We start from the raw sequence: 115,343 nt of genomic DNA, 5'->3' as shown, positions 1-115,343 counted from the left end.
CAATGAAACCGCAACAACGATGAAGGCAGAAGGCGGCCAAGGCCATATCGCCTACCATATTGACGGCTTTTTCCGTGACCGTGGCAACGTCGATATTGGTGGCAATGCCATTGACATTAACGCCGCAAGGCAAGTTGACCCGACGTTGCCTGATAGCCTGCAAAATACCCACGGTTTTATCGCCAATACCAGCAGTGACGCCATCAGCGGCTCGGCGGGGTTGTCATTGGTCGGCGAACCGGGTTTTGCTGGCATTTCCATCAACCGCCTGGAAAACAACTACGGCATCGCCCCCGACGGTACGGGCGGCGAAATCACCCGCATCGCCCTAAAACAAAGCAAATACGATTTGAAAAGCGAGCTGAAAAATCCATTCCCGTTCGCCGAATCGCTACGCATGAAATTGGGCTACACCGATTACCAGCACACCGAAATCCCCAACGGACAAGAAGCGGCATTCTTCACCAACAAAACCTACGAAAGCCGTTTGGAACTGACCCACAAACCGATGGCCGGACTGCACGGCGCATTGGGTTTCCAAGCCATTGCCAGCGATTTTGCCGCGATAGATAAATCGACCAATTCCGTCATCGTCCCGCAATCGCTGACCAACAGCTACGGCGTGTTCCAAGTTGAATCCTTTACCTTAGGCGCGTTCAACAACCAACTCGGCTGGCGCGTGGAAGACACCACCATCGCGCCAGAAGGCCATAGCGACCTGAACTACACACCGGTCAGCGCGTCCGCCTCCAGCCTCTGGAAAATTAACGACGACCACAGCGTCAATCTGGCGATGACCCGCTCGCAACGTGCACCGCAAGTGCAGGAACTGCTGGCCAATGGCTACCATGACGCCACCCGCAGCTTTGAAATCGGCAGCATCAACCTGCACGAAGAAACTTCGTACAATTTGGATTTAGGCTACAAATTCAACGCCAACTGGGTCAGGGCGGAACTCGACCTATTCCACAACTGGGCAAACGATTACATTTACCAACAACGCAACGGCCAGTTTGTCACCGAAGAGGGGGAATTGTGCCCGCCCGATACGGCGTGTTCGCCAGTGGTCGAAAGCCGCCAGGCCGACGCCACCTTTATGGGCTATGAAAGCAAACTGATTTTTCCGGTCATGGAAAACCGCTACGGCCTAGTCGATTTGACCCTGTTCAGCGACTACACCCGTGGGAAATTCGTAGGCGGCGGCGACGTGCCAAGGATGCCGCCCTTACGCTTCGGCTTCCAGCTCGACCATATCAAAAATGATTGGAGCAGCAACCTACGCCTGACCCGTGGCGAAGCCCAAGACCATCCCGGCGATTTTGACACCGCCACCGCCGGTTATGTGCAGCTTAATCTCAGCACCCAATACCTCATCAAACAAATCAAGGACGTGGATGTGCTGGTGTTCGCCAAAGCCAATAACTTGCTGGATGAAAATATCCGCAACTCGACCTCGTACTTGCGGAATTTTGCGCCGGAACCGGGTAGGGGGGCGGAGATTGGGCTTAGGATGAATTATTAGGAAGGGATGGCCCAGCTATCCATGAAAGCCAATTTAAACTAGGCCACCATCATATTTGTGACTGGATAAAGACACCGCTTACGTTATTAACGTTGACAAAATCACCAAAAAATCCCGACTTAAGTGTTGCATTTGTTAAGGCTGTGTTGATTGCCAAAGCAGAAGCCGAGGTAGGCGGCGGCAATACAGGACCCTATTGGTTAGGCCGATACACGCCAGAATCCGTTTGAACCACACCTCCAAACCCACCCGCCACATCCCCGTAAATTTGCTAAGCGGTTTTCCCGGTAGCGGAAAAACCCATTCGTTTGGGGTTATGGACGTTTATAATTAATGCTTCCAACAATTTATTATTTTCAATTTGCCGGCCGTGTATAAAAAATACGATATAGCGCTTATGCTTGCAAAACGGTATGGTTATTCCAGCTACCTCGAAATTTGCACGCCTATTACCGGTTGTACTTATTCAATGGTAGACGGGAGGCAATTTAGGGTCAAAAAGCGGCTGATGTACCGATGCCCGGCGGATTTTTCTGATGGCGAAACGGTTGACTACGCCACGCCAGCTGACTCATGTGAAGAGCTCTGTGCGGAACTCATCAAATCTGGCGAAAGCTTCGACTTAGTTTTTGTAGACCCTTACCATACTTACACAAGCTCGTTTCAGGCCATCATGGCCGGCTTGCAATTGACCAAAACCAATGGAACCCTTCTAGTCCATGATTGTAATCCCCCCAACCCATTTTATGCCGAACCAGAATTTCACCTAGGCAATTGGTGCGGGGTCACTTATGCGGCTTACCTTGACATAGCCCTAGGTAAAGAAGGGATTGGCCACTTTACTGTGGACACTGACTTTGGTTGTGGCATTATCAGGAAAGGCCCTCAGCTGGTGCGGCAATTCGGCACCATCCCCGACGCTAGCCTTGCTTTGGAATGGCAAGCCTTGGACTTATCCCAAAAATATCCCTTCTTCGACACATACCGCCAGCAATTATTGAACCTGGTGACAGCGGATAAATTTTTACGCACGGTGATGCCTTTTGAATATTTTTGTAAGGGCAAGCTGCGTAAGCTATTGAAAAAAATAGCATGGGCTGATGCGCTGGTTTATAGGATGCTGTTGGCCATGGCAGGGCAGCGTTCGCGGTAGATGTCTTCCACTTCTTGGGTATGTCTTGCCCATTGCTGTCCAGCTTTAAAACATTAAAGGGGTGCTTGGGTGAGGGTTGAACCCGAATTGTTTTCCAGATTGCCTCTTCAGTAGCCTAGTGCCCAGTCATTGATTTCTTGTCGGGTCAACCTAAACCCGGGGCGGACGGTTGTCTGCTTTGTTTATGGCCTGTGCTAACATCCGTAGCTATCAGGCGGGCAACCGCCCGCCCTACGAAAATAATACTGACAATTCAACAGTGACTGAGCACTAGCCCGGCCAATGTTTTTTTGTCTGGCAGATTTAAAAACGGGCGGGGCAGGTATTGCTGTTTCGATGGATAGATAATATAGTTGCTGGAAAAGCGGTTGATTTGGTTACTATCTTGCTTGCCTAATGCGGCCGGTGTGATGGCTTTGGGTTCCGCTTTTGGCTTTGTGGGGATCTGGAATATAGGCTGGGGTCACTGAAGGCCCGTATTTTTCAACGATACTTTTTAACATCTGCAAAATTACTTGCGGATAGTCTGCTTTCAGCATTGATGGTAAGATTTGAAATTGCAATATTTTAAGAAGGAGACCGCCTTGAAATCCAACCGGCAACCGTCAACGTATGACAAACCCTTAGTTGACCCTGGCTTACCTGTACGCCATCTGCTTAACCTGGCGATTTTGGCAATCCTGTCCCCGCTTACGGTATATGCAAACCCCGACGGGGCGCAAATTATCAATGGTCAAGTCAATATAGACACCTCCCAGCCAGGTGTGACAAATATCACTAACAGCCCCGATGCCATTATCCAGTGGCAGAATTTTAACATTGCCCAAAACGAAATTACCCGCTTTATCCAGCAAAATAGCCAAAGTGCGGTGCTGAACCGGATTATGGGTGAAAACCCTAGCCAGATTTTAGGGCAATTGGTGTCCAACGGCAAAGTATTGCTGATTAACCCCAATGGCATCGTGTTTGGTGCGGATTCTGTGGTGGATACCCAGGGTTTGGTGGCGTCTAGCCTTAATTTAAGCGATGACGATTTTCTAAAGGGCAATTACCATTTTTTGGCGGGTTCGAAAGCCGGCAATATCGTCAACGAGGGGATTATCCGGGCCGGTAAAGACGGTAACATCGTCCTGATTGCGCCTTCAATAACCAATAACGGGACCATCAGGAGTGAAGGCGGCCAGATTACCCTGGCGGCCGGGCAAGAGCTTATCCTGACCAATCTCGACAATCCTGACATCCGGTTTGCCATCCAAGCCCCTGCCGATAAGGTGCTTAACATAGGTAAGTTATTGACCGAAGGCGGTGCGGTCAATGTCTTTGCCAACACGATCAAGCACGAGGGGGAAATCAATGCCGATAGCGTCCAAGTGGATGCGCAAGGCCATATCAAACTGGTCGCACAGCAAGAAATTAACTTGGCCGCACAAAGCAAAATTTCTGCAAATAATAGCCAAGGGAATGCCGGGACTATTGTCGTTGAAAGTAAGACCGGCGTGGTGGCTTTACAGGGGGTCATCGAAGCGAATGCAACAGGCGCTGGCAAAGGCGGGAGTATTGAGGTCTTAGGCGAACAAGTGGACGTGTTAGACAATGCGCAGATCACTGCCGACGGCCAGCAGGGCGGGGGGCAGGTTTTGGTGGGGGGTGACCAGCAGGGCCAAAATGCCGCCGTGCATAATGCAAAAGCCACCTACGTGGGTGCGGACACCCATCTCAGTGCCGATGCCAAAATTCAGGGCGATGGAGGTAGAGTGATTGTTTGGTCGGATAAATCAACCCGCGCTTATGGGCATATCAGCGCCAAGGGTGGTGGCCAAGGTGGTGATGGCGGCTTTGTCGAAACCTCGGGGCATTCCTTAGATGTGTCAGGCATACAGGTTGACGCTTCCGCAGCCAAGGGTAACGGTGGCCATTGGCTCCTTGATGCGAATAATGTCACCATTCAAGCCTCGGCTGGCACACCGGTTTCTACAACGGGAACCGATGGTGGCTTGGTCACTGCTGGCAGTATCCAAGCGGCGTTGAATAACGGGATGACGGTGACCGTGACCACCGGTATGGCGGAACCGGGTACCCAAGAAGGCAACATCATTGTCAATGCGGGTATATCCAAAACAGTTGGCGGTGATGCTACATTCAATCTCATCTCCCGTAATAATATTGATATCAATGCACCGGTTATAGCGAGGACAGGAAAGTTGGATCTGACGTTGGCCCCCAATTCAGATGCGGTTGGCGGCGGGGTTAGCACCATTGGCAGCTTGGTCGATTTAAATAAGGGCAACCTCACGTTGAATGGCGAAAGCAATGTTTTGTTTTCAGGGACGATACGTAATGCAATATTGACCATTCCAGAGCTGGGAAATAGCGAATTGGAGGGTTTGTTAAGCAATGTCGCTGAAGTCAACATTGGGCAGGGTGCGGCATTGACAATCAACCGCAGTGCTTCCGCCATCAATACGGTGTTTAACAACTACGGTATGCTGGATATTAATGACTTTTTTATCATGAACACACTGAACCTTTATAGTGGTTCGTTAGCCGGGAGCGGCAATGTCACGGTGACCCAGGCTTTTAATTTCCATCCGGGCACGTCATTGGCTGGTGATGGCGTATTGACCACGGCCTTGGGGGCAACAACCGAGTTGTCAGGTACCGGGGCGGTGTCTGTCGATAAGCAATGGAATAATTTGGGGACAATAAATTGGACAGGGGAGGTCGGGATTGGCCATACCACCGGGAATGCCGCCTTTAACAACTTTGCTACGGGTGTCATTAACATCAATTCAGCCGGGGTTAGGGAGTTAAATACGGCGGTTTTTAATAACCAGGGCGTTATCAATCTGTCCGATGGTGTTTTGAAATTGCTTAGCCCGGGGGCAGATACCGGCAGTTATATTGCCACAGGGTCTGGCTTGCTAAAATTTTGGCCGATAGGGAGCCGTAAATTTTTGGGGGGCGCTAACGTGCATAGCGCCAATCCGGTCAGTTTCGCGAATGGCAGCAATAATTTTATGGGGGGTTCCAGTTACTATGCGCCACAGACAGAAGTGGCCAGTTTCGGCGCCCTTAATTTTAATACGGGCAAATTAGTCACGTTATCCGAGTTGACGGTAAATTCGGGGCAGTTGGGCGGAGTCGATGAAATCATCATCAGTGATAAGTTTGCGATGAATTCCGGCAGCCTGACGGGCTTCGGTAAATTGACGACTGCGGCCGGATCCACCACAAACTTAGCGGATACCGGCTTAGTTAATTTGAATAAGCGCTGGGATAACTTGGGCACGGTGAATTGGAAAAATGCAGATTTTGCCGGCAATGGCAGCGCCTCCATTTTTACGAATGCATCGGGCGGGATTATTAATGTCGGTCATGCAAGCACCGCTGCGGATAAGGAGTTTTCCATCAATACCGTACGTTTTAACAATCAGGGCTCAATCAACCTGGCTGGCGGCATTTTGAAAATCTTTAGTCCAGGTAGCGATACGGGCGGCTATCAAGTTAACGGCAATGGGCAACTGCAATTTTGGTACGGTTTGCGGGTATTCGATAATGCCGAAATCAATAGCCCCAACACCGTCACTTTCAGTAATGGCAAAAACTATTTTAGGAATGGGGCGGCTTACAGTGCGGGCCAAACCGACCTTTTAAACGAGGCTTTGCTTAATTTCAGTACCCATACCGCAATAACTTTACCGAAATTGACCATAGACGGCGGTCAATTGGAGGGTTCCGATACGGTGGCCATCACTGATGCGTTTAACTTCCATGCAGGTACTGTCATGGGCGGGACGTTAACGACGGCGGCGCAGAGCGTCACCATCTTAGCTGATAAGGATAGCGTTTATCTGGGTAAAAACTGGGATAACTTTGGTGCCGTTTCATGGAATGGCGTGGCCAATATCCGCAATCCAAGTAACGCCACCCCAACATTCAATAATCGCCTCGGTGGCGTTTTCAATATCCATAACGCCGACCCTACGGCAACCATGGCGCTGGGCTTGGCACATTTCAACAATGCAGGGACACTCAACCTATCCGGTGGCCTACTGAAAATTTCCGGCCCTGGAAGAGATACGGGGGCTTATCAGGTTGGCGATGCCGGTGAATTGCAATTTTGGGACGGTAACCGTTACTTTGACGCTAACGCCTCAATCAATAGCCCAAATAAAGTGACTTTTGCGGGGGACGGGAAATATACCTTTAGTGCCGGTTCCAATTTTTCTGTCCCGGAAATCGGGATTGATGGAGCCAGGGTCATATTTAATACGGGTAACACCTTGGACATACCTATCCTGACCATTAACAATGCGGCGACGCTGGTTAGTTTTGATGCGGTTAATATCAGCAAAAGTTTTGGTTTTTCTTCCGGTCTGTTTACGGGTAACGGAAAATTGATAACGTCACCCGATGCCATTACCCGGCTTGAAGACGGCAGGGTATTGCTCGATAAAAACTGGGACAATTATGGGACGGTCCAATTCGGTGTCGGTGTGGAAACGATAACCCATTCCAGGACTGCCGCCTTGCCAATACGCTATTGGGATAACTATGGCACGGTCAATTGGCAAGGCGATGTCGCCCCCCCTAATAGTTTGGCCAGTAGTGTCATATTGACCAATAAAGTAGGGGGTGTTTACAACATTGACGGCACCGATCCCAGCGGTATTCGCCAACTTAATTTAGGCGCTTTCAATAATGATGGGACGGTCAACTTATTAGGCGGCATTTTGCAGATCCTAAGCCCTGGAACGGATACCGGCCGCTATGTGGTGACCGGGACAGGCCAGCTCGAATTTAATGACAGCACCCGCCACTTTAACGGTTCGTCCATCATCAGTGCCAATAATCCGGTCATTTTTTCCGGCAGCACGAGTTATTTTACTAACAATGCGATATTGGAAACACCAAAGGCGGTGATTGCGGGTGCCATATTTAATGTCATCACCCCGCTGACATTAAACCAATTGGAAATGACCTCTAACCCAGGAAGCGATGCTATTGGCACGCTCTATAATGCGGGCGGATTGACGGCCACCGGCCGCTTTGATTGGTCTGACGGGACGCTTTCAGGCGCGGGCGCCTACCATTTTGCCAATGGCTTTGCTTATACGGGGGGGGCGATGCGGGCAACGGGCATCGTGAGTATTGTTGATAACAGCGGCTCGTTGTCCTTACCGTCAATGCCGTCGGTTAGCCAGCTGAGCGCTTATTCTTCCGGGCAATTGACGTTAACAGGCGATATTTTGGCAAGTGGCCGGGGTTCGGCGATCACGTTGGAGGCCACAAAATTTATTAACCAGTTCGACTCGGTGCTGTCTGCCCGTAATGGCCGCTGGTTAATTTACAGCAATACGCCTACCGAAAATAAATTAGGGGGTTTGGCTTCGGATTTCAAGCATTACGGTTGCAATTCCACTTCATGTGGGGACGGGTTTGATGTTGCCGCGTCAAAGGGCAATGGCTTGCTTTATGGCATCGTACCCGTCCTGTCGGTGACACCTGATAAGCTGACCAGCGTTTACGGCGAGAAGGGGAATTTGACGGCAAGCTACAGCGGGTTTATCGACGGTGACGATGCAAGCTCCGCAGGAATAACAGGTTCGGCATCTTATGATGTGAGCGGCTCTAAAAGTGGCGCCGGTTTTTATCATGCGGGTAACCATGAAGTCAGTTACGTGACCGGGTTGGCCAGCCAATTGGGTTACCGGTTCCAGGATAACCCTTTGTCCACCCAAGAATGGGCCATCACCCCACGGGCTTTGGCCATTGCCGCTGATGCGGCCGGAAAAACCTATGGGGATCTTGATCCCCTATTCAACTATCACGCAACCGGATTATTGCGCGGCGATAGTGTCACAGGTGCGCTCGCCCGTGCTGTAGGCGAGGATGTGGGTGATTACGCGATTACGCAAGGCAGCCTGACCGCTTCCAGTGATTATGACCTTAACTATACGGCAAACTATTTGGGCATTTCGGCGCGGGCTTTAAGCGTTATCGCTGATGCCCAAAGCAAGTTCCTCGGCGAACTTGATCCGGTGCTGACCTATAAAAGCGTTGGCTTGGTGAATGGCGATACCTTGGGCGGATTTTTGTCGCGGGTGTCAGGCGAGACGGTAGGGCGTTATGCCATCACCCAAGGTAGTGTTGCGGCTAGCCCCAATTACAAGTTAACGTATGTTGGTGCGGATTTAAGCATAAAACCAGCGCCAATCGGGATAACTCAAGAGGTGATCCGGCAGAATGAGAATGTGGGGCAGAATCAGGTTTTGGTCTTGACCCAACAGGCGGCTCTCAATGGGTTATTGGATAATGTGACCGCCAATAATACACCGTCAGAAACCACCGTTACGGACAAGGCTAAAAATGATGGTCAAAAGTCGCTTAAACAATGTCAATAATCTGTTGATCAAATAATCCATTATGAACATCCATATTGCCGGCGTCATAAAAAATTTAGGCTTATTGTTTTGGCTAGGGCTGGGTGCCGTCCCCTGTTATGCGGATTCGCCTGTGGTTGGCAAGATCAGTTTCGCCCGTGGCAGTAATGCCGCCCAACAACCGGGCGCAGCGCCCAGGATACTTGGACAAGAGGCGGTTGTTTATCAGGGGGACAATATCCAGACTACCGAGCGTAGTTTTGTCATCATCACGTTCAATGATGGCGCTAAGGTCACCGTGCGCCCGAACAGCAATTTTACGGTTGACCATTATGATACACAATCACCGCATCCGGAGGCGCAACTGACGCTGCATGAAGGCGGGGTGAGGGCGAGTAGCGGGGATATAGCCAAGCAGACGCCTGACAGTTTCCAGATAAAAACACCTTTGGCGACCGTTAAAGCGCAACAGGCCGAGTATTCCGTCCGCCTTTGTAAAGAGGATTGCGGGCAAGAAACTAAACCGGAGCAAACAAGCCCCGTTAAAACTGACCAAAGTGTGATTGCCCGGGTGGTTGACATTAAAGGCTTGGTAATCGCTAAAAACCTGCAAGACAAAGATGCCAAGGAGCGTCCGCTTGCCTTGGGCGCACCGATTTATAGCGCCGACCATTTGCGTAGCCAGGCCAATAGCTTCGCGTTGATGGTGTTCCGGGATGGCGAGAAGATCACTTTACAGCCTAACAGCGAATTGGAAATCGCCGATTATCATTATCAAAGCCACAACGAACAAGACCACGCCTTGTACCGCTTGACAATCGGCGGGATGCGCGCCCTGACAGGCAGTATCGGTAAGGCCAATAAAGCGGCTTACGCAATTGAAACGCCAGTGGGCACTATCGGTATACGCGGGACGGGATTTGATTTGACTTGCGTAGGCTCTTGCGTCAACCAGCGGCCGCAACAAGCCGATAGTATTCTGGAAGGGCTTGCCGAAGGCCTTTATAGCCATGTCTGGCAAGGGCAAATCGTCTTAAGGAACGGCAGTGGCGAACAGGTGATAACCATGCCGGAGAGTGGTTACATTGCCAACCGCAACGCCGGGGTGTTTCAAATGCCTGAAATACCTGTAGTGATTCCGGACAACTTTGTGCCAAGGCCCGATAAGGATAACAGCTCGCTTGATAAGCTGTTTAGCAAACGCCAACAACAAGGTGTGCCTTCAGGCTTGTATGTTACCGTGCATCAGGGTCATGTGCAGTTAAAGCAGGCAAACGCTACGGGCGGCAATGTTGATCTGGGCAAAAATGAAGCCGCTTATGTCAACCAACAAAAAAGTACAATTCGGTTGGCCGAGCAACAATCTTTTCAACAACATGATCCGTATCCATTGCCATCGTCCAGTCCCGATGGGAAGCCGGGCAACTATCCAATCTTAAGTGATCAAGAAGGCACGGACAATGGGTCATCGGCTTATGAATGTAGCAACTAGCCTTCAGGTTTGCGCAACCTATTATTTCAAGAACGCACTATGAAATTATTCCGCCCACCAAATAAATTGTTTAAAACCGTGCTGATTGGCATTTTCTGTGTGTCCAGCCCCTTATGTTTGGCGGCTACGCCTGCGGCCATCCAATTTATGGTTAAACACTTTAGTGTTGAAGGTGCATCACCCTTGTCGCCAACAGAAATGGACGATTATTTCCAACCCTTGCAACAGCGTCAATATACGCTTAAGACCTTACAGGAAGTGGGCAAGGGTTTGGAGACGAAAATAAGGGAGCAGGGCCACCCGTTTTATCGGGTTGTCCTGCCTCCACAAACATTGGATGCGGGTGATGTCAAATTGCGTATCGTATCCTTTGCCTTAGGTGAAATTAACGTCGAAGGCAACCACTATTTTACCAAAGAGAATATCGTTGCCAGTTTGCCCAGTTTGCGTAAGGGCGTGTCGCCCGATACCAACGATTTGGCCGAATCCATCAAAGTTGCCAATAAGCATCCTTCGAAACAACTTCAGTTGACGTTTAAACAAAGCGAAACGGCTGACCAGGTGAATGCCAAAATCAACGTCGCCGAGCAACGGCCCTACCAAGCTTCGTTGATCTTAAACACCGTGGGCACCAAAAGCACCGGCAATTTCCGCATGACCGGGGCTTTGCAACACAGCAACTTATGGGGGCTGGACCATATTTTCAATGGCAGTTACACCACTTCACCCGACCATGCCGATACGGTGGAGCAATACGGCACCAGTTACAGCCTGCCCGTTTATGCCCTGAAAGGTTGGTTGAGCGCCTATTATGCGTTTTCCAACGTCAATAACGGCACGGTGGCGAGTGATTTGACCGTGACGGGCTCTGGGGAAATGTACGGGCTGCATTACCAACAATTTCTGCCTAAATGGGGGCATTACGAGCAGTGGTTGGATATCGGGTTTGATAACCGTTACTTTATCAACGACATCCAATTTAGGACGATCCCCTTAGGGAACAATGTCCGCAGTGTGCCATTAAGCGTCATGTATAAAGCCGAGTATCCTTGGCGGAACACCCATTTTGGCTATCACGTCCAGTGGGTGGGCAATACCGGTATTGGCGACCATAACAATCAGGCCGATTATGGCTTGGTCAGGCAAAATGCCAACCAGGATTGGAATTTGTTACGTTACGGCGGGAATTTCTCGGTTAACTTCCAGCAATGGCTGGTACAAACCATTTTTACCGCGCAATATAGCCAAGATTCGTTAATCGCCGGGGAACAATTGGGGGTCGGTGGCAGTTACGATGTGCGTGGCTATCAGGAGCGGGAAACCAGTGCGGATCGTGGCGAAATCGTTAAATTTGAAGTCACCACACCTTCTTGGCAACATATCAATTTGTTCGCTTTTTATGATTATGGCCATGGCCGTTTGGAAAGCCATTCAGGTAGCCAGTTTTACGATTGGAGTTTGAGCAGCACCGGAGTCGGGGCTAGCTGGCAGTGGCAAAATTATCTCCAGGCCAAAATTGCCGTTGCCAATGCTTTGGATAATGCGGTGACGACCCAGGCGGGCGATAGCCGGATCCATGCCAGTATAGTCTTACGTTATTAAGTTATTGTAAGACCCGTCAAAGTCCGCTTTGCAACACTAGCGCCGTCATTCCGGCAAACCAACCCTGTTATGGATGGGCTAAAATGACGGCTTGTATAGGTGGGGCTTATGATACCGGGGGGCTGTTTTCCTGCAAGTACAATTCCAACACGGTTTTGGTCCGCAAATTGTTTTGGCGTATGCGCATGACCAAATTCATAAATAACTCACGCAACACAAAATAGCCTTTTTCAGGGTATTTCTCCATAAAACTTAACATTTGTGAGCCGTCCACCTTGGCAATTTCGCATTCAGTCAAGGCGGTGACTTCGGCGCTCCTAGGTTCGCCATCAAACATGGCCAGTTCGCCAAAAAAATCACCTTTAGATAAGCGGGCCAGGCCCGGCAAAATTTTATCCACTTCTTCGCCGATACAGGTGCTGATTTGGACTTGTCCATCCAAAATAAAATAGACATCCTGGCTAATTTCATTTTCTTTTAATATCACATCATTGGTCCGGTACTTGATTTTGGTAAATTGGACGGACGCAGTAAAGTCCGGGTCATCAAGTAAGAATGCTAAATTTATCATGGCGGCGTTTACTCATAAAAAGGGACAAAGAAAAATCTGATCAGCGACGTATTAGTCTATTGATCCGAATTATAGACTATGTTAAAGACAAATATCCTCTTAAAAATCGCATAACAATGATGTTAATGGCTGACACGCTAATGCCCGGCTCTAGTGACCAATATCCAAGAGAACTTAAGATTGGCAATTGGCGGTTTTGGAGCCGTTTTTTTGATTGGGGCGTGTGGCAGCATCGCAACCAAAACCTCACCAAATTTCCTGATGTCGTCTTTAATAGCGGTAACCCCATCCAGGATTTACCGCTATTCCGGTTGTTTGCCAGGTGTTATTTACTGGTATAGGTAAACACCCCGTCCCAACCCGCTTCAGGCGGCGAGGATTGGTAGAGGCCGATGCGGTCAAGGTATAACCCATATAACATATCCTTGGGATGCTGGAGCGCCAATTCCTTAAAAATCGCCGATGCCAAAAGCCATTGTTGTTGCCGGTAATAATGCAGGGCCGTATCCAGCAGGCCGATGGCTTGGTATTGTTCGGGGCTGACCTCCTCTTTTTTGCCGATAGGTTCGTAGATGGTGATTGGTTGGTGTTTGCCTTTTACCCGTACACGGTCAAGTTCGCGGTAAACAAATTCGGGTGCGGCCTGGCGCGTGGTTTCACTGACGATGATTTTTACGCCATATTGTTTGGTTAGCCCTTCCAGGCGTGACCCCAAATTGACGGCATCACCCATGACGGTATAGGCCATGCGGAATTGCGAACCCATGTTGCCGACGTTCATCGGCCCCGTGTTGATGCCGATACCCATGTCTATTGTTGGCCAGCCCTTGCTGATAAATTCGGTTTGTAGGCTGGCGAGCATTTTTACGATAGCCAAAGCGGATTGCACCGCCCCTGACGCATGTTGGGGGTTGTGCATGGGGGCGCCCCAAAAGGCCATGATGGCATCGCCGATATACTTGTCAATCGTGCCGTTAGCTTCGTGTATCAGGCGCGTGGCGGGCGTGAAAATGGCATTGATGATTTCACACAGGGCCTGCGGGTCTTGGGTTTCGGAGATGGTGGTGAAGCCGCGCACGTCGGAAAAAAACACGGTCATTTCACGGCTCTCGCCTTGTAAGGAGAACGCTTCGTCAGAACGGCTCATTTGTTCAACCAATTCCGGTGGGATATATTGCCCGAACATCGCGCCTAATTGCCTTTTTTTCCGGCTTTCCAGGAAGAAACCAAAAAATATCTGTACGCCATAAAGCGAAAATAACTGTGCCAACGGCACGGCAAGAATCGTATCAATCCCCAAGGCTTCCCAGCAATACACATTCATTATAATGACGCCGGCCAATAAGATGCTGAAAGTGATTGCCGACCATATGACGGACAAACGGGGGAATAAAAAATTAATCAATAGGCAAATCAGTATGAGTTCAATGATTTCGGGGATGATAATGTAGTTGGGGCGCGATTTTATCGTTTGGTCCAGCATCGCGCTTAAAATGTTGGCGTGGACTTCCACGCCCGGATAGATGTGTTGGACCGGTGTTGCCCGCGAATCTAACAAACCGACCGCCGTGGAACCCATAATGACGATTTTGTCTTTCAGTTGGGCAATATCGGTGGTGCCGCTGAGGACATCTGTCGCAGAGATATAACGGAAACTGCCTTGGCGGCCGCGGAAGGGCAACAAAATGGCGGCGCTTTCATCTACTGGGATGGAAATCCCTTCAATACGCAGCCCTTCCAAACGGCTTTGGGTGTTTTGCAGGCCGTATTTGTCGCCCACTACAAATTCGATAGTAGGGTAATCGAGCAAGGCCCTAAATAGGGCCAATGACAGGGACTCGTACAGCTGGTGTTGGTATTGGATCAATAAGGGCAGTTTTCGGTAAATGCCATCTTGGTCAATATAAGGGTTTTCAAAAAAACCTGCGGAAGCGGCGGCGGATTGCAGTTCAGGAAGGTTGGCCGCATAACTTTTAGCATCAAATAAGTATGGGCTGAACGGCAGCTTGTTGGCATTCGTTAATGGGGTAGGCAATTTACCTATCTGATCTACTTTCTCCCGAAGGTGGCTGAAAAAATAGCCCAGCACCACGGGACGGTTTTTTAGGCTTTGGGCAAATATCTCGTCAAACGACAATTGTGGCTTTAAGGTTTTTAGGGCGGACAAGAAGCGCGCGTCATCATGCAATTGCCCGGTGGCCAGTTTGTCCAAGGTCTTGATCCCTGAACTGTCGTCCGGCTCAGAGAACACCATGTCAAAGCCGAGCAATTTGATGCCGTAATATTCAAACAATATATCGACAAGATAAGCCAATTTGTCCCTACCCCACGGCCACTGACCCTCTTGGGCCAGGCTGGCTTCGTCAATGGCGACAATGACGATGCGCGAATCGACGGTATTGGGCAAGGTTTTGCGCAAACGCAAGTCATAGAGGATGTTTTCCATGCGTTCCAAAGTAGGGAGCGACAGCAATCCGGCCGTGTCCATGACTAGCACGCCAGTAATGGCAACGCACAAGAGGATACGGTAAAACGCTAACCATTGGTTGCTGAATTGCATCGGTATGTAAGCCTTATCTTGAAAAACCAGTCTGGCGGCCAAAACCCAATTAGTATCACATTGTGCACTTCAAAATGACAGTGGGTTATGATGCTGTTTTATTGCCGGGAAAGCTATTTTTGAATAGCGCCCCCTTCGGCCTTAAACTTGACCTGCAACCTAACCCATACAAAACCTAAGATAAACCTTATGGCTTACCCAAAAATATTCGATCAGGATTGCCGCCAGTGCCAAAGGTTGGCTGGCTTTCTGGATGCGGTTAAAGTCCAGTGCCCAACTTACCATGCCCGGCCAGTTGCGCCTTTTGGCGACCCTCATGCGCGTTTGCTGATTGTCGGCTTAGCGCCTGGGATGCACGGGGCCAATGCCAGCGGGCGGCCATTTACCGGCGACTACGCCGGCTTGCTGCTTTATGAAACTTTGCATACCTTTGGTTATGGCAGTTTACCGGTTTCGGAATCGCTTGATGACGGGCTGGTATTAGGGAATTGCCGTATCACCAATGCCGTAAAATGCCTGCCACCACAAAATAAGCCTACGCCCGGCGAAATTTCCCAATGCAATGCGTATTTGGCAGCCGAGATACAGGCCTTGCCCGAAGACGCGGTTATTTTGGCACTGGGGACTATTGCCCACCAAGCAGTGTTGAAAGCCTATCAATTGAAAGCCAGCCAAGCCATTTTTGGGCACCATGCGCAACATCTGTTGCCGGATGGCCGTGTGCTTGTCGATTCATACCATACTAGCCGCTACAACATCCAGACCAGGCGCCTGTCCCAAAGCATGTTCCACGAGGTTTTTGTGACAATTGGGGGTTTATTGGCCAAGACCCGGTAAAGAAGGGCGGAAAAACACTGCGGCTAGGTTAAAGGAAATTGGAGTTACATTACAAAATTAAAAAATAGATTGATAAATATAATAAAGAGTCTATAATGCTCAAATCAATCGCGGGGTGGAGCAGCTTGGTAGCTCGTCGGGCTCATAACCCGAAGGTCGTAGGTTCAAATCCTGCCCCCGCTACCAGATCAAGAAACCCCATTTTGGGGTTTTTTATTTTATAGGCTTCGGTCATTGGAAGCATACAACTGATTGTTAATGGAAGAGCCTTTGGCTCTTTTTTTTTGTGCGCAAGTAAGTGAGGAAAAAATGAAGCAGGCTCCTGAGCATTTGGTCAACTTGATCGAGCCAGTTGTTGAAGGTTTAGGATATGAATGTGTCGGCATCGACTACCATCCACATCCCAGACATGGTCTGTTAAGGATTTACATTGATAAGGAAAACGGGATATTGGTTGACGATTGCAGCAAAGTCAGCCATCAGGTTAGCGGGGTGCTGGATGTCGAAGACCCGATACCCGGCAATTATCAATTGGAAATTTCTTCACCCGGTGAAGACCGGCCATTTTTTAAGGTGAGCCAATTTGAACGCTTCATCGGCAGCACAGTACTGGTCAATTTATTTAAACCAATAGAAAACCGTAAAAAAATCAAGGGTTCGATCGAAGGTGTGGCGGGTGATATTATTACGCTTAAGGAAGGCGATCAGGTATTTGAGGTTCCGTTTAGCGCCATGAGTAAGGCGCGCTTGGTTCCTGAAAACCATTTTATTAAAAAAAGCATTTAATCAAAGCATCGAAAAAGGAGCTCGAAGTGGCAAATAAAGAAATTTTATTGGTAGTAGAGGTGTTTTCCAATGAAAAGGAAATTGACAAGGAAATTGTTTTTCAGGCAATCGAGTCAGCATTGGAAGTCGCTACTGTCAAACGTAATATAAATTCAATTAAGGCTCGCGTTGCTATTGATAGAAAAACTGGGGATTACAAGACGTTCCGGCAATGGGAAGTGGTTGCCCCTAATCCGGCGTGTGATGGCGATGTTGAACATCCTACCACGCAGGTTTTATTGGAAGTGGCGCAAATTGATGACCCCAATATCCAAGTCGGCGATGTCGTCGAAGAGGAAATTGAATCAGTCGATTTTGGCCGCATTGCCGCGCAACATGCCAAGCAGGCGATTATCCAGAAAGTCCGGGAAGCCGAGCGTAAAAAAATTGTTGATGCCTACAAATCACGCATAGGCGAACTGGTCACCGGTATCGTCAAGCGCATCGAAAAAGGTTGTATCTTCCTTGATTTGGGTGGGCATGTCGAAGCTTACATCGCTAAAGAGGACATGATCCCGCGCGAAGCGATCCGTATCGGTGACCGCGTTAGGGGATACCTCAAAGATGTGCGGCTTGAACAGCGGGGCCCGCAATTGTTCGTCAGCAGGACAGCGCCTGAATTGTTGACCGCGTTGTTCCGTTTGGAAGTGCCGGAAATTGCTGAAGGCACGATCAGCATTATGGGCGCGGCCCGTGATCCTGGTTCCAGGGCTAAATTAGCCGTCAGGAGCAATGACCCAAGGCTGGATCCAGTGGGTTCTTGTGTCGGTATGAGGGGCGCACGGGTGCAGTCGGTCACTAACGAGCTGGCTGGCGAGCGGGTGGACATCATCCTCTGGAACCCTAGTGAAGCCCAATTTGTGATCAACGCCATGTCACCGGCCGAGATCCAATCCATTATTGTCGATGAAGACAAACATAGTATGGATCTGGCGGTTAGCTCCGACAATTTGTCGCAGGCGATAGGCCGGGGCGGGCAAAACGTGCGCCTGGCCTCGCAATTGACCGGTTGGGAGCTTAATGTCATTGATGCCTCCAAAGCCGAACTTAACAGCGAAGCCGAAATTTCCAAAATCAAGCAGCTCTTTATGGACCAGCTTGATATTGATGACGATATTGCCTTGATACTGGCGGAAGTCGGTTTTAACACCGTCGAAGAAATTGCCTATGTCCCTGTTAGTGAAATGTTGGATATTGAAGGTTTTGATGAAGATCTTGTTAACGAATTAAGAAGCCGGGCAAAAGATGCCCTGTTAATCAGCGCGATAGCGGCTGAAGAAACAAGGGAGACGGTGCATCCTGCGGAAGATTTGTTGGCAATGGAAGGAATGGACGATGATTTGGCTTACGAATTGGCAAGCCAAGGTATCGTTACAATGGATGATTTGGCAGACCAATCCATAGATGATTTGTTGAATTTTTCCGGCATGACGGAAGAAAGGGCGGCAAAATTGATTATGAAGGCACGTGAACCTTGGTTTGCCGAGGCACAGAGCGAGTAAAGGGGGAGCATATGAGCGATAAAACGGTACGGCAGTTAGCTGAGGTAGTCAAAATACCTTTAGAACGGTTATTGGAACAACTGAAAGAAGCAGGATTATCTGCCAGTTCCCCTGATGACGTCATCAGTGAAGATGAAAAAATGCAATTGCTCGGACATTTGCGCAAACGCCACGGCAAACCGGAAGACACCACAGGGGCTTCGCCACGGCGGGTCACCCTGGAGCGCCGGAAGGTCATGGAAATTAAGCAGTCGACAGCGCCAGGGAGCTCGTCAAAAACGATTAGCGTTGAAGTAAGGAAAAAGAAAACTTACATCAAACGCCCCGAAGCGGTTGAGCCGGAACAACCCAAAGTTGTTGAAGCGGCAAAACCTATCCGGCCTGAAGAACTGCCGCCAGCGGTTGCCGAGGCCGTGCCTGCGCCTGTCCACCCTGAGCCCGCTGAAGCGCAGCCAGTAGTTGCCGAACCTTTGCAAGCCTTGGCGCCTGAGGCAATTGCCGTGGCCGAACTTCCGTCCGCACATGAGGCTGACGCGGGGAAAGAAGAAATGGTCCGGGCCAAACCGGCAAAGCGGGACATTAAAGCCGAGGGCACGACGAAAGCCGGGCCAGCGGAAGAGGTTTTGCCCGAAGCCGATTTGATTGATGAGCTCGATCCCGATGAGAAATTTGCCACGGTAAAAATTAAGGATGATAAAAAAATCAAGCAAGATAAGCCCATCAAAGCCAAGGAAACCGATGAAGTCAGGAAAAAACAGCAGGAAAAGGAGCGCCGCCTTGAAGAATCCATTAAGAAAAACGCCGAGAAAGTGAGGCAGCAAGCCGCGGTCAAACAGCAAGAAGGCGCGTACAAGAAAAAACAGGAAGAGGGCGCTTTACGTAGCACGCCGAGTAAAGATGGCAAGAGGGGCAAGAAAAAAGGCAAGCAGAACGCCCGTGTCGCCATGCCGTCTGAAAACCGCCATCAATTTGAAATGCCGGTGGCTCCTATCGTCAAGGAAGTGACGATTCCTGAAATGATCATCGTCTCAGATTTGGCGCAAAAAATGAGCGTCAAAGCGGCGTTGGTCATCAAGCATCTGATGAAGCTGGGCATTATGGCCACCATTAACCAAAGCATCGACCAGGAAACGGCGGTGATTTTGGTGGAAGACATGGGCCATAAACCCATCATGCAAAGTGACGATGACCTAGAGCAAGAAATGCTTGCCGAAGTGTTGGCGGAAGACAACCGCGTCGAAATGCCGAGGGCCCCTATCGTCACCATCATGGGCCATGTCGACCATGGCAAGACGTCATTATTGGATTACATCCGCAAAACCCGCGTCGCTGCCGGCGAAGCGGGCGGCATCACCCAGCACATCGGTGCGTACCAAGTCAAGACCGACCACGGTGCCGTCACTTTCCTTGATACCCCAGGCCACGCCGCGTTCACCGCGATGCGGGCGCGGGGTGCTGATGTCACTGACGTGGTCATTGTCGTGGTGGCCGCCGATGACGGCGTGATGCCGCAAACCAAAGAAGCGGTGGAACATGCACGGGCGGCGAATGTGCCGATTATTGTTGCGATGAACAAAATCGACAAGCCCGAAGCTAATCCTGACCGGGTCATGCAAGAATTATCAACCATCAACGTGTTGGCGGAAGAGTGGGGCGGTGATGTCCAATTCTTGAAAATATCGGCCAAAACAGGTGAGGGCATTGATGAGCTGATTGAGTCGCTGATTGTCCAAACCGAAATCCTTGAACTGAAAGCGCCGATTGAAGGTGCTGCGTCAGGCGTGGTCATTGAATCGCGTCTGGATAAAGGCCGGGGTGCGGTCGCTACCATACTGGTGCAAAAGGGCACGTTGGAAAACGGGCAAATGGTCTTATGTGGCCATGAATATGGCCGAGTCCGCGCCATGTTTAACGAAAACGGCAAAGCCATCAAAGAAGCCGGCCCTTCAGTCCCCGTGGAAATTTTAGGCCTGTCCGGTACGCCGAATGCGGGTGATGAGTTCCTGGTCGTGCAAAACGAACGGGTTGCCAAAGACTTGGCAAAACACCGCGAAGACCGTAAGAAATTCAGCCGCCATGCCGCGCAACAGGCGTCCAAATTGGATGAGGTGTTCTCACGCATGACCGCAGGTGAATTGGCCAGCGTCAACTTGGTGATCAAAACCGACGTGCAAGGCAGTTTGGAAGCCTTGCGTGGTTCCTTGGTCGGTTTGTCGAACGAAGAAGTCGAAGTTAAAGTCATTTTTGGCGGTGTCGGCGGTATCAACGAAGGCGATGTCAACTTGGCCTTGGCTTCCGGTGCGATCCTGATCGGCTTTAACGTCAGGGCGGATGCGACTTCACGGAAATTGATCGAAGAAAAAGGCGTGGACTTACATTATTACAGCGTCATTTACGATGCGATTGATGAAGTCAAGAAATCCATCAGCGGCATGCTCGCCCCAGAAATCAGGGAGCATATCGTCGGCCTTGCCGAAGTCCGTGACGTGTTCCGCTCACCGAAATTTGGTGCGATTGCGGGTTGTATGGTCATCGACGGCTACGTCAAACGTAACTTGCCTATCCGCGTCTTGCGTGAAAACGTGGTCATTTTCGAAGGCCAATTGGAATCGCTACGCCGTTTCAAAGACGATGCCGCCGAAGTCAAAATGGGCATGGAATGCGGTATCGGCGTAAAAAACTACAACGATGTGCAAGCAGGCGACCAAATCGAAGTCTTCGAGCGCACTGAAGTCAAGCGGGTGTTGTAAGCATGGCAAAAGAATATGGCCGCAAAGACCGCGTTTCCTCGCAAATGCAGAAAGAACTTTCGTTCATCCTGCAACGTGAGGTTGATGACCCACGGTTGGGCTTCGTCACCATCAACGAAGTCGAGGTCACCCGTGACCTCGCCGTCGCGAAAGTCTACGTCACCGTGCTGAACGCCGATGCCGACGGTAAAAAGGCCAATTTGAAAGTTCTGAACGAACTCGCCCCGCAAATCCGCCACCTGCTCGCCAAACGGATGCGCCTTCGCCATATCGCCGAATTGCGTTTCCATTATGACGATTCGTTTGATACGGGGATGCGGGTGGCGGAGTTGTTGAGCGAAGTGGCCAAAAATCCGCCAACCGATGAAGGGTAGGATGTCTTAATCATAGGTAAACTGGCACTTGGTAGTAATAAATTATTTTGGCAATACCCATTCAAGCTTGTTTGATAAGCAGTGGTTGTGATTGCCAATTATTTTTTAAGCACTGGATTGGCTCCGCATCTAATTTATCCCCATGAGCAAACGCACCTCAGGCCGTAATGTCCACGGCATCATTTTGTTGGACAAACGCCTAGGCGTGTCTTCCAACAAGGCCTTGCAGGAAGTCCGCCGTTTGTTTAACGCCAATAAAGCCGGGCATACTGGAGCCTTAGACCCTTTGGCTAGCGGGCTGTTGCCCTTGTGTTTTGGTGAAGCGACTAAGGTGTCGGCGTTGATGCTGGATGACGACAAACGCTATCAAGTCACGGTGCAGTTGGGTGTGATGACGGATACAGGCGATGCCGAAGGCGCGGTGATTGACACCCAACCCGTGCCAGCGTTGACGCTTGCTGATATCGAAGCGTGCTTACAAAAATTCACAGGGCCTATCGGGCAAGTCCCGCCCATGTATTCCGCGTTGAAGCATCAGGGCAAAAAACTTTACGAACTGGCGCGGGAAGGCATCACCATAGAGCGCAAAGCCCGAAGTATCCATATTTTTGAGTTGGTTTTATTAGGCCACACGCCAGAGCAATTGACCTTGGAAGTGGCGTGTTCCAAAGGCACTTATATCCGCTCATTGGCGGAGGATTTAGGCCATGCGTTAGGGACGTGCGGAACTGTGACAGCTTTACGGCGTGTGGGGGCAGGGCAGTTTTCCATCGCTGATGCGCTGACGGTGGAAGAGTTGTCGGCAATGCCTGAGGAAACTTTATTTAACACCCTGATACCAGTCGATAAACCTTTATTGGCCTTACCGTCTGTGCATTTGTCCGATACGCAAACCATCGCGATCAATTATGGGCAAACCATCCCTTTCGAAACAACAGGGGCGGGTACGGTCAGGCTCTACCACGAAACCCTGTTTTTGGGGTTGGGGGAAATGCTATTGGATGGTAAAATAGCCCCGAAAAAATTGTTCAATTTGAACAAATAGATATGCACTATTTTGCACCATCCTGATGGGATGGTGCAAAAAGGCCGGGACACCACGTTACGGCCTTATCCTCCTGTTCTACACCCTATCGTGGAGCAGGATTTTTCTTAAGTCGCCCTTTGGCGGCTTTATTTTTTATACTTTAATCTTATAGGGATTATCAAAACATGCCATTTACCGCAGAACAAAAAAAAGCTGTTGTTGAAGCTTACCGTTTGACAGAAACCGACACGGGTTCCCCAGAAGTGCAAGTTGCTTTGTTGACCGCGCACATCACGCATTTGACACCGCACTTTGCCGCGCATAAAAAAGACAACCATTCACGCCGCGGTTTGTTGCGCATGGTTAACCAACGCCGCAAGTTGTTGGATTATCTGAAAAACAAAGACGTCGCCCGCTACCGTTCTTTGATTGAACGTCTGGGTCTGCGTAAGTAAAGATGCTATTGCGGGACGCAACACGTTTGCGTCCCGACCAAACACGCGACAACCTCAGTAAGGATATGACTGAAATATCCTTACCCGAACCTCTACACAAAGGAATCTTATAGTGAATCCTATCAGGAAAGAATTTCAATACGGCGCACTCACAGTATCGCTAGAAACGGGTGAAATTGCCCGTCAAGCCGACGGCGCGGTGATGATCGACGTTGACGGTACCACCTTGCTTGTCACCGTGGTGGGCAAAAAAGAAGCCAATGGCGGGGATTTTTTCCCGTTGACCGTAAATTACCAAGAAAAAGCCTATGCGGCCGGCAAAATCCCCGGTGGTTTTTTCAAACGCGAAGGGCGGCCTAGTGAGCAAGAAACCTTAACGTCCCGTTTGATTGACCGCCCCATTCGTCCGCTCTTCCCTGAAGGCTATACCAACGAAGTACAAATTGTCGCCACTGTTGTTTCCTTAAACCCTAGTGTCGATCCTGAAATTCCAGCCCTTTTAGGCGCGTCTGCGGCTTTGGCAGTGTCCGGTTTGCCATTTAACGGCCCAATCGGTGCGGCTTGTGTCGGTTATAAAGACGGTGCTTATTTATTAAACCCATCTCCTGCAGAATTGAAAGAATCGCAATTGACTTTGGTTGTCGCCGGTACCGCCCATGCGGTATTGATGGTGGAATCGGAAGCCGCGGGCTTATCCGAAGAAGTCATGTTAGGCGCAGTGTTGTTCGGTCACGAACAAATGCAAACGGCGATTAACGCGATTAACGAATTTGCCAATGCGGCAGGTAAAGGTGTGGTCGGTTGGACGGCTCCCGAAGCCAATGCCACTTTAGTTGGATTAGTGACTGCGGCGGTTGAAGCGGACATCAAAGCCGCTTATCAAGTGCCTGAAAAACTGATCAGACAAGAACAGCTCAAAGCCATCCGTAACGCCGCCGTTGAAAAGCTCACCGCTGACGGTGACTACGAAGCGAATGCGATCCGCACGATCATCGAACATCTGGAATACACCATCGTCCGTAATGCTATTCTTAACGAAAGCAAACGTATCGACGGACGCGCATTAGACTCCATCCGTCCGATCAGCATCCGTACTGGCGTATTGCCACGCACCCACGGTTCAGCCCTGTTCACACGCGGCGAAACCCAAGCCATCGTGGTCGCCACTTTAGGCACCCAACGCGATGCGCAAATCATTGACGCCTTGGCGGGTGAATACAAAGAACCATTTATGTTGCATTACAATTTCCCTCCGTACAGCGTGGGTGAAACCGGTCAAGTCGGTTCGCCAAAACGCCGCGAAATCGGTCATGGACGCTTGGCAAAACGCGGTGTCGCCGCCGTGTTGCCGAATATGGAAGAATTCCCTTACACCATCCGCGTGGTGTCTGAAATCACCGAATCCAACGGTTCCAGCTCCATGGCTTCCGTGTGCGGCAGTTCCTTGGCGTTGATGGATGCCGGTGTGCCGATCAGCGCACCCGTCGCCGGTATTGCGATGGGCTTGATTAAAGAAGGTGAGCGTTTCGCTGTGTTGTCCGACATCATGGGCGACGAAGACCACTTGGGCGATATGGACTTTAAGGTCGCCGGTTCAGAACAAGGCATTACCGCTTTGCAAATGGACATCAAGATTGACGGCATCACCGCCGAAATCATGAAAACCGCGTTGGAGCAAGCCAAACAAGGCCGTCTGCATATCCTTGGCGAAATGAACAAGGCCTTGGCTTCAACCCGCGAAGAAATGTCCGATTTTGCACCGCGCATCATCACGTTCAAAATCGACCCTAGCAAAATCCGTGAAGTGATCGGCAAAGGCGGCGCCACCATACGCGGCATCACCGAAATCACCGGTGCCAGCGTTGACCTGACCGATGACGGCATCGTCAAAATCGCCTCGGTGGACAAGGCCGCAGGTGAAGAAGCCCGACGTATGATTGAAGAAATCACTGAAGAAGTTGAAGTCGGCAAAGTCTACGAAGGCAAAGTCGTCCGTTTGATGGACTTCGGCGCATTCGTCACCATCCTGCCGGGCAAAGACGGCTTGGTGCATATCTCGCAAATTTCCGATGATCATGTCGATAAGGTCAGCGACAAGCTGAACGAAGGCGATGTGGTGCGCGTAAAAGTGTTGGAAATCGACCGCCAAGGGCGTGTGCGCTTGAGCATGAAAGAAGCGGATAAAGAATAATTTTTGTCTGTTGGTGGTAAAAATTAAAAAGGGCCGCAAGGCCCTTTTTTTGTGCCCGTTAAAAATTATGTGCGGCTAAACCAGCTCCCACCTAGATGTGTCCCGGAAATCTTAACCCCCGCTTTTTTTTGTTTGCGCCAGTTTTCCTGTGGCCATATGCTCGGGTTGGTTTTATAAAACTTTCAGTATCTTAGGCATCTAGGAAACCATAATGCCAATCTCCGTAGCCATGTGGCCAGGCTCCCATTTGGCTATTGTAAATATGACCAATCCAAACGGTTAATCCGACATAACGCCCACACGATAATGTGCCCTAAACTCAGCCTAACCTTAAAGGAAGGGTGGCGTGTCTATCGGAAAACACAATGCCTGCCTTTTAAGGGATTGATATTAATAATTTCTAGGGGATACGGTCATGGCAATACTTATAGGTACATCGGGGGCTAATAGTCTGTTTGGCACATCCGCCAGCGATTTTATATCTGGCTTAGGCGGAAATGACAACTTGTTTGGTTTGGGTGGCAATGATTACTTGGATGGGGGGTCTGGAGCCGATTATATGGACGGCGGCACGGGTGATGACATTTACTTTGTCGATAATGCCCAAGATAAGGTGGTGGAAGCCGTCAATGAAGGTGGCGATCTGGTTAATTCATCCATCAGTTATACCTTGACCGCCAATGTCGAAAATCTGACGTTGACCGGGAGTGCTAATTTGAGCGCTACGGGTAATGGCCTTAATAACCGTTTGGTCGGTAACAGTGGTGCAAATACTTTTGACGGCAAGGCGGGTGCCGACGAAATGGTCGGTGGCAAGGGCGATGACACCTATTATGTGGATAATGTGGATGATGTCATCGACGATTATGTTGATGGCAATCCGAGCGATGGCATTAACGATACCGTCAAGACCACCGTGAGTTTCACTGAGGATATGGATGTAAGCCATGGGGTAGAGACCATCATCCTGCTAGGTACTGCCAACCTTAAAATCGTCATGGGCATTTTTTTCCAAACCCTGATAGGCAATTCGGGTAATAACTGGCTAGATGGGGGGGCGTGGCAAGACACCATGATAGGAGGGCAGGGCGATGACATCTATTTCGTGGATTATACGGACGTAGATAATGGCAACCCTTATGATACGGTGATAGAGAAAATGGGTGAAGGTAATGCGGATACTATTTTTCTGCACTCCCCTGGTATAGGCGGCTTTCTTAAGTCCTACCAGATGCCGGATTATGTCGAAACCCTTTTTATCACTGGCAACGCCGGGCAAGTCATTGGCAATGCCCAAGATGATTTGATATTCGGCTCATCCTATAACGATGTTATTGTGGGCGGCGGCGGGATTGACACCTTAAAAGGCGGTTTGGGTGACGATAGCTATACCGTGGAAGTTCCGGCGGATAAAGTAGTGGAAAATGCCAATTCTGGGATAGATACCGTTTATTCCTATGGCAGTTATGCGTTGTTAGGGAATATTGAAAAGCTGTTCCTTTGGAATAGCCTCAATACCAACGGCACAGGCAATGATTTGAACAATGAAATTACGGGGGGATTGGGCGACAATAAACTGGATGGCGGCATTGGCGCGGATAAAATGACGGGTGGCAAGGGCAATGACACGTATGTCGTTGACAATGCAGGGGACACGGTCATCGAACAAGCCAATGAAGGGACTGACTGGGTGCAGTCTTGGATAGGCCATACTTTAAGCGCAAACGTCGAAAATTTATTGTTAATGGGCATTAACGCGAAAATAGGGGCGGGTAATGGTCTGGATAATGTTATCACGGGCAACACCTTCGACAATACGCTCTATGGCTTTGCTGGCGCGGACACCTTAGAAGGCGGTTCCGGTAACGATGGACTGTATGGTGGCGCAGGTGTCGACAAAATGACTGGTGGTATAGGCGATGACAGTTATGGTGCCAATGATGTCGGCGACAATATTATAGAAGATGCGTTAAGTGGAACTGATACGGTCTACGCTACGTTGGATTGGAGCTTAGGTTTGAATTTGGAAAACCTGGTCTTGATGGGGTTTGACAATATTAATGCGGCAGGTAACGCCGATAACAACTACCTGCAAGGCAACGTCGGCAATAACATCTTAAATGGCGATCTAGGGAATGATACGCTGAAAGGTGATTTAGGGAATGACCAGCTTATTGGCGGCTTGGGTGCGGACACCATGACGGGTGGCGCAGGTGATGACACTTATGAAGTCAACCAAAGTGACGACGTTATTATTGAGGATAGCCTTGGCGGTACCGATACGGTGCTATCCAATAGCACTTGGGTTTTGGGGGCAAACCTGGAAAACCTGATTTTACAAGGGGCGGCTAATGCCAATGCCAACGGGAACGAGCTAAACAATAACTTGCAGGGCAACAGTGGCAACAACATCTTGCGTGGTTTCGAAGGTGCCGATACCCTGGCAGGGGGGGCTGGCAACGATATATTTGTGTTTTCTACAACGGTTGGCGGTGCTGATGTGGTCTCTGACTTTACAACGGGTTTTGACCATTTAAGGATCAAAGATGGTAACACCGAACTTAAGATTGGCGATGGCGACCATGTCATTGATTCCCCGACTGTTAGCAACCTCCCCGTAACGTTTTCGAAGCAGGCGGAACTGGTCATCATCACGCCGGATATTGTGGGGGGCATCGACACGGCTTCAGCGGCGGCGAGGATAGGTTCTGCATCTTCCGCATACGCAGTCGGTGACACGCGCTTATTTGTGGTGGATAACGGCACGGATAGCGGCGTGTTTCTATTCCAATCAGCTGATGCCGGGGCACAGGTCACGGCCAATGAATTGACCTTGGTCGGTTCATTACAAGGCGCGGACCATACGGTGTTGGCGGATTATATCTTCGCCTAGGTTTAGGGTGTTTGTTTGGGTTATCTTTCATCCAACAAAATCGGTACGGATGGCGTTAACCCGGATCCACAGTTAAAGCGATAGGTTGGTGTAGAATCTTGCGGGTGGCTCTCTTGAACGATGGGCTTATTCAAGTGATACGTGATATTACGTAAGCCTGGGAAAGTAAAATTAGCGGAGCTTAAATAGGAAAAACTTGTTGAGGATGCAGCGATGCTGCTTGAGAGGGGAAGGTTGGCTGCGGCCAGAATAGTGCGGGCCGCAGCCGGATTGCTTTAGACCAGTGTCACGTCTTCTGCTTGTGGGCCTTTTTGGCCTTGAGTGACGTTGAATTGGACTTTTTGGCCTTCATCTAATGATTTAAAGCCAGAGCTGTTGATGTTACGGAAATGGACGAATACATCAGGGCCGTTTTCTTGTTGAATGAAACCGAAGCCTTTTTCTGCGTTAAACCACTTAACTGTACCTGTTGTCATGTTTGGATCCTAAAAATTGAAAATAAATAAAGCCTTTTTAGAGGCTGATGGCGCAAGGAAATTTGAGAATTACGGATGATAAACAGGACGAGCAATACAGATAAAACTTCGTAGAGATAAGCATAACGGTAAATCAATTTCAAGCTGTGTGCAGAATATAGGCTATGCCTGTTAATGTCAACACAATACTGTATATTTATATTTTCAATCCATATTTCTTGCACATTTGGCCATGATAATGCCAAAAACAAAGGGGAAGCCTGGTGTACAAGTCGATTAGGGTGAAATTATTTTTGACGTTATTGCTGACAACGATGTTGGTTGTAGCGGGCATGTATTGTTTTATGCGGGTTTCTTTTGAACGTGGGTTCATGGCCTTTGTCGAATCCCGCCAACAAAAGCATCTCGAGCATTTGGTCGCCGCACTGACCGAGCATTACGAAAGCCACCAAAATTGGCGATCTTTATCTAACGATAAGAAAAAGTGGCTGGCTATGTTGTGGCAAGTGAACGAGCATAGGCATCCACGTCCGCCGCCATGGATCGGTGAAGCACTGGCTACGCCAGATAATGTTTGGCCGCCCAAATTACCCGAAGAATACGCCTATACTTCCCCGTCCCGCCATTCAAAGCTTCACGATGATGATAGCTTTAGGCCGCGTCTGGTGCCTTTGGAAATGCGTGTGATGCTGCTCAATGCGGATAAAAGCCTTATTTTTGGACGTGCAGATTTAGCGGGCCAATTGTCTTTATTGCCGATCCGTTATGGTGGGCAAAATGTCGGTTATTTAGGGGTGTTGCCAGGAAAGCCATTGAACCAGTCTGGCGATATTCAATTCATGGAACAGCAGGCGCAAGAACTGATATGGATCGCTTTGCTAATGGTTTTGCTATCGGCGGGTTTGGCCCTGTTGATCGCTTATGTTTTGGGCAGGCCGCTCAAGCGTATTACTGCGGCTTCCAAAGCCTTGGCAATTGGCCGTTATGACACCCGTTTGCCTGTTGATGGTCATGACGAGCTAGGGCAGTTGTCCCGTGATTTTAATGGCTTGGCGGCTGCTTTGGGACAAGCGGAACAAGCCAGGCAACGTTGGGTGGCGGATATTTCCCATGAATTACGCACTCCATTGGCGGTGTTGCGTGGTGAATTGGAAGCGTTGCAGGATGGTGTGCGTCCACTAAATTTGGCGGCGGTGGACTCGCTCTATGGCGATGTCATGCGCTTGAACCGTCTTGCTGAAGACCTTTACCAATTGGTGTTGTCCGACCAAGGGGCGTTAAGTTACCGCAAGGCTCCGGTAGATCCGGTGCCGATTTTACAGCGCGACCTTAATGCCTTGTCAGCCCAATACCAAGCCAAATCCTTGGCGGTCGCTTTGGACAATCAACTGGGCAAGCCGGTGATGCTGTATGCCGATGCCGACCGTTTGTCGCAATTGTTCCGGAACATATTGAACAATACCTTGCACTATACGGAAAGTGGCGGGCAATTGCGTATTTTGATGGTTCGGCAACACGACCAGATGTTTATCGAATTTACCGATAGCGCGCCCGGCATCCCTGAAGTGGCTTTGCCAAAATTATTTGAACGTTTTTATCGGGTTGACAGTTCGCGCAACCGTAGCCTAGGCGGTGCAGGCTTGGGGTTGGCTATATGCCGTAATATTGTTGAGGCCCATAATGGCACAATCACCGCTTCAAATTCAGGATTAGGTGGCCTTAATCTCCGCATCACTTTCCCTATTTCGATATGAACATGAATAAGCACGTTTTGATAGTAGAAGATGAAGCCAAGTTGGCGCAGCTTTTGGCGGATTATCTGAATGCCGCCAATTTTACTACCCATAGTTTGGCCAATGGCCTGGAAGTCATCCCTTGGTTTCAAGGACATCCTGCTGATTTGATCCTATTGGATTTGATGCTTCCTGGACTTGATGGCTTGGAAATTATTAAGGGCATCCGCCGTTTCAGTAATGTGCCTGTCATCATGATTACTGCACGGGTTGAAGAAATTGACCGTTTATTGGGGCTGGAACTGGGTGCGGATGATTATATTTGCAAGCCATTCAGCCCGCGCGAAGTTGTCGCCAGAATCAAGGCGGTTTTGCGCCGCACCCAAGGTGAAAGTGAAATATCCATAAAGCCCGGCCCTATGTTGGTTTTGGATGGGCACAGTTTCCATATCAGCGCCTATGGGCGGCAAGTGGGCTTGACGGCGGTCGAGTTCCAGTTGTTTCAAGTGTTGTACCAACAGCCAGGCCGAATTTTTTCGCGGGTGCAATTGATTGATAAAATTTACCAAGACCACCGTATTGTCTCTGACCGTACAGTAGATAGCCATATTAAGAAACTGCGTAAAAAATTAGCCAGTTTGTTGCCTGATATTGAATTGATACACTCGGTTTACGGTGCCGGCTATCGCTATATTCCCCAAGCAAAGCTTGATGCTCAAGCGTCGCCCTGATTTGGATATTCACATATTTTTGCATAATGCCTGCACATTGTTTGCTTGGTATATGGTTATAGTATGTACCAAGAGTGGTAATGGCCATTCTGTTTTACACAACCCCCATCACAAGGACATATTTATGAAAAAAACGATAGTAAGCCTGTTGTTAGTAACCGGTTTCCCGTTGGTTGCAATGGCCGGCGTAACCCCAAACAAACCTGCTCCTGTTGAAGCCAGCAGTGCGCTGCCCGACGGCCCTGCTCCAGGGGAGGAGAGTTTTAAAAGGCACCATGCCCACAAAATTGAAATGATGGCTAAGGAATTAGGTTTGAGCGTGGAGCAAAAAACCAAAGTCGATGCTATTTTTGAAGAACAAAGGACAAAATTTCAAGCTATCCATCAAGAAACTAAAACCCGTTTACAATCTGTGTTAACGCCAGAGCAATTGAAGAAGTTTGAAGATAGGCATCCTCCGCGCCATATGATGCCTCCGCCGCCTCCCCCTAAGCCAGAATAAACGCCCATAAAAAAACCAGGCAATAGCCTGGTTTTTTTATGGGGCGAACCCTTGTTCCTTGGTTTAATTGATTACGGGTTATGCAATAAGTTTGTTCATCTGCTTTAGGCTTTTTTTCAGTAAATGTGGGAGCAGCAGGGAAACGGGCATTTTTAACCAGTGTGAGCGGACAAAAAGGCAGAAACGCGCGATTTCAGTCCAGGGGTTATTGTGACAGCCGTAGCCGGGCTGTAAGGCGCTAACAAACAGCAGGTCAAGAAAGAACAAGCTTAGCTTGGCATTTCTCCGGTTAGCCGCGTTGTTTAGTATTTCGGGGGGAATAGGGGTATTGAGGATTTTATTGGTATAACGAAGGGCGTAGCACAACGCTGTTTGTTGGTTAAGCACTTCAGCCCTGTAGCGTAGCTGCGTCCAAAAATTTTCTTGGCTAGCAAATTCTTTTAATAGCAAATCCAGGTCTGATAAATCACGGAACCCTTGCTCAAATTCCCCGCCGTTAAATAAGTGGGTGGCGCTGTGTAATATACGGTCTTCGGGAGCCAACACCCAGGCATTTGTCCCAGGTATTTGTACGGTATTTGCCAATAATTTATTGGCATCAGGGCTGAACTTACAGGTTTTAGGCAGGATATTATGATGGACATCAATGGACGTTTGCCTTCTTAAATGCCGCATGGGCGGGATTTCGTGCATCCATTGCCGGTAATATTTTTGGTCATAGGGGTCTAAAGTGCTGGTTATCCAACCCGCATTGATTAGCGCGACTTCGACCTCAAGTAGCCTATTTTCAGGAACCAGGATGTCTATGTCTGAAAATATCCGTCCTTTGGCGGCGCTGTTTCCGGCAACATAATAGGCAGACCCTTTCAAAAAAACCAGTGGTATGTCAAGTGGTTTTAACGCGGCTTCAATACAGTGGATTTCCCACTGTAAAGAACATTCAAAAGCTTTGGCAAAGGTTAAGCTGGATTTTATATGCAACAGCGGTTGGGCTGGTATTTTTTCCAATATTCCTGCCGTTTTCAAATAAAATCCAAGGCGTGCCAATACGTTAGCGCGCCTTGCGTGCCTGATTAGTTGGCTCCATTGCGGTAAATCTAAGGAAAGCACACTTTCAGGCTTAATAAAAGCCGTGCGCAATAGGGACATCTTAGTTTTTTTCAAGACGCAAGTTCCGTAAATAAGGCGATAGCTTCATCAAGATTGCTGTAGCTAAAATCATAGCAATCAGTGGCGTCGCATAGCCGCCCTAAACCATCAAAGCCTTCTTTGCCTAACGCAGAATAATTGAAGCAATTTTCCGCCAGTTTGAGTAAGGCCTTGGCTTTTGAAAGTGGGGCCAACTCAGTTTGTGAACCTTGCTTGTATTTTGGGAAAATCACTTTGGTAGGTAGGGCTGGGGTGGCGCTACGTTCGACACTGCTATCGGGCGGGCGCATGTGGCCTACCGTGCCTTTTAAGGTGTCGTTAACGATAGACCCGATGATGGCGTCTGGTGAAAATTGGCGGATGATATCAAGGGATTGGTTTTTCAGGCTCACGGGCCGTGGCACTGGATAGGCCAAGCCATCGCTTAGGCATAGTAAGGTCATTTCATCCGATAGCAGCCGCCAACCACGGCAAACCATAGCTGCACTGAGAGTGCTTTTGCCGCTTCCTGGGATGCCTGCAAAAATAAAGGCCTGCCCGTTAAGTTCCACGGCAGCCGCATGGATGATGAGGAATTGGTTGGAGTGGCTAGCGATGCACCAGTTAAGGCCCCATTCGAAAAAGGCGGGAGCCTGTGCATAGGGCAAGGGTTTGAAGGGAAAATAACCGTCAAATGAAAAATTGACTTGGGGGCGTAGGTACCGGCGTAGGGATAAAGGCGGGTTGATGGCGACATTAAAATCAATGAAGTCCAGTCCATCTAGGATATTGAATGCGCCGTAAAGGCAAATCAAATGATCTGCAACTGCGCCAACAGATGAGCGTAACCTTATATTAAATGAACCGATTCGTAGTGATAAACCTTTGCCGGCAAGTGACTGGACGATGGATTTTCTTGATGACGCCGATAATTTCACGACTAACTGTTTTCCGTCACGGTTAATAGTCCGAGGTTTTGGTATTCAATAATCAGTTTATCCAAAAACTCCTCTAGGTTGAAATCTATGGATAGTTCGAAAGAGTTTACGAAATGGGCCAATAATTGGGAACGGGTGTAGGGCTGTTCTGAGATCAATTTTAATAAAAAGGCGCCCATTTCAGCAATTAGATGGATTTGGCCGCTCAATTCATGAAAAACGACACACTCATCTTCCCAAAAGCGGAACCAAACCCAGCCATTCGGGGGTAAATCGACAGTATAATTTTTAAGCACTCTCGAATTTGATTATTGCGATGGATTATTGGGGGAATGTGGACAATAGAAAAGCGGTGTCGCTTACATAACCGGCAGGGCGATTTGAAGGGTTGTCATACAAATCGATAACTTGTTTGGAGGTCAAAATATAAGATGAAGACGCTTGTGCATTCATAAATGCAGTTATGTAGACGGATTCCCGTGATTCTAAGCTTTCCGCAAGTATGCTGCCAAAACTATGTGTGTTCATGCTGCTATGGAAAACACTATTAAAAACAGTGTCTTGGTTATATTCCCCTATAGAAGGGAAATTGCTGGCCTGTTGGTTTAAGGGGGAAAGCCCGGATGCCGAGGAATTAGTTTGGCTGGGGGCTAATGAAGATGGGCTGTAAAGGCCGGCTTGGCAATTTCCGACAACTGTGCGTGATTGGTTTCCTGACAGTTGCTGTGAAAGGCATAAGCCATTGGCACCAAATGCGGTAGGGCTGTTAAATGTCAATATAATCGGGGCGACAACGCCAGCTTTTTGTAAAAAACGCCGCCTTTTGTTTACGTCTATTTTTTCTTCTCGTTGATTTTCTAATTTTTGACTATTCATGATATTCACCGGGGAAAGTACACTTCTAAAAAAATAGATATTTAACAGCAGGGAGCCTAAGCCAAGCAAGCCGCCTGCCCGTACTTTATTTGAGTAAGTTTGCTCGTATTTGTATTCTTGCCTTTATAGAGTATAACGGCGATAGCGGAGCGCGTCCACCCATTATGAGAGATTTAAGCCATGACATATTTGTATTTTTACAGATGCCTAGACCGTTTCGGTGATGCTGTTTGTGCTGAAATAGTATGCCTTAGCTAAGTTGGTTCCCCTCCATTTCCCTTCGGTTTTTTCTGTCCCCAAACCAAGATTTTGCTTCCATACGGTTTAGATGCTGTGGCTATTTTCGGTATGACGTCCGGCAATCGCTAAAAACTCCGGGAAGATGGCGGTAAATGCGTCAACGATATCCGGGTCGAAATGTCGGCCACGTTGCGAGACGATGTAATCGTGGGCTTCTGTAAAAGGTAAGGCCGGTTTGTATACCCGCCGTGAAATTAATGCATCAAAGGCATCCGCTAGAGCCATCAACCGCGCCGGAATCGGAATTGCCTCCCCTGATAAGCCTTCAGGATAACCGCTACCATCCCATTTTTCGTGGTGGCTCAAGGTGATTTGTTTGGCAATGGTTAAAAACGTCACAGGTTTGGCGCAGTCGCGTTCTGCCTGGTCTATCGCGTCAAAACCAAGCCGTGCATGGGTTTTCATGATTTTCCATTCTTCGGCGCTTAGCTTGCCGGGTTTTTGTAAAATATGGTCTGGAATCCCAACCTTACCGATGTCGTGCAAGGGGGTTGATTGTGTCAATTGCTGGATATAATAAGGGGTCAATAGGGATTCGAATCGCGGATGGTTTTGTAATTTTTTAGCTAAGGCATTCACGTAAGTTTGTGTACGTAAAATATGGTTGCCAGTTTCGGGGTCGCGGATTTCCGCCAGTCGTGCCAAGGCGTTGATGCTGACTTGTTGGATTAATTGGTTTTCCGCCAACCGCCTGTCAATTTCCGTTTCCAGTAAGGAGTTTTGGTTTATCAGCCAGTCGCGGGAGAACTTTAATTCTAATTGGTTTTTTACGCGGGCCAGTACAATTGGTTGGCGTATGGGTTTGGTTATGTAATCCACGGCGCCCAAACCAAATCCGTACTGTTTGTCATCGTAAATGTCCGTTGCAGTGAGGATAATGAACGGTATGTTGGCAGTCTGGCTGTTTTCGCGCAAGCGGTTGACTATTTCGTAGCCATCCATATCCGGCATCATAATATTCAGCAAGATAATATCCGGTATGGCCGTAGCCAGTTCGAGGGCCTGTAAGCCTGAGCCTGCCAGCAGGATTTGATAAGTTGGCGAGAGGGTTTCTCCTAGGGCCACAAGATTTTCCGGCGTATTATCGACAATAAGCACGGTTGCGCTAGCGTCCGCAAAGTTCAGGAATATGGGGTCAGATCTATTTTGCACCGTCCTATGCCTTCTTAATATTTGATTTGCATTAAACATCCCATTTTGGGCGGTTTGCAGTTAAATTGGGCGGTTTAAGCTTGCAAATTTAATGGTTCGTGCCCGCTCTGTTATATAAAGGTAACTCCGTTCCCAGGTAAATAACGTCCCCATTAAGTGCCCTGAAAAAATAGGGACTTAGCTTATTTGTTATAAACGGCTACAATGATAATCAAACGGAATACAGAACACAGTGAACTAATTCACTATTTGTTATTTTTTTACAAAAATATGGCAAAAATATTAAAAAAACATGCACAAAATCGAATATAAATTAAAACATGGCAATCCTTATCCGCCAGGATGTCATGTGGGGGTTGGCGGGGTTAACTTTTCCATTTTTAGCCGCCACGCGACGGCGGTGGAACTGCTACTGTTTGAGTCGACAGAGAACGACCATCCTTTCCAGGTCATCCACTTACGCAAAGAAAAAAACCGCACGTTTTTTTCCTGGCATGTGTTCGTCAAGGATTTGCCTGTAGGCACTTGGTATTGTTGGCGGATGGACGGGCCTTATGAACCCCGGCAATCCGGCCTGCGGTTTGATAGGGAAAAGAAATTGCTCGACCCTTGGGCGCGGGCGGTCAGCCATAAACGCTGGCGGCGGGGCGCCGCTTGTGTGCCGGGTGATAACTGCCAAGTGGCCATGCGGGCTGCCGTGGTTGATCTTGGCTATGACTGGGATGGCGATACCCCGCTTCGGATCAGCAGCGAAAAAGCCATTGTGTACGAGCTGCATGTCGGAGGTTTTACGCGCCATCCCTCGGCGCACGTTAAGCATCCGGGGACTTTTATTGGTTTGATAGAAAAAATCCCCTACCTTAAGGAATTGGGCATCAGCCATGTCGAGCTGTTGCCGGTGATGGCGTTTGATGAGCAGGATGTGCCACAACACACCGCAGAATTGGGTTTGAAAAATTACTGGGGTTACAGCACGCACAGTTTTTTCAGCCCACATCCGGGATATTGCGTGACCCCGGAGCAGGCCACGCATATCCATGAATTCCGTGATTTGGTGAAAGCCTTACACAAGGCGGGGATAGGCGTTATCCTGGATGTGGTGTTCAATCATACGTCCGAAGCGGGAACGCGCGGGCCGATCATCAATTTTAAAGGCATTTGCGGTGATATGTTTTATCACTTGGATGAATTTGATAAGGAGATTTTTCACGACTATACGGGCTGCGGCAATACCGTCAATGCCAACCATCCTTTAGTGGCCAATTTTATTATCAGTTGCCTGGAATACTGGGTGCGGGAAATGCACGTCGATGGTTTCCGTTTTGATCTTGCCAGCGCGCTGGCGCGTGGCGAACGCGGCGAGGTGTTGCATAATCCACCCGTGCTTTGGGGCATTGAGCTGTCCGAGAAATTGGCAAAAACGAAGTTGATAGCCGAAGCGTGGGATGCGGCCGGTTTATACCAGGTCGGCAGTTTTCCCGGTTACCGCTGGGGCGAATGGAATGGCCGCTACCGCGATATTGTCCGCCGGTTTATACGCGGTGAGAAAGGCATCATCAAAGAGTTGGCGACGCGGGTTTGCGGCAGTAGCGATTTGTATGAAGCCCAAGGCCGTTTACCCATTAGCAGCATCAATTTTATCACTTGCCATGATGGTTTTACTTTGTACGATTTGCTCAGCTATAACCATAAGCATAATGAGGCGAATGGCGAGAACAACCAGGATGGTTGTAATAATAGCCTGAGTTATAACTACGGTTTCGAAGGGGATACGCATAATCCGGCGATCCTGGCGTTACGCCATAAACAGGCAAAAAATGCGCAGGCCATTTTGTTGTTAAGCCAAGGCGTACCGATGCTGCTGGCCGGTGATGAGTTTCTTAACAGCCAGCATGGGAACAACAATGGTTATTGCCAAGATAATGAGCTTTCTTGGTTAAACTGGGATTTGGCCAGACAAAACGCTGACCAAGTCCATTTCGTACAGCAAATGATAGCCCTGCGTAAACGCCATCCGTCATTAATGCGCCGCCAATTTTTAACCGGGAAGGTGACCGGGGAAAGGATGTTGCCTGACATTATTTGGCATTTTTCGAACGCGGATGAAGTGGCATGCTGGGATGACCCTGAAGCGAGGGTCTTGAGGTATACATTGACCGCCGTTGATATGAACGAGGCGGATTTGCATATTATTATGAACATGGCGGAGGTTTCGGTCACCGTCGCCTTGCCCATCCTGAAAGGCCGGTTTTGGTGCCTGGCGGTCGACACCTCGTTGCCGCACCCGCATGACATTGTGCATCCCAAAGATCAAAAACGCATCAATAAAGCCAGTTATAAAGTTGCAGGCCGTTGCGTGGTGATATTTGAGACCCGTTGATTCGTTGTTACCCCCTCGCGGCGTAACAATTCAGCCTTCCGGCCAATCCCCCAGCGGTAGCCGGACAAGCCGCCATCTTGTTTGAGCACCCGGTGGCAAGGGACGGCTATCGCCAATTTGTTGGCCGCACATGCACCGGCAACTGCACGCACGGCTTTGGGTAAGCCGATACGTTTGGCAAGCTCGGAATAGCTGCATGTGGTGCCCGCCGGAATTTCGCGTAATGCCAGCCACACCTGTAGTTGGAATGCCGTGCCTTGCATATCCAGGGAGGCGTCGAATCCCGCATCAGGGGCTTCAACCATGGCCGTCACTTTCGCCAGCGAGAGTGACAGTTCATCGTTCCCGTCATCCACCCATTGGCTGTGGGGGAATTTATCCCGTAAAAAACTGGTTAAGGCACTTGGGGTGTCATCCATGGCGATAGCGCAAATGCCGCGCCCGCTCATGGCAACCAGCACAAAACCCAAGGAACAGGTGCCGGTGGCGAACCGGATGGATGGGGTGGCTGGTTGCGGATCTGGACGGTTCATGGATGTCATGGAAACTATTTAAAAGCGCTTCAGTTTGGTATATGCAAAGTTTTTTTCTTAAATGCCAGCGCGGCTTCGTGGAAAGCTTCTGAACGGGTCGGATGCGCGTGTATGGTTCTGGCAAAATCTTCACTGCTGGCAGAAAACTCCATTGCCAATACGGCTTCGGCGATGAGTTCGGACGCTTGTACGCCAATGATATGCACCCCCAATAAGGCGTCGCTGTCAGCATGGGCGATCAGTTTTATCAGGCCCTCGGTTCTGTCGGAAGCATGGGCGCGTGCCGTGGCATGAAAGGGGAAAATGCCGATCTTGATCGGCTCGCCCATTGCCCGTAATGCTTGTTCCGTCTGGCCAACCCAGGCGATTTCAGGGTCAGTATAAATGACGCTGGGCAAAGTGTCATAATTGATGGTGCTATGGCGCCCTGCGATTTGTTCCGCGACAAACACCCCTTCTTCTATGCCTTTATGGGCAAGCATCGGGCCGAGCAGGTTGAGGTCGCCAATGGCATAAACACCCGGCAAGTTAGTGCGGCAATTTTCATCAACATAGACATACCCGTTTTCATCAAGCAGCAAATTGGCTTCAGGTGCGGCGAGGTTTTCGGTATTGGGTTTGCGCCCGGAGGCGACAATGAGTTTGTCAACACGCAGGCTGTGGGAGCCTTCTTGGTCTTGGTATTCAACCATCACTTTTTTGCTGCCTTTTTTGGCGGCCGTCACCCGCGCACCTAGCCGTAAATCAAAGCCTTGCTGCGTATAAATGCGGTACGCTTCCCGAGAAATTTGCTGGTCGGGTAGGGACAAGAATGATTCTTGTGCTTCCAACAGGATGGTTTCGGAGCCTAGCCTGCTCCAAATGCTGGCCAGTTCCAGGCCAATGACCCCCGCACCGATGATCGCCAATTTTTTGGGCAGGGTGGTCATATTTAATGCGGCAAAGGAATCGACAATAAATTCGTTATCGACTTTGGCATACGGCAATTGCATAGGCGATGAGCCTGTCGCCAAAATGATGTGCTTGGCCTCAACAATGGACGTTTCCGAGCCGTCTACCGGACTTATGCGGATTTGCCGCGCATTAAGCAATTTGGCCGTGGCATGGATGCTGTCTATTTTGTGGTGGTTAAACAGTTCGGTGATCCTATGGCCTAGCGCGTCAATGATCGTGTCTTTATGGTCTATCATGGCCGCTATATCAACGCTGATATTTTCGGCATGGATACCGTGCTTTTTTAAATCATGGTTTAAGGCGTGATAGAGTTTTGCCGATTCCAGCAAGGTGATGGAAGCGACACATCCGGAATTAAGGTGCGCGCCACCCAAAATACGTTGCCCCTGTTTGTTACGCCAGTTATCAATACAAGCGGTTTTCAGGCCGAGCTGGGCACAGCGGATGGCGCTGGAATAACCCGCAGGGCCGGCACCGACAACAATGACATCATAAATGGGTGATTTTGACATGGGATTAAATGTTCAGCAGGAGGTGGGCGGGAGCTTCCAGGCATTCTTTAATAGTCACCAAAAATTGTACGGCTTCACGGCCATCGACTAAGCGATGGTCGTAAGACAAGGCCAAATACATAATGGGCCTGATGACGATCTGGCCGTTTTCGACTACGGCGCGTTCTTTAATCGCATGCATCCCTAAAATCGCGCATTGCGGCGGATTGAGGATGGGCGTCGATAGCATCGAACCAAACACGCCGCCATTGGTGATGGTGAAGGTCCCGCCTTTCAGGTCGTCATAACTTAAGGTGCCCGCCCGCGCTTTCTCGCCGTAATCGACGATACATTTTTCTATGCCTGCAAAATCAAGCTGGTCAGCGTCGTGCAGGACAGGGACGATCAGGCCGCGCGGTGTGCTGACGGCGATGCCCAAATCATAATAGCCGTGGTAAATGATGTCGTTACCGTCTATCGAAGCGTTGATTGCCGGGAATTTTTTCAGGGCCTCAATGGAGGCTTTGACAAAAAATGACATGAAGCCGAGTTTGACCTTGTGCTTATCTTCAAAACGGCCTTTGTACTGGTTGCGCAAGTCGATGACATTCTGCATATTGACTTCATTGAAGGTTGTCAACATCGCTGCATTTTGCTGGGCCTGCAACAAACGTTCGGCCACTTTGGCCCGCAAACGGGTCATCGCCACGCGTTGTTCAGGGCGCAGGTTGGAAGGGGCTTGCGGGGAAACTATCCCGGTGGCGGCAACAACGGTTGGGGGCGTGGCCGGCACGGCGGCTTCAAGTGTTGTGGCGGGCGTCGGCGGCACAGAGGAGGCAGGCGTTTGTTTGTGGATGTGCTCAAGCACATCCGTTTTGGTCAGCCGGCCACTTTTCCCGGTTCCGGTAATCTGGGCGGGGTCTAACGTATTCTCGCTGATCAAACGGCGTACCGACGGGCTTAACGGGATTGCGGTGGAAGCTTTGCCGTCCGCTTCAGCAACTGCAGGGGCTTTTTTGACAGCTTCTGTGCCGTCCGTGCTGATGCGTGCCAACACTTCGCCGCTGGTGACAATATCGCCGTCATTTTTTAATAATTCGCTGATGATTCCGGCTTCCGTGGCGGTCACTTCCAAGACGACTTTATCGGTTTCCAGGTCAACCAGGTTTTCATTCTTATTGACGGAATCGCCTACTTTTTTGTGCCAACTGATCAGTGTGGCATCGGCAACAGATTCGGGTAAGTTGGGGACAAGGACTTCAATGCTCATGTTATTTTCCTGAAGATTTTCCATAAAGGGCAGCCTGGACAACGGCTTTTTGTTGTTCTATATGTACGCGAAAGTTACCGACAGCGGGGGAGGCCGAAGGTTCTCTGCCCGCATAAGTGACTTTGATGGAGGGGGGGAGGTTATCGATAAAATGGTGGCTGGAGTTATACCAAGCCCCTTGGTTTTTGGGTTCCTCTTGGCACCAGACAAATTCCTGTAACTGCGGGTATCGGGCAATTTCGGCCTTGAATGCGTCTAACGGGAATGGGTACAGTTGCTCGATACGGGCAATGGCGACGTGTTTGAGGTCCGCTTCACGGCGCGTCTCCAATAATTCGTAATAGACCTTACCGGCGCACAAGACAAAGCGGGTGATTTTTTTGGGGTTGACCGCGTCCTGTTCGCCGATGATGGTCTGGAATTGCCCGCTGGTCAGGTCTTCCAATGTGGATACCGCCAGCTTATGCCGCAATAGGCTTTTGGGGCTCATGATAACCAACGGTTTGCGGAAAGGCCGCAGCAATTGGCGTCTCAGCAAATGAAAAATCTGTGCCGGCGTTGTCGGGTAGCAAACCTGCATATTGTGTTCGGCGCACAATTGCAGATAGCGTTCTAGCCGTGCCGAGGAATGTTCGGGCCCTTGGCCTTCAAAACCATGCGGCAACAGCATCACCAGGCCGCACAAGCGTCCCCATTTGGTTTCGCCTGAACTGATAAATTGGTCGATCAGCACTTGTGCGCCGTTGGCAAAATCGCCAAATTGCGCTTCCCATATCACGAGCGTGTTGGGGGTCGTGGTGCTGTAGCCATATTCAAAACCCAGCACGCCTGCTTCCGATAACAAGGAATCAAAAATTTGCGCACGGCCTTGGTCTTTGTCCAGGTGCTTGAGCGGCGTATGGGTTTTATTGTTGATTTGGTTGTGCAGCACGGCATGGCGATGTACAAACGTGCCACGCCCGACATCTTGCCCGGTCAAACGGATATTGTGCTTTTCCATCAATAAGCTTGCGTATGCCAAGTTTTCGGCAAAGCCCCAATCCAAAGGCATCGCACCGGCCGCCATTTTACGGCGGTTCTCCATCACTTTGGCGACGCGCGGATGCAGCTCAAACCCGGCGGGCAAACGTTGCATCCGGTCGTTACAAAAACGTAGCCGGTCTAGCGATATGGCCGTATGGCACGGCATATCCCACTGCTTGTTAATGAACTGGGTCCATTGGGTCGAGTAAGAATAACTGCTGGTGTCCAATACCGGCCTGGAAACAATCTCACCGGCCTCCAACAGGTCTTGGTAATCTTGTGCCATGCTTTGGACTTGGGCGCTGGTGATAATGCCCTCACCGATAAGTTGTTCCGCATAAAGCTTACGCGTGGTCTTGCGCTTGCGGATTTTTTTGTACATCAAAGGCTGTGTCGCCGCCGGTTCATCCGCTTCGTTGTGCCCTAAACGGCGGTAACAAATCAGGTCGATCACCACGTCCTTGTTGAAGGCCATGCGGAAATCGACCGCGAGCTGGGTGACAAACAGGACGGCTTCGGGGTCATCGCCGTTGACATGGAAGACCGGGGCTTGGATCATCCGGGCGACATCCGTGCAGTACGGGGTCGAACGCGCATCCTGCGGGTTGCTGGTGGTAAAGCCAATCTGGTTATTGATGACGAGGTGTATCGTCCCGCCCGTCGAAAACGCACGGGTTTGCGACATGTTCAAGGTTTCCATGACAATGCCTTGCCCCGCAAATGCGGCGTCACCGTGGATCAATACCGGGATGACGGTATTTTGGCCATCTTTTTCGGCGCGGTCTTGACGGGCCTTGACCGACCCTTCAACCACCGGGTTGATGATTTCCAGGTGTGACGGATTAAAGGCCAAGGCCAAATGCACCGCGCCCCCAGGCGTTTCGATATTGGAAGAAAAGCCCATGTGGTATTTGACATCGCCTGAGCGCATGCCGGGCGCCAAAGTATAGTTGCCGGCAAATTCTTCAAATAAACTGGCCGGGCTTTTGCCCAGAATGTTCACCAGCACATTCAGCCGCCCCCGGTGCGCCATACCAATGACAATTTCCTTGACGCCTTTTTCGCCGGAGCGTTGGATCAGTTCATCAAGGGTGGGGATAAGCGATTCGCCGCCTTCCAGGGAGAAGCGTTTTTGGCCAACGAACTTATTTTGCAAGTGGCTTTCTATGCCTTCCGCCGCCGTCAATAATTTTAGCAGCCAACGTTTTTTGTCGGCGTCCAAACCGATGTTGGATTTAGGGCTTTCCAGGCGGTTGATCAGCCAGCGCCGGATATGGGTGTCGTCGATGTGCATGTATTCGGAGCCGATACTGCCACAATAAATCGCCTTGAGGTTGGCGATAATATCGCGTAGCGGCAAACGGTCAACGCCATACAGCGCGCCCGTATCGAACAGGGTGTCCATGTCAGGCTCAGACAAACCGTAGTACGACGGATCCATGTCCAGCGGTGGCGGCGCGGTCTTGCCTAATGGATTGTTATTGGCGATCTGGTGCCCGCGTACCCGGTAGTGGTTGATGAGCCTGGCGACCGCCGATTGTTTTTTGACGCTTTCTTCGGTAAAACCCTGTATTTGTGCCAGCCGGTTGGGTGACTTGATGGCCAGTTTGGCAAAACGTTCAACGATAGGGCTATGGGGGGTCTCAAAATCGGTGTTGTGGTGCAGGGTCTTGAAATGTTGTTGCCAGCTGGGTTCAACGGAATCCGGGTCTTCCAGAAACCGTTCGTACATGTCCTCAATAAAATTGGCGTTGCTGCCGTATAAGGAAGATGAATCTTGAAAAAGTTTAAGTAATGTACTCATTAGAGAGAATCCGATGGGTTCTGGACGGGGTTTTGCGGTAGCGGAATGTTATCAAAGCGATGGGAACGGGCGCGATGAAAATTTGAGGCATTTTAACAGGAAAGCTAACTATGCCGAATTTATTAGCTTGCAAGGCTGCTGAAGCAGTGGGAGGCAGGTTGCCAACAAGGTTTTTTGCCAGCATGTGGCTATGGTTACGGGTTTTTTAGTCTTCGGGGATTGTGGTTGGCATTTGACTAAAAAAATATAAATAAATACCAGTAACCGAGGCCAATAGCTAGTGCCCCCCATTTAAGTTTATGGGTTAACGTCAGGCTTTTCCAATACAGGGACAGGTAGTTTTTTTGCCCCAGGTAAAAGGCGACGGTTTTGTCACGGATACGCCGGAAGATGCCTGGTACAAATAGGGACAAACGATAAACCCCAAAACCGATTGCTGTCATGATGATATAGAAAACAATAATCTGGGTGTTGTGCAAATCGGTTTCGAACATCAGCTCAATAACGGTGTCAAGGCTGATTTCTACCCATTCGAAGATGATATGGCCGGCTTCGACCGTCAATTCCCATATCATGTGCAATAGTTCAATGGTTAATTCAATTACCATGTGTGGCAAGAGAATGACGATGAGAATGCCGATTGCAGTTAGTCCCCTGAAAATTTTTTGATAATTCAGCGAATTCATTGTTTGTCCGATAGTAAGAGGGCATTCATCTTTGTGTGCATGGCTACGAGTATAAAGGATATGCCGTAGCCTGTACACGTCACGACAGCGGCCTGCGTTAGCCCACCCAAGCCCTGGCATTTCTGAATAACCGCATCCACGCACCATATTCTTGCCAACCGTCAGGATGCCAAGACTGCTGCTGCGTCCGGAAACAGCGTTCAGGATGCGGCATCATGATGGTGAAACGCCCGTCGCTGGTGGTCAGGCCCGTGATGCCGGAGGGTGAACCATTAGGGTTGGCAGGGAAGGCGGTGGTTTTGTTGCCGTAATTGTCGATATACGACAAGGCCACGGCTCCTGCGTCGATTGCTATTTGCGGGTCACCTGTAAATACAGCACGGCCTTCGCCGTGCGCCACGACCACAGGGATCCTCGTGCCTGCCATGTCCGTGAACAAAATTGAGGGCGAGGCCTGCACTTCCACCATCGCTACCCGGGCTTCAAATTGTTCGGAAATGTTACGGACAAAGCGCGGCCACAAATCGGCACCTGGGATAATGTCTTTCAAATTCGAGAGCATTTGGCAACCGTTGCACACGCCTAAACCAAAAGTGTCGGTACGGTTGAAAAACGCGCTGAATTCGTCGCGGGCACGGGCATTGAACAAAATAGATTTCGCCCAACCGCCACCTGCACCCAATACGTCACCGTAAGAAAAACCACCGCAGGCCGCCAGGCCGACAAAATCCGCCAAACTGACGCGCCCGTGGATGATGTCGCTCAAATGCACGTCGATGCTGGCGAACCCGGCGCGGTCAAACGCGGCCGCCATTTCCACATGCCCGTTCACGCCTTGCTCGCGCAAGATGGCGATTTTCGGGCGGCTGAGGTTAAGGAACGGTGCGCTGATGTCTTCGTTGATCGGAAAACTTAAGGCGGCGTGTAAGCCGGGATCGTTGTCATCGGCGATACGCTGGAATTCCTGCAAGGCACAATCGGGATTATCGCGCAGGGCTTGCATCCGGTAACTGGTTTCCGACCACACCGTTTGCAATTCGGCGCGTGTCGCACTGTAAATGACTTCTTCCGAATGATTGATGGTCAATTGCTGTCCGCTGACCACTTCGCCAATTTTAAAGACACAATCAACCAAGCCCGCATCAGTCAAGACTTTCATGACATGGTGACATTGTTCGGTGCGGACTTGCAGCACCGCACCCAGTTCTTCATTAAACAAACTGGCTAGCGGATCATCGCCTAACACATCCAGATTCAAAGCCACACCTTGCCGTCCGGCGAAGAGCATTTCGGCTACGGTTGCCAGCAAACCGCCGTCCGAGCGGTCATGGTAGGCTTGGATATTGTTGTTTTGGCTTAAGGTTTGGATGGCCTCGAAAAAGCCTTTCAATAAATCGGGGTGGTCAAGGTCAGGGCAATCGTTACCCATTTGCCCGTAAACCTGCGCCAACACCGAAGCGCCCAAACGGTTTTTGCCAGCACCCAAATCCACCAATAACAAGACGCTGCCGATCAGCGGGCGCAATTGCGGGGTCAAGGTTTTGCTGATGTCCAACACGGGCGCAAATGCGGTGATGATGAGCGACAAGGGCGATGTCATGGTTTTTTCACCTGCCCCGTCTTGCCAGACAGTTTTCATCGACAAGGAGTCTTTACCCACCGGAATCGCAATACCCAAAGCCGGACATAAGTCCATGCCGACCGCTTTGACGGTATCGAACAACGCGGCATCTTCACCAGGGAAACCTGCCGCCGCCATCCAGTTAGCGGATAATTTGACATTACCCAGCTTATCAATCCGAGCCGCCGCCAAATTGGTTAAGGCTTCACCAATCGCCATGCGGCCTGAAGCTGGCGCGTTGATGACCGCAATCGGGGTACGTTCGCCCATCGCCATCGCTTCGCCTGTCAAACCGTAAAAACCGGAGGCGGTGACGGCGACATCGGCGACGGGGATTTGCCACGGGCCGACCATTTGGTCACGCGCCACCAAGCCCGTCACCGAGCGGTCGCCGATGTGGATCAAAAAACTTTTGTCGGCGACGGCGGGGAATGACAACACCCGCTTTACCGCATCTGCCAAGGCAATACCATTGGTGTCAAAATCGGGCAAAGCAGGTTTGACATGCTCGGCATTACGGTGCATTTTCGGCGGTTTGCCGAATAAAACCGACATGGGAATATCGACGGGCTTGTCACCCAATAAGCTGTCATTTAAGGTCAGATGCTCTTCGTCAGTCGCTTCACCAATGACCGCAAACAAGCAATGCTCGCGCTCGCAAAACGCGCTGAACAGTGCTAAAGATTCCGGTTTGATGGCGACCACATAGCGTTCTTGGGCTTCGTTGCACCAGATTTGCATCGGTGACATACCTAAATCGGCGTTATGGACGTTACGTAATTCAAAACGTCCGCCACGGCCACAATCGTGGATGATTTCCGGTACGGCGTTAGACAAACCGCCCGCACCAATGTCGTGGATGGAAATGATCGGCGTATCGTCACCCAAGGCGTTGCAATGGTTGATGACTTCTTGGCAACGGCGTTCCATTTCAGGATTTTCGCGCTGTACGGATGCAAAATCCAAGGCTTCCGAACTGCTGCCGGACGCTTGCGACGAAGCCGCACCACCGCCCAAACCAATCAACATGGCAGGGCCGCCTAAGATAATGATCAGCGAACCGGCCGGAATCGGATGTTTATCAATCAGCATCGGGCGGATATTGCCCATGCCGCCAGCAATCATGATGGGTTTGTGGTAGCCACGGAACTGGTTTCCTGCATCTGCGACAGGCTGTTCAAAGCTACGGAAATAACCCGCGATATTGGGCCGTCCGAATTCATTGTTAAACGCCGCACCGCCTAATGGGCCTTCAATCATAATATCCAAAGCCGAAGCGATACGCTCTGGTTTGCCGTTGTCCGTTTCCCACGGTTGGGCAAAATTGGGGATTTTAAGATGCGAAACAGAAAATCCGGTCAAACCTGCTTTAGTCGCTGAACCACGTCCGGTCGCGCCTTCATCGCGGATTTCGCCACCTGAACCCGTCGCCGCGCCAGGGAATGGCGAAATGGCGGTGGGGTGGTTGTGGGTTTCGACTTTCATTAGCAGATGTGCAGCCTCTTCCGTGTAGCCGTACGCGCCAGTGTGCGGGTCGCGCAGGAACACGCGGGTGGTCGAGCCTGTGACCACGGCGGCGTTGTCGCTGTAGGCCGATAAAATGCCGTCAGGTGCTTTGTCCTTAGTGTTGCGGATCATGCTGAACAGTGAATGCGCGTGCCCAACGCCGTCTATCGTCCAGTCGGCGTTAAAGATTTTATGGCGGCAATGTTCGGAATTGGCTTGCGCGAACATCATCAATTCCACGTCGGTAGGGTTGCGCCCCAAATCTTGGAAGCTGGCAGTCAAGTAATCAATTTCGTCAGCGGATAAAGCCAGGCCTAAGTCCGAGTTGGCCTGTTCCAGCGCGTCGCGGCCTTGTTCGATGACTGCGACCGTTTGTAAGGGTTTGGGCGCGTGGTGGCTGAACAAATCCGGTGCGGTGTCACCGTAGACCACGCTTTGGGTCATGCGGTCATGCAACAATGACGCGACTGATTCGGGTAATGCGGCGCCACTGGCGACCGTGTATTCAATGCCGCGTTCAATGCGTTTGACCGAGGACAAGCCGCAACGTTGGGCAATTTCAGTGGCTTTGCTCGACCACGGTGACTGGGTGCCGGAGCGCGGGATGACCAACAGGCGTTCGCCTGGTTTGTCTGCAACGGTTTGTTCCGGGCCATAAGCGAGCAAGGAGTTAAGGATTGCCAGTTCGCTTCCGTTCAAGTCGCCATCAACATCGACAAAATGGGCAAAACGGGCGGACAAGTCGCTGATAGCGGGTTCTAGGGCTTGTAATTTTGCCAGCAATTGTTTGATACGAAAGCCGGACAAGGCGGAGGTTCCAGGGATTTTTAACATACGGAGGGAAAGTTTTGGATTTGAGAAAATTCGGGCGGATGCTGATGATCCGTTGGTCGGGCCGCCTACTGCGCCTACTGTTGGTGGCAATAGCCTACCCGGCCCTTGTTGCTATCACTGCCAGTGGCGCATCATGCAGCTGTAATCATTGCGCTAGTATAAAGGCCTGTCTTTTAATTTATACATGACGGCTAATATAAAGCCATTATGCCATTCCTTAAGATTTAGGATTACTTGGCAAAGTCCGATTTAATCGTATCTTGCAATAAATTCAATAAACGGCTGGCGCTGGCATCCGTTGTGGGTTTTTGTTCCTTATCTAAAATCATGGCTTCGGTTTGTTGGCCTTGATCCGTTAATTTTACGATAAATTCTTGTTCGTTACTGTTCAGGCTATTGAATATAAAAAACGTTTCGTGCCAGAAAGATTGGTCTTCCAAAGCTTTTTCATCAGGGTCGTAATGCAGGGTAAAAGATTTTTCGGCTTTGTTGCGCGCAGTCACTTCAATGGATTTGCGGCTCAGGGCTTTGTCGATTGCCCGCCACGCGGTTTCAAATCCGGTGTTCAGCCGTAGCACATCGGCACCTGCCGCTGATTTTTGTATGCTTACAGGAATAGGCTCGCGTTTGGCTGGCGCGGCAGGGTTGGTGGCATCGGGTTGCGAGGTTTCCGTCACTGTTGTATCCGCTATCGCGGCTGCGGCCGGCGCGGATGGCGCAGCCACAGGGGCGGCGGGAGCCGTTTCTGCCACGGCAGGCTTTTCAACTACGGAGGGAGTGGCCGCCGTTGCTTCCGGCTGCTGGGTCTGGGGCGCACTGGCAACAAGCCCAGGACGTATGGGCAGTTTCAGGCTATCGTCTTTCGCCAAATCCGGCGGCAACACCAAAGCCGGGATTTCCGTGGTGTATTGGTAATCTTTTTCCTTATCGGGAAACAGGCTTTTGATATAACCGCAAGCGGTCAACAGGTTCACCGCCAGAGTGCTGGCAAGCAATAAAAGAATTTTTCGCTTCATCATCAAATCACTTCGGCAAGGCGCATGGCGGCGCGGACTGCGTCAAAACAATCTTCCGTCAACCATGTCAACGGCAAGCGTATGCCTTTGCCGATCAGCCCCATTTCGGCAACCGCCCATTTTACAGGGATGGGGTTGGATTGGATAAACAAGTTCTTGTGCAAGGCCATCAGTTTCGTGTCAATCGCTAAAGCGGTGGCGGCATCACCTGCCATTGCCGCCATCAGCATTTCATGGATGAGTTTGGGTGCGACATTGCCTGTGACGGTGATCGAACCATTGCCGCCGAGCAGGCAAAATTCGCGGCTACTGGCATCGTCACCGCTATAGATGGCAAAGTCAGGGCCAGCCAAATCGCGGATTTTTTGGTAGCGGGACAAATCGCCGGTGGCTTCTTTGACGCCCACAATATTTTTTAATTGGGCGATGCGGCCTACGGTTTCAGGCAACATATCGCAGCCGGTGCGCCCTGGCACGTTGTATAGGATTTGCGGGATGTCAACGGCATCGTTAATGGCTTTATGGTGCAGGAACAAGCCTTCTTGGGTGGGCTTGTTGTAATAAGGGGTGACAATCAAACAGGCATCGGCGCCCGCTTCTTTGGCGCGGCGGGTGAGGTTGACCGCTTCGGTGGTGGAATTGGCCCCTGTGCCTGCGATGACCGGGATTTTACCGTCAGCATAGTCAACCACGGCTTTGATGACTGCGCAGTGCTCTTGCTCATCCAACGTGGCGGACTCGCCCGTGGTGCCAACCGCAACCAGCGCGTCAGTGCCTTGGCCGATGTGGAACTGAACTAAGGCCTGGAGACGCTTAAAGTCGACAGCCCCCGAGTCGTCCATCGGTGTGACTAATGCTACGATACTACCTTGAATCATGAAATCTCTCGAACAGAATGGATACGGTTATAAACCTTGGCATTATAACAAGCAAATACTTAAAACTCAGCTTGATACGTAATTATTGTTTTTCAACAGGACAACGTAAGGCTTAAACGCTGGGGATGCCAAGCAATAAAGCTCCCTGTATCCTTTATGTTTTCAATCAATAGCCCACTGCTGGCGATAGTCCTGGTAGGTATAGTGTTTGAGCTTTTCCAAGCCGTTTTCATCATACTGATAAATGTCCGGCAAATTGTAACCGTTAAAACGGCTGGCTTTGACCAGGCTGTAAGCGCCCACATTTTTAAAAACGATTTTGTCGCCCAATTGCAAGGGCTGGTCAAAATGGTATTCGCCGAACAAATCACCCGCCAGGCACGTTGAACCGGCCAGTATCGCCTGGTGTTGCCCGTGTGCCGTTTGCCCGACAATTTCGGGATGGAATTGGTATTCAAAGACTTCAGGTTGATGGTTGACCGAGGTGTCAAGGATGGCGACCGTCTTGCCGTCGCTAACAAACAGGTCAATCACGGACGCCACCAAATGCGTGGTGTTTTCCAGCACGGATTTGCCCGGTTCAATATAAACGTCCAAACCAAACGTGTCTTTTAAGGACCGGACTTGTTCAATAAACGCTTGTTGCCCGTTAATTTGGCAATATAGATAGCCGCCACCCAAGTTCAGCCAACGCAATTTGCCTAGTTTGTCACGCAAATAGAGCGTCAGTTTTTGTACGGTTTTGACCAAAGGGCCGTAATCGGAGCCTGAAAAATTAGTGTGGATATGTAAACCCTGGACATGGCCGATAGCCGACGATTGCCATAAGGCATCAATATCGACGCCCAGTTTTGAATGCTGCCGACAGGGGTCGTAACGGGGGTCTTGCACAAATGACAGCTTCGGGTTGACGCGCAAGCCTATGGATGTCTGCGCCCCAATGAGCGGGGCAAAACGTTGGTGTTGCGATAAGGAATTAAGGCTGATATGCGAACATAGCCCCGACAGTTCAGCCACTTCATCCGGCCTGATTCCTGGCGTGGTCAAATGCAGGCTGCCTGCGTTCGCCAAAATCTCATTCGCCAGTTTGGCCTCAAACAACGAGCTGACCGAAAAGCCGTCAATATAGGGTTTTGCCGCCGCCAGCACGGGGGTGAATGGCAGTGATTTGATCGAGTATAAGGCTTTGCAGCCGCTTTGCTGGCGCAAACGGCCCAAAGATTGCAAGTTGCTGAGGAGTTGTGCCTTGTCCAACACCATCGCCGGTGTGGTTATGTCAGCACCGGCGAGTACAGAAATATCCATTGCCTAAGTTATCCTGAAAAAATGGAGCGTGAAATGTTATTTTAACGGAAATGGGGTTTAATGCCCCGTTGCCGATCCGTGCCAAGCCCAGGCGGGAAAAGCCAAGCCCATCACCGTTATTTCTGATGCTTGTTACCCTGATTCATGACAGAATATGCGCCATTTTACCCTCCCCTCCACTTGAGAAGTTATGAAAATTGCCGTTTTATCGCGTAACACTAAACTGTATTCAACATCCCGACTCGTTGAAGCTGCCGAAGCGCGGGGACATCAAGTCAGGGTTTTAGATGTTTTGCGTTGCTATATGAACATCACCTCACACAACCCGTCCATCCATTACCGCGGTGAAGATTTGACCGGGTTTGATGCGGTCATCCCGCGTATCGGCGCGTCCGTCACGTTTTACGGCACGGCAGTGTTAAGGCAGTTTGAGATGATGAATGTCATGCCCTTAAACGAATCCGTCGCCATTTCCCGCTCCCGCGACAAACTGCGCTCCACGCAGTTGCTGGCCAGAAAAGGCATTGGCTTGCCCGTCACGGGTTTTGCCAACAATCCCGATGACATCGCCGACTTGATCGCCCAAGTGGGCGGCGCGCCTTTGGTGATTAAGTTGCTTGAAGGCACCCAAGGCATAGGCGTGGTGCTTGCCGAAACCCATAACGCTGCTGAAAGTGTCATCCAGGCTTTTATGGGCTTAAAGGCCAACATCATGGTACAGGAGTTCATCAAGGAAGCGGGCGGCAGCGATATCCGGTGTTTTGTCGTGGGCGATAAAGTCGTCGCCGCCATGAAACGCCAGGGGGCTGATGGTGAATTCCGTTCCAACTTGCACCGTGGCGGTTCAGCTGAACTGGTGCGTTTGACCCCCGAAGAGCGTTCGACCGCAATACGCGCCGCCAAAATCATGGGCCTGAATGTATGCGGGGTCGATATGCTCCGCTCCAACCACGGCCCGGTCATTATGGAAGTCAATTCCTCGCCCGGATTAAGGGGCATTGAGGCCGCTAGCGGCAAAGACATTGCCGATTTGATTATCCAGTTTATTGAAAAGCGTTTTGAATCCCTGGAAACTTCTAAGGACAAGTTGCCTAAGGCTAGGGCCAGGACGCGGGGGAAGGGTTAGGTTTTCCGCTGGGAAGGCCAGCACTGCCATTAAGTTGAGGGTTTATGTAGCTAAAACAATGTGTTACGAATTCGTAGATACTCTTAAAACACAAGCCCATTTTGCAAAAAATCATAAAAATTATTATGAAGTTGCTTGAGCAGGTCGCGTGTAAAAACGAGTCCCGTCAAATTCTTTTTTAGCTTTCAACATGCCATGGATGGCATGTAATAGCTTGCGCATTACAGCACAGACCGCTTGAATCTTCTTCAAGCCATTGTCTTCAACCAAATGGGCGTAATAGCCTTTGATATTCGGCTCATAGCGCGTTGCCACCAGAGCTGGCATATACAGTGCCTGACGGATAAATTTATTGCCCGCCTTGCTGATACGCGGCTTTTTCGACACGCTACTGCCCGATTCAAAGTGCCGTGGGTCTAAGCCTGCATAGGCGACCCATTGTTTTGCCGTCATGTCCTGGGGCAATATCATCAATTCGCCCAGTAGTTGGACGGCGCTCGCCTGTGCAATGCCCTTGATGCCCGTGATTAACGCAAAAGCGGTTGCTAACCCGTCATGCCCTGCGATAAGTTCAAGCGCACTGTCGCGGTGGGCTTGAATTTGCTTCTCCAAGACTTCAATCAAGGCGTCGGTGTGCCCGATCACTAAATCCGGCGTCCCCCCGGTGGCTTTTAACGCATGCAGCTGGTTTTTAGTTTGCGTCTTCAGCTTGGTTAAGGCGGTTATTCTTCTCGAAACCGCCCGTAAGGCAAGGTGCCCGTCAGCGGGGCGTTGCCACGCTTCAAAAGACATCCTTTCACAATAAACCGCCAAGGTTCCGGCATCAACCGCATCGGTTTTGCTGCGTTTCATCAACACCTTGGCAAAGTTATGGGCCACCTTTGGGTTGATAACCATGACCTCAATGCCTTCGGCACGACTGAGGGCGACCGCCAAATCAAAATGATAAATACCCGTCGCTTCAATGCAAGCCCTTGATCCGCCTTTCAGTTTTGACAGCATGCCAATAATGGCTTGATGTCCGGATGCCGTATTTTCAAAAGTTTTGGCACTGCGGGCCTTGCCTTTTACACTGACCACAACGGCCAGTTCTTTGCTGCTGACATCAATTCCCACATGATTCATTTTTCATCTCCCCCATTCATTTTGTTATGATGATAACTGGTTTCCCAACCCTGGCACTTCATCTGCCGTCCTTGTGAATGCAGGCTCAGAAGCTTACGCTTACAGGCCTCAGATACTCCACGGCATGGATGACGAGGGTGGGGAGCCTCTCTACGAACAAGCTCAAGGCTTAAGGTCGGGGCGGCTTCCCCAGAAAATCAGTTGTCACTATAAACTTTTTCCTGATTAGCAAGATGCTTCAGCTGAGCGTAACCAACGCACAGGACGCGGCCCAACGGCGATGGCCGCCACCAGCAGACGCTGGGGCAGCTGGTCGAGCTGGAAGCGGCGGTTGAAACGGTAGGCGAACGCCCCCAGATAGCGCGGGGCGTACTTGGCGAAGCCGAAGGCATGGTAAGCACCGCCCAGGCTGGTTTTGAGGTTCCCCAGCACCGTATTGAGCCAAGTGAACTCAAGCATCTCCTTGGGTTTGCGCCCGCCGACGATGATCGCCTGGTGTTGGCAACCCGCTTCGGTCACCGCTGCGAAGCAGGCCAGGCCGTCGGAACAGACCGCGCAACCGGGAACCAGGTTTGCCCTCGCCCAGTCGGCAATGGCCTTGCTGGTGAAGCCCGGGACGGTGGTGAGCTTCAGGTGGAACGGGTGGCTCTCCCCATCGAACGACAAGGCCTCCACAAAAGGCACTTTGTTCTCAGACCCGCGCCCCGCCTTGCCGCCGCTACGCTCGCCCCCCAGATAGGCGTCGTCGATGTCGACTTTGCCGTCCAGCTTATAGTCGCCGTCGCGCTCCGACATGGCCACCATGAGCTTGTGCTGGATCGACCACGCCGTCGGGTAACTGACCCCGAGCTGCCGTTTCAAGGCCAACGAGGACAGTCCGGTCTTGGCTTGGCTGATCAGGTAAATCGCCAGAAACCATACCGTTAGCGGCAGCTTGGTGCCTTGAAATAGCGTGCCTGCAATCAGGGAGGTCTGGTGCCGGCAGGCCTTGCATTGGAAGGTGTTGTGCGCGCCCACCTTGAACACACTGTGCAACTTCCCGGCACAGCAAGGGCACACAAAGCCATCAGGCCAGCGGGTTTTTTCCAGCACGGCCTCACATTGGCTTTCGCTGCCAAACTGACTGATAAAATCGGGCATCGACAGCCCTGCTTGGAATTGGATACGGTTCATTGCCATGACTCAGCCCTCTTGGTGAATGTGGAACTGAGTATACGCCTTCATTTGGTACCATGCCCGGCCTTGGCTGAAGCATCTTACTAATCAGGAACTTTTTTGTCTTACATAATCCTGTGTTTTAGAGATGCCTTTAATATACAAGGTCGGGTTAGCGTCAGCGTAACCCGACGTAATTAGCACAAAAAGCGTCGGGTTACGCTGACGCTAACCCGACCTACGATTGATATACCACTAAAATGCAACGGAAACCTAAAAACCCTTAAGTCTTTGCCCAAACCTCAAGCCGCCCGCAGCACTGGCACGGCGGATAATAATTTCTTCGTGTATGCCTGTTGCGGCTGGGCCAACACCTGTTTGGCGCTGCCGTGTTCAATGATCTTGCCTTTATACATCACCGCCACGTCATCGGCGATTTCCGCCACCACCGCCAGATCGTGGGTGATGAACAAATAACTCACGCCCTGTTCGCGCTGCAAGGTTTTCAGCAAGCCGATGATTTGCGCTTGCACCGATACATCCAACGCGCTGGTCGGCTCATCACACACGATCAGGCGCGGATTGACCGCCAAGGCACGGGCTATGCAAATCCGTTGCCGCTGGCCGCCGGAGAATTCATGCGGATAGCGTGACGCGGACTCTTCCGGCAACCCGACTTGTTGCAGCAATTGCCGGGCGCGGTTTTTCCTTTCCTGTCCGGTGACTTCTGGATACAAAGCCGTGATGCCTTCGGCGATGATGTCGCCAATCAACATGCGCGGGTTCATCGCCGCGAACGGGTCTTGGAACACCATCTGCATGGCGGCGCGTTGTTTGCGCAACGCTTCGCCGCTCAATTCATGCAGGGCAACGCCATCCATAAACACTTGCCCGCTATTATGCGGCAACAGGTTCAACAAACTTTTGCCCAAGGTGGTTTTGCCGCAACCGGATTCGCCGACCAAGGCCAGGGTTTTTCCAGCGTGCAGCTCAAAACTGACCCCGTCCACAGCTTTGACATGATCGACCACGCGCTGGAACAGGCCTTTGCGTATCGGGTAATAACAACAAAAATCCTTCACTTGCAATAACGGTGGGGCGGTTGTGCCGGCGGACGTTTTGACATGGGTGATGGAGGGCAGGGCGTTGAGTAGTTTGCGCGTGTAGGGATGTTTCGGTTGGCTAAAAAAAACCTCCGTAACACCTGTTTCAACAATCTGGCCTTGCTGCATGACAGCGACCCGGTCGGCGACGCTGGACACCAAGGCCAGGTCATGGCTAATGAGCCACAAGGCCATGCCTGTTTGTTGCTGGATATTTTTCAACAACGCCAAGATTTGCGCTTGGATGGTCACGTCCAGCGAGGTCGTCGGTTCGTCGGCAATCAATAAATCTGGCCGCCCCGCCAAGGCCATCGCGATCATCACCCGTTGCCGCTGGCCGCCGGACAATTGGTGAGGGAAATCGTTGACCCGTTGCTGCGGATTGGGGATTTCGACTTGCTGCAATAACTCCAGCACCCGTTGCTGCAATGCCTGTGCGGGTAAGGAAAAATGCAAGTTGACGGTTTCGGCAATTTGCTGGCCTATGGTCATGACCGGGTTCAAGGCCGACATCGGATCTTGGAAAATATAAGCAATCCGGCGTCCGCGGATTTTGCACAGTTCCATTTCCGGCAATTGCGCAAGATTCCTGTCTTGCAAGTTAATTGCTTGGGCGTTGATCTGGGCATTGGGCGGCAACAGGCGCAATACGGATAATGCCGTAATCGACTTGCCCGAACCGGATTCGCCGACCAACGCGAAAGTCTCGCCTGGGTAAACGGCAAAACTAATGTCGTCAACGACAGTCTGTCCGTGGTTGAAAGTGACGCTTAAATGCTCAATTGAAAGGATAGGTGGGTTCATGGGGTCAGGAAATTGGCGGTTCGGTGCGTATACCATCCGAAATAGTGGTTAATGAATGCAGGAAAAGTGGAGGTGGCATATACCCTACAATAAGCCTTAACCCGCTACGCAAAAACAAAAGTTAAAAACATTCTCACACGCTGTTTTACAGACACGCTAAAATAGCACATTTTAAACTTCTACAAGACGATTGGTTTTATGAAATTTAACGGCTTTCTTATGGCTTTGTGGCTCATGTCCAACCTGGCCCTCGCTACGGAAAAAACCACTATCCGCATTGGTGTGCAAGCCACTGGCACAGTGGCTTGGGAATTGGCGGCCCTGCCTAAAAACCCAGAAGCCGATTTTGAATTGGCCATCCAAAAAGTCGCCAATCCTGAAGCAGGGAAGGTGGCTTTGCAATCCGGCGCGGTGGATGTGATTGTATCCGACTGGCTATGGGTGTCACGATTACGCTCTACAGGCGCAGATTTTACGTTTTACCCCTACTCAAGCACCTCTGGCGCGTTGGTTGTGGCTAACGGCAGCCCTATCCACAGCATTAAAGATTTGGCCGGCAAACGTTTAGGGATAGCGGGGGGCGAGCTGGATAAAAATTGGTTGTTGCTGCAAGCCCTGGCGCAAAAAGACCATTTAGATTTAAACACATCGGTGGAAAAAACCGTCGGTGCGCCGCCGTTGCTGAACGAACAAATCCTGCAAAAACGGGTGGACGCCTTGCTGACGTATTGGAATTTCGCCGCCAAATTGGAAGCCCAAGGTTACCGTCAAATCATTGATGGCCGGGAAATTTTAAAAGGCCTGGGCATCACTGAAAACGTGCCGGCCTTAGGTTATGTTTTCAAGCAAAGTTGGGCAAATGCCCATAAACAAGCGCTAAACCATTTTTTGGCGGCCAGTTCGCAAGCAAAAACACAATTATGCACTTCCGATGCGGCATGGAGTGGCATCTTGCCCCTGACACAAACCGAAGACGCAACCACGCAAGCGGTCCTGCGTCGGCATTATTGTGAAGGCGCGGTCAGCCAATGGGGCGACAAGGAACAACAAGCCGCCGCACACATTTACAGCTTATTGCGCCAGTTAAGCAACGGCCAGCTCACTGGCCCGGCTGAAACTCTCGATGCCGGCACTTTTTGGGCCCAATAAACATTTTGATCGGTTTCCAAAAACTTCTCCCCACCTTATCCTTGCTGGCGTTAACCGCCATCTGGCAAGGTGTGGCGGTGTTCGTCAACAGCCACACCTTGCCTACCCCGTACGCGGTTGCCTGGGTGTTGTGGCAAGCCATCGCCTCGGGGCAACTGCCATACCATCTGGGCGTGACCTTGCTAAGGTTGGTGACAAGTTTCACCATCGCGATGCTGATGGGTTCGGCGATTGGCATCCTGTTGGGGCGCAGCCGGAAACTGGATGCATTTTTTGACAACTGGCTAGTGATCTTCCTGAACGTCCCCGCCCTCGTCACCATCATCCTCTGTTACGTCTGGTTAGGATTGGTGGAATCGGCGGCGATATTGGCGGTGGTCATCAACAAATTGCCCAATGTCATCGTCACCGTCAGGGAAGGCACCCGCGCCTTAGATCAGGACTTGCTGGACATGGCGCGTTGCTATGGTTTTGGCAAACGCAAGACCTTGCTCCATGTCATCTGGCCGCAACTGCACCCTTTTATTATGGCGGCGACCCGCTCAGGGCTGGCGCTGATCTGGAAAATCATTTTGGTGGTTGAACTGCTGGGCCGCAGCAACGGCATGGGTTATCAATTGCATTTGTTCTTCCAGCTGTTTGATGTCGCCAGCATATTGGCTTACACCATCGCTTTTGTCGTGGTGATGCAGCTGATCGAGCTGTTGGTTTTAAAACCCCTGGACAAAACCGCGCAACGGTGGCGGCGGTGAACATCCTCATCAACAACAAAACTTACTTGGCGGCGGGACGGTCAGTAGCCAAACCAGCGATTGTCGATTTCTCCTTAACCTTAAACCCAGGGGAATTCGTCTGTCTGGTCGGCCCTTCCGGCTGCGGCAAAACCACGTTGCTGAATATTATTGCCGGGCTCGACCAAGATTACGACGGCGAGATCCTCACCGCGAAAGCCAACACCAGCCCCAAAATTGGCTACGTATTCCAAAACCCGCGCTTGCTGCCATGGCGCACCGTCCGTGAAAACATTGAATTGGTGTTGGATAGCCAGATACCCGCCAGCATGGTTGACGAATTGCTGGAGATGATGCAATTGACCAGCGTCCAACACGTTTATCCCGAACGGCTGTCGCTGGGTATGAGCCGCCGCGTCGCCATCATCCGCGCTTTCGCCGTCAATCCGGATGTGCTGCTTATGGACGAGCCATTTGTTTCGCTTGATGCGCCGACCGCCAGGCAAGTGCGGGAATTGCTGATGCAGCTTTGGCAACGGCGCCCGCACCGTGTCCTGTTCGTCACCCACGATTTGCGCGAAGCCATTGCTTTGGCAGACAAATTGGTGTTTTTGTCAGCCTCGCCCATGACCGTAGTCCGTGAAATGGCCGTGCCCATTGCCCGGGACGGACGGACGGACGAGGCGGCAATTGAAGCATTTAGGCAGCAGCTTAAAAGCGGATACCCGGACATCAGCGGACTATTGTAAAGTTTTGCAGGCGTCAATTTCCGCAAAAACGGTTGCGCATTCCGGGAAAATATTCGATACTTCAAAGTTATCCAGTTTTGCTAAATAGGAACTTTGCTGGATTTAATTTATTACTCCCGGAGAACCATAAACTATGAAGAACAACATCCTGTTAGGCTTTGCTTTTGCTGTGGTTGCACTCAATCCAGCCTTGTCTTCAGCCGCTACCGACGACAAATACCCCGCCGCCGATTTCCAACCCATTGTCATCTACCTAGATAAAGATGCCGTCCAAACTGCCGCCGCCGATGCAGAACCCGAATTCGACGCCAAATACCCAGCCGCCAATTTCCAACCTAAAGTCATTTATGCAGATCAAGGTTTAATCGAAGCCGCCGAAGACAAATTCGACCCTAAATACCCCGCGGCTTATTTCAAACCCAAAGTCATTTATCCATAAAATCTCCCTGATCTTTTTAAAATCACGTCTATAGGGAAGGCTGACGGCGGGCTCAGGATTGACGGCATTTGCAGGATGCGGACATAAAAAGTGGTAATTTATCACACGTATTTATGGTAGAATGCCCGCTAAATACCCATGGGGTTAAGTCCCGATAGCTCAGCAGGATAGAGCGGTCCCCTCCTAAGGGACAGGCCGGCGGTTCGAATCCGCCTTGGGACGCCAAACACCGATGCAACAGCATCCAACGAAGTGCCTTAACCCGCAAGTTGACTGGCTTAGCGGGTTTTTTATTGTCCAGCGAAGTGCAACAAGATACATTGACATACCCCCAAACGTGGGGGTATCTTTGGGGGTATATTCTACTTTTACAAACTTGATACCCCCAATGCCACTATCAGACCCTGCCTGTAAGAATGCCAAGCCCAAGGACAAGCCCTATAAACTAGCTGATGAAAAGGGCTTGTTTTTGTTGGTAAACCCCAACGGTTCAAAATACTTTCGATTGAAGTGCCGATTTGATGGTAAGGAAAAAATGTTAGCTTTGGGGGTATATCCAGAAACCAGTTTAAAAAAAGCCAGAGAAGATCGGGACAATGCCAGAAAACAACTTGCTGATGGTATCGACCCCAACGAAAACAAAAAAGCCGTTAAACAATCCAAAGCCGAAAGGGCGGCAAACAGCTTTGAAGTGATCGCCCGCGAATGGTACGAAAGGAACATGGGCGATAAATCCACAGATCATAAAAAGCGTGTAACGGGATTGTTCGAGCGTGATTTATTTCCATACCTTGGCGGTAAGCCTATAACCGACTTAAAAGCCCCCGAACTGTTGGCGGCATTACGGCGTATAGAAGCCAGAAACGCCATAGAAACCGCACACCGCGCCTTGCAAATATGCGGGCAAGTATTCCGTTATGCCATTGCTACGGGGCGCACGGAGCGGGATATAACGCCAGATTTACGCGGCTCATTAATGACCTCAAGGGCGGGCATTTTTCAGCCGTCACAGAACCCAAACAAGCCGCCGAACTGTTACGCGCCATTGATGGCTATAGCGGTTCGTTTATCGTTAAATCCGCGTTACAGCTTGCGCCCTTGGTGTTTGTCAGACCGGGCGAACTCAGACAAGCCGAATGGGAACACATCGACCTTGAGGCCAAAGAGTGGCGGTATCTGGTCACTAAAACCCAAACCCCGCATATTGTGCCGTTATCAGCCCAAGCCATTACCATCTTGCAAGAACTCAAGCCCCTGACTGGAAACGGGCGTTATATCTTCCCAAGTGCCAGAACGCCCAATGGATCGCGCCCAATGTCTGATATGGCGTTATTGGCGGCTCTAAGGCGTATGGGTATCAGTAAAGAAGAAATGACCATTCACGGCTTTCGGGCATTAGCCCGAACGGTACTGGATGAAGTGCTAGGCTTTCGCCCTGACTTTATCGAGCATCAATTAGCCCACGCCGTGAGAGACCCCAACGGGCGGGCATATAACCGCACGGCGCACCTGCCCGAACGCCATAAGATGATGCAAGCATGGGCGGACTATCTCGACGGCTTGAAGAACGGGGCGCAAGTGATACCGTTTAAAAAGGCTATGTCACCGTTAATTATGGAATCACCCCCCCAAAGCCCTGTCTGATCAGTTAACTGCCATTTGACGAGGACAAGCCCATGATTGCCGAAGACTTTAAGGAATTGCTGTCAAGCCTGTGCGGGCTTAGCCACCATCAGCGAAACGTGGCCAAGGCCGCACTTGACCGTCAAACCGACCTGCCCGAAGTCATAGAAGTGGTTGAAACCCGCTTTGAGCTGAAACCGGCTTGTCCGCATTGCGCGGGTATCCTGCTGTCGAGGTACGGCTTCGCCAGCGGCCTGCAGCGCTACCGTTGCCAAAGTTTCCGGAAAACCTTCAACGCCCTGACGGGATCGCCCTTGGCGCGGTTGCGCCATAAGCCCAAATGGCCGGGTTACTTGGCGGCGTTGGCGGAGTCGAAAACGGTGCGCGAGTCCGCCGCCGAGGCGGGTGTCCACCGTAACACCAGTTTCCGGTGGCGGCACCGGTTCCTGGACGGTATCAGCCTGGACTACCCCGGTGCGCTCGAAGGCATCACCGAAGCGGATGAAACCTATCTCCTGGAATCGGACAAGGGCAAGCGGAACTTAAGCCGCCAGCCCAGGAAACGTGGGGGCAGCGCCCAGAAGCGCGGCATCTCCGACGAACAGGTCTGCATCTTGGTGGCGCGTGACCGCTCCGGCCACACCCTGGATTTCGTCACCGGCAACGGCCAGCTGGCCAGGACGCGTTTGTCGGAAGCCCTCAAGCGGCTGCTGGCCACGGACGCGCTGCTGGTCAGTGACGGCAACCCCACCTACAGCGCGTTCTGCCGGACGGAAGGCATCAGCCACGAAGCCGTCAACCTTAGCCAACACCAGCGGGTCAAAGGGGCTTACCACATACAGAACGTCAATGCCTACCACAGCCGCTTCAAGCTGTGGCTAGACCGCTTTCATGGTGTCGCCACCGACTATTTGCCGCACTATCTCGGCTGGCGGCGGGTCTTTGAGCAGCACCATAACCCAACACCCCAATGGCTGCTCAATGCCGCCTTGGGGAATTTTCAACAATCAACGGTGACATAGCCTTTAAAAAAGCCGTGTGATGCCGGATTGCTTTTGTGGCTTGAATTGTCCAGAGACGTATAATAAAGTCCGACAAGACACCAACAGGGGCAAGACATGACAACCGTAGAACTCGACAACGAAACCACCGCCTTGCTGGCTGAGATGGCGGAACAGGAACATACCACCTTGGCGCAACTGGCAAACAGGCTATTGACCGAATGCCTTGAGGATTGGCAGGACGCACGGGCGGCTGATGAAGCATTGGCAAAACTTCAAAGCGGCAACAGTACGCTTTTGGAGTGGGGAAAAGTTAAAGCGGGGCTTTATGACGTGGACAGTTAAGGTCGATGATAAAGCCGCAAAGATTTTGAAATCGTTGGACAAACCACAAAAACAAAGGCTGGAGGCATTTATTGACGGCTTACAGACAACAGGCAACCCACGCGCCTGCGGAAAAGCCCTACAAGGCCAACTTGCCGGATATTGGCGATACCGTGTCGGTGATTACCGGATCATCTGCCAAATCAAAGACGGCGAACTGCTTATCTTAGCGATTGAAATCGGACACAGGAAAGGCATTTACCGCTGACCAACAACCAACCTTACCAGTGAAACCCACTATGCAAACTCTACAAATCAGTGACCAAGCCGCCAACAACCTAAACGACATGGCGCGGCAAGAACACCTTGCCCCTGCCGAACTCATTGAACAGCTCATTGAAAAACACCGTAACGAACAGGCTAAACGGCGCGAATTACAAGCGTTTTTCAAGCCTTATCAGAAAGATATGACAGGCTTTACCTTTGATCGGGAAGAAGCCAATGCCCGGTGAGTTTATCGACACCAATATCGTCATTTACAGCTTGAGCAAAGACGGGCAAAAACAACAAAAAGCCTTGGCATTATTGGCGGACAAGCCCGTTATGTCCGTGCAAGTATTGAGCGAGACCGCCAATATCATGAGGCGCAAGCTAGGCTTTGATACAGCCGCTATCCGCGCCGTTATTAACAGGATCAGCCAAGAATGCCTAAACTTGCAACCGCTTACCCTGAACACGCTTAACAACGCCATCGACATAGCCGGACGTTACGGTTTTTCCCATTACGACAGCCTCATCATTGCCGCCGCCCTACAAGCCGATTGCACCCTGTTGTATTCGGAAGACATGCAGCACGGGCAAGTCATTGATGGGCGGCTGGTCGTTATTAACCCGTTTTTGTCAATATGACACCTTTCAAAACCTATTTAGACCAATAAAACCACCTAGCTATATGAAATAACGCCCTATTTTCACCCTTGGCGTACTCTTTTGATATAATCCAACCTGACCGGATAGCCCGACGGGGCAATAAGTAGGAGTCATTACCCTATTTCCGGTTAATCCCTTCGTAATGATCGCGCTTTAATGGGGCGTTATGTCTGAACATAAAAACCGACAAAACAGGCTGAAATTGCCTGAGTTTGCTTACTTCTGGTTAAGTGACAAAGACCATTTCCTAAAAAGAGAATTACCCGTTGTAGAACGGCTGATAAATTCAACAGATTGTGGTTTTTTGAATGCTTTCCAGAAAATTGATGGCATCATCAAAGATCATGATCATTATTCTGCTTATTCTCAATGGGGCAAGTTCCTAGATTGGCTTGTTCACTGTTCAGTTGCTTATCCACAAGAAAATGCAAACAAGATAAGGAACGCCAAAAAAGACTTTGCCAAAAGATTGTTGGACATCAGCAAGCGTGCCAACGAATTATCAACCCTGATGCGGTTGGCTGACATGATAGGCACTGAGTACGGGCTATGTGAAAAAGTTGATTTTCACCCATTAGGGCTTTTACAAAGCACTATTGAAAATCAAGCCGATGCCGAAACAAAAGTCAGGTATAACCTCTATGCTAGGGATTTGATTGGAAAGGCAAGAAACCTTGACCTTAAATATTATCCGTCCACAAACAGTTTGCTGGATGAAATCTCAAGGCAGTATAAGCAAGGCTACAACTCAACACATTATTCTGTTTTGGTTGATGTAAATAACCAAACCACTATCGCTAATGATTTTTTCATGAATTTTTATGATGAATTGCAACATCAAATTGATATTAAATGCTTTTCACCAAAGATTTTGGAAGAAAAGATTATTACCTTAGCCAATTGGAGCGATATATTCAGTGTGGCTTTAGGCGTAACTATTACAGAACAACACATAAAAGACTTTAGGCGAAAAGTAAAAAATCAGTAAGGGTGGAAATGGTCGGCCTTATTTTTTTCCAATTTCCACCGACATTAAAAAACAAGCCCCATAAACTTGCACTTTCTTTTATTTAAATATCAAAGAGGTGCAAAAAATGCCAACGAAAACCAACCAAAAAACCCCGCCCCACAAAATCAAGCCGATAAGTGCGGCGGTTCACCACGGGCAGGAAACCACATGCCCCACACCCAAACCCCGCAACAAAGTAACCTACGTTCCTTCGCCATTGCCGCCTGAAGGTGTGGCGCGTCTGCCTTCTATTCTGGCGTTCTTGAATATCTCCAAAACCAGTTTTCTTAACGGCGTGAAGGAAGGCCGCTATCCAGCCGGAAAGCTCCTATCCCCGCGTTGCCGTGTCTGGGATGTTGATTCAATCAGGGCTTTAGTTGCTGAATTGGGGGGCGAAAAATGAACACACTAACACCAAGGCAGTTGCATTGCCTTCTATTATCCTTATTGGCCTCATTGGATTTTGACATTGGTCACTTATTCAATGAAATAGAAGTGCTAAAGCCACAGTATGGGGAAACTGAACAAACTAATGATTTCACAGAAGGTGCAGAAAGAGCAAAGACTACACTTATCGCCCTATACGCTATTGCGTCGCTTCAAACAGTCCCAAAAGTCACCGCCAGCAGCGTTGAAACTACGGTAGCCAGCGAGGCAAGCCGCACCGAACGCTTTGAAGCCTTCTTGAAATGTCATGATGCCGATACATTTGCTTTTATTGATTGGCTGGTAAGGCTTTGTAGAGACGGAAACCAAGAGGGCATTGATTTTTTAGAAAACTTTGTCATTGGTCTTTACGAAGCCGCATCCTACTTTATGTATGAAAATCAACTCCATACGGATAGTGATTTTAGGGGAAACGTCATTAAGTTCCTGTCCGAGATACGTTGCCACTTGAAAGGCCACTATCATGAGGGGGCGGAATGATTGCGTATTTTGACGACACCACCGCACCCAACCCCATTGGCCGAAAAAGGCCGTATTGTTGCCCACTCTTGACGGCTTATCGTTTGGCGGTTACGCTTGCCATGCCTTACAAAAAAAGTAAGGCCGGGCGTGGAAACCTGTTTTTTAGACTAGGCGTTAAAACGCCGCGATTCTTTGCGGCTTTTTTATGCCCATCATTCAGGCAGGCGGCAAGCCGTGCCTATTCTGTTATGGCGGGTTGCTTTGGGCGGCGTTCAACGCCGGCCGCACCTAGTCGCGGTATTTCCACCCCATTGCAACCCGTCGCCCATGCCGTGGAAAGCATGACCGGCGGTTATTCCCTTTCAAGACTAGGAGCCACCGTATGAACACCCAATCAAATACCACCCAAAATCCGGCCAACGACCAATCCATCGCCCCCCCAAACTTAAATCCAAACGAAAACCTAACAGCCAGCGGGGCAAAAGGCGGCAAAAAATCTGTTTTGTTCGCCCTATCTACCCTTGCTTTGGCTGGCTGTCACCATCTCGACAAGTCAGGGCTGGAATGCTTGGCAAACTTGGACGAGGATGCCATCAACATGGCGCAAAACCTGTCATCAGCCTTAGCGGCCTTTGGCGAGCAATTGCACGGCAACCTGAAGGAAGAGGAAGAAGCTCCAAGCACTGACCAAATGGCGGCGTTGCTGTTCAGCGTGTCTTACCAGATGGATGTGCTGGCAGGGTTGCTGCATGTGTCACAGCAGGCCAAGTCTTTCTTGCTCAAGCCCGAACTGGCTGAATTTATGCGGGAAACACTCGCAAGAAAGCCCTCTTAACTCAAGATTAAGCGGGCTTTCTGCTGGTAAAAACGTGCTGTGCACAGCGGGCTTATTTAGCCCGAGGGGTGGTTTTTTGCCAGCGTTTTGCCCGCAAGGAGCAAAAGCATGAACATACAACACCTTGAAGACGCTTGCCGCCAAGCCTGTGAACAAATTGGCGTGGATTACCAACCCGTTGCCGCCGATGGTGTGTGGCATGTGGCGAACCTGAGCGATGACCACAAAGGCAAGAACGATGCACGGATTAAGCTGTTCCCTGACCGGCAAGGCGGGATTGTCTGGAATCATAAAAGCGGTGAAAGGCAGACGTTCTTTATCAACAGGATGCAGCAAGGCAGCCTATCCCCCGAAGAACGCGCCCGTATCGAGGGCGAAAAACGCCGCCGTGAGGCTGGGCTATTGCAACGCCAAAACAAGGCCGCCAAACGGGCGAAATCGCTTTGGGATAACGCCAGCCCCGCACCTGCCAGCCATCCTTACCTTGTCCGCAAGCACGTTAAGCCGCACTGGTTGCGGGTGGCCACTTGGGAACGGCTGATACTTCAAGAAAACCGCAAACCTGCCAAGCTGGTGATAGAAAACGCCCTGCTAGTGCCACTTTATAACGCGAGTGGGGCTATCCGTAGCCTACAGGCCATATTTCCTGCCAGATCGCCAGAACTGGACAGGGATAAAGATATGCTTTCAGGTGGTGGCCTTGCGGGTTTGTTTTGGTGGCTTGGGGCAAAATCTGACACGGTCTTGATCGCCGAGGGCTTTGCCACCGCCGCCACCCTGCACGAAGAAACCGGACACCGCGTTTATATCGCCTTTACGGCAAATAACCTGCTTGCGGTCGGGCGGCTGTTACGGGAAAAACTGCCTGATGCCGAACTGGTGTTCTGTGCGGACAATGACACGAAAACACTAGGAAATCCCGGCTTGACCAAAGCCACGGAGGCCGCGCAAGCGGTCAATGGTAGCGTTGCCGTACCCCCGATTCATGGGGATTTTAACGATTACGCCGTTTTTCTCAAGGAGCTAGGCAATGGATAAGGACACGAAAAAACCTGTTTTGGAAGTGGTGAATTCCGCCAAGAAACCGCCACCTAAAAAGCCAAGCAACACGGGCGGAAATGGCGGCAATAATAGCGGTGGTAGCAAAGGCTCAAAAAGCCCTGAACAGTTTGGCGATTACAAAGTGATTAACGGCGCGTTCCATCAGGTCAAAGTGGTAAAGGATGGTGAGGGCGGCTTTAAAAGCGTTGATTTTCCTTTGTGTGACTTCACTTGCCGGATTGTCGAGGAAATCATAGCGGATGACGGGCTGACCGACACCGCTTTTTTGCGTGTCGAGGGCAAGCGGTCGGACGGCGTGGCCTTGCCCTTGGTGGATGTTCCGGCAAAGGCGTTTTATTCTTCGCAAGGCAATTGGGCGAATGAATATTGGGGGACGTTGCCCTTTATTTATCCGGGTGCGGCAAAAAAAGACAACCTACGCGCCTGTATCCATTTGCATTCCCGCTTACCGGGCGATGTGCCGCGCCGTTCCATCTACAAATATACGGGCTGGAAGCTGATTAATGACCGTTGGCACTATCTCACGGGTTCGGGTTCGTTAACCGCCGATGGCCTGATAAGCGGGGCTGAGGTGGATTTGGGCGGTGGCCACATGAGCCGCTACCAACTGGCCGCACCTCTGACAGGTGAAGCCTTGAGCCAAGCCGTAGCCGACACCTTGGCGTTATTTGCGTTATGCCCTAGCAAGCCTTATGTGGGTGCGGCTTTGTTCGCGGCGGTTGCCCGTGCGCCCTTGGGGGAATGCCACCCGACAGACTTTGCCATCTGGTTGCATGGCCTGACCGGATCGCGCAAAAGTGCAGTTGCCGCGATTGCCCAAGCCTTTTTCGGCAACTTCACCGCCCGAAGCTTTCCCGCCAATTGGTCGGACAGTGTGAACGATTGCGAAATGAAGAGCCACCAAGCCAAGGATGCGGTGTTTGTGGTCGATGACTTCAAGCCCTCCATATCCCAAAGCGAGGCGGCAAAGCTCCACGCGATGGCCGAACGGCTGATACGCAATACAGGCAATCAGGCAGGCCGTGGGAGGCGTGGGGCGGACATGCAAGCCAAGGCCGCGCCCTATAACCGTTCGCTGATGATCGTTACCGCCGAAGATTTGCCGCGTGGTCAATCGCTGTTAGGCCGCTTGCTGATTCTGGAGCTTAGCCGTTCTGATGTCGATAACGCGGTATTGACCAGATTACAGCAAGCCGCCGAGTCGGGGCGGTTGTCGGGCTTGATGTCGGCTTACCTGCAATGGTTAGCCCCGCGCTTGGATGAATTGAAAAAAACTTTTCCTAAAAATGTGGAGGCGTTACGCAATGCCAGCATTCGCGATGGTCTTGCCACCTCACACCCCCGCGCCCCTGAGATTTACGCCAATATGGTGGCGGGGGCTGAGCAGTTCTTGGCGTTCTTGGAAGCCGTGGGCGGTGCCAGCAGTGAAAGCGGGAACGATTGCCTGTTAGCGGTCGAGGCCAACCTACAGCAAGCTTTTAGCGAGCAAGGCACGTATTTAAGCGAACAGGACGAAATCGAGCGGTTCTTACAGCTACTTCGCGCTGTGTTCAGTTCCGGCAATGCCCATGTGGCTTGCCGATTAAAGCAACGCGAACCGACATTGAGGCCGTATGCGTGGGGTTGGCGGCTGGACGGTGTCAGCCCTATGGGTGATAAAACTCATAGCCCGATGGGGGATTGTATCGGCTGGTACTGTGACCCAACAGGCAACACCCACGCCGAGCTATGGCTACAGCAGGAAACGGCGTTCAAGGTGGTGCAACAGTTCGCCAGAAACCAAGGCGATACCTTCCTGATTAGCCCTGCCAGCTTATGGCGGCGGATGCACGAACGGGGCTTGATCCTTAAGACTGAACCGAACGCCAGCCGCAACCAACCCCGCTTGGCTGTCAAGCGCATGATTGCAGGGCGTGAGCTTCGCGTGATGGTCTTGTCCGCCGAGCTGGTCGAGTCGGGCGAATAAAAAAGTTAAGTGGATATAGTATTATTTTGTGGGGAATGTGGGGAGATAGGCTTCTAGCCCTTATATATCAAGTCTTACAGCTCCCCACAGGGATTTTTTTTGTGGGGAGATTCCCCACAAATGTGGGGAGCAAGAAAAACCGCGCCGGAACCAAAAATGCCGCCTGATGACCACAAAAACGACCTAAAAAAGCCCAACTCCCCACAAAACAGCCAAATTGTGTGGGGAGATTCCCCTCATTTTGAGGCCATGTGGGGAGCTGGAAGCCGCGCCACACAAGGGCTAGAAGCCTATCTCCCCACATTCCCCACATCCTACACATAGGAGGGGGTAGAGGAATATTTTTATAGCCCCGTGGGGGCGGGGTCAAATCTCTAGGGTTTTCCCTTGCCTTTGCGTCGCCCTAATCGTGTTCAGGCTTCCCGATAATTGAATAGAAAAAGCCCACGGGCGGCGCGGGTTGGACGGAAAAGGTACTACGCTGCTATTAGTCTGCACGGGCTTGAACAACCGCGCTTTTTTCCTGAATTCTTGGGTTTATAGGGGGGTTCTGTTAGCTATGACTAAACGGCAAAGGCACTACAAGATAAGTTTGTTACCCAACAAAGCCCACAGGCGGGAATTCAATCCGGTATCGGGCATAAAGGCCAGAAAATAAAAAGGTACTACCGAAACGTTTTTTATAGCCAAGCGACTCGAAGGTGCGGCGGCTGGAAAGATTTGCAATCCCTATGGTCTCGACTACAAGCCTGTAATTAATTGATAATATTATGTTATTTCGCCTTGGCTTGCAGGTGATGACCATGCCAAGCCCTACCTTTTGGCGTATCTGATGGGGGCGGGGGGAGAGTAAGTGCTTATAGCTTGGGTGTCGCTGGACTCTTCGCGCCGTCTCACATTTGAGGTAAGCCATTGCAGGTAAAACAAGCTTTCTGGTGAATACCGGACAAACCCGAAAACCTTTAAATTCGCCTATAGGCGAAAACTGAACGGCGCATTTTGTCCGCCTTAACCGCCTGACCGCAACGCTTGCAGTTATTTATGTAAAACATAATTTAACATAATTTAACATAATGCCCCTTATGCGAAGTTATTAATGTTTTACATAAATAACTTGACTTTCAGGAACACAGGAAACACGCGGCCTACAGCCATTTTTTACCCCAATAAAAATATATTGACATTATCATTTATTAATGTTTTACAATATTAACAATTATAAGGCATACAGAACCGCAACGGTTGCGGTATGCCTTAAGAATTTATTCAGGCACTTTTCAAAGGCTACACAATGGAACAACAACCCAAAAAGACACGCGCCAAAGGTGGTGGAAGAAAGCCGTTACCGATAGAAGAAAGGGCAATGAACACCGCTATCCGGCTGACCCCCGCACAGCATCAAAAATTTATAGCTTTAGGCGGTGTCGTCTGGCTAAGGGAACAAATCGAGAAAGCGGAACTGATGGAATAACGGTGGCCTAATTCCCAAAATTAGCCCAAAAGATGGGCAACCCCGCTTAGTTGGGGGTACTTTTGGGGGTACATTTTAAAAATGGAAAACACAAAGCCTTTATTATCAAGGCATACAGGCTAACATTAGATAGGCCTTGGCCAAAGAAGTACAGAAACCCGCAAGCTGACTGGCTTGGCGGGTTTTTTATTGTCCAATGTCCGCGTTACAGCTTGTCACCTTGGTGTTCGTCAGACAGGGTGAACCCAGACAAGCCTAATGGGAACACATCGACGTTGAAGCTAAAGAATGGCGGTATCTGGTCACTAAAACCCAAACACCGCACATTGTGCCGTTATCAGCCAGGGCAAACGCATTTGGCTTTTTTATTCATTACAAAATCAATGGGTATAAAAAACGGTAAAAGTTTTGATTGTTTTGCGTGTTTATAACATATTGATTATCAATGTGTTTCGTTTTAATGCGTTCATTCTAGGTAACTGGGGGGACGCCGATAATAACGATGAGGGGGATGCTTATATGGTTTATGGCGGCGTAATTTAAAACCCAGAAAAGGCCGATACTGTTTTGGCTGGCAAGGGTGATGCCCGACAAGACCGTGCCGCTGAGGTTGTCGGGCCGTTTGCCGTACACCTTATCGCCTTGGCAGCTGTTTTTCAGTAGGTGGAAGTTGGCATGGGATACGCCATGCCAACCCGGTTTCGGGGCGTTGCCAACTAAAGCTTAAGTTTCGGGCGGCAACCCGTCAGCCACATAACCTAGATCCTGTGCGCCCTGCCGGTTGTAGCCCGCGTTGAGCAATGCTTGGTTGAGCTGTTCTTGCAGATAGGCCAAAGCTTGTTTGACACCCGCAACCGACAAGCCTAGCCGCTCAACAACTTCCCCGCGAATTTCAGGCGCCCCCGTTTGTTTGTCCCAACCTAGCAAATTGCAATTTTCATTTTGGTCAACCAACAGGTTGTACAGCTCCCATTGGGTGTTTTTGATATTGCCAGGATCCCAGTAGCGCACCAGTTTCCAAGGGTTTTCGAAATAGGATTGCACATGGTTAGGCTGCACCACGGGGCCCGGCACGATGAGCGGTTGATGGGGCGTAGGTTCGCCAGTCGGGCTGGTCAGGCGTTGGGTGATGTCAAGATACCAATTGTACTTGTCTTGGATATAGTTGGTGTCCAGCGGTGCGGTGATGTTGTCATCCGACACGAACAACACGCCTTGGCGTTTGCTCTCCGCCCCGTGCCTGATGACGTGTGAGAGGTCTTCCCCGGCCAGCGGACGGACATCGTGGCCTTGGATGAATTTGGCCAAGCTGGCTTGGTCGTTTTCGTCGTATCCTGCCAAGCCCAATAGGGTCGGGATCCAGTCCACATGCGTGGTGTGGGTTTCCACAATGCGCATTTCCTTGCGATGGTTGACCCTAGGTGAGGAAATGATGGCGGGGACGTGGATGCTTTCCTGATACGCCCCGTGCCATTTTTCCAGTTGCCCGCCGTGGGCACCCGCCAATTCGCCATGGTCTGAAGTGAAGACCACGATGGTGTTCTCCGCCAAACCGCTCTCGTATAAACGCTCCAGGACTGCGCTGACTTCCAGGTTCACCAAATATTGCAAATACAGGTAAAACTCCAGATAACTGCTGTACCAATCTTCGGCATCTTTTTGCATCTTAAACGGATAAGGCGAAGGGATGACGGCGTTTTGACCCCGTAAGGTAGTTAGGGCCAACTGGAATTTGTAAGAATAATCGTATTGGCAGTCGGGCTTGCCTTTCAGGTCAGAAGACCAACTGGCGGGCAGCTTGACCTTGTCCAACTTGAAGCCACCGGGGTTAAGCGGCACGCGGTAGGTCGCGGGTTTACCGCCGTAGGCTGGCGGTTGGCTATGCCGGCCTTTGGTTGGCGCACCATAGGGGGTGATGCGTCCAGGCGGTCGGGCGTTCTGCGCCTCAGGGCCTGGAGCCTCGACGCCGGGCCGCCACGGGAACGGGTACGCACCTATATCATGCGGGTTGACAAATGAGGCCACCGCCAGCCAAGGCCGTTGGTCGAAGGTGGCGTTGGTGGCGTTGTTGCTGTTGATGATATTGGCCTCCACACCCAACGCTTTGCGGCGCAGGAAGGTGTTGACCAAATCGGTGTAGCTTTTGTCACGATAAACTCCGAGGTTAGGTGTGCCAAAACGTTGGTCGGAAGGGTAGGAATATTCCCAGTTGCTAAAGCCCCATTGCTCCAAATTAGCCATCGGGGGGTTGGATAAGTCCCAGCGGCCAAAATAATGGGTTTCATAGCCAGCGGCGCGGAACCAGTCGCCCATGGTCGGCACGCCATCTTGCGGTAACCAGGGGAAGGCCGGGTCGGTGTCCACCTTGAACATGCCTTCGGTTTGGGTCACGCCGCTGCGCGCACTGTATTGCCCCGTCATGATGGTTGAGCGGCTGGGCACGCAAGCGATGCTGGACGTGGTGTGGTTTTGCAAGGACACGCCGTGGTCACGCAACAACCGGAATCCCGGAAACAGGTCGGCATAGGGATTGTCTTGCAGGTCGCCTTTTTGGAAGCGGAGTATCTGGTATAAAGGGTCGAGCGGGTCATCGGGATAATGCGGCGGGTAACGCATTTGGTCGACTAAAATGAAGAGGATATTGGGTCTTGTCGTATTCATGGCCATCCTTCCTGAGTGAGAAAATTTATGGGCGGGCTTTACGTTGAGCCCCGTTCATTTTTTTAATGCCCGGGGAGTATACTTTTCGGGCATGCACAGAGGTAGTGAATAGTTAACATTTTAGAAATATATTTTGGCTCCTCAGCCGGATGGGGCATGTTGCCATGTCCGCAAGGTTCCACTGCCATTCGGAAATAATAGCACCGGCAAAACGTTAGGGACGGGGTTGTAAAACCCCGTCCAGTTGGAGGCGCATTATGCGAGGTTGAGCGGGTTAGAGCGCTTTGTATGCATTTGCGATTTCGACATTTATTTTTGCAGCAAGCTCCTGCGATTCTCGCATAAGGGATTGCACCCGCTCTAGATTACTTTGGTGCTGTGCCCAAATATCCAGCCCAACAATGGCCGCAAAATCCATTTTTGTTGGAGCCCTGGAACTCTCGTAAGCCTCCAGTCGTTTGACTCGTTCTGGAATGTCTTTAATGCCACGCGCTTTTGGAGACAGTTTCGCATTACTATGCATCCAGGTTTTCCATTCCTTGTTGCCTTTTGACTGATTGCACTTTCCGCAGCATGGTACGAGGTTGTGGATTTCTGAAATATAGCCAGTTGGTTTTTTATCTTTGACGAGTGAGCGGAGGTGATCCCATTCCGAAGCAACACTGCCACAGTATGCGCACTGAAATGTTTCTGGGGTCATCCCGAGAATTTCCAAGGCCTGTTTGACATCTTTCGCGCTCGGCGGCACGACGGGAATTATGGAATTGATGAATGCGTTTGTAATGCTTGAAGAGCGCCCGGTGATCTTCATCGGGGTTGGCATTCGGAACAGCGATAAGTATTTCATAGGGATTGTGCTACAAGTGATTATCTGAATTTGGTTAACACACTACCTGGCATGGTGACCCGCTTTTATTGTACAGTTGCTTTTCCCCTTAATTAAGAATGATTCGTAACACCGCAGAGACAGGGGCAAGTAGTACTGTTTTTTGAGACTTTCCCACTTACAAGTCAAGTCCTGTATTTTCGCCATGCTTTTTCGTCGATGTATTCGCACAGTGAGTGGTTGTATAGCCATAGTTTTGCCAATCAGGCTACATATCAAGATACCAATTGTATTGGTCTTGGATGAATTTGGCTAAGCGTTGTTGGTCATTTTCATGGTATCTGGCAACCCAGCAGGGTTGCAATCCAAGCAACAGGCGTGGTGTGGATTTTCACTTTGCGTATGGCCTGTCGGGGTTGGTCAATCGGTGGGAACATCCTATTGGTCTTGCTATTGATCCCCGCTATATATACTTCAAACGGTCACATTTTTGGTTTTTGTATGAGCTATCTTGTTGATTTAAAACATATCAGTTTGCGGTTCCCCTCTTTGAAAAAGAGGGGTTAGGGGAGATTTTTTAAATAAATCCTCCCCAATCCCCTTTATGCCCTCCGGGTGCTTTTTCAACGGGGGAGGATGAACCATAAAAAAACCGAAAACTTGCCCGTTCAGAGTATAGGGGTATGCCCTTAATCACCTTTTACGCTGGTAAGCGTCTTCTAAAATCTCTTCGGCACTCCGTCCATGGGCGGCTAAAGCGTCGGCCCTCAGAATAGACAAGCCTAGGCCGTGGCCTGCGCCGATTCCTTCGAAGTACCAGGCATTTTGGTCAACCGATTTGATGGTGTCAGGGCAGGAGGGGAGTTTTAGGGTGTTGCGGAAAATCTCGCAACTGAGGGTTTCCTCATGCTCAGGATAGTACAGATGGACAAACCGCCCTCCATCTTTACGCCGTTCTCGGCGGATGTCCAAAATCCAGTTTTCCTTAAACAACGCTTGTAAGGTGGCTGAGGAAATTTGTTGTTGCCAGGCTTGTTCGCCGCCTATCTCGAACGGCAGCCAATTGAGTTGGTTCGCCGCCGCCAGTTGGTCTAGCCATTTCAGCAGCTTGTGATTGATGTCACCGCCGCTGGCGGTTTTGTCCGTCGGCAATTTGCCCATAAACACCATGCAATGCGTGGTGTCGCACAGGGAGCCGCTGTCATTTTTATCCTGATGGCGATGCGCACCGTGGCTGCCGTTCCAGGCGATGACCGCACGCATGGCGGCCCGTGCTTCGCCTGTGAGGGCAGGGGCTTCGGCGTTGATGACCGCATCGGTGTAGCTGAGGGTGTCGGTTTCCAAAACCGCTGGCCCGTGTCCAGGTGGTTCATGCAAGATGCCGTTTACCAGCCGTTCGGGGCGGCTACCGTGGGCGCTGGAAATCAGGCGGTATTGTCCGCATAGGCTAAAACGGCTGTCTGATCCAGGCAATTCGGGACATTCTGCGCTGGCTTCCCAACTGTTGCGCGGGGTTAGCGTCAGCAACCTGACACGGACGGTGGCTAGGTCTACGGGATAGTCGTCTTGCCATTGTTTGAGGAGGCTGGCGGCCCAAGGCAAGAGTGCCGCGCCGCGTAAACCTTGCTGGCGAAATATTGCCAAAAAAACCGGATGCGGTGAGGGCCATGCTACGAGCAAATGCCCGACTTGGGGCTGCCCGTCAGCGCTGGTGACGCTGCCTGTTTTGACCATTGCCTGGATGTGTTGAATGACGTTTTTATCCGCCGTGCGTTGGCCTTCTAAAGTCGAGCCTTTCAATACGCCGTTTTGGCTTAGGCCACGGAAATAATCCGGTTGCGAGAGCAACGCCGCCCGCATCGTCAAGGCCAGTTCCGGCAAAGTGGCTTGCACGAAAAAACTGCCATCAGTTTTGCGTTCGCCTAACAAAGCCCGCCAGTCTTGCGGTTGTTGGGGTTTATCGGGCGGTACGGAGTTACCTTTGATGGCGGATAACAAGAGGCGGTAACGCGGGTGTTGGTAGTGTTCGCTGCGTTGCAGCAATTTGTCAGTGTCGCTGGTCGCCAGTTCTTTGCCTAGCGTTTCGGGATCGGCGTGTTGCAAAGCCGCCGCGTAGGGGATTTTTAATAACGATCCAGGCGGTAGCCGGATGTCCTGATTGCCGCTGCTTGCCAATATCCGCGCGGACGGCAAGCTTATCAATAAATATGCGCGGCTTCCTGCCGGGCCGGAATTGTTCCCTAGCAAGGCTTGCAATTTAGTCGGTATGGTACAGGGCGTGTCAGGCCAAACGGTGTTGGCTGCCAAGCGTTTGAGCAGTTGGCGGTCGGTGTTGTCCAGCGCTTGGCTTTGCTGCAAGCGCGTTTGAAAATCTTGCAATTCTATGGTGCTGGGCGGACTGCTTTCAAAACCCACCAATTCGCCGCTAAAGTGCATGGCGGCGGCTTCCTCAGCCCAAGCTGGCAAGCGTCCGCCGCAAGTCCGGAAACTGGCTTCATGGAAGAGTTCGTGGCGCAAGTACACGCTGGCATCAATATCTCCTTCCGGTTCGGCGCGTAAATAAATGCTGCCCGGTCGCCAACCTCCGGCATGATGGGTCGAAAATTGCGCTTGGGTCAGCGCGGGGAAGACGCGCACTGGCTCTTGTCCATTGGGGATTTGGTAGCCTTGGGCCGCCAATTCGGTGAGCGCCGCAGTTCCGGTTTGTTTCAGTCCGGCGTGTTGGCTGAAAAGGCCAAACAACAAAATGGCGGCTCCGGCATCATAAAGCCGGAAGCCACAGGAGCTGCGTTTAGCTAAGCCGCAAAAATTAAACCGTCTGAGATTCACAGAGTTAACTGAATTAAAAAATTGTCCACGAAAATCACGAAAGGCACGAAAAAGCTAGCGCAAGATGGAGGTTAAACCAACAGTAGTTGCATTACGATTGCATGGATATAGGAGGTTTCGCAATGTAAGAAAAAATTGCCGAGGCACAAAAAGTACTAAAAAAACAATATGATAAAATTTTCGTGTATTTCGTGTATTTCGTGTATTTCGTGTATTTCGTGGACTCTGTTTTTTGGCCTATTTTTCGGCACTCACCTTGTCCGCCGTGCTATTGCCTTGGATGGCTTCGTTATACATATCAAATGCCACCGCCGGGGCGACAGCCACTTTGCCAGGACGGGTGACCCGCCACACTTGGAACAGCGACAATTCCCCGCCCGACAGCAATTTGGCGACACGGACGATGCGGTCTGGATAACGCTGGGTTTCTTTGATATTGCCCCAATAACTGCCTTCTTTGACTTGGACTTTGGCATCCGCCAAATAGGTCTGGTCGTTTTCCATGCCTTCGGCTAGGGCGGGGATGCCGTCTTCTATCACGACAAAATCGCTGCCCGCAATCTTGGTATCACCTATGCGTTTGACATGCACTTCACTAATGACCAGATCACCTATTTTCAAGCTTTGGTTCATATCCAAGGGGCTAGTGCCATTGGCGATGATGCGCCTATAACTGCGCTCGATTTGCAAACCGTCGGCTTTGGCAGCGACCACGGGATAAGGGACATCCGTGTGGATATTGGCACTGGCGGTTTCGTCAATGTTCAGCTCCGCCAGACGGATGTCGCTGAGGTCGGCTTGCTTAGTGAATTGGGTAAAGCTTCCCATATAACCGCCTGGAATGGCGGATAATTTACCCAAAAACTTACCGTTCTTATCTAAGGCTTTTATGACATGGGCCGGGCTTTTAGCGTCACGGGCGGCTGCCGCTTCTTTGCTGAGAAGGTTCCGGCTGTTGTAAATCACTTGCGCCGTGTCGTAAGTCGATGTCCAGTAGCCGTTTTTCTGGCTGCTCAACAAAACAAGCTTTAATTTATTCGCTAATTCCTGCGGCAGGGCTTGGGCGTCATCCAACACGCCCAATCCGGCGGAAACCAAGCTAGACAGACCCGTGCTAAAACCCAATTGCGGGTTTGGCTGCGCCTGATAAACGGCGGGATCAAGTTGTCCCAAAGCCTGTTGCAAGCGCCCAAGCAAATCTTTTCGCACTTGCTCAAGATTAGGGAAGCGTTGGTTGAAACTATGGTAAGGCATGGCTTGATAATAATGCAGGATACGCAAGGCATAGATCAGATCATCGGCACTGGCTTGGGGGTTAGCCGCCAATTGGCTGACAAAATCCGCTTGCCGTTCCCAAGGCGTTGACCAAGTCTCGAATTGGGTAAACCCCGCCAAGGTGAAACCGTCAGTCGCTTGGCTAGTGCCGGATTGTTCTGACAGCCATTCCTGGGCTTTTGAGTAGGCTTTGCTGGCCCCTTCCACTTTTAATTCTTGCGCGTATTTCAAGGCTTGCATGGCGATTTGGGTCACTGGCAAACTGGCTTCGCTTTCGTTAGGCCAGAGGCTAAAGCCGCCGTTGGCTTTTTGGTTGCCGCGCAATTTACGTATGCCCAAAGCGGCGTTTTGGCGGGCGCGGTTCAATACTTCCGCCAACGGCCCCAGTTCTTCCGGCTTGAACCCGGCACGGGCTATCAAATCCATCAGCACCAGATTAGGGGCTGTGCTGTGCGCAAGCTGTTCGGTACAGCCGTAAGGATACTCGACGAGCATCACCGCAGCTTGTAAAGCCGCTCCTAACAGGCCGGAATTGACCCGCACATCCAACTGGCGGATTTGCGCCGTTGCCGGAATGTCGGTGTGCAGCAGATTGATGTGCGCCTTGCTGCTGTAAACTTGCGCTAAGGCCGCTGGTTTGAGCGGGATGTCAAATTCCTCAGCCCCGCCGACCCTGACCTTGTCCGGTGCCGTTAGGCTGATTTGGATTGCCGCCGAACCCGTTTGCCCTGAGGCTCTTAAGAGTAAAGGCCAAAGCTGTTCGCTGTTAGCGGCGAGCTCGATTTGGCGGCTAGTTTCGCCATTTAATAACTGCAAGGAATCAGGCAAGGTGATATTGCCGCTGATGGTTACCGGATAGGCCAGCTGGTTAATCAGCTTGACCGCCACTTCCATCCCGTCACCATCGCGCAGGAATTGCGGGCCGACCATTTCGACCGCCACATCGGTGACGGTGCGGAATTGCCCCGTGGCTTCGCCGATGCGCCCGTCCTTGTCATTGGCAATCGCCGTGACCAACCACTCGGTGATATTGGCGGGCATATCGACATCGACACTGACCCGCCCTTGGGCATCGGTCAGCAGATGCGGGAACCAATCGGCGGTGTCGCGCATGGCTTTTTTTGCCAACTTGCTTTGGCTTTTTAAGGCGCTCAAAGCAAAATTGGGTTTGCGCAATAAATCGGCATAACCATAGCCTTGCAGTTCGTCAGAATAAAAAGTGCTGACATTGCTGCGTTGCAGAGGATAAAAAAAGTCGAAAATGCCGGGCCGGAATTCCGCTTGCACGGCATACACGGCGCGGTCAACGATGGACATCGCCAATTCGGTGTCGGCGGCAGGCGTGCCATCGGCGCGTTTGACCTCCAAAGTGATGCGGGTGGGTTTCAATGGTTCGGTTTCGGCTTTTTCAGGCAAGATGGTGATGTGCAAACGCTTATCTTTTGGCACGATACGGAAGCCCAAAGTTTGTTCGGCGTATTTGCCACCCGCTACCGGCACGGTGACAGTGTGGTAAAAACCCGTGCCGTATTCCGGTTTGGCGGTGATTTCAAACCAGTGGCTGCTGCCTTTCGTCAGGCTGCCACGGCTATCGAAAATACGCCCGCCCGCCACGGTTTCCCAGATCGTCCCGCTTTCCTGATTGCCCCAGCCTTTAGGCAACAAGGCAAACACTTTGGCCTGTTCCCCAGGGCTGAGTATCGTGCTGGACGTGTACAACGCCAGTTCTTGCTTATCAACGACCGCTTCGCCGCCGTTACCTGCGACGATGACCGTCGCGACTTGTGAGCTGGAAGGATGGCTGAGCGCGTGTCCGTCCAAGGTTTCTAATTTCGCCACCGCGCTGAGCCTACCGAAGGTTTGCAAAGCCGGAATCGGCAATTGTTGGCGGCCTTGGCTGTCGGTTGTGAAGGGCAGTTTGAGCATGTCGCGCTTGCCGCTGCCGGGTTGTTCCAGCGTCACATCAATCACGCCACCCGCATTGGCGGCGGGTTTACCATCGGCATAATTCGATTGCACCTGCAATTGCAAATTGGCTTCACCGACAGCCGCGATAGTCTTGTTGAATCCCAAAACAGGCTGCGCTTCGGATAAGGTCGCGTAGATGTTTTCTGTCAGCACCGCCAAGCCACCGCTGTTATCTTGGGCGCGTACCATCAGGGAATACACCCATTCTTGATCGGGCTTGTTATCAGCGTTTGTCGGCACAGTAAATTCGAAGCTGCCGTCGCCGTTATCATCAAGTTGGGCGGCATTTTCCCACGGATTGCTGAGTTCCGCCGCTTGGCGCGCTTCGATGGAACTGAACAAACGTTGCGGTTGGCTGAGCGGGGCGGCGGATTTGACTTGGCCGGTATAATCGCTGCCTGCACTTAAGCCTTCGCCCGCTTCTTCAACAAATTGGGGCGTTTCGAATTTTTTGCGGTACAAAAACACTTCGAATTTGACGTTTTGAGGGACGCCGCCGCTGTAGCGTTTGGCGCGGAATTTCAATTTGAAGGTTTGCCCAGGGACAATACTGGGGCTGCGTTCCAGCCATTCCAAATAATAAGTGGGCTTGACATAATCGCGTACCCGAAACTCCCCCGCGTAAGCTTGTTGGTCGATTTGCGCTAGCAAGCGGTACAGTCCTGGGGTTTGGCCTGGATCAAGATAGAAGCTGCCGGAGAAAGAACCGAAATCGCTGATGGTGCTATTGCCCTGCAAGCCCGTCGCGTTGCCGTCGGCACGCAGTAACGACACTTGGCTTTGCCGTGATGGCAGGGGCGGAATTTGCAAATGCCCGTCTTGTAAGGTGCGGATGATGCCTTTGTAGAAAAACGTTTCCCCTGGTTTGAAGATCGGCCTGTCGGTCATGATAAAGACCGTGTTGCCTTTGGCTTGGGCAGGGAGAAAATCTGTGGATGTCAAGGCGGTGCGTCCCGTTCCGCCAGTGCTGGCAGGGGGCGCATCGACTTTGATGAGCAATTTGCCGTCCAAGTTGCCGTCAGGATTGTTAAAAGCCACTTCGCCAGCGGTATTGCTCGTGCCTTGCAAAACTTGCCACGCCCCGCGCCCGTCGCGGTAACTGACTTTGGCATCCGCCACGGGGTGCAGCCCTCTGTCCATAATCCGCACCAGCAATTGTTCGCTGGATTGTTTGACTTGTACGGACAGGCTGCTGACTTGCACTAGGCATTGCGCTTCACTTTTGCCCTGGACGGCTTGCACCAGATAAATGCCGTCCGGCAGTGGCGGCAGCTGGATGGGGCGGATTTTATATTCACTGCTCAGATAATAATCTTGCCCGAACCACCAACTTAGGTCATGGGTGTCCCTGCCTTTATTGTGTTTCAGGTCTAGGAACTCTTCTTTGAGGATTTGGAAACCGGAGGGCGGGGCGACCAAGACTTGCTGCGGGACGGCTACCAAGGGTTTTTGGGTGACGTTGAGCAAGGCATGGTTAAAGGCCGTGCCTTTTAAGGATTTACGGAAATCGCTAGCCATCATGCCCCGGAACAAACGTAATGGCGACTCGGCGGCATTTAAGCCCCTGGCAAAATAATGGCCTGGGTTCAGCTCGCTGATCGGCTGTTCGTAGCTGCGGCTGATATTAAATTGGCCATCCAAAAAACTATCCAGATTGCTTGGCTTCAACACTCTCAAGAGCATGGGCGGGTCGATGTCGGTGTAATCCAGCCGTAGTGTCGGTGCTTCGGTATTGCTGAAACTACGTTCGGCGGTCAGATAAAACGGGCTACCCGCTAGCACTGCGGGTGAAAAGGCGCAACAGTGCCAAAGCAATAATAGCAAAATCCAGGGGAAAAAGATTAATCCGAATCTGGGGTTAGTGGTTGGTTGGTTGACTCTCATTGCCCTGCCTCCTGACTGATGGCTTTGCCTTCCAGGCTTGCTAGGCCGTTGTCGTTTGCGACACGTCCGGCATAACTAAAAATCGGCAAGCTACGGAACAGTTTTTCGCCATCTTGACGCATGGCGGCTTTGGCTTGCTCATAATTTTGCTGCCAACGCGGGGCCAGATCGCTTTCGTCAGTATTATCTCCAGCCCCTCCCGCTAAGAACAATTCGCGCATCGCCGTGCCGGGGTTGATGAAGCTGGCCAATTGCGCCGACAAATAGCGGGGCTTATCAACGCCGTGTTGCCAGTCCAGCGGACTTAAGGATTGTCGGGCGCAGGCTTCTTTCATACGGTTGAGCAGCCCTTGCGAACTGGCGGCAAGGAACACGCTGCCACCCGCGCATTCTTCGGCCAATTCGCCATTGCGCAAATATTGACGGTAAGCGGGGCTGGCCTGGGGTTCGCCGGGATTGGCGATGACGATACCGATAGCCCCGCCGGGCGTGGCCTTGTCAAAATCCCAAAGCAAGGCCAATCCTCCTGGTTCCGGGCCCGGCGGCGATTGTGGCGGGCCGTTGCTGGACAGCTTTTGCCAATCTTCGCTAGTTAACGTCGCGGGTATGCGGAAACTGGTGGCGACGGCGGCGAACACGTCATGCGGAATGCTAGCCAACACCCCTTCGAAGATTTTGTCATGCAAGGGTGTTTGCCACGGGCCGGCGGGCAGTTGCAAATTGCCTAAGGTGTTTGCTTGTAAAGTAAAATCCAAGGCGATGTCAGCTTTAGCCGAGGTCGTTAACACGGCTGGCAAATGGTCAACAAAAGCGTCTGTCCTCAGCACTAGGCGTAGCGGGACATCATCGTCATATTCTTCCATTGTATCTTTGTTTTCGAGGACATTCAGCAAGGCTTCCAGGCTTTGTGCCAAGTAAATGTGCCGCTCGTATTCGGTCAGGAAAAAATGCTGCAAACCAATACGCATAGCCAGAATCGGTTCCGGCAGATTGTCCAACTGATAACCGTTGTCGGCGAGCAAGCCCGCCATCGCTGGCAGGGCCTGTTCGGCAAAAGCGCTGTCACTGCGTTGATAAGCCAGCACCCAGCCGCGTTCGCCGTGGCTCATGTCGTAATGCAGTTCGGCATTAGCGCCGATAGCATCGCGCAGCAATTGGCCCAGAAACTCGCCTTGCAAGCCTTGCAGATGGAGTTCCTCGGCTTTGATTTTCAGGCTTTTCAGCAAGCCAAAAAATAAGCCTTGCATGAAACGGCTATCACGCAAGGCTTTGATTTGTGCTTGTCCATCCCACCATTTTAGGAAAGCTTCGCCTTGGTGGAAATACAGTGTCAAGGCAATCGGGTGTTGTTTGACATACCAAAACGCCTGTTGCGGGCAATCCGCCGGACGTTTGTCCCAAGCGCCGATAACGGTAGCCGAACTGCTGTCGCCGCCAATTAAGGTAGGGCAATGGGGGTTCTCTACTTCTACAGGTGGTTTTTCATTGCTGCCCAACAGGGTATCGTGCGCGTCCAGATTTTTATTATCCCGATCGCGTAAGATGACCGTCAAATCCAGCATCGGCAAACCGCCCCTGACCATTTTGCCTAATGGCACTTCTGACAATCGGCGGTAGCTAAGGATGCCGGCGGTGGCGGCAATTGCCAATATCAGCGCAGTCCCGATGAGGATTAGCCGTTTTGTGGGCGTAAGCGGTTCCATTCGTAGACTCCGAGGAAATAAGGGTTTTGGCTACTGGGTATCCACACCGGATCGGGCGACTCCAATAATTCACTGATGCGCACCACGCGGACTTGGGCATCGTCACCCTGTACGCCATTGTGGTAAACCGCCAGATTGTCGGCGCGTCCGCTGGCGAACATCATCAAGTGAAAAGGTTCGTCATTGTCCATCGGTTTTTGGTAGACCAGCAAATCGCCGCTACGCGCTGTCGTGACATTGCGCGATTTCAAGCGGAAATTGTAGCCGACCAAGGTTTCGGCATCGGCAAAATAGCCAAAACGCGGGCCCTTATTGTCCAATCCGGTTTGCCAGATTTTCGGGAATTCCGGGAACAGTTGCCGCGCCTGGTCAGATAGCGGCGGTAAATTCAGTTTTGCCGGGATGCCCAATTTCGCAATCCGTCCGGTGTCGCGTGCTTCCAAGGCCGTGCGGTAAGCAAAGCGGATCAGGCCCGCGCAATCCCGCTGGTTAGGATGCCACATCGGGCTGGGCCGTTGCGCCTGGAACAGCGCGACATCGGTGACGGCTTGGCGCAAGGCCGTTTCGTCCTGCGGGATCAGATAAGCTGGGCTGTCAATACTGCTTTGTTCTTCACTTTCACCTTCGCGGGGAGGTTCGTGGCTCATGTACTCTTGAATTTCTGCGGGCGTATCGCGGGGATTATCCTGGCTGGGGACAAAGATTTTTGCAGGCTGGCGGTTGCCGACGAAGGCCACATAAGCCAATGTCCGGGTTTCGTTAGGCCGTGCCAAGGGGATTTGGATGCGGCGGTGGGTTTCGGTCGGCAGGCCTTCATCCAAGATGATGTCCAAATTCGCCAAGGTATGTTGCACCGCGCCACCGGGCCAGTAATTGGTGTCGATACGGAACACGCCTAGCGGCGGGGCAGGGTGGACATACATATACGGCCCGTAACCCGCCTTGTCGAAGCTTTCGCCGTCATTGTTCAGGAAAAAAATGCCGCCGCTGGCAGATTCGGTATCGGCCCAATACACATGGCTGTTATCGGGTTCATAAATATGCAAGTCGGTGTAGACCGAATTGGTGTCGCTGGTCAGCACCACTTTGAACGGGATCGCCGGAATCACCGCATCAACGGTCACGGATGCCTTAGAACTCCCGGCGCTATTGGCGCATTCGGCGATAATGCTGTTTTTGCCCTTGCCCGCCGGGAATGAGCGGGAGAAACTGCCGTTATTGTTACGGGCGTAATAGCGTACGCCGTTGATATTAATGATGATCGGGTCGGCTTCAGCATCGGAACACGTACCCGCCACTCCCATTTGCATACTGCTAGTCCAGCCACCTGCGGGTTTACTAAGTGTCAGGACAGGAAGTGCGGAGGCTTGGTGCGGAGCTTGCTGTTGACCACGCCTTGCCAGAATATCGGGATCATCACTAGGCGTGGCGTAAACAAGATTTGCCAAACCCAAACCTAGCAAGAAAAAAAAGACTATCAGCAAGCCCAAAAACGGGGGTAGTTTACGCATAGGCACATCCAGCAAAGTTTGTGGAGTATTTAAGGTGTACAGAATGTAACGGAAAAAAGGCTGGCTGGCAAACGTAGGGCAATTGACAAAGCAGCCTGTTCTGTAAGCTTATTGGCGTCAATGGGTATTTGAAATGTTAAAGACTAGAACTCATACCCAGTCCGGGTCGCGATGTGCAAAATACCTAAGGTGTTTGTCAATACAGCCTTGTGCTTGAGTCCCTGTTATTGGAACAATGCAAGTGCTTGATTAGCCGCCATAGTGCGGCGCACAAGTAGGCGATGCGGACATTTTGTTGTTTTCTTTATTGAGGTTTTCTTATGTTACAAAAAAATCATGATTTACATTTTACCAACCGTGCAGGCAGGACTTACTCACGGCAGTGGCGCCAACTTTGCCTCAACGCAGTTATCCCGTTGCTGGTCGGCATTGGTTGGCAGCAATCGGCGTTGGCTTTTGAGTTCACCCCCTTAATTGACGATTTGCCTTACGGTGCTTCGGGCGGCCTAACATTTGCCCCTAAAGGCCATTATGTTTACGGCACATTCCTGTTGGGCGGCATATACAGTAAAGGCGAGGTATTTCAGGTCAAGCTCCCTCCGAAGGGGGAAGTGGGCTGGAGTATTAGTGATGTCAAGACTGTGGCAAATTTTAATGGGAGAAATGGTGAATACCCATTTTCCGGTGTTATCGTAGATTCGGTAGGCAATATATACGGGACTGCTTCCCAAGGCGGTGGCAAAAATCAGAATGGCCTAGTGTTTCAAATCACCCACGAAAATGGTAAAAAAGTCCGCAAGATACTGAAAACATTTGGCGATCCGGCGGACGGGGTATATCCGTTCCCTAAACTGTTGTTGGATCCGGCGGGCAATATATACGGGGTCACTCGGTATGGTGGTCAAGGCGGTGCGGGCGTGGTGTTCCAACTGGCTCCACCTGTGGCTGGACAAACCGAATGGGGTTTCCAAACTTTGGTCGATTTTGATGTCGCCAACGGCGCGTCACCGGAAGCGGGGCTGGTGATGGGAAATAATGGCAAACTGTATGGCACTACCTTGGGGGGTGGCCTGCACAAATCCGGCACAGTGTTCGAACTGACCCCACCTTTGGCGGGACAAACCGCCTGGGGCTTCCAAACCTTGGTCGATTTTGACGGCTCAAATGGCTCTCATCCACTGTCGGAATTGACTTGGGGGGCTGATGGTAGGCTTTATGGCACGACCACCAGCGACGGGGAAAATGGCGGCGGCACCGTTTTCCAATTGACGCCACCCGCCGCTGGGGAGGATGTTTGGAATTTCAGCACCATAAAAGCTTTTCGCGGTGCACAGTGGGAAGGCCCCACTGGTGGGCTGACGGCGGCGGCAGACGGCAGCCTTTACGGGACAACTGTCCAGGAAGGCAAATACAATGCAGGCCGGGTGTTCAAGCTGACTCCGCCAGCGGTCGGAAAAACCGTTTGGAAATTTCAAACCATAGTCGATTTCGACGGTTCGAACGGCAGAAATCCTGAAGCCAGCCTAACTTGGGGGCCAGACGGCAACCTCTACGGCACGACTTTTTGGGGCGGTAAATTAGGCTTAGGTACTTTCTTTAAAATCACGCCCTAGCCTCAAATTAAGTGATTGACACCATTCCCCCTATCCAATGGAGGAATGGTTTATACCCATCACCTTTAAACAACACGACTCCCTGCCTGTCAAATAGTCCGCCATGACACCTCAACTAAGCACAGCCCAAAAGGACGCACTGGAAACCCAACACCGGGTGGAAAGGAACGGGCGTGTGCGGGACAGAATAAAAGCCGTGTTGTTGAAGTCGGAAGGCTGGACAAACAAAGCCATAGGGCAAGCCCTCAGGATCCACCCGGAGACGGTTGCCGGACACCTGTAAGATTGGGCGCAAGAAGAAAAGCTCAAGCCTGAAAATGGTGGCTCGGAAGGCAAATTAAACGGGCAACAAACACAGGCATTGGAGCAGCACCTGCAAGAAAAGACCTACCTGAAAGTATCAGACATCTGTGGCTATGCCGCACACACATGGCAAGTGGCTTACACCGTCTCAGGCATGACCAAATGGCTGCAAGCCCACGGTTTCCGCTATAAACAACCCAAAGCCACGCCTGCCAAAGCGGACATCCGCCTGCAAGAGGCGTTTATCGGAACCTATCTGAAGTTGCTCGAAGACACCCCGGCGCATGACCCCATCCTGTTCATTGATGCCGTACACCCGACGATGGCAACCAAAATCAGCTGTGGCTGGATCAAAAAAGGCGTGGACAAATCCATCGCGACCATAGCGTCCAGAACACGGGTCAACATTATCGGCGCCATTGAACTCAACACCATGACGGTCACCAGTGAGTTTGTCGAAACCGTCAATGCAAGCGCCATCAACAGTTTCTTTGCAAAACTGAAGAAAGGCTACCCGCAAGCAGAAAAACTGCACATCATCTTAGACCAATCGGGCTATCACCGAAGCAAAGCCGTCAAAGGTAAGCGGCTTTGCCAAAAGCCATCACGCGGGCAGCCCCTTACCGTAACGTTAGACATTATCCAATTAGAGAAAAGATGAGTACCGCCAGTTATCTCAAAGAACTTAGAAGCTGTCTGGCAAAAAAATAAATGTTAAAGTCAACCATTTTTTTGGGGTATGGAAAATGGGTTATCCAAGCGATTTGACCGATAAAGAATGGGGGCTGATAAAACACTACTTTGAACCAGAAGACCTGCGTGGGAATGCCTGCAAGCATGACCGTAAACAGGTTGTCGACGCGATATTCTATTGGGCGAAATCCGGCGTGCAATGGCGGATGCTGCCCAACGACTTCCCGCCTTGGAAGACGGTGTACGACCATTACAGCCGCTGGAACAAGGGCGGCGTCTGGGAGGCGATGCTGAAAAGCCTGAACGGGCGATGCCGTAAGGAGGCCGGGCGGAACCCCGGGCCGAGCTACGGCATCATCGATTCGCAAAGCGCAAAGACCCAGTACAACAGCGAAGAGCGGGGGATTGACGGCAACAAGAAGGTCAAAGGCCGCAAGCGGCATATCGTCGTCGACATCCTGGGCAACCTGCTGCATGTCGGAGTCCATGCCGCCAACATCCACGACACGGTGGCGGCGGGCGAGGTGATGCGCCGTGCGAAGGAGATGTACCCCGGCATCGGAAACTTTTCCGGCGATGCGGGCTACCGTGGCACGGCGGTCAAGTATGCCGACGGGGAACTGGGTGTCACCCTGCACATCTCGGAAAAGATCAAGGACGGCTTCGCCGTCCTGCCCAAGCGCTGGGTGGTCGAACGCACCTTCGCGTGGCTAGGTGGATTCCGCCGTCTGGCCAAAGATTTCGAGGTGCTGGCCGCTTCCGCCGAAAATGTTGTCCGCATCGCCATGGTCAAAATAACATTTGCAAAATGTGTTTAAACTTTTTACCAGACAGCTTCTAAGATAGATTTTCCATGTATTGAACTAAGAAATCTAAATGGTGCGGCTTATTTGGTTTTAGAACGTGAGCATGGTTATTTACCCAGCACTTACCGGATACTTTAAATACAAGCGGCAAATTTCTTGAAACAATATTTTCGCCATCTTCGCCAAGCAAAATCAAATCTTCATCAAATATAAAATCATTTATGTAGTCAATGATTCCTGACGCACCATAATACGGGTATTGTCCCTGTATAGTAGCTCTATCTGATTCTCGAATTGGTTTTCTTTGTCCATCTAAAAACTCTACAACATTGCCTAAAGTCTTAATTTTCCATTCCCCCGCATCACCAAACTCAGGAAAGCGCAACTTAGGGACGGTTTCACCTTCTGCCGGAAAAAGCTGCTGCATCAGGCCTTTTTTATGGGCTTTGAGCGTGTCGGGTTTTTGGGTTTGTGCGGTGATGAGTTCGTCGATGGAAGACAGGCAGTCGGCAATTTTTTGTTGTTCCTTTTCTTGTGTGGGAACTGTAATAGTAATTTTTTTAAGATTCTCAACAGATAATCCGGGTTGCGCTTGGCCTGTTGCATATTGATTCAAGTTAAGAAAAACTAATTGATAATAAAGCCAGTTACTATCAATTTTATTAGCTATGTCACCGTTAATTGTTGAAAATTTTTTACTTTCTGACAAAAGCCATATTTAATGCGGCTTGTGGTTTTCGCTCAAAGCCACGTTGTTTAAGCCTTCCATAATTAACGGTGACATAGCCATTTTATTTCTTGGAGTGACAACAATTGCATGTTCGGTCGCATGAAATTGCCCTGCTGCAAGATTAATGTTTCCACATAAAGCACCTTGGCGACCAATAAGTGAATATTTCCCTGTATGTGTAAACGTCTTCGTGAATCCTCGTAACCCATTTCCGCCGAAACAAGGATACAAGCCTACTTCAAACTTATCTTTTATTTCTGAAGCCGATACAAACTTTCCTGCTTGCATCTGACAGGTCAATTTAAGTTGTTTTTTTTGCCATTCTGCCGAATTACAAAACTCAGGAAACCGCAATTTAGGCACACTCATAACTCACCCCCTTGCCGCACTTCCCAGTTCAAAACCTCTTCATAGTCATACAGTTCATGCAGCTTGGCTTGGATTAACTTTTTATCGGGTAGTTGTAGCTGATATTGGGCGATCAGCGTGGGCGATAGGTTGCGCGATAACGCGTATTCCACCACTTCGTCATCTTTATCTCGGCACAGCGGCACGCCGATGCTGGGGTTTTCGTGCGGTTTTTTAACGTCGCGGTCTAGGGCTTCGAGGTAGAAATTGATTTGCCCGATGTATTCAGGCATGAACTTGCCGATTTTAAGCTCAAAGGCCACCAGTGCGGATAAGCCGCGATGGTAAAACAACAGGTCAATAAAGAAGTCCTGGTTGCCCACTTGCAGGCGATACTCTTCGCCCATGAAGATGAAGTCTTTGCCCAATTCTAAGATGAATGGCTTCATGTGCTGCACCAGGGCTTTTTGCAGGTGGTTTTCGTTGTGCACTGGCGGCAAGCCTAAAAACTCCAGGACATAATTGTCTTTGAAGGTGTTGCCGATGCTGGGGTGTAATTCTCTCACCAGTGGTGAGAGATTTGCGCCCATTCTGCTGCGCTCAAAATTTGATGTGTCAATTTGACGTTCCAACTCCCGTTTAGTCAGTTTATCCGTTGCCGTCAGATTGAGGTAGTATTCTCTTTCTTCTGGCGTTTTGCAGCGCGAAAAGATAATGGTGTTGTGCGTCCACGGCAATGCCCGCACCAGTGGCGCGAGTTTTTCATCGGCTTGGTAGGTTTCATAAAACTGCTTCATGCGCCAGAGGTTCTTGTCGTTAAAGCCTTTGATGCTGGGGTCGTTTCGGCAATGTAGTGCGCCAATTCACTGACCACGCCTTTGCCCCATGCCTCAGTTTGGACTTTGTGGCTGATGGTAAGGCCGATATGCCAATATAAGTCGATTAGCGCGGTGTTGATGTGGGCAAAGACGTTTTGGCGTGATTGCTGAATATGCTGTAACAGGTCGCTAAAGTCTTGTTGGGTTATGGGAGATGACATTTATAATTTCCATTCAGTCAGCGGTGTGTCCGAGGGGTAGGAGCGGGTCATGCCCGCGACTTGCTTGCGATAAGGGCATATGGAAGATTTCGTGGGTTTCGCGGCCATGGGCCGCTCCTACGGAGTGGGTAACCATATTGCGTTCCAAAATGGGTAATCGCCGACACGCCGAACCGATCTGGCACGCATCGGGTTGGCGACAATATATCGGGCGGTTTCCAATAAATCCTCCTCCTGCCGCAACGCATGGTCATGATACGCTCTGGACCACAATGGGCCTTCACGCTGCATCACCTGGTTAGCCCGCCGGGCGCTGGCGGATTTCAATCGGTTCATTATGTTTTGCAAACTGGTTTTTCCATCCAATTGCAGCAAACCATGAAAATGGTCGGGCATCAAAACCCAGGCCAATAATTTTGCGTCGGCCAGCACCGCTTTATCCTCGAAAGCTTGCGCGGCGGATTGTGCAGCCCTGAAATCGGCAAAAAAAGGTTGGCGCTCTAAGGTCGTCGTGGTGACAAGATAGACTTGCCCCTCAATCGAAACCCGCCCTTTACGCAAGGCGGCGTGGCCGGGCTTGGGATTCATAACATTCTTCGTAGGAGCGCCCCATGGGCGCGATTTCTGGATGGTGGATTTGCAGACATTACGCGATCCTTTGCAACCCTTCGCGGGCATGGCCCGCTCCTACGATTCATAGGCATTCAACCCTGAAATATCACGCCCTTGCGCCAGTTTGTGCAGTAGCGGTGTCAGGTCTTCCATCAAAGCCAATTCCTTTTGCGTCCGGGCTTTCCAGCCCAAATTTAGCGGCGCGAGCAGGTCGCTTAATTTTTCCCCGTCGAAAATCATGCGCTGCATGATGGCATCGACAAAGGCTTGCAGCGCGGCGGTTTCCAGGCTGTGCTGTCCGGCTATCGCCGCCAGTTCGCGGGCGGTTTTTTCGGCCTTGAAGTTTTCATAACCTTGGCGGATGGCTTGCTCGCTTAAACCTGCGCCCGCTTTCAGCGTGCCTATGTAGGCGGCGATTCCTTCGCGCTCGTCGATGAATTTGGCGTCGGCTTCGATCAGGCCGATCAATTCGTCGCGGGTCATTTTCTGTTGTTCTGTCTGGCCTTGGCTGTAGCGGGCGATCAGCCCGATGATGTAGTCGTAGTCGATGACGGCGGAAGCGAACAGCACAAATTCAAAATCCAATTGCTGCACCGTGCTGGAATCGCCGCCGCCCTTGCCCTGTTGGGTCTTGAGCCGTTGGGCGGTTTCCAGGTACACGCCACGGAAGGCTTGCAGGCGGTCTGGTGCTATGATCTGGGCGATACTTTCGGTGTTTTCCGGAGTGAGGTCAGTGTATTGGTCGAGCTGCGTCTTGAGGCGCTGCACTTCCTTGAACAGATTGATGAACTGGCTACGTGCTTCATCGCCTTTGATGTTGGCGACCTGTTCCGGGGAGCTGGGCAAGTTCTGGGAGGCCATGAATTTGTCTAGTGCGGCCACGGCTTTTTCCAATTTGCCGATGACCGCCGGGGCGGCATCAACCAGCCAAATTTCCTTGGCGCGGTCGGTTTTTTCGCCAGAAAATAATTGGATGGCTTCGTCCACAGCATCTTGTTGTTGGCGAAAGTCCAGCACGTTGCCATAGGGTTTGGTGTCGTTGAGGATGCGGTTGGTGCGCGAGAAGGCTTGGATCAGGCCATGGTATTTAAGGTTTTTGTCGACATACAATGTGTTGAGAAACTTGGAATCGAAGCCGGTGAGCAGCATGTCCACCACAATGACGATGTCGAGCTTTTGGGCGTGCGGATAGTCGTGGTTTGGGTATTGCTGATCCTTGATGCGCTTTTGCACGTCTTGGTAGTATAGGTCGAAGTTGTTGATGCTGTGATTGGTGCCGTAAACGGCGTTGTAGTCGGTGATAATGGCTTTCAGCGCGGCTTTCTTTTCGTCCGGGGCTTCGGCGTTGTCGGCTTTTTCCTGCGGCAAGTCTTCCTGAATTTGCTGCACATCCTTGTTGCCTTCGGCAGGGGGCGAGAATACGCAGGCGATGTTCAGAGGCCGGAAACTACTATCTTCTGTCTGCCGCTGGGCTTGGATAGCCTTGAACAGGCGGTGGTACTCAATGGCGTGGTTGATCGAGGCGCTTGCCAGGATAGCGTTGAACTTGCGCCCGGCGGTAGCGGCATCGTGTTTGTCCAAAATGGCTTTGACCACAGCTTCCTGGGTCAGGGTTTCGCCCGCCTTGGGTTTTGCCGCGCCTTCCGCCTTGTAGTAGTCGATGTGGAAGCGCAGGACGTTGCGGTCTTCAATGGCGTGGGTGATGGTGTAGGCGTGGAGTTGTTGCTGAAAAATGTCTTCGGTGGTGATGATCGAGGCTTCTTGGCCTTCGATTTGCTGGTAACTGCCATTTTCTGGAAAGATCGGCGTGCCGGTAAAACCGAAAAGCTGGGCGTTGGGGAAGAAGGCTTTGATGGCCTTGTGATTTTCGCCAAACTGCGAGCGGTGGCATTCGTCGAAGATGAACACGATGCGCTGATTGCGTAAGTGTTCCAGGCGCTCCTTGTATTTGCGTTTGTTGTTGCCGTCGAGCGCGAGGCCAAGCTTTTGGATGGTGGTGACAATAACTTTGTTGGCGTAATCATCGGAAAGCAGTCGCCGGACTAAGGTTTCGGTGTTGGTGTTTTCTTCGACGCAGCCTTCCTGGAATTTGTTGAATTCTTCCCGTGTTTGCCGATCGAGATCCTTGCGGTCAACAACGAACAGGCATTTTTCGATGTCCGGGTTATCCTTGAGCAAGGTCGAGGCTTTGAAGGAGGTTAGCGTCTTGCCGCTGCCCGTGGTGTGCCAGATGTAACCGTTGCCCCGGTTTTGGTGGATGCAATCCACGATGTTCCGCACCGCATAGATTTGGTAGGGGCGCATCATCATCAGCTTTTGCTCGCTGGCGACCAGCACCATGTAGCGGCTGACCATTTCGCCGAGATTGCACTTGGCGAGGAATTTTTCGGCAAAGGTGTCGAGATGGGTGATCTTTTGGTTGAGTTCATCGGCGAACTGGTAGAGAGGCAGGAAGCGTTCATCCGCATCAAAGCTGAAGTGTCGGCTGTTATTGTTGGCGAAATACCAAGTGTCGCTGCGATTGCTGACGATGAACAGTTGCAGGAAGCAGAGCAACGAACGCGTATAGCCGTTGCCGGGGTCGTTTTTGTACTCGACGATTTGCTGCATGGCGCGGCGCGGGCTGATCTTCAAAGCCTTAAGTTCGATCTGTACAACGGGCACGCCATTGATGAGCAGCAGCACGTCATAGCGATGATGGCTGCTGTGCGTGTTGATGCGCAGCTGGTTAACGACCTCGAAGGTGTTCTTGCACCAGTCTTTGATGTTGACCAAGGTATAGTGGAGCGGCGTACCATCGTCACGCTCGAAGCTGTTACGTTCGCGCAACGTGCGGGCGGCGGCGAAAACATCCGGGTTAATGAGTTGTTCCATCAGCCGGGAAAATTCGGTATCCGTCAAATGCACCCGGTTGAGCGCCTCGAATTTTTCGCGGAAGTTTGTCTCCAGCGCGTCGCGGTCACGGATGTCTTGGCGGTAGGTGTATTTGAGTTGGCTTAGCTTTTCGATGAGATCGTTTTCGATCCGGTTTTCTGTTGTTGTCATTGGGACGCTTCAGATAGGTCAATTTGATAATTCTACAGGCTTTGGCTGTTTAACTTTAGCAAAAATATTTTGGTAGAAAATGAGGTCGGGCTCTGAGATAAAGTTTCAGCCAACGCCTTCTGAAAAACATTTGGTTGGAAGAAATTTGGGGAAATTGGGCTTACAACACAGGGCTCCTGGATAACTTTTCCAAAAATCAAAATGTGGAAAAGCCAAAAACTTGGACATCGAATACTAGTGCCCGGCCAATGTTTTTTTGTCAGTTAAATCTAAACGCCAGTAGGGGCGGATGGCTCCGCCCTTTTGATAGGCCATGCAGAAAGCCAAAGCCATCAGGCGGCCGGCCCGCCCCTGCGAAAACAATGTCGGCAATTCAAGATTGGCTGGATACAAGGTTGCGTGACGGGTCGGCCAGTGGTCAACTGAACGAGAGGCTGAGTTGGATCGCGCCCGAGTAACTATCCAAGTACGCGCCCTCATTACAGATCGGCGTGCCCAACTGGTAGCCGCCGGAGCTGGATAGGGGGTCGATCCACGGCCAGGCGCCTTTTTCAATCGAGACGCTCTGATGGGCCGAGAACGAGGCGACAGTGGCGCCGTCACGCAGATCCGCGACCGTAACGTCAATTTGCAAGCCCCCGTTGTATTCGGCCCCGATAATGATGCTTTCGTAAGGGGCTAGCCGTTGGGAAGCGCCCGTGACCAGGGTGCCGCCGGAGGCGCAGCTCGCGTTGACGGTCATCGGGTAGGCCGTGAGGTTGGTCAGTGTCACGGTTAGGCCGTTATTGTCGAGGCCGAGGAAATCATAAACAAACGCATTGGCAAAACCCCAACTGTTCGCGCTGGTGAAGAAATCCGAGGGTGAAACGCTATTGTTCCAGACCTCGTCCATGGCCGATTCGTCAGGATAGGTCGACCAACTCTGGTTGTCGGCGATCCAATATTTGTAATACTGTCCCGCATTGCCCGGATCCTCCTGGACGAGTTGGGCGTACGGGGGCACATCGTCAACCGGATCGCCGTTATCGTCGACGTACAGGTAGATTTGGTACTTGGCAGGGAGCAACATTTGCATCACGGAGATGATGTAGCCGGGTTTGGCTTGGGTAACCAGTTCGGAGGTCAGCGTGCCCGACCATGCCAGCGAGTCGGGGCCGGTGGATAGCGTTAATTGGTAGGCGGTCTGGAGTTTGGCCCAGTCGGTAAGGATAGCCTGTTCCATCGTGCCTGTCGCCGTCAGCAGGGACTCGAAATTGGTGCTGAGCTCGCCCCACAGTTCCGCGTAGGCGACTTGGAAGGGGCTAGGCGAGATGCTGCTGTTGGCACTTTGCGAACTGACCGCAACGTTAATGGCGGATTGGATGACATTGCCGAGCGTCGCGAACAGGTTGACGCCTTCCCCGACCACTGGGATCGCCTCGAGCACGGTATAGAGGATGCCTGAAAAGATCGAGAGGAGCAGGCCGCCCACGCTGGTTGATTCCCCTTGCTCGAAGCCCGCTTCCTGTCCGAGCTGGTTCAGGAGGTCGCCCTTGTCCATGAACAAGTCGGTGTGGAACTGGGTGTAATTGGCGAACAGCGCCTGCACCGCGATGGCGGCGGTGAGCTCGTCATTGAGCTGCTGCACCACCGCTAGCCAATCCTGCTCTTGGAACTGGCCCGGTTGGGTGAGGTTGTTCAACGTGTCCTGGTAGCTAGACAAGGGGGCGTCAAGGTTTGCATATTGGTTGCGCAGATCCGGGGCGGAGACGGGGATGAGCAGCCACTGCGCATCCGCATCGGACGGTGCGGCCGCGATCACTGGCACGCCGGAGGCGACGGGGCCTAAGGGGCTCAGGAACAGCCCGCTATCGCGGTCTTGGATTGTGGTCGGGGTGCTGTAATCGTCCAGGTTCCAGCTCCAATAGATAGCCCCATCCACTGTCGTTTGGCTACCCACCGTCACCGGGGCTTGGCCGCCATTGGCAAGCCCTTGGGTGAGCACGAGATTCTGGAGCAATTCGCTAAGGATGCGCCCATCAGGGGAAAGCTGCCAAATCTGGTCCGGCGTATTCTCCACGGTGGCCATGACAACACCGGAGCCAGAAACACTGCCGCCAGCCGTGAGCACGTAGAAATGGCCGTTGGTGTCCGCCAAGGTGCTTTGGATCATCACCCAAGGTGGTAACAGTTGGCTATTGACGTAAGTGTAGATGTCCTGTTGCGCCGGGGTGAACGTGGGGAACGCCGGATCCGACGCGGGCCAGCCCATGACCGTGTCCAGCGGGCTGGCTGGCACAAGATACCACTGCCCGCCGGTATAGTCCTGTGTGGTGGTGATGACGGTGGTTCCGGAATTGACATCACCTTGCGGAGCCAGGAACAGCCCTCCCTCGCGGTTCTGGAGTGTGGTCGGGCCCAGGCCGTTGCCCCAGTTCCAGCAGACCGAGGCCACCGTTAGAATTTGGCTACTCACCGTCACCGGGGCTTCGCCGTTGCTGGCCGTCCCTTGGGTGAGCACAAGGTTTTGAAGCAGGCCGCTAAGGATGCGCCCATCGGGGGAAATCTGCCAAGTTTGCCCCGGCGAGTTTGCCGAATCGGCCAGGGTGACACTGGAGCCAGAGGCGCTGCCGCTGGCTGTGAGCAGGTAGGTATCGTTATTGGCGTCCGTGAATTGGATGTTCACCCAGCGTGGGGACGGCCACACCAACACGGTGCCGGTCGCCCAAACCGGACTGTCCGACGCGTCGTAGAGCACGAGGTTGCCGTCGGTTTGGATCGCCAAGTATCCCGGGGTGATATTGTCACCGCTAAAGAGGGTGTCAATGAAGTTGTTCCCTTGTACGGTCAAAGAGCCATCCAAGCCCACAACGAACAGGGTTCCCTCGTTGTTTGTCCCGGTCGCCCACAGGGCGCGGCCAACGAAACTCGTGCTGCCTATCGGCGGGGCGCCAGCGATTTGGTAAAGGACCAGGTTCCCATCGGTCTGCATGATCAGTAGGCAGGCGTTGTTAGGGCTCATGATCCATTGCCCCTGGGCCAGGGTGGCGCCGGGTTGGAGGCTGGGTGTGCTGATTTGCTCCCCGACATCGTTCACAGTGATGTAGCTCATACTTTTTCCTCTTGCGTTAGGGATTTAACAGCCCCGAATGTCTAATAGAATCGTCCTGTTAGGGATAGTGCCCCTATTTGGGGAAGGCTTCCAAAGGGGGTCTTTGAATAATAGCAGCATAAAAATAGTTGAGGTGCTCGCTTGGTTTTTGTTTATGTATTTTTGAGAGGCAGTTATCAGATTTATGTCGGATACGGGCGGTTAGCGTGGGCCAGTTTTGGCTGGCGCTAACACGAAAGGGCCATGGCCGACGATGGGCCAGGCTATGGGTTCGCCACGCGGCAATCAGCACGGCATCGGTGCCGGCCGTGATAGATGGGCTTTGGCCGCGGACTTAGCCCATATCATCATGGTGTGCTTTGGCAACCGTGCCATTCACCCGCACTATGCCGTGCAAGACCACCAGCGCCACGCTTCGGGCCGCAGCGCCATAACCGCCTTTTCGCCTATCCGAAATGCCGCTAGTAAAAAAGTATGTCATTTGACATGGTCAGTATGGCAAATGGCGTACTAAAAATCTTGACATACTTAATGTTGGCTAGCGTGTTTAGTCCAAGAATGGGTTTTTAATTAAAGTATGGTTTTTAAGTGGCTAATAAATAGGGGGTAATTGGGCCTTATAAAGTTTTCTTGCAATCAATTAAATTTGGCGTGGATTGTGCTATTAACTGTTTAATCTTATTAATCAGTCGCTTGGTTACTTAGTTAGCCATTCAGGTTAGTGATTGTTTATGGGGTTGATCGTATCCACTAATCCACATTGATGCCATGAATATAGAAAAACTTTATCAAAACCATCAGCATGAACTGATAGATTTCTCGGCTCGGATTGTTTCCAACCGGGAAGTTGCCGAGGATATTACCCAAGAAAGCTTCATTATTTTTTTTCGGGAAAAAAAGCAGCAACATATTGAAAATCCGCGTGGGTTTTTATACCAAGTTGCAAAAAATCTCGCCTTCGATCACCTAAAACACAACAAAGTCATTAACAATTATATGCAGACCCAACAGCTGTCATCTGATTATGGCGGCCTTTCGCCTTCGGTCGAGCAGCTTATTGCGGATGGCCAATATGTGGAAATGATCAAGCAAGTGATTGATGAATTGCCCCCCCGTTGCCGGGAAACTTTTCTATTAAACAAGTTCCATGAAATGAACTATGCCGAAATAGCCAAATTCACGGGAATTTCTGAAAGTGGCGTTGAGAAGCACATGATGAAGGGCTTAAGGCATTGCCGGAAAAAGATTCCCGAGTTTTTGCCAAAAAAATCGCGGGTGAGGCCATATCAGGCATCCACCGTCTAGGAATAGGGATAAACATTGATTGCAGTCAGGGTACAAAACAACTTAGGAGTTAATATGGCTTACGATAATGAAGAAGATAAAACCGTTTACGAAGTGGTCGTTAATGATGAGGAACAATATTCGATTTGGCCTACTTATAAGGAGGTCCCTGTGGGCTGGAAAGCTCTGAATATCAGCGGAAGCAAAAAAGAATGCCTTGATTACATTGAAGAAGTGTGGACTGATATGCGCCCTTTGAGTTTGCGCAATTATATGGAACAAGCCGATATGCACTAATGCCCTCCCATTTGGCCATGCCTAAGGCTTGGCCCATTGCTTCAGGTTAATGGGGGGGCGGTCCGGGGCTTTCACCGTCAAGGCGGCGCTTAGGCCGTGGCCGAACTTTAAATCAATGAGCTTCCATTCATGAGTTGGGTAGCCTTCGGGCAATGACAGAAAACGGGGTTCCCCTTCGGTGGCGGTAATGACTTTTGCGGCTTCAAGTGTCATCCCCATCCCCACGGCTTTTAGGAAACTTTCTTTCCGCGTCCATAATTGATAAAACACCGCCAGCTTTTCTTGCCCGGTTGCGGTGTGCCACGTTGCTTGCTCACTATCGCCAAAGCAGGTTTTGGCGGCACCGGACAGGTCCATGCCGCTATTCCACACTTCTATATCCACGCCAAGATAATCATAGCCGCCAACGGCAACCGCCATTTTGTCACCGGAATGCGATAAATTGAATTTAAGCGCGGCGGCTTTCCCCGTTAGGTGGGGCTTGCCATAGGCGGCTATGGTAAAGCTTATGGTGGCGGGCGCCATGCCCAGGTACGAAGCCAAGATGGCCCTTAGCTTGCCGTGGCTGATAATGTATTGGCGGCGATGGGTTTCGTGTACAAACCGCATCGCTTTGGTTTTTTCATCAGCATCCAGTATCTCCCGGAAATAGGCGTACAGGGCATCATCCGCCGATAGGTCTTCTAGCCACACATCAACCGCACCGGTAGGCACACCAACCATCGCTGTAGGTTCAGCGGTGGAATTCAAGCAAGTAATGCAACACGTTCAGGATATAAATTAATTTCAGGAACGGCTGCTCGTCCAAGCCGAAAATGGGGCGTTGGATTTGAAAAATTTCCCGCAAGTCCCTTTGCCCGTCAACCGCTGCAAACACGGTTTCCAGTAACCTGGAAAAGTCGGCGGGGATTGAAAAAATGTGCCCCATGACGCTGACCTGTAAGCATTCATTAACGCCGCCTTTCCCGTCAAACGATTTCCCGGTTGTGAATGTTAAGGCCCGATTCTGGACGAGCCGCGGTATTTCCTGCCAAACAGCGTCATTGGGTTCAAAAAATCGGCTGACATCCTTGAGGTTTGCGCCATCTGGATGCGGGTTATTTTTTCTTAATACAAAATAATGGACTAATTGATTGATGGAATCGGCCTCAGGATAGGCCTTTTCCATATTAAGATAGATAAACCGTTGGTTTTCCAGCTCGATGACGTCAAAACCCAGGGTATTGAATAAGGGCGGCAATTCAGCCAGGTTGCGCATACCCAATTCCGGCGGGTCGGTGGCGACCCGGAAGGGTTTGGAGAAATTGATCCATCTACCTTCCGGCTTAAGTATGCGGCGGATTTCTTTTGCCAAGCCCAGCGGATTGCTGACAATGTCCAGCATATATTGGGTGACGACAACGGATAAGGACGCGTCCTTAAACGGTAAGTTATTGACGTTCGCCGTCAGGAAATGGATGTTGCCGGCTTCCTGTACGGGCGGCGTGAGCGTGACCTGCCGCCAATTGGCTTCTGGCAAATGAAGCTCCAACGCTTCGCCTGCCATCAATGTTTTGGCCGCCAACAAGGTTGGCAGTGATAAATCTACGCCATACGCCACTACAAAATGCTTGGCGACGCTATGCAGCAAGCCACAGGCCCCCGCGCCCAATACCGCCACTGCTTGCCGGTCATCACAATGCTCATGGACCGTTTTGCCAAGCTGTGCGGCAACTTTTTCAAAATCAGTGGTTCCCGACCAGTCCTGATAAAAATACGGCAACATGTCATGGAAGGTCGTACCGGTTTTTATCATGCTCCAAGCCAGTAAATCGGCTTGTACGGGATGGTCTTGCAGAAATTCGATGATGGGCTGGTAAGGCCTTTCCAGGACGCCAGTATTTTTTCCTATGCCCTTAAGGGCCGCGCCTATCCGTTCAGAAAATTCGCTGTCTGGAAATTGCGCTTGGAAGGCACGCAAGTTATCAGCCATTTGGGCCAAGCCCGCTTGGGCTTCCGCCATTTCCTGCACATAACCTTGTATGGAAACCGCCGCACCGGGGATGAACACGCCGATGCCTTTTATGGACGGATAATATCTTCCGCAGTGGGGACAAGCCCATTGCCCCACAGGGGTGGCGGTCAATTCATTGGCACAGACAATACATTGGTACAGGGGCAGGTTATCCATTGGTTTTTTATATAGATAATAAAGGGTTAAGAATTTTTGACGGTTTCAAAAAAAGGAGGCGTGTTTTTGCTTGCCCTAACAAGACGCGCCAATAATCGGATCCCCTCAGTAACTTTCAAGTTAATGGGATAGCCAACTTTTACTTCCCCACAAAAAAAGCCGCCACCGGGCAGGCCGTTTTTAAATTAGCAATTCCGCCGATGAGGTTGTTCCAAGATTCATTCGTCATAAGGTTTATAAAAACCATCGGATAAAGGTCTTTGTCCGTGTTGGGCTGATTGGAACCTGATTGCTTGTTTAGGAATTGTCTATGTCTGTTTTAAAGCTGGTTGAAGCGGTAAAGGCGGGGGATGTTGAAAATGTGGCGGCTTTGCTAGATAGCGGGGAGGCTATCGGGCAACAAGACGGTTACGGTTGGACGGCATTAAATTGGGCGGCGGGTAAAGGCAACCCCGACACCATCCGCCTATTGTTGGCGGCCGGTGCGGATATAACCCATGCCGGCAGGGACAAGCGGACGGCGTACCAAATCGCCTTGGCCGCCGCACAAACCGAAAACGCGGCGGTTTTATACCGTGCCGAACAAGAGGCCGGCATCCGCCTTGGCCCCGGCATTCAGGATTATTGCAAAGCTTATGTTGCCGCAGATTTAAAACAATTTCCCGGTTGGCCTTCACAACTGCCGGGCCTGGCTGACGAAGACCTTGTGTTTTTGCATGCTGACCTGAGCGTCACCCGCTCTATGCTGGCGGGCAAAGAGGTGCTGTTCGCCGGGACATCGGTTGCTTGGGAAATATTTTGCAAACAGCAACTGGCGTTTAAGGTTCCGGGCGATTTGGAATGGGCGGCCGCCTTTTCCGCAAAAAAACCTGTTACGGCCGCCCAGCCAGAGCTATGAACATGCCCAATGCCAAGCAGCCCGTTCGGGGCGCCGATGCGCATGTGGATGTGGACGGGGCCTATTCATTGGTGGAGGTGTTGAGGGCCAGGGCGGCGCAACAAAGCCATCGTCGTGCCTATACGTTTTTGCCTGATGGTGAAAAACAAGCCTTTCATCTCAGTTATGGCGAGTTGGACCAACAAGCCCGCGTGATCGCCGCCAATTTGCAGGATTTAGGTTTGCAGGGCGGACGCGCCGTATTGCTTTATCCCCAAGGCTTGGACTATATCGCCGCATTTTTCGGCTGCCTTTATGCGGGCGTGGTCGCCGTTCCGGCTTACCCGCCGCGCAACAACCGCCATTTGCCACGTTTGCAAACCATTCTGGCTGATTGCCAAGCGGCGGCCATCTTAACCAATCAATCGACCTCACAAACATTAGAAGCCCTGTTTGGGGCAGTCCCGACCGTGCCAATAGTGGCAACCGACGTTTTGGATAATGCTGATGGCGGCTGGCAATTGCCTGGTTCCAAACCGCAGGACGTGGCTTTTCTGCAATATACCTCAGGGTCTACCGGTGATGCCAAAGGGGTGATGGTGACGCATGCCAACCTGATGGCGAACCAACGCCTGATCAAACAAGGTTTCGGCCATGGCCCGCAATCCACCGTGGTAGGCTGGTTGCCGTTGTATCACGATATGGGCTTGATTGGTAATGTCATGCAGCCTTTGTACATCGGTGCGCCCGTGGTGCTGATGCCGCCACTGGCATTTTTGGAGAAGCCCTTGCGCTGGTTGCAGGCGGTTTCCGATTACCGCGCCCATACCAGCGGCGGCCCCAATTTTGCTTTTGATTTTTGTGTGCAAAAAATTTCCGCCGAAGAAAAAAGCCGGCTTGATCTAAGTGCATGGCAAGTGGCTTTTAACGGGGCCGAGCCAGTCTATGCGGCAACTTTAGAACGGTTCACCGAGGCGTTTGCCGGGTGCGGGTTCCAACGCCGGGCGTTTTATCCTTGTTATGGTTTGGCGGAAGCGACTTTGTTGGTTACGGGCGGTGATAAGGCGGCGCCACCGACGGTTAAGGCTTTCCATAAAGAGCAGCTGGAAGGGCATATTGCCAGTACCGGTTTTGTGGGCGATGCCAGCCGGTTTTTGGTAGGTTGCGGTTTTGTCGGTGAAAACCACCGGCTCAGGATAACCGATACGCAAACCCAAGCGCTTTGCGGGCCGGGATGTGTTGGAGAAATCCAAGTCAGCGGCGCGGGTGTTGCCCAAGGTTATTGGCAAAATACCGTGGCCACCTCTGAAAGTTTTGTCGAGGATGGCAACCATCAAATTTGGTTGCGCACGGGCGATTTGGGGTTTATTGACGAAGGCGAGCTGTTTGTCGTTGGCCGAAGCAAAGACCTGATTATTATCAGGGGCCGTAATTACTATCCCCACGATTTGGAGATGGCCGCCGCCGCTTCGGTGGCTTGTTTAAACCCCAATGGCTTGGCGGCTTTTTCAGTGGCGGATGGGAATGAAGAAAAGCTGGTCTTGCTTGCCGAATTAAAACGTGGCCATTTAAGACAAACAGATTTCCGCGTGGAATTCGCGGCAATCCGTGGGCGTTTGGTTGAAGAATGTGGCATCCAGGCCGCTGCCATTGTGTTTGTCAGGCCAGGAGCCATTTTAAAGACGACTAGCGGCAAAATCCGCCGTAGCGATTGTAAAAAAGCTTTTCTAGACCAGCAGATGGAGGTGGTGGCTAAGGACGGATACGAACCCGCCCCGCCAGCCGCCACGCATCCGTCCGGGCCGGAAGGTGCTTTGCTTAGGCACACTTTACTGGCGGCATCATTGGAGAGTGGCAAAGAACTGCTCGCCAATTTTTTAAGCGGCAAAATCCGGGCCTTGTCCGGATTGTCCGTGGAAGCCGTCGACTGGTCTGCCCCGGTATTAGCCTTAGGCATAGACTCCTTGAAGGCGATGGAACTGAAATATGCCATTGATGATTTGCTGGCGATTGATGTGCCCGTCACTTTGATATTGGCGGACACATCAATTATGGAATTGGCGGCTTGCGCGTTGGATTTAGGACACCAAAAGCACCTGGCCCTGGTGGCTACTGCGGAACCCGACACCGCGGCTAACCTGGCATTATCCTTAGGGCAACGGGCGGTCTGGACGGTATGCCAGTTTGAAGCCAACACACCCGTTTACAATTTGCCTGTCGCCTTGCAGATCAGCGGCAAAATTGAGGTTGACAGTTTCCGCCATGCATTGCGCGTTTTAGTTAGTAGGCACACGCAATTACGCACCGGGTACCGGCTTGAAAACGGCCTGCCCATGCCCGTGTTGTTGCCGGAGATTAACCCGGTGTTTGTGCAGCATACTTGTAAGGACGCACAGGCCAGGGATCGGCTGCTTATCGCTGAAATCCAGCGGCCATTTGATTTGGAACACGATCTGAAGTTAAGGGCGGCCTTATTTAGCACCGCCGCCGACGACCCTATCCTGTTGTTTTGCGCCCACCATATTGCCGTCGATTTCCGCTCATTGGTCATTTTGCTCGGAGAATTGCAGGCCGTGTATGGCGCGTGCAGCATCGGGCAAGCGTTTAGTTTGCCAACCTTGGCCGCCACTTATGATGATTTTATTGCTTGGCAGCAAAACTACTTAAGCAGTGCGCTTGCGGGCCAGGCTTTGGGTTACTGGCAAGGGCAATTGGCGGGGGATTTGCCCAAGCTGTCCCTGCCCGTCGGGAAGGTGCGTCCGAACACGGCCACTTACCACGGTGGCATAGAAACCCTGGCGATAGGGTTTGCCACCCTGCGCCAGTTGCAAGACATGGCGGCACAACAAGGGGTGACTTTGTATATGTTGCTGCTGGCGGTGTTCAAGGTCTTGCTTTACCGCTACAGCGGCCAAGAAGATATTATCGTGGGCTCGCCGATGTTCGGACGGCCTAAACAAGATTTTTCCCAAGTCGTCGGGTATTTCGTCAATCCGGTGGCCTTACGCAGTTTCCCCGAAGGCGGCAAGCCTTTCATTGGGTTTCTTCATGAAACCAAGCAAACCGTGTTGGCGGCTTTACGGCACCAAGATTATCCGCATGGCTTATTGGTGGAAAAATTGCAGCCTGCGCGTGAGCCAGGGCTGTCGGCGTTTTACCGGGCCAGCTTTGTTTTGCAAAGTGATGTCCACGGTGATGCTGGCGCGGCGGCGTTGGCCTTAGGTTTGCCCGATTGTCAGCTGGCTTGGGCGGGCATCACCGCCAGGACGGTTTGCTTGCCTGAAACGGTTGCCCAGTTTGACCTCAATTTGATGATGGCGGTGACGGGCGACGGTTTGGGCGCTTCATTCCAATACAACCATGGTGTGCTGGAGCAAGAGACGGTCATGCGCATGGCGGGGCATTTCCAGCGGCTCTTGCAGGGCATCTTAGATAATCCCTACCAGCCGCTAAGCGCATTGCCCTTGCTGGCGGTGTCCGAGTTACGGCAATTGATGGCTTGGAGTGGCGCGATTGTTGACTGCCCGGCTGATGTTTGCATCCACCACCGGTTTGAAAAGCAGGCGATGGCAACGCCGGACGCTATCGCGGTGGTTTTTGAAGGCCAGGTTTTAAGTTATGCCGAACTAAACGCCAAGGCCAACCAGTTGGCCCATTTTTTACGCAGCCAAGGCGTGGTGGCCGATACCTTGGTGGGGATTTGTGTGTCCCGCTCGTTAACGATGATTGTTGGTTTGTTGGGGACTTTAAAAGCAGGCGGCGCCTATCTTCCCCTAGACCCCGATTATCCCCAAGACCGTCTGGTTTACCTTGTGGCGGATGCCAAGCCCCTGCTCGTGCTGACGGAACAGCCCCTGGCCGGGTCACTGCCGGCAAACTTGCGGTTGCTATGCCTTGACGCGGTGCCGCTTGAAACCTACAGCCTTGCCAATCCGGTTAATGTGGGTAGCCCGGAGAACCTTGCTTATGTCATTTACACATCGGGTTCCAGCGGGAACCCTAAAGGCGTGGCCATCACCCATCAAAATGTCCGGCGGCTGTTTGCCGCAGCAGGTCGGCTGTTTGATTTTTCCTCCGCTGATGTGTGGAGCCTGTTCCATTCTTTCGCATTTGATTTTTCGGTCTGGGAAATATGGGGGGCTTTGCTTTATGGCGGCAAGCTGGTTGTTGTGCCGTATTGGGCTTGCCGGTCCCCGGAAGCCTTCCATCGGCTTTTATCCGTAGAGGGTGTGACGGTATTGAGCCAAACCCCTTCCAGTTTTTATCAGCTTGACGCTTTCGATGGGGAACTAGGCAAGGGCCAGGCTTTATCCCTACGCTGGGTGATTTTTGGCGGGGAAGCATTGGAGCCTTGGCGCTTACGGGGATGGTTTGCGCGCCATGCCGGAACGGGCCCACGGCTCGTCAATATGTATGGCATCACCGAAACGACCGTGCATGTCACCCACCATGGCCTTCCGGCAAGCCCGAACACCGACGCGGCGAGCATCATCGGCCGCCCTTTAGGCGATTTGCAAACATTTATATTTGATCCGCGGCTGGCTCCCGTGCCTATCGGGGTTGCCGGAGAACTGTATGTGGGCGGCGCAGGGTTGGCGAGAGGCTATCTGAACCGCCCTGGACTGACAGCGGAAAGGTTCATCCCCCATCCTTATCCGGTAAAGCCAGGCCAACGCTTGTACCGGACGGGTGATGTGGCGCGTTACCGTCCTGACGGCCAGATTGAATATCTAGGGCGCATCGACACCCAAGTCAAAATACGCGGTTTCAGGATTGAGTTAGGCGAAATCGAAGCCCGGTTATTGCAACATGAAGCCATTAAAAAAACCGTGGTGTTGCTTAAGCAAGAGCCAGGCAATAAATACCTGATTGCCTATCTTGTTGCCCGGGCCGAATCGCCGCCAGACGTCCACGCGCTTAAAGCCTTCCTTAAACAAACGTTGCCCGATTATATGGTTCCGGCCGCTTTTGTTTTTCTCGACGACCTGCCGTTGACCGCCAACGGTAAGCTCGACCGCAAGGCCTTGCTGGCTATGGCCAGCCAAGGTTGGCAACGCCGTGAATACACGCCTCCACGGGATGAGGCGGAGCAGGCGGTTGCCGAGATCTGGCAACAAATCTTGGGTGTTGAACGGTTGGGCATACATGACGATTTTTTCGAGTTGGGAGGGCATTCCTTATCCGCCGTGCAAGTCGTCAGCAAAATCCGCGAAACTTTTGCGGTTGACGTGCCGGTGAAAACGCTGTTTGAAGCCCCGACCATCGCCGAGTTTGTCGACAAAGTTGGCGAACACCAAACCGATTAGCCGCCCTTTCCCCTCCTAAACCAACCCATCGTAGCCTTCATGAACAAGCAAACTTCATATCGTTTGGCAGACGCCACTGTGGCGGAAGCCTTGGTCGATAACTGGGTGGCGTGGCCGCACACGTTCTCGCCCGTGCCCTACAGCCTGCACCTGTTGAATTATCAGAAAAAAACCTTGGCCTCGTATTTGCAAAACCCGGCCTTGCATGTCAAGTCCAGCCAAAACCCCAAATTATTGGGCGGGGCGTTCGTCAACCTGCCTGTCGAACGTGTCCCTGATATTGTAGCGTTGCTGGAGCGTTTGGAGAGGGTGCATAGTGATGATCTGGCCTTAGCCCAAGAACTGGTTGATTTCCAAAATCTGTTGGATAAGGAAGCCGTCGGGCAAAGCCTGAACAGCTATTACCCACACTTGCCCGAAAGCCTGCGCGGCTATGTCGAATTGCTGTATGACTACCACAGCCGCCCCATTGTCCGTTGCATTGAGAGCCTGTTTTACCACAGCCGCCATTACAAAAAACAGTTGCAATCTTTGCATTTGTTTACCCAAACCCATGACCGGATGCGGGCTTATTACATGAGCACGCCGCGTTTGCCTGATTCAAATAGCATTGATTGGACACTCCCGTTCGCGCAAGCCGAGTTGGACGGATTGTTTAAGTTGGACAGCCAGCCACAGCCCTTGGCGTTTATCCGCGAACTGTTGGGTTTGGCCGCCGCCGATGATGGAAAGCTCTTGCCCTTGTTGACCAACCAACCGCCCAAAACCACAGCAAACTGGCAAGGGCAGGGGACGCGCATACGCTATTTTGGGCATGCCAGCATGTTGGTCGAATTTAACGGCACCGCCATTCTGATAGACCCCTTCCTTACCGTACAACCCGGCCAAGGCGGCATCGAGAGGTACACCTTCCAAGATTTGCCGCCCAAAATTGACTATGTGCTGATCACGCATGGCCATCACGACCATTTTGTGTTTGAAACCCTGCTCAGGATCCGTCACAAAATTGGCTGCTTGGTCGTACCGAAAGCATCCGGCATTTTTTATGGCGATATTTCCCTGAAATTAATGGCTCAGGCTTTGGGCTTTTCGAATGTAGTGGAAGTTGAGCCCTTAGATACGATTGCCGTGTTGAATGGCGAAATCGTCGCCGTGCCCTTCTTAGGCGAGCATAACGATTTACCGTTCGCCAAATCCGCTTATCTGGTCAAAGCAGGCACTAAGCAAATCCTGTTCGCCGCCGATTCCAATTGCTTGGACAAACGCATGTACGAAAACCTGTGCGCCGAACGCGGCGCGGTTGATGTGGTGTTTTTGGGCATGGAATGCGTCGGCGCGCCGTTATCGTGGGTTTACGGGCCGATCCTGCCGAAACTGCCTGATTACAAACATTGCCAATCCCGCCGCTCCAACGGCAGTAACGCCGCCGTGGCGATGGACTTGTTGCAGGCGGTTGGTAACCATCAAGTTTACGTTTACGCCATAGGCCGCGAACCGTGGCTGCAATATTTCATGGCCTTGGAACCTGAAGATGATGATGTGTATATCCAAGAAATCAACCAATTGCTGACGGCTTGCCAAAACCAAGGTTTCATTGAGGCCAGACGGCTGTATGGCAGGGATGAGATTTTCTTGGAGAGGTAAGTGTTTAGGTGACGCATCACCTACCTCGCATAAGGCAGTATTCAAACCCAACACGCTAAATGGCCGACCGCACGCACAGGTGTGGGAACGCCAAGAAAAATAACCATAAATTGGCAAAAAAACAGGACGACGACCATGCAAGATGCCACAGCAACTCCCCTAGACGCCGCCCAACAAAAACGTGCGCGGCTAATTGCAAAGCTCACAAACAATGCGCCTGTAAATTCCATCAGCCGCCGCGAAAGCCCAGGCATGGCACCGCTTTCTTTTGGGCAAGAAGCCTTATGGCTAATGTCGCACTTAGCACCGGACAACCCGATTTACAATGTCGCGGGGGCTTTGGAATTTAACGGCAGGCTCAATATCGCCGCCTTGCAACAAAGCTTGGATGAGGTGGTGCGCCGTCATGAAATCCTGCACAGCCGTTTTGGTTCCGAACAGGGAACCGTCATCCAGCGCGTTGACGGTTGTTGCCAGCTTAGTTTGCGGCTGTTGGATTTGGATAATGTCGATGCAGCCCTAGCTGACGGTTGTTTCCAACACTGCGCCGACGAATTCATCCGTATGCCGTTTGACCTCAACAATGCCGCGCCGTTACGCGCCATGCTGCTGAAGTTGGTTAGCCAGCGGCATATCTTGGTGTTGGCCTTGCACCACATCGTGGCTGACCGTTGGTCGGTTGGCATTTTGATGCGCGAAGTCGCCGGATTATATCGCCAATTCGGCAGTGGTTTGCCGTCAACGTTGCCGGAATTAGGCATTGACTATGGCGATTTTGCCGCATGGCAACGTCAACAAGGCAGTTTGGTGCAAAACCATCAGGATTACTGGCAACAAAAATTGCAAGGTCTGCCGCCGTTACTGGCCTTGCCGACTGACTACCCAAGACCCGCCTCGCTTAGTTATCGGGGGGATTTATACCATTTTGCATTGCCCCCCGGACTTAGTGTGGCGATTAACCAGTTGGCGAAGCAATACAACGCCACCTTGTTTATGGTCATGGCGGCGGCGTTGCAAGTTTTGTTGCACCGTTACACAGGCAGCGATGATATTGCGATTGGTTATACCGTCGCTGGACGCACCCAAAGCCAAGTTACCGAATTAATTGGTTTTTTCGTCAATACCTTGGTGTTGCGCGGGCAGTTGGATGATGACAATGGCTTTGCGGATTTATTGGCAAAAACCCGTAGCCAAGCCTTAGACGATCAAGCCCATCAGGATATTGCTTTTGGGCAATTATTGGAAGCCGTTAATCCGGTGCGCAATCCCAGTTATGCACCGTTATTCCAAGTCATGCTCACTGTGCAGAACGCCCCGCGTGTTGATTTTCGTCTGCCTGGACTTGAGGTTACGCCTGTCCGTTTAGATGGCAAAGCCGCGCAATTTGATTTGACGTTTCTGTTTGAAGAACAGGAAGGTGTTTTACAAGGCACTATTGAATACAGCACGGATTTGTTTGCATCAGCGACTTTGGGAAGGCTGGCAGGGCATTTACAAACCTTATTAACGGCGATGGTGGCTAATCCTGAATTGGCCTTGAAGCAATTGCCGATACTCACGCCAGCAGAATGGCAACAAATGGTCGTTGATTGGAATACTTCAAAATCAGCATCCGACGATGTTTTGTCACAACCGCTGACGCAACGGTTTGCCAAGCAAGCGCAAGTTACGCCCGATCACATGGCTTTGGTGTTTGTCGAAGAAAAACTCAGTTATCGTGAGCTTAATCAGCGTGCCAATGATTTGGCTCACACACTCCACGACTTAGGCATCAAACCGGAAAGCCGGGTTGGTGTTTGTGCGGAACGCTCGGTCGATTTGGTGGTGGCCTTATTGGCCGTGTTGAAAGCCGGGGCGGCTTATTTGCCGCTAGATCCCAGCTACCCGCAGGAACGGCTGGATTTTATGGCCAAAGATGCGGCGGTGGCGCTGCTTCTGGTGCAAACCGCGTTCGTCGATAGATTCCAAAAACTTCTGTGTCCTATCGTCAGTATCAAACAAAACGCAACCGCCCGTGAACCTTTGGTGTGTCCTGCCAGCTTGGACAATACCGCCTACCTGATTTATACCTCCGGTTCATCAGGCCAGCCCAAAGGCGTGGCAGTTAGCCATCGTAACTTGCTGCATTCGACGCTGGCGCGGTTTGAATATTATCAAGAATCGCCTGATTGTTTCCTATTGTTGTCTTCATTTGCTTTTGACAGTTCGGTGGCGGGTATTTTTTGGACTTTAAGCCAAGGCGGCTGTTTGTGTTTACCCCAAACCGCCGATACCACCAATCCAAATGCTTTAGCCAAATTGATCCAAAAGCATCAGGTCAGCCATGTTTTGGCCTTGCCATCATTTTATGCCGCCCTCATCAGCGAGGCTAATCTGCCGTTATTGGCTACGCTTAAGGCCGTCATAGTTGCCGGGGAAGCGTGTTCTGGCGAACTGGCTAACGAACATCAGCGCAAACTGCCGCAGGTTAAGTTGTTCAACGAATACGGCCCGACCGAAGCGACGGTGTGGAGCAGTGTTTATCACAGCGAAACATCGGAAGCCACAGGCACCTTGACTATAGGCCGCGCCATTGACCGGGTGCAGATGTATATTCTTGATAAGCATAGTGAACCTGTACCAATGGGTGTCAGTGGTGAGTTGTATATTGCTGGTGCAGGTATCGCGCAAGGCTATATCAACCGCCCCGGTTTGACGGCGGAAAAATTTATCCCTAACCCTTTCGGCGTGGCGGGTAGCCGTTTATACAAAACAGGCGACCTAGCGAAGTTCCGTGACGATGGCAATATCGAATTTCTAGGCCGCATGGATTATCAAGTCAAAATCCGGGGTTTTAGGATTGAGTTGGGTGAGATTGAAGCGCGGCTTACTTGCTTTCCTAGTGTGCGTGCCGCCGTTGTGCTGGCAAGGGAAGATAATCCAGGCGACAAACGGCTAGTGGCGTATTTGTTAGCCGATGTTGAGCTTAACATCAGTGATTTGCGTGAGCATTTATCCTTGGTGCTGCCCGACTACATGATCCCTGGCGCGTTTGTTAGGCTGGCGGAATTTCCGTTAACCCCAAACGGCAAGCTAGACCGCCGTGCCTTGCCTGAACCCGATAGGATGGCAGTGTCAACGCAAGATTATGCCGCCCCGCAAACTTTGGCAGAAACGGTACTGGCTAAGTTGTGGCAAGAGTTGTTAGGTGTGGAAAAAGTCGGGCGTGACGATCACTTTTTTGAGTTGGGCGGACATTCGCTGATGGCGATTAGCTTGGTTGAGCAGCTACAGCAACAAGGTTTTTCAGCGGAAGTGATGAACGTGTTCACGATGCCCGTGCTTGCTGAGATGGCAGCGACTTTAGTGGCTGACGTGCCAACTACAAACAGGGTGGCATTCGGGGCTATCCCGGAAGGCAGCACAGTGATCACGCCGGACATGTTGCCCTTGGTCAGTTTGACACAAGAAGCAATAAACGCGTTAATCGCCGAAGTGCCAGGAGGAATTGCCAATATCCAAGACATTTATCCGCTGGCGCCGTTACAAGATGGCATTTTGTTCCATCATTTGCTGGCGACGGATAGCGATGCTTATTTAAAACGTTCGCTGCTGTGTTTTGCTTCGCGGGAACGATTGGATAGTTTTTTAGCCGCGCTGCAGATTGTCATCGACCGCCACGATATTCTCCGCACCGCCATCCATTGGCAAGGCTTACCCCATGCGGTGCAAGTGGTGCAACGGCAAGCCCGGTTGCCGATAATCCATCTTTCAGTGGAAGCAGGTGTTGACGCTTTGCAAACCCTTCAGGAACAAACCCAGCTTATCCATTTACGCATGGGTTTACAGAAAGCGCCGCTGTTTGTCGCCTACATTCTATTTGATCCGATTGCCGACAAGTGGTTACTGGCTTTGGTCAACCATCATTTGATTGACGATAATTACACGCTCCAACTTATCCTTTCAGAAATTAACCAAATTTTTCTAGGGCAGGGCGATCAATTATTGCCGCCTTTGCCGTACCGTCATTTTATTGCCCAAGTCATCAGCGTTCCTGAAACCGAGCATGAAGCGTATTTCCGCAGCCAATTGGGTGATATAGATGCCCCCACCGCCCCGTTCGGGGTTTTGGATATTCAAGGCAATGGCAGCCAAATCAATGAAGCCCATTTAGTTTTAGATGAGAGTTTGGCGCAACGCCTGTACAGCACAGCGCGTCAGCAAGGTGTGACCGTCGCTGTGTTGTGCCATGTCGCTTGGGCGCAAGTGCTGGCGCAATGTACGGGGCGTGATGATGTGGTGTTTGGCACGGTGTTGTCAGGACGCTTGCAAACCCAAACAGGCGCAAGCCAAGCCCTGGGCGTGTTCATCAATACCTTGCCGATACGGCTCAGTTTAGATGGCTATAGCGTCAGGCAAATTGTCGCTGATTGCTACTCCCGGCTTGGGCGTTTGTTGGATCACGAACACGCTGCTTTGGCATTGGCGCAACGCTGTAGTGGTGTCGCGGCGGGTTTACCATTATTCACTACGTTGCTGAATTACCGGCACAGCAATTTGATTGCGGAAAATTCAACGGAGTTATTTGCTTGGCAAGATATTGAGTTATTGGCTACGGAAGAACGTACCAATTATCCGGTCACGCTGTGTGTTGACGATTTAGGGGAGGGCATCCGTATCACCGCACAATGTGTCCAGGACATAGATGCAGTGAGGATCGCCGCTTATTTTGAAACCGCGCTTGATAAATTGACCGAGGCGTTACAGCAAACTCCAGATTTTAGGGTGTGCCAACTTAGTATTTTGCCTGATAGCGAACGCCAGCAGCTATTGCAAAACGGCAACGCCCACCTGACGGCTTACCCGGCGCAACCGTGCCTGCACCAACGCTTCGAAGCCCACGCGGCAAGCGCCCCCAACGCCATCGCCCTGAGCTACCAAGGGCAAACCTTAAGCTACGGCGGACTCAACCGACTAGCCAACCGCCTCGCCCACGGCCTCATCGCCCACGGCGTCCGCCCCGACCAATTGGTCGCCCTGTGCGCCGAGCGTAGCCCGGACATG

Annotated in this window: 80 protein-coding genes, 2 tRNA genes and 3 pseudogenes (1 of these 85 only partly in view); 49 read left to right on the top strand and 36 right to left on the bottom strand. The window is 51.3% G+C overall.

Features of this window, described 5'->3' with window-relative positions:
* From METMI_RS0121465 to METMI_RS0121445, 5 genes are all read left to right on the top strand, one after another.
* Nucleotides 1–1,522, top strand: partial view of a TonB-dependent receptor gene (locus METMI_RS0121465; RefSeq protein WP_019868356.1) — the 3' portion only. It extends 521 nt beyond the left edge of the window; only the last 1,522 of its 2,043 coding nucleotides appear in the window; its start codon lies beyond the left edge, outside the window; the stop codon is at nucleotides 1,520–1,522.
* A 508-nt stretch (nucleotides 1,523–2,030) separates the two neighbouring features.
* On the top strand, nucleotides 2,031–2,675 hold the full coding sequence (locus METMI_RS0121460) for a class I SAM-dependent methyltransferase (protein ID WP_019868355.1): 645 nt from the start codon (nucleotides 2,031–2,033) through the stop codon (nucleotides 2,673–2,675).
* A gap of 584 nt (nucleotides 2,676–3,259) precedes the next feature.
* On the top strand, nucleotides 3,260–9,079 hold the full coding sequence (locus tag METMI_RS25865) for an MBG domain-containing protein (protein ID WP_198007956.1): 5,820 nt from the start codon (nucleotides 3,260–3,262) through the stop codon (nucleotides 9,077–9,079).
* A 22-nt stretch (nucleotides 9,080–9,101) separates the two neighbouring features.
* Nucleotides 9,102–10,550, top strand: a complete 1,449-nt coding sequence (locus METMI_RS25860; RefSeq protein WP_019868353.1) for a FecR family protein — start codon at nucleotides 9,102–9,104, stop codon at nucleotides 10,548–10,550.
* A 39-nt stretch (nucleotides 10,551–10,589) separates the two neighbouring features.
* On the top strand, nucleotides 10,590–12,152 hold the full coding sequence (locus METMI_RS0121445) for a ShlB/FhaC/HecB family hemolysin secretion/activation protein (protein ID WP_019868352.1): 1,563 nt from the start codon (nucleotides 10,590–10,592) through the stop codon (nucleotides 12,150–12,152).
* Nucleotides 12,153–12,258: 106 nt separating this feature from the next.
* Here METMI_RS0121445 and METMI_RS0121440 read toward each other — a convergent pair whose 3' ends face one another.
* Together METMI_RS0121440 and METMI_RS0121430 are read right to left on the bottom strand one after the other, a co-directional pair.
* Nucleotides 12,259–12,723 (bottom strand): Crp/Fnr family transcriptional regulator, encoded by a 465-nt coding sequence (locus METMI_RS0121440; RefSeq protein WP_019868351.1) that lies wholly within the window; start codon nucleotides 12,721–12,723, stop codon nucleotides 12,259–12,261.
* Between the two features lie 325 nt (nucleotides 12,724–13,048).
* Nucleotides 13,049–15,283 (bottom strand): CHASE2 domain-containing protein, encoded by a 2,235-nt coding sequence (locus METMI_RS0121430; RefSeq protein ID WP_019868349.1) that lies wholly within the window; start codon nucleotides 15,281–15,283, stop codon nucleotides 13,049–13,051.
* Nucleotides 15,284–15,472: 189 nt separating this feature from the next.
* On the opposite strand from METMI_RS0121430, the gene METMI_RS0121420 reads away from it, so the two are divergent.
* The 10 genes from METMI_RS0121420 (at nucleotide 15,473) to METMI_RS24975 (ending at nucleotide 28,137) form a co-directional block, all read left to right on the top strand.
* Nucleotides 15,473–16,120 carry a uracil-DNA glycosylase gene (locus METMI_RS0121420; RefSeq protein WP_019868347.1) on the top strand — a complete coding sequence of 216 codons (648 nt, stop codon included), beginning with the start codon at nucleotides 15,473–15,475 and terminating at the stop codon, nucleotides 16,118–16,120.
* Nucleotides 16,121–16,229: 109 nt separating this feature from the next.
* Nucleotides 16,230–16,306 (top strand) — tRNA-Met (locus METMI_RS0121415).
* A 123-nt stretch (nucleotides 16,307–16,429) separates the two neighbouring features.
* Nucleotides 16,430–16,906: a ribosome maturation factor RimP gene (gene rimP / locus METMI_RS0121410; RefSeq protein ID WP_029151867.1), complete on the top strand. Its 477-nt coding sequence runs from the start codon at nucleotides 16,430–16,432 to the stop codon at nucleotides 16,904–16,906.
* Between the two features lie 26 nt (nucleotides 16,907–16,932).
* On the top strand, nucleotides 16,933–18,447 hold the full coding sequence (nusA, locus tag METMI_RS0121405) for a transcription termination factor NusA (protein WP_019868345.1): 1,515 nt from the start codon (nucleotides 16,933–16,935) through the stop codon (nucleotides 18,445–18,447).
* Between the two features lie 11 nt (nucleotides 18,448–18,458).
* Nucleotides 18,459–21,197 carry a translation initiation factor IF-2 gene (gene infB / locus METMI_RS0121400; RefSeq protein WP_019868344.1) on the top strand — a complete coding sequence of 913 codons (2,739 nt, stop codon included), beginning with the start codon at nucleotides 18,459–18,461 and terminating at the stop codon, nucleotides 21,195–21,197.
* 2 nt (nucleotides 21,198–21,199) lie between these two features.
* The gene (rbfA, locus tag METMI_RS0121395; protein WP_019868343.1) at nucleotides 21,200–21,571 is read left to right on the top strand and encodes a 30S ribosome-binding factor RbfA; all 372 of its coding nucleotides are present in this window, start codon (nucleotides 21,200–21,202) and stop codon (nucleotides 21,569–21,571) included.
* A 142-nt stretch (nucleotides 21,572–21,713) separates the two neighbouring features.
* Nucleotides 21,714–22,616 carry a tRNA pseudouridine(55) synthase TruB gene (gene truB / locus METMI_RS0121390; protein ID WP_019868342.1) on the top strand — a complete coding sequence of 301 codons (903 nt, stop codon included), beginning with the start codon at nucleotides 21,714–21,716 and terminating at the stop codon, nucleotides 22,614–22,616.
* Between the two features lie 167 nt (nucleotides 22,617–22,783).
* Nucleotides 22,784–23,053: a 30S ribosomal protein S15 gene (gene rpsO, locus METMI_RS0121385; protein ID WP_019868341.1), complete on the top strand. Its 270-nt coding sequence runs from the start codon at nucleotides 22,784–22,786 to the stop codon at nucleotides 23,051–23,053.
* A gap of 112 nt (nucleotides 23,054–23,165) precedes the next feature.
* A complete protein-coding gene (gene pnp / locus METMI_RS0121380) occupies nucleotides 23,166–25,244 on the top strand; it encodes a polyribonucleotide nucleotidyltransferase (RefSeq protein WP_019868340.1) in 2,079 nt (692 codons plus the stop codon).
* Between the two features lie 415 nt (nucleotides 25,245–25,659).
* Entirely contained in the window at nucleotides 25,660–28,137 is a 2,478-nt protein-coding gene (locus METMI_RS24975; RefSeq protein WP_019868339.1) for a calcium-binding protein, read from the top strand.
* A 275-nt stretch (nucleotides 28,138–28,412) separates the two neighbouring features.
* Here METMI_RS24975 and METMI_RS0121370 read toward each other — a convergent pair whose 3' ends face one another.
* A complete protein-coding gene (locus tag METMI_RS0121370; protein WP_019868338.1) occupies nucleotides 28,413–28,613 on the bottom strand; it encodes a cold-shock protein in 201 nt (66 codons plus the stop codon).
* A gap of 263 nt (nucleotides 28,614–28,876) precedes the next feature.
* On the opposite strand from METMI_RS0121370, the gene METMI_RS0121360 reads away from it, so the two are divergent.
* The 3 genes from METMI_RS0121360 to METMI_RS24970 all read left to right on the top strand — a co-directional run bounded on the left by METMI_RS0121360 (nucleotide 28,877) and on the right by METMI_RS24970 (nucleotide 31,579).
* A complete protein-coding gene (locus METMI_RS0121360; RefSeq protein ID WP_040572813.1) occupies nucleotides 28,877–30,367 on the top strand; it encodes an ATP-binding protein in 1,491 nt (496 codons plus the stop codon).
* Nucleotides 30,368–30,369: 2 nt separating this feature from the next.
* On the top strand, nucleotides 30,370–31,077 hold the full coding sequence (locus METMI_RS0121355) for a response regulator (RefSeq protein WP_040573309.1): 708 nt from the start codon (nucleotides 30,370–30,372) through the stop codon (nucleotides 31,075–31,077).
* Nucleotides 31,078–31,201: 124 nt separating this feature from the next.
* Nucleotides 31,202–31,579 carry a hypothetical protein gene (locus tag METMI_RS24970; RefSeq protein ID WP_019868334.1) on the top strand — a complete coding sequence of 126 codons (378 nt, stop codon included), beginning with the start codon at nucleotides 31,202–31,204 and terminating at the stop codon, nucleotides 31,577–31,579.
* Between the two features lie 78 nt (nucleotides 31,580–31,657).
* Here the strand turns inward: METMI_RS24970 and METMI_RS0121345 are convergent, their stop codons facing one another.
* From METMI_RS0121345 to METMI_RS0121325, 5 genes are all read right to left on the bottom strand, one after another.
* Nucleotides 31,658–32,728, bottom strand: a complete 1,071-nt coding sequence (locus tag METMI_RS0121345) for a nucleotidyltransferase domain-containing protein (protein ID WP_040572812.1) — start codon at nucleotides 32,726–32,728, stop codon at nucleotides 31,658–31,660.
* 11 nt (nucleotides 32,729–32,739) lie between these two features.
* Nucleotides 32,740–33,645, bottom strand: a complete 906-nt coding sequence (locus METMI_RS0121340) for an HprK-related kinase A (protein WP_051102373.1) — start codon at nucleotides 33,643–33,645, stop codon at nucleotides 32,740–32,742.
* Nucleotides 33,646–33,647: 2 nt separating this feature from the next.
* The gene (locus METMI_RS28360) at nucleotides 33,648–33,941 is read right to left on the bottom strand and encodes an HPr-rel-A system PqqD family peptide chaperone (RefSeq protein WP_019868331.1); all 294 of its coding nucleotides are present in this window, start codon (nucleotides 33,939–33,941) and stop codon (nucleotides 33,648–33,650) included.
* A 25-nt stretch (nucleotides 33,942–33,966) separates the two neighbouring features.
* On the bottom strand, nucleotides 33,967–34,521 hold the full coding sequence (locus METMI_RS0121330; protein ID WP_019868330.1) for a hypothetical protein: 555 nt from the start codon (nucleotides 34,519–34,521) through the stop codon (nucleotides 33,967–33,969).
* Between the two features lie 324 nt (nucleotides 34,522–34,845).
* Entirely contained in the window at nucleotides 34,846–35,973 is a 1,128-nt protein-coding gene (locus tag METMI_RS0121325) for an HD-GYP domain-containing protein (RefSeq protein ID WP_019868329.1), read from the bottom strand.
* A 292-nt stretch (nucleotides 35,974–36,265) separates the two neighbouring features.
* Here METMI_RS0121325 and glgX point away from each other — a divergent pair, with 292 nt between their 5' ends.
* On the top strand, nucleotides 36,266–38,353 hold the full coding sequence (gene glgX, locus METMI_RS0121320; protein ID WP_019868328.1) for a glycogen debranching protein GlgX: 2,088 nt from the start codon (nucleotides 36,266–36,268) through the stop codon (nucleotides 38,351–38,353).
* Here glgX and METMI_RS0121315 read toward each other — a convergent pair.
* The 9 genes from METMI_RS0121315 to METMI_RS0121270 all read right to left on the bottom strand — a co-directional run bounded on the left by METMI_RS0121315 (nucleotide 38,308) and on the right by METMI_RS0121270 (nucleotide 52,274).
* Complete coding sequence (locus METMI_RS0121315) at nucleotides 38,308–38,886, bottom strand: methylated-DNA--[protein]-cysteine S-methyltransferase (protein WP_019868327.1); 579 nt, start codon at nucleotides 38,884–38,886, stop codon at nucleotides 38,308–38,310. The genes glgX and METMI_RS0121315 overlap by 46 nt on opposite strands.
* 29 nt (nucleotides 38,887–38,915) lie before the next feature.
* Nucleotides 38,916–40,352, bottom strand: coding sequence for a dihydrolipoyl dehydrogenase (lpdA, locus tag METMI_RS0121310; protein WP_019868326.1), 1,437 nt, complete (start codon nucleotides 40,350–40,352; stop codon nucleotides 38,916–38,918).
* Nucleotides 40,353–40,356: 4 nt separating this feature from the next.
* A complete protein-coding gene (gene odhB / locus METMI_RS0121305) occupies nucleotides 40,357–41,601 on the bottom strand; it encodes a 2-oxoglutarate dehydrogenase complex dihydrolipoyllysine-residue succinyltransferase (RefSeq protein WP_019868325.1) in 1,245 nt (414 codons plus the stop codon).
* Nucleotide 41,602: 1 nt separating this feature from the next.
* Nucleotides 41,603–44,428, bottom strand: coding sequence for a 2-oxoglutarate dehydrogenase E1 component (locus tag METMI_RS0121300; protein ID WP_019868324.1), 2,826 nt, complete (start codon nucleotides 44,426–44,428; stop codon nucleotides 41,603–41,605).
* Between the two features lie 236 nt (nucleotides 44,429–44,664).
* Nucleotides 44,665–45,036 carry a hypothetical protein gene (locus tag METMI_RS0121290; protein ID WP_198007955.1) on the bottom strand — a complete coding sequence of 124 codons (372 nt, stop codon included), beginning with the start codon at nucleotides 45,034–45,036 and terminating at the stop codon, nucleotides 44,665–44,667.
* A gap of 175 nt (nucleotides 45,037–45,211) precedes the next feature.
* Entirely contained in the window at nucleotides 45,212–49,075 is a 3,864-nt protein-coding gene (gene purL / locus METMI_RS0121285) for a phosphoribosylformylglycinamidine synthase (RefSeq protein ID WP_019868321.1), read from the bottom strand.
* 230 nt (nucleotides 49,076–49,305) lie between these two features.
* Nucleotides 49,306–50,094 carry an outer membrane protein assembly factor BamC gene (gene bamC / locus METMI_RS0121280; RefSeq protein ID WP_019868320.1) on the bottom strand — a complete coding sequence of 263 codons (789 nt, stop codon included), beginning with the start codon at nucleotides 50,092–50,094 and terminating at the stop codon, nucleotides 49,306–49,308.
* A complete protein-coding gene (gene dapA / locus METMI_RS0121275; RefSeq protein ID WP_029151863.1) occupies nucleotides 50,094–50,969 on the bottom strand; it encodes a 4-hydroxy-tetrahydrodipicolinate synthase in 876 nt (291 codons plus the stop codon). The genes bamC and dapA overlap by 1 nt, the downstream gene beginning before the upstream one ends.
* 162 nt (nucleotides 50,970–51,131) lie before the next feature.
* Nucleotides 51,132–52,274: a type III PLP-dependent enzyme domain-containing protein gene (locus METMI_RS0121270; RefSeq protein ID WP_019868318.1), complete on the bottom strand. Its 1,143-nt coding sequence runs from the start codon at nucleotides 52,272–52,274 to the stop codon at nucleotides 51,132–51,134.
* A 190-nt stretch (nucleotides 52,275–52,464) separates the two neighbouring features.
* On the opposite strand from METMI_RS0121270, the gene rimK reads away from it, so the two are divergent.
* A complete protein-coding gene (rimK, locus tag METMI_RS0121265) occupies nucleotides 52,465–53,400 on the top strand; it encodes a 30S ribosomal protein S6--L-glutamate ligase (protein ID WP_019868317.1) in 936 nt (311 codons plus the stop codon).
* 123 nt (nucleotides 53,401–53,523) lie between these two features.
* On the opposite strand, the gene METMI_RS0121260 is transcribed toward rimK, so the two are convergent.
* The 3 genes from METMI_RS0121260 to METMI_RS0121250 all read right to left on the bottom strand — a co-directional run bounded on the left by METMI_RS0121260 (nucleotide 53,524) and on the right by METMI_RS0121250 (nucleotide 57,587).
* Nucleotides 53,524–54,525, bottom strand: coding sequence for an IS110 family RNA-guided transposase (locus tag METMI_RS0121260; protein WP_019868316.1), 1,002 nt, complete (start codon nucleotides 54,523–54,525; stop codon nucleotides 53,524–53,526).
* A 225-nt stretch (nucleotides 54,526–54,750) separates the two neighbouring features.
* On the bottom strand, nucleotides 54,751–55,704 hold the full coding sequence (locus METMI_RS0121255; protein ID WP_019868315.1) for an IS1595 family transposase: 954 nt from the start codon (nucleotides 55,702–55,704) through the stop codon (nucleotides 54,751–54,753).
* Between the two features lie 278 nt (nucleotides 55,705–55,982).
* The gene (locus METMI_RS0121250) at nucleotides 55,983–57,587 is read right to left on the bottom strand and encodes an ABC transporter ATP-binding protein (protein ID WP_019868314.1); all 1,605 of its coding nucleotides are present in this window, start codon (nucleotides 57,585–57,587) and stop codon (nucleotides 55,983–55,985) included.
* A 198-nt stretch (nucleotides 57,588–57,785) separates the two neighbouring features.
* On the opposite strand from METMI_RS0121250, the gene METMI_RS0121245 reads away from it, so the two are divergent.
* The 19 genes and pseudogenes from METMI_RS0121245 (at nucleotide 57,786) to METMI_RS0121155 (ending at nucleotide 71,785) form a co-directional block, all read left to right on the top strand.
* The gene (locus METMI_RS0121245; protein WP_019868313.1) at nucleotides 57,786–58,736 is read left to right on the top strand and encodes an ABC transporter substrate-binding protein; all 951 of its coding nucleotides are present in this window, start codon (nucleotides 57,786–57,788) and stop codon (nucleotides 58,734–58,736) included.
* On the top strand, nucleotides 58,724–59,488 hold the full coding sequence (locus METMI_RS0121240) for an ABC transporter permease (RefSeq protein WP_019868312.1): 765 nt from the start codon (nucleotides 58,724–58,726) through the stop codon (nucleotides 59,486–59,488). Before METMI_RS0121245 ends, METMI_RS0121240 begins: the two co-directional genes overlap by 13 nt.
* Nucleotides 59,476–60,216 carry an ABC transporter ATP-binding protein gene (locus METMI_RS0121235; protein ID WP_019868311.1) on the top strand — a complete coding sequence of 247 codons (741 nt, stop codon included), beginning with the start codon at nucleotides 59,476–59,478 and terminating at the stop codon, nucleotides 60,214–60,216. Before METMI_RS0121240 ends, METMI_RS0121235 begins: the two co-directional genes overlap by 13 nt.
* A 133-nt stretch (nucleotides 60,217–60,349) precedes the next feature.
* Entirely contained in the window at nucleotides 60,350–60,655 is a 306-nt protein-coding gene (locus METMI_RS0121230) for a hypothetical protein (RefSeq protein WP_019868310.1), read from the top strand.
* 148 nt (nucleotides 60,656–60,803) lie between these two features.
* Nucleotides 60,804–60,880: transfer RNA gene (locus tag METMI_RS0121225), tRNA-Arg, on the top strand.
* 7 nt (nucleotides 60,881–60,887) lie between these two features.
* Nucleotides 60,888–61,565: pseudogene (locus tag METMI_RS28355) on the top strand (tyrosine-type recombinase/integrase); the annotation flags it as partial.
* Complete coding sequence (locus METMI_RS28050; protein ID WP_232215269.1) at nucleotides 61,553–62,299, top strand: tyrosine-type recombinase/integrase; 747 nt, start codon at nucleotides 61,553–61,555, stop codon at nucleotides 62,297–62,299. The pseudogene METMI_RS28355 and the gene METMI_RS28050, both read left to right, overlap by 13 nt.
* 32 nt (nucleotides 62,300–62,331) lie before the next feature.
* Nucleotides 62,332–63,300: an IS1595 family transposase gene (locus tag METMI_RS0121215; RefSeq protein ID WP_019868309.1), complete on the top strand. Its 969-nt coding sequence runs from the start codon at nucleotides 62,332–62,334 to the stop codon at nucleotides 63,298–63,300.
* Between the two features lie 96 nt (nucleotides 63,301–63,396).
* Nucleotides 63,397–63,624: a DUF6290 family protein gene (locus METMI_RS0121210; RefSeq protein ID WP_019868308.1), complete on the top strand. Its 228-nt coding sequence runs from the start codon at nucleotides 63,397–63,399 to the stop codon at nucleotides 63,622–63,624.
* Nucleotides 63,608–63,871: a type II toxin-antitoxin system RelE family toxin gene (locus METMI_RS0121205; RefSeq protein WP_019868307.1), complete on the top strand. Its 264-nt coding sequence runs from the start codon at nucleotides 63,608–63,610 to the stop codon at nucleotides 63,869–63,871. Before METMI_RS0121210 ends, METMI_RS0121205 begins: the two co-directional genes overlap by 17 nt.
* A 31-nt stretch (nucleotides 63,872–63,902) precedes the next feature.
* Nucleotides 63,903–64,115: a hypothetical protein gene (locus tag METMI_RS0121200; protein WP_156829937.1), complete on the top strand. Its 213-nt coding sequence runs from the start codon at nucleotides 63,903–63,905 to the stop codon at nucleotides 64,113–64,115.
* Nucleotides 64,105–64,512, top strand: coding sequence for a PIN domain-containing protein (locus tag METMI_RS0121195; protein ID WP_019868305.1), 408 nt, complete (start codon nucleotides 64,105–64,107; stop codon nucleotides 64,510–64,512). The genes METMI_RS0121200 and METMI_RS0121195 overlap by 11 nt, the downstream gene beginning before the upstream one ends.
* Before the next feature lie 187 nt (nucleotides 64,513–64,699).
* Nucleotides 64,700–65,521, top strand: coding sequence for a hypothetical protein (locus METMI_RS0121190; RefSeq protein ID WP_019868304.1), 822 nt, complete (start codon nucleotides 64,700–64,702; stop codon nucleotides 65,519–65,521).
* Nucleotides 65,522–65,627: 106 nt separating this feature from the next.
* Entirely contained in the window at nucleotides 65,628–65,945 is a 318-nt protein-coding gene (locus METMI_RS25855; RefSeq protein WP_019868303.1) for a helix-turn-helix transcriptional regulator, read from the top strand.
* Nucleotides 65,942–66,469, top strand: a complete 528-nt coding sequence (locus tag METMI_RS0121180) for a hypothetical protein (RefSeq protein WP_019868302.1) — start codon at nucleotides 65,942–65,944, stop codon at nucleotides 66,467–66,469. The genes METMI_RS25855 and METMI_RS0121180 overlap by 4 nt, the downstream gene beginning before the upstream one ends.
* A gap of 364 nt (nucleotides 66,470–66,833) precedes the next feature.
* Entirely contained in the window at nucleotides 66,834–67,286 is a 453-nt protein-coding gene (locus METMI_RS0121170) for a hypothetical protein (protein ID WP_019868300.1), read from the top strand.
* A gap of 108 nt (nucleotides 67,287–67,394) precedes the next feature.
* A complete protein-coding gene (locus tag METMI_RS0121165) occupies nucleotides 67,395–68,324 on the top strand; it encodes a toprim domain-containing protein (RefSeq protein WP_019868299.1) in 930 nt (309 codons plus the stop codon).
* Nucleotides 68,317–70,314 (top strand): hypothetical protein, encoded by a 1,998-nt coding sequence (locus METMI_RS0121160; protein ID WP_019868298.1) that lies wholly within the window; start codon nucleotides 68,317–68,319, stop codon nucleotides 70,312–70,314. Before METMI_RS0121165 ends, METMI_RS0121160 begins: the two co-directional genes overlap by 8 nt.
* Before the next feature lie 1,291 nt (nucleotides 70,315–71,605).
* The gene (locus METMI_RS0121155) at nucleotides 71,606–71,785 is read left to right on the top strand and encodes a hypothetical protein (RefSeq protein ID WP_019868297.1); all 180 of its coding nucleotides are present in this window, start codon (nucleotides 71,606–71,608) and stop codon (nucleotides 71,783–71,785) included.
* Nucleotides 71,786–72,508: 723 nt separating this feature from the next.
* Here METMI_RS0121155 and METMI_RS24965 read toward each other — a convergent pair.
* The 6 genes from METMI_RS24965 to METMI_RS25850 form a co-directional block, all read right to left on the bottom strand.
* Entirely contained in the window at nucleotides 72,509–74,446 is a 1,938-nt protein-coding gene (locus METMI_RS24965) for a sulfatase-like hydrolase/transferase (protein WP_019868295.1), read from the bottom strand.
* A 274-nt stretch (nucleotides 74,447–74,720) separates the two neighbouring features.
* Nucleotides 74,721–75,293: an HNH endonuclease gene (locus METMI_RS24960; protein WP_156829936.1), complete on the bottom strand. Its 573-nt coding sequence runs from the start codon at nucleotides 75,291–75,293 to the stop codon at nucleotides 74,721–74,723.
* Between the two features lie 672 nt (nucleotides 75,294–75,965).
* On the bottom strand, nucleotides 75,966–78,101 hold the full coding sequence (locus METMI_RS0121135) for a hypothetical protein (protein WP_019868293.1): 2,136 nt from the start codon (nucleotides 78,099–78,101) through the stop codon (nucleotides 75,966–75,968).
* 237 nt (nucleotides 78,102–78,338) lie between these two features.
* Nucleotides 78,339–83,228: an MG2 domain-containing protein gene (locus tag METMI_RS0121130; protein ID WP_019868292.1), complete on the bottom strand. Its 4,890-nt coding sequence runs from the start codon at nucleotides 83,226–83,228 to the stop codon at nucleotides 78,339–78,341.
* Nucleotides 83,225–84,931 (bottom strand): hypothetical protein, encoded by a 1,707-nt coding sequence (locus METMI_RS0121125; RefSeq protein ID WP_019868291.1) that lies wholly within the window; start codon nucleotides 84,929–84,931, stop codon nucleotides 83,225–83,227. Before METMI_RS0121125 ends, METMI_RS0121130 begins: the two co-directional genes overlap by 4 nt.
* A complete protein-coding gene (locus METMI_RS25850) occupies nucleotides 84,901–86,442 on the bottom strand; it encodes a DUF1175 family protein (RefSeq protein ID WP_019868290.1) in 1,542 nt (513 codons plus the stop codon). Before METMI_RS25850 ends, METMI_RS0121125 begins: the two co-directional genes overlap by 31 nt.
* A 320-nt stretch (nucleotides 86,443–86,762) precedes the next feature.
* On the opposite strand from METMI_RS25850, the gene METMI_RS0121115 reads away from it, so the two are divergent.
* From METMI_RS0121115 to METMI_RS0121105, 4 genes and pseudogenes are all read left to right on the top strand, one after another.
* Entirely contained in the window at nucleotides 86,763–88,055 is a 1,293-nt protein-coding gene (locus METMI_RS0121115) for a choice-of-anchor tandem repeat GloVer-containing protein (protein ID WP_019868289.1), read from the top strand.
* Nucleotides 88,056–88,158: 103 nt separating this feature from the next.
* The gene (locus tag METMI_RS27265) at nucleotides 88,159–88,338 is read left to right on the top strand and encodes a helix-turn-helix domain-containing protein (RefSeq protein WP_156829935.1); all 180 of its coding nucleotides are present in this window, start codon (nucleotides 88,159–88,161) and stop codon (nucleotides 88,336–88,338) included.
* Between the two features lie 27 nt (nucleotides 88,339–88,365).
* Nucleotides 88,366–89,019: pseudogene (locus METMI_RS24950) on the top strand (IS630 family transposase); the annotation flags it as partial.
* A gap of 103 nt (nucleotides 89,020–89,122) precedes the next feature.
* Nucleotides 89,123–89,869: an IS5 family transposase gene (locus METMI_RS0121105; protein ID WP_232215268.1), complete on the top strand. Its 747-nt coding sequence runs from the start codon at nucleotides 89,123–89,125 to the stop codon at nucleotides 89,867–89,869.
* A gap of 19 nt (nucleotides 89,870–89,888) precedes the next feature.
* Here METMI_RS0121105 and METMI_RS24945 read toward each other — a convergent pair whose 3' ends face one another.
* The 8 genes and pseudogenes from METMI_RS24945 to METMI_RS27260 all read right to left on the bottom strand — a co-directional run bounded on the left by METMI_RS24945 (nucleotide 89,889) and on the right by METMI_RS27260 (nucleotide 99,203).
* The gene (locus tag METMI_RS24945; protein ID WP_019868286.1) at nucleotides 89,889–90,566 is read right to left on the bottom strand and encodes a restriction endonuclease subunit S; all 678 of its coding nucleotides are present in this window, start codon (nucleotides 90,564–90,566) and stop codon (nucleotides 89,889–89,891) included.
* 9 nt (nucleotides 90,567–90,575) lie between these two features.
* Nucleotides 90,576–90,956 carry a restriction endonuclease subunit S gene (locus METMI_RS0121095; RefSeq protein WP_019868285.1) on the bottom strand — a complete coding sequence of 127 codons (381 nt, stop codon included), beginning with the start codon at nucleotides 90,954–90,956 and terminating at the stop codon, nucleotides 90,576–90,578.
* Nucleotides 90,953–91,525 (bottom strand): PDDEXK nuclease domain-containing protein, encoded by a 573-nt coding sequence (locus METMI_RS24940; protein WP_232215327.1) that lies wholly within the window; start codon nucleotides 91,523–91,525, stop codon nucleotides 90,953–90,955. The genes METMI_RS0121095 and METMI_RS24940 overlap by 4 nt, the downstream gene beginning before the upstream one ends.
* A 66-nt stretch (nucleotides 91,526–91,591) precedes the next feature.
* Nucleotides 91,592–91,974 (bottom strand): annotated as a pseudogene (locus tag METMI_RS28045) (DUF1016 N-terminal domain-containing protein); the annotation flags it as partial.
* Nucleotides 91,975–92,091: 117 nt separating this feature from the next.
* Complete coding sequence (locus METMI_RS0121085) at nucleotides 92,092–92,562, bottom strand: REP-associated tyrosine transposase (RefSeq protein WP_019868283.1); 471 nt, start codon at nucleotides 92,560–92,562, stop codon at nucleotides 92,092–92,094.
* A 99-nt stretch (nucleotides 92,563–92,661) separates the two neighbouring features.
* The gene (locus tag METMI_RS0121080; RefSeq protein WP_019868282.1) at nucleotides 92,662–95,631 is read right to left on the bottom strand and encodes a type I restriction endonuclease subunit R; all 2,970 of its coding nucleotides are present in this window, start codon (nucleotides 95,629–95,631) and stop codon (nucleotides 92,662–92,664) included.
* 418 nt (nucleotides 95,632–96,049) lie between these two features.
* Entirely contained in the window at nucleotides 96,050–98,722 is a 2,673-nt protein-coding gene (locus tag METMI_RS24935) for a hypothetical protein (protein WP_019868280.1), read from the bottom strand.
* Nucleotides 98,723–99,056: 334 nt separating this feature from the next.
* Nucleotides 99,057–99,203, bottom strand: coding sequence for a hypothetical protein (locus tag METMI_RS27260; protein ID WP_156829934.1), 147 nt, complete (start codon nucleotides 99,201–99,203; stop codon nucleotides 99,057–99,059).
* 287 nt (nucleotides 99,204–99,490) lie between these two features.
* Here METMI_RS27260 and METMI_RS24930 point away from each other — a divergent pair, with 287 nt between their 5' ends.
* Both METMI_RS24930 and METMI_RS0121055 read left to right on the top strand, forming a co-directional pair.
* Nucleotides 99,491–100,027, top strand: coding sequence for an RNA polymerase sigma factor (locus METMI_RS24930; protein WP_019868278.1), 537 nt, complete (start codon nucleotides 99,491–99,493; stop codon nucleotides 100,025–100,027).
* Nucleotides 100,028–100,081: 54 nt separating this feature from the next.
* Nucleotides 100,082–100,303, top strand: a complete 222-nt coding sequence (locus tag METMI_RS0121055) for an MbtH family protein (RefSeq protein WP_019868277.1) — start codon at nucleotides 100,082–100,084, stop codon at nucleotides 100,301–100,303.
* A 21-nt stretch (nucleotides 100,304–100,324) separates the two neighbouring features.
* Here METMI_RS0121055 and METMI_RS24925 read toward each other — a convergent pair whose 3' ends face one another.
* Both METMI_RS24925 and METMI_RS0121045 read right to left on the bottom strand, forming a co-directional pair.
* Complete coding sequence (locus METMI_RS24925) at nucleotides 100,325–101,053, bottom strand: 4'-phosphopantetheinyl transferase family protein (protein ID WP_156829933.1); 729 nt, start codon at nucleotides 101,051–101,053, stop codon at nucleotides 100,325–100,327.
* Entirely contained in the window at nucleotides 101,037–102,473 is a 1,437-nt protein-coding gene (locus METMI_RS0121045; protein ID WP_029151858.1) for a class I SAM-dependent methyltransferase, read from the bottom strand. The genes METMI_RS24925 and METMI_RS0121045 overlap by 17 nt, the downstream gene beginning before the upstream one ends.
* Nucleotides 102,474–102,783: 310 nt before the next feature.
* On the opposite strand from METMI_RS0121045, the gene METMI_RS0121040 reads away from it, so the two are divergent.
* From METMI_RS0121040 to METMI_RS25845, 4 genes are all read left to right on the top strand, one after another.
* A complete protein-coding gene (locus METMI_RS0121040) occupies nucleotides 102,784–103,371 on the top strand; it encodes an ankyrin repeat domain-containing protein (RefSeq protein ID WP_019868274.1) in 588 nt (195 codons plus the stop codon).
* Nucleotides 103,368–108,656, top strand: a complete 5,289-nt coding sequence (locus METMI_RS0121035) for a non-ribosomal peptide synthetase (RefSeq protein ID WP_019868273.1) — start codon at nucleotides 103,368–103,370, stop codon at nucleotides 108,654–108,656. Before METMI_RS0121040 ends, METMI_RS0121035 begins: the two co-directional genes overlap by 4 nt.
* A 39-nt stretch (nucleotides 108,657–108,695) precedes the next feature.
* Nucleotides 108,696–110,300 carry an MBL fold metallo-hydrolase gene (locus tag METMI_RS0121030; protein WP_019868272.1) on the top strand — a complete coding sequence of 535 codons (1,605 nt, stop codon included), beginning with the start codon at nucleotides 108,696–108,698 and terminating at the stop codon, nucleotides 110,298–110,300.
* A 135-nt stretch (nucleotides 110,301–110,435) separates the two neighbouring features.
* A partial coding sequence (locus tag METMI_RS25845; RefSeq protein WP_019868270.1) for a non-ribosomal peptide synthetase occupies nucleotides 110,436–115,343 on the top strand: 4,908 nt, incomplete at its 3' end.

The organism is Methylovulum miyakonense HT12 (assembly GCF_000384075.1).
In the GTDB taxonomy this organism is placed as follows: domain Bacteria; phylum Pseudomonadota; class Gammaproteobacteria; order Methylococcales; family Methylomonadaceae; genus Methylovulum; species Methylovulum miyakonense.
The sequence above is the reverse complement of the archived record's forward strand: the minus strand, read 5'-3'. Positions and strand labels throughout refer to the sequence as shown.

Coding starts and splice junctions, on each gene's coding strand:
- METMI_RS0121460 (WP_019868355.1), top strand. CDS start 2,031: ATGTACCGATGCCCGGCGGATTTTTCTGATGGCGAAACGGTTGACTAC.
- METMI_RS25860 (WP_019868353.1), top strand. CDS start 9,102: ATGAACATCCATATTGCCGGCGTCATAAAAAATTTAGGCTTATTGTTT.
- METMI_RS0121445 (WP_019868352.1), top strand. CDS start 10,590: ATGAAATTATTCCGCCCACCAAATAAATTGTTTAAAACCGTGCTGATT.
- METMI_RS0121440 (WP_019868351.1), bottom strand. CDS start 12,723: ATGATAAATTTAGCATTCTTACTTGATGACCCGGACTTTACTGCGTCC.
- METMI_RS0121430 (WP_019868349.1), bottom strand. CDS start 15,283: ATGCAATTCAGCAACCAATGGTTAGCGTTTTACCGTATCCTCTTGTGC.
- METMI_RS0121420 (WP_019868347.1), top strand. CDS start 15,473: ATGGCTTACCCAAAAATATTCGATCAGGATTGCCGCCAGTGCCAAAGG.
- rimP (WP_029151867.1), top strand. CDS start 16,430: ATGAAGCAGGCTCCTGAGCATTTGGTCAACTTGATCGAGCCAGTTGTT.
- infB (WP_019868344.1), top strand. CDS start 18,459: ATGAGCGATAAAACGGTACGGCAGTTAGCTGAGGTAGTCAAAATACCT.
- rbfA (WP_019868343.1), top strand. CDS start 21,200: ATGGCAAAAGAATATGGCCGCAAAGACCGCGTTTCCTCGCAAATGCAG.
- truB (WP_019868342.1), top strand. CDS start 21,714: ATGAGCAAACGCACCTCAGGCCGTAATGTCCACGGCATCATTTTGTTG.
- rpsO (WP_019868341.1), top strand. CDS start 22,784: ATGCCATTTACCGCAGAACAAAAAAAAGCTGTTGTTGAAGCTTACCGT.
- METMI_RS24975 (WP_019868339.1), top strand. CDS start 25,660: ATGGCAATACTTATAGGTACATCGGGGGCTAATAGTCTGTTTGGCACA.
- METMI_RS0121370 (WP_019868338.1), bottom strand. CDS start 28,613: ATGACAACAGGTACAGTTAAGTGGTTTAACGCAGAAAAAGGCTTCGGT.
- METMI_RS0121355 (WP_040573309.1), top strand. CDS start 30,370: ATGAATAAGCACGTTTTGATAGTAGAAGATGAAGCCAAGTTGGCGCAG.
- METMI_RS24970 (WP_019868334.1), top strand. CDS start 31,202: ATGAAAAAAACGATAGTAAGCCTGTTGTTAGTAACCGGTTTCCCGTTG.
- METMI_RS0121345 (WP_040572812.1), bottom strand. CDS start 32,728: ATGTCCCTATTGCGCACGGCTTTTATTAAGCCTGAAAGTGTGCTTTCC.
- METMI_RS0121330 (WP_019868330.1), bottom strand. CDS start 34,521: ATGAATAGTCAAAAATTAGAAAATCAACGAGAAGAAAAAATAGACGTA.
- glgX (WP_019868328.1), top strand. CDS start 36,266: ATGCACAAAATCGAATATAAATTAAAACATGGCAATCCTTATCCGCCA.
- METMI_RS0121315 (WP_019868327.1), bottom strand. CDS start 38,886: ATGAACCGTCCAGATCCGCAACCAGCCACCCCATCCATCCGGTTCGCC.
- lpdA (WP_019868326.1), bottom strand. CDS start 40,352: ATGTCAAAATCACCCATTTATGATGTCATTGTTGTCGGTGCCGGCCCT.
- odhB (WP_019868325.1), bottom strand. CDS start 41,601: ATGAGCATTGAAGTCCTTGTCCCCAACTTACCCGAATCTGTTGCCGAT.
- METMI_RS0121300 (WP_019868324.1), bottom strand. CDS start 44,428: ATGAGTACATTACTTAAACTTTTTCAAGATTCATCTTCCTTATACGGC.
- METMI_RS0121290 (WP_198007955.1), bottom strand. CDS start 45,036: ATGGTAATTGAATTAACCATTGAACTATTGCACATGATATGGGAATTG.
- purL (WP_019868321.1), bottom strand. CDS start 49,075: ATGTTAAAAATCCCTGGAACCTCCGCCTTGTCCGGCTTTCGTATCAAA.
- bamC (WP_019868320.1), bottom strand. CDS start 50,094: ATGATGAAGCGAAAAATTCTTTTATTGCTTGCCAGCACTCTGGCGGTG.
- dapA (WP_029151863.1), bottom strand. CDS start 50,969: ATGATTCAAGGTAGTATCGTAGCATTAGTCACACCGATGGACGACTCG.
- METMI_RS0121270 (WP_019868318.1), bottom strand. CDS start 52,274: ATGGATATTTCTGTACTCGCCGGTGCTGACATAACCACACCGGCGATG.
- rimK (WP_019868317.1), top strand. CDS start 52,465: ATGAAAATTGCCGTTTTATCGCGTAACACTAAACTGTATTCAACATCC.
- METMI_RS0121260 (WP_019868316.1), bottom strand. CDS start 54,525: ATGAATCATGTGGGAATTGATGTCAGCAGCAAAGAACTGGCCGTTGTG.
- METMI_RS0121255 (WP_019868315.1), bottom strand. CDS start 55,704: ATGGCAATGAACCGTATCCAATTCCAAGCAGGGCTGTCGATGCCCGAT.
- METMI_RS0121250 (WP_019868314.1), bottom strand. CDS start 57,587: ATGAACCCACCTATCCTTTCAATTGAGCATTTAAGCGTCACTTTCAAC.
- METMI_RS0121245 (WP_019868313.1), top strand. CDS start 57,786: ATGAAATTTAACGGCTTTCTTATGGCTTTGTGGCTCATGTCCAACCTG.
- METMI_RS0121230 (WP_019868310.1), top strand. CDS start 60,350: ATGAAGAACAACATCCTGTTAGGCTTTGCTTTTGCTGTGGTTGCACTC.
- METMI_RS28050 (WP_232215269.1), top strand. CDS start 61,553: ATGCGGGCAAGTATTCCGTTATGCCATTGCTACGGGGCGCACGGAGCG.
- METMI_RS0121215 (WP_019868309.1), top strand. CDS start 62,332: ATGATTGCCGAAGACTTTAAGGAATTGCTGTCAAGCCTGTGCGGGCTT.
- METMI_RS0121210 (WP_019868308.1), top strand. CDS start 63,397: ATGACAACCGTAGAACTCGACAACGAAACCACCGCCTTGCTGGCTGAG.
- METMI_RS0121205 (WP_019868307.1), top strand. CDS start 63,608: ATGACGTGGACAGTTAAGGTCGATGATAAAGCCGCAAAGATTTTGAAA.
- METMI_RS0121200 (WP_156829937.1), top strand. CDS start 63,903: ATGCAAACTCTACAAATCAGTGACCAAGCCGCCAACAACCTAAACGAC.
- METMI_RS0121195 (WP_019868305.1), top strand. CDS start 64,105: ATGCCCGGTGAGTTTATCGACACCAATATCGTCATTTACAGCTTGAGC.
- METMI_RS0121190 (WP_019868304.1), top strand. CDS start 64,700: ATGTCTGAACATAAAAACCGACAAAACAGGCTGAAATTGCCTGAGTTT.
- METMI_RS25855 (WP_019868303.1), top strand. CDS start 65,628: ATGCCAACGAAAACCAACCAAAAAACCCCGCCCCACAAAATCAAGCCG.
- METMI_RS0121180 (WP_019868302.1), top strand. CDS start 65,942: ATGAACACACTAACACCAAGGCAGTTGCATTGCCTTCTATTATCCTTA.
- METMI_RS0121170 (WP_019868300.1), top strand. CDS start 66,834: ATGAACACCCAATCAAATACCACCCAAAATCCGGCCAACGACCAATCC.
- METMI_RS0121165 (WP_019868299.1), top strand. CDS start 67,395: ATGAACATACAACACCTTGAAGACGCTTGCCGCCAAGCCTGTGAACAA.
- METMI_RS0121160 (WP_019868298.1), top strand. CDS start 68,317: ATGGATAAGGACACGAAAAAACCTGTTTTGGAAGTGGTGAATTCCGCC.
- METMI_RS0121155 (WP_019868297.1), top strand. CDS start 71,606: ATGGAACAACAACCCAAAAAGACACGCGCCAAAGGTGGTGGAAGAAAG.
- METMI_RS24965 (WP_019868295.1), bottom strand. CDS start 74,446: ATGAATACGACAAGACCCAATATCCTCTTCATTTTAGTCGACCAAATG.
- METMI_RS24960 (WP_156829936.1), bottom strand. CDS start 75,293: ATGAAATACTTATCGCTGTTCCGAATGCCAACCCCGATGAAGATCACC.
- METMI_RS0121130 (WP_019868292.1), bottom strand. CDS start 83,228: ATGAGAGTCAACCAACCAACCACTAACCCCAGATTCGGATTAATCTTT.
- METMI_RS0121125 (WP_019868291.1), bottom strand. CDS start 84,931: ATGGAACCGCTTACGCCCACAAAACGGCTAATCCTCATCGGGACTGCG.
- METMI_RS25850 (WP_019868290.1), bottom strand. CDS start 86,442: ATGCGTAAACTACCCCCGTTTTTGGGCTTGCTGATAGTCTTTTTTTTC.
- METMI_RS0121115 (WP_019868289.1), top strand. CDS start 86,763: ATGTTACAAAAAAATCATGATTTACATTTTACCAACCGTGCAGGCAGG.
- METMI_RS27265 (WP_156829935.1), top strand. CDS start 88,159: ATGACACCTCAACTAAGCACAGCCCAAAAGGACGCACTGGAAACCCAA.
- METMI_RS0121095 (WP_019868285.1), bottom strand. CDS start 90,956: ATGAGTGTGCCTAAATTGCGGTTTCCTGAGTTTTGTAATTCGGCAGAA.
- METMI_RS24940 (WP_232215327.1), bottom strand. CDS start 91,525: ATGGGCGCAAATCTCTCACCACTGGTGAGAGAATTACACCCCAGCATC.
- METMI_RS0121085 (WP_019868283.1), bottom strand. CDS start 92,562: ATGAATCCCAAGCCCGGCCACGCCGCCTTGCGTAAAGGGCGGGTTTCG.
- METMI_RS0121080 (WP_019868282.1), bottom strand. CDS start 95,631: ATGACAACAACAGAAAACCGGATCGAAAACGATCTCATCGAAAAGCTA.
- METMI_RS24935 (WP_019868280.1), bottom strand. CDS start 98,722: ATGAGCTACATCACTGTGAACGATGTCGGGGAGCAAATCAGCACACCC.
- METMI_RS27260 (WP_156829934.1), bottom strand. CDS start 99,203: ATGACATACTTTTTTACTAGCGGCATTTCGGATAGGCGAAAAGGCGGT.
- METMI_RS24930 (WP_019868278.1), top strand. CDS start 99,491: ATGAATATAGAAAAACTTTATCAAAACCATCAGCATGAACTGATAGAT.
- METMI_RS0121055 (WP_019868277.1), top strand. CDS start 100,082: ATGGCTTACGATAATGAAGAAGATAAAACCGTTTACGAAGTGGTCGTT.
- METMI_RS0121045 (WP_029151858.1), bottom strand. CDS start 102,473: ATGGATAACCTGCCCCTGTACCAATGTATTGTCTGTGCCAATGAATTG.
- METMI_RS0121040 (WP_019868274.1), top strand. CDS start 102,784: ATGTCTGTTTTAAAGCTGGTTGAAGCGGTAAAGGCGGGGGATGTTGAA.
- METMI_RS0121035 (WP_019868273.1), top strand. CDS start 103,368: ATGAACATGCCCAATGCCAAGCAGCCCGTTCGGGGCGCCGATGCGCAT.
- METMI_RS0121030 (WP_019868272.1), top strand. CDS start 108,696: ATGAACAAGCAAACTTCATATCGTTTGGCAGACGCCACTGTGGCGGAA.